We start from the raw sequence: 114,349 nt of genomic DNA, 5'->3' as shown, positions 1-114,349 counted from the left end.
CAGTTCCATTTTCGGGTCCCTTATAAAGGTCAGTGAGCCAGGAGTCTGTACTCCGGCTTGTAAGCTTGGCAGCCTGTAGGCCGCCCGCGACAAAGGCCGCAGTTTGAACCTCGCCGCCCGAGCCTGACAACCCTTGCGGGCAGCTTTGTGCACGCGTATGAGCAAGCTCCGTGACAGGTGCGGTCAATCACAGGATAATGCGCCATCTTTTTAGCCGGCCTGCAGCAATGGGTCGACTCGATATGCTTGCTTGTTTGGCCGCCTTAGCCTGACAACCCTGGAGTGTCTGGTTTGATCGTCTTCCGTTATCTATCCCGCGAAGTCCTGTTGACCCTGAGTGCCGTGAGTGCGGTATTGCTGGTCATCATCATGAGTGGTCGCTTCGTCAAATACCTCGCCCAGGCTGCCTCGGGTGCCCTGGATCCGGGTTCGCTGTTCCTGATCATGGGCTTTCGCCTGCCGGGCTTCCTGCAGTTGATCCTGCCATTGGGCCTGTTTCTCGGGATTCTGCTGGCCTACGGCCGCTTGTACCTTGAAAGCGAAATGACCGTGTTGTCGGCCACCGGCATGAGCCAGCAACGTTTGCTGGCCATGACCATGGTTCCGGCCACCGGTATCGCGCTGGTGGTGGCCTGGCTGAGCTTGAGCCTGGCGCCCCAGGGCGCCATGCAGTTCCAGCTGGTGCTGAACAAACAGGACGCCATGACCGAATTCGACACCCTGGAGCCGGGCCGCTTCCAAGCGCTCAACGACGGCACCCGGGTGACCTATACCGAGCAAATGTCGGATGACCGTGCCAACCTGGGAGGGGTGTTCATCTCCCAGAAAAACCTCGGCCAGAACCAGAAAGACCGTGGTATTTCGATTCTGGTGGCCGACAAGGGGCGCCAGGAAGTGCGCCCGGATGGCAGCCGTTACCTGATCCTGGAAGATGGCTATCGCTATGACGGCAGCCCCGGTCAGGCCGATTACCGCGCAATCAAGTACGACACCTATGGCGTGATGCTGGCCCGGCCGGATGTCAGCGATGAGGTCACCGACCGCGACGCGATCCCGACCCCAGACCTGATCGGCAGCAAGGAACTGCGTTCGATCGCCGAGCTGCAATGGCGGATTTCCCTGCCGCTGCTGGTGTTCATCGTGACCTTGATGGCCGTGCCGCTGTCCCGGGTCAACCCGCGCCAGGGCCGCTTCCTCAAGCTGCTGCCGGCGATCCTGCTTTATATGGCTTACCTGACCATCCTGATTTCCGCCCGCGGCTCCCTGGAGAAGGGCAAACTGCCGCCGGCCCTCGGGTTGTGGTGGGTCCACGGGGTCTTCCTGGCCATTGGCCTGGGGCTGCTTTATTGGGAACCGATGCGGTTGAAGATGCGGAGTCGTCGCAGCGTGAAGGAGATGGCCCGTGGTTAAGCTCGACCGCTACATTGGTAGCAGCGTCCTGGTCGCAATCCTTGCGGTATTGGGCATTATTCTAGGGCTGGCCTCGTTGTTCGCCTTCATTGATGAAGTCGGCAACGTCAGCGATACCTACACCGTTACCGACGTCCTGAGCTACGTGGCGCTGACGGCGCCCCGTCGCCTGTACGACATGATGCCGATGGCTGCGCTGATCGGCTGCCTGATCGGCCTGGGCAGCCTGGCCAGCAACAGCGAGCTGACCATCATGCGCGCGGCGGGTGTTTCCATCGGTCGCATCGTGTGGGCGGTCATGAAGCCCATGCTGTTGCTGATGGTGGTCAGCGTGCTGATCGGTGAATACGTGGCGCCTCCAGCCGAGTCCACGGCCCAGGCCAATCGTGCCCTGGCCCAGGGTTCGGGCGATGCCCAGAGCTCCAAGCATGGCCTGTGGCACCGCCAGGGTGAGGAGTTTATCCACATCAACGCCGTGCAGCCGGGTGGCTTGCTGGTGGGTGTCACCCGCTACCACTTCGACAAGGAACGTCACCTGCTGTCGTCGAGCTTCGCCAAACGTGCACAGTACGCCGACGAAAAGTGGCAACTGAGCGATGTGACCACCACCTATTTCCGTGATATCGGCAAGGGTGCGGCATCGACCACCGAAGTGATCAATGTGCCGACGGAGCAGTGGGATATTTCCCTCAAGCCCGAATTGCTGAATACCGTGGTGATGATCCCGGAAAGCCTGCCTATCTCCGGCCTGTGGGGGTATATCCATTACCTCAAGGACCAGGGCTTGAACAACGGCCGTTACTGGCTGGCGTTTTGGGTCAAGGTGTTGCAGCCGGTGGTGACGGCCGCGCTGGTGCTGATGGCGATCTCGTTCATCTTTGGCCCGTTGCGTTCCGTGACCCTCGGCCAGCGCGTGTTTACCGGCGTACTGGTGGGTTTCACCTTCCGTATCGCCCAGGACCTGCTGGGGCCGTCCAGCCTGGTATTCGGTTTCTCGCCGCTGTTTGCGGTGCTGGTGCCGACCGCCATCTGCGCCGTGGCCGGCTTCTGGCTGTTGCGTCGGGCCGGTTGAGCCCGCGCTTATGAACAAAAAATGCCCCGTTCGAACGACCGGGGCATTTTTGTTCTTGGTCGCCATGGATGACGTCTGGTCTGCGCATCAGGTACAATTCCCGGCTATTTTTCAGCGGGCAGTCTGCCTGCAGCCTTTTTGAGTGTTGATCCGTGAGTGATTTGAGTCATATCCGCAATTTCTCCATCATCGCCCACATTGACCATGGCAAGTCGACGCTGGCCGATCGATTCATCCAGATGTGCGGCGGCCTTGCCGAGCGTGAAATGGAAGCCCAGGTGCTGGACTCCATGGACCTCGAGCGCGAGCGCGGGATCACCATCAAGGCCCACAGCGTAACCCTGTACTACACCGCCAAAGACGGTATCAAGTACCAGCTCAACTTCATTGACACCCCGGGCCACGTCGACTTCACCTATGAAGTCAGCCGTTCCCTGGCGGCCTGCGAAGGTGCGTTGCTGGTAGTGGACGCGGGCCAGGGCGTTGAAGCCCAGTCCGTGGCCAACTGCTACACCGCCATCGAGCAAGGCCTGGAGGTGATGCCGGTGCTGAACAAGATCGACCTGCCACAGGCCGATCCGGACCGCGTCAAGGAAGAGATCGAGAAGATCATCGGCATTGACGCCACCGACGCCGTCGAGTGCAGCGCCAAGACCGGCCTGGGCGTCGACGAAGTGCTCGAGCGCCTGGTCAAGACCATTCCAGCCCCCACCGGCAACTACGAAGATCCGCTGCAAGCGTTGATCATCGACTCCTGGTTCGACAACTACCTGGGTGTTGTTTCCCTGGTACGCGTACGCCACGGCCGTGTGAAGAAGGGCGACAAGATCCTGGTCAAGTCCACCGGCAAGATCCACCTGGTGGACAGCGTCGGTGTATTCAACCCGAAGCACACGGCTACCACTGATCTGAAAGCCGGCGAAGTAGGCTTCATCATCGCCGGTATCAAGGACATCCACGGTGCACCGGTAGGTGACACCCTGACCTTGAGCTCCACCCCTGACGTCGACGTGCTGCCGGGCTTCAAACGCATCCAGCCGCAGGTTTACGCCGGCCTGTTCCCGGTCAGCTCCGACGACTTCGAGGATTTCCGCGAAGCCCTGCAGAAGCTGACCCTCAACGACTCGTCGTTGCAGTACACCCCGGAAAGCTCCGACGCCCTGGGCTTCGGCTTCCGCTGCGGGTTCCTGGGCATGCTGCACATGGAAATCATCCAGGAGCGCCTCGAGCGCGAATACGACCTGGACCTGATCACCACCGCGCCGACGGTTATTTTTGAGCTGGCGCTGAAAACCGGTGAAACGATTTACGTCGACAACCCGTCCAAGCTTCCGGATCTGTCTTCCATCGAAGACATGCGCGAACCGATCGTGCGGGCCAATATTCTTGTGCCGCAAGAGCATCTGGGCAACGTCATTACCCTGTGTATCGAAAAGCGTGGCGTACAGCACGACATGCTGTTCCTCGGTACCCAGGTGCAAGTGACCTACGATTTGCCGATGAACGAAGTGGTCCTGGACTTCTTCGACCGTCTCAAATCCACCAGCCGCGGCTATGCTTCGCTGGATTACCATTTTGACCGTTACCAATCAGCTAATCTGGTGAAGCTGGATGTACTGATCAACGGCGACAAGGTGGATGCCCTGGCGCTGATCGTGCACAAGGACAACGCGCACTACAAAGGTCGCCAGTTGACCGAAAAGATGAAAGAACTGATTCCGCGCCAGATGTTCGACGTCGCGATCCAGGCCGCCATCGGCGGGCAGATCATTGCACGGACTTCCGTCAAGGCACTCAGAAAGAACGTACTGGCCAAATGCTATGGCGGCGACGTCAGCCGTAAGCGCAAGCTGCTCGAGAAGCAAAAGGCCGGTAAAAAACGCATGAAGCAAGTGGGTAACGTGGAAATTCCACAAGAAGCCTTCCTTGCGGTGCTCAGGTTGGATAGTTAGGTCCTATGTCACTAAATTTCCCGCTGTTGCTGGTCATCGCCGTTGCCGTTTGCGGTCTATTGGCGTTGCTCGATCTGGTGTTCTTCGCCCCGCGTCGCCGGGCAGCCATCGCGTCCTATCAGGGCAGCGTCAGCCAGCCCGATGTGGCGGTGATCGAGAAACTGAACAAAGAGCCGATGCTGGTTGAATACGGCAAGTCGTTCTTCCCGGTGTTGTTCATCGTGCTGGTGCTGCGTTCGTTCCTGGTGGAACCGTTTCAGATCCCTTCGGGCTCGATGAAACCTACCCTGGACGTGGGCGACTTCATCCTGGTGAACAAGTTTTCCTACGGGATCCGCTTGCCGGTGATCGACAAGAAAGTGATCGAGATCGGTGACCCGCAGCGCGGCGATGTGATGGTGTTTCGCTACCCAAGCGACCCGAACGTCAACTACATCAAGCGTGTAGTGGGCCTGCCGGGCGACGTGATTCGCTACACCAGCGACAAGCGCCTGTTCGTCAACGGCGAGTCGGTGGCAGAAAAACTGATCGGCTCCGAGCCGAACACCCTGGGCAGCGCCGAGCTGTACCAGGAAAAACTCGGGGCGGTAGAGCACGAAATCCGCAAGGAGATGAGCCGCTACCGTTCGCCGCCTGACAACCAGTGGACAGTGCCTGCCGGGCACTACTTCATGATGGGCGACAACCGCGACAACTCCAACGACAGCCGCTACTGGGATGACCCGAATATTCCCAAGGACCTGCTGGGCATGGTCCCCGACCAGAATATCGTCGGCAAGGCCTTCGCGGTCTGGATGAGTTGGCCGGAACCCAAGCTCAGCCACCTGCCGAACTTCTCGCGGGTCGGGCTGATCAAGTAATCCATGCGGCGCTGTGAACACAGCGCCGAATGCTTTTCTGGGGCTTGGACAAAACCAGGCCCCATGCAGCAACCACCAGGATTTGAATTTGAACACAGCGTTAATCGTCGCAGGCCACCGGTGCCTCGAACTGAATGTGGGTAAACCGTGAGCGTTTCTCTAAGCCGTCTCGAGCGCCAGCTCGGCTACACCTTCAAGGATCAGGAATTGATGATCCTTGCCCTCACACACCGCAGTTTTGCCGGGCGTAACAACGAGCGCCTGGAATTCCTCGGTGATGCCATCCTCAATTTCGTCGCCGGCGAAGCCCTGTTCAATCGCTTCCCGCTGGCCCGCGAAGGCCAGTTGTCGCGCTTGCGTGCGCGCCTGGTGAAAGGCGAGACCCTGGCTGTACTGGCCCGTGGTTTCGACCTGGGTGATTACCTGCGCCTGGGCTCCGGCGAGCTGAAGAGCGGCGGTTTCCGTCGCGAGTCGATCCTGGCCGACGCCCTTGAGGCACTGATCGGCGCGATCTACCTCGACGCGGGCATGGAAGCGGCCAAAGAGCGCGTCGTCGCCTGGCTGTCGACCGAAATCGAAAGCCTGACGCTGGTAGACACCAACAAAGATCCAAAGACCCGCCTGCAGGAATTCCTGCAGTCCCGTGGTTGCGACCTGCCGCGTTACGAAGTGGTGGATATCCAGGGTGAGCCGCATTGCCGAGTGTTCTTCGTCGAATGCGAAATCACCTTACTGAATGAAAAAAGCCGAGGTCAGGGTGTGAGCCGTCGTATTGCCGAACAGGTAGCGGCCGCTGCAGCACTGATTGCCCTGGGCGTGGAGAATGGCCATGACTGATTCAACCGCAACTCGCTGTGGCTATGTTGCCATCGTCGGCCGTCCGAACGTGGGCAAGTCCACGTTGCTGAACCACATCCTGGGACAGAAGCTGGCGATCACCTCGCGCAAGCCCCAGACCACCCGCCACAACATGCTGGGCATCAAGACCGAAGGCGCCGTACAGGCTGTCTACGTTGATACCCCAGGCATGCACAAAGGCGGCGAAAAGGCCCTCAACCGCTACATGAACAAAACCGCTTCGGCAGCGTTGAAAGACGTCGACGTGGTGATCTTCGTGGTCGACCGCACCAAGTGGACCGACGAAGACCAGATGGTTCTGGAGCGCGTGCAGTATGTCACCGGCCCGTTGATCGTCGCGTTGAACAAGACTGACCGCATCGAAGACAAGGCCGAGCTGATGCCGCACCTGAGCTGGCTGCAGGAACAACTGCCGCACGCCCAGATCATGCCGATCTCGGCCCAGCACGGGCACAACCTTGAAGCCCTGGAACGTGTGATTGCTGGCTACCTGCCGGAGAACGAACACTTCTTCCCGGAAGACCAGATCACCGACCGCAGCAGCCGTTTCCTCGCCGCCGAACTGGTACGCGAGAAAATCATGCGCCAGATGGGTGCCGAGCTGCCGTACCAGATCACCGTCGAAATCGAAGAGTTCAAGCAGCAGGGCAAGACCCTGCATATCCATGCGCTGATCCTCGTCGAGCGTGACGGCCAGAAGAAAATCATCATTGGCGACAAGGGCGAGCGCATCAAGCGCATCGGCACCGAAGCGCGCAAGGACATGGAATTGCTGTTTGATTCCAAGATCATGCTCAACCTGTGGGTGAAGGTTAAGGGTGGTTGGTCCGATGATGAGCGCGCGTTGCGTTCGTTGGGTTACGGCGACCTGTAACAGGTCTCCGGAACACCGCAGGACAAATGTGGGAGCGGGCTTGCTCGCGAATGCAGGGTGTCAGTCACCAGATGTGTTGACTGACACCCTGCATTCGCGAGCAAGCCCGCTCCCACATTGGATAGTCGTTGTTTTCCAGACCGTGTTCCCGCAGCGAGAACCCCATGTCTCAAACCCCACCCACCGGCCAACCCGCCTACGTCTTGCACAGCCGCGCCTACCGCGAGACCAGCGCCCTGGTGGACTTCCTCACGCCCCAAGGCCGCCTGCGCGCGGTCTTGCGCAGTGCACGCGGCAAGGCCGGCACCCTGGCGCGGCCCTTCGTGGCCCTGGAAGTGGAGTTTCGTGGACGCGGCGAGCTGAAGAACGTCGGCCGCATGGAAGCTGCCGGCGCCTCCAACTGGCTCAACGGTGAGGCGCTGTTCAGCGGCCTCTACCTCAACGAATTGCTGATCCGCCTGCTCCCCGCCGAAGACCCGCACCCCGGCGTCTTCGATCATTATGCCGCCACCTTGCTCGCCCTCGCCGAAGGCCGTCCCCTGGAACCGCTGCTGCGCGCATTCGAATGGCGCCTGCTGGATGACTTGGGCTACGGCTTCGAACTGAGCAACGACCTGCACGGCGAGCCCATCGCCGCCGACGGCATGTATCGCCTGCAAGTGGACGCAGGCCTGGAGCGGGTCTACCTGCTGCAACCCGGCCTGTTCCAGGGCACCGAATTGCTCGCCATGAGCGAAGCCGACTGGACTGCCCCCGGCGCCCTGTCCGCCGCCAAGCGCCTGATGCGCCAAGCCCTGGCCGTGCATCTGGGCGGTCGGCCACTGGTCAGCCGCGAGTTGTTTCGAAAGCCCTGACATCCCCGTGTATGCTGTGCAGCGATTCCTTCCCTCTTCAGGAGCGCTTTTCGTGACCACCAGCAATCGCATTCTTCTCGGCGTGAACATCGACCACGTAGCCACCCTGCGCCAGGCCCGGGGCACCCGTTACCCGGACCCGGTCAAGGCCGCGCTGGACGCCGAAGAAGCGGGCGCCGACGGCATCACCGTGCACCTGCGCGAAGACCGGCGCCACATCCAGGAGCGCGATGTGCTGCTGCTCAAGGACGTGCTGCAAACCCGCATGAACTTCGAAATGGGCGTCACCGAGGAAATGATGGCGTTCGCCGAGCGCATCCGCCCGGCGCATATCTGCCTGGTGCCGGAAACCCGCCAGGAACTGACCACCGAAGGCGGCCTCGATGTGGCTGGCCAGGAAGCGCGGATCAAGGCCGCCGTGGAGCGCCTGTCGAAGATCGGCAGTGAAGTCTCGCTGTTCATTGATGCCGACGAGCGCCAGATCGAAGCTTCACGCCGTGTCGGTGCCCCGGCCATCGAACTGCACACGGGCCGTTATGCCGACGCGACCACGCCGACCGAAGTTGCCGACGAATTACAGCGCATCATCGACGGCGTCAACTGCGGCCTGGGCGAAGGCCTGATCGTCAACGCCGGCCACGGCCTGCACTACCATAACGTCGAAGCCGTGGCTGCGATCAAGGGCATCAACGAGCTGAACATCGGCCATGCACTGGTGGCTCATGCGCTGTTCGTCGGCTTCAAAGGTGCCGTCGCCGAGATGAAAGCCTTGATTCTGGCCGCCGCCAAACATTAAAAGAGCGCTGAAGATCCAATGTGGGAGCGGGCTTGCTCGCGAAGGCGGTGGGTCTGTTACTCATGCATCGTCTGACACGCCGCTTTCGCGAGCAAGCCCGCTCCCACACAAGCCCGCTCCCACATGTGGCAATGCGAACCCTTACTGTTTAGGTGATGCCGGTGTATGGTATCTGCCCTTTGCGGGTCTCGGACCCGCGGCAGATACGTGAGGTTGTTGTGTCCCAATCGTTTTCCCGTCGACAAATCCTGGGTGGTCTTGCCGGTCTCGCGGTGGTGGGCGTCGGTGCCGGTGGCGCCTATCGCTACTGGCTCGGGAAGGTGGCCGAGGCCGAGGCGGGGCACGATTACGAGCTGATCGCCGCGCCGCTGGACGTGGAGCTGGTGCCGGGGCACAAGACCCAGGCCTGGGCCTTCGGCCCTTCGGCGCCGGGCACCGAGTTGCGAGTGCGCCAGGGTGAATGGCTGCGGGTACGCTTTATCAACCACCTGCCGGTTGCCACTACCATCCACTGGCATGGCATACGCCTGCCGCTGGAAATGGACGGCGTGCCGTATGTCTCGCAATTGCCGGTACTGCCGGGCGAATACTTCGACTACAAATTCCGCGTGCCCGATGCCGGCAGCTATTGGTATCACCCCCACGTGAACAGCAGCGAAGAACTGGGCCGTGGCCTGGTGGGCCCGCTGATCATCGAGGAGCGCGAACCCACCGGTTTCAAGCACGAACGCACCCTGAGCCTGAAAAGCTGGCACGTGGACGAAGAGGGCGCCTTTGTCGCCTTCAGCATTCCCCGCGAAGCGGCCCGGGGCGGCACCGCCGGACGCCTGTCGACCATCAATGGCGTGTCCCAGGCGGTGATCGATTTGCCGGCCGGGCAGATCACCCGTGTGCGCCTGCTCAATCTCGATAACACCCTGACCTATCGCATCAACATCCCCGACGTTGAAGCGCAGATCTATGCCCTGGACGGCAACCCCATCGAACCGCGCCCGCTGGGCAAGGAATACTGGCTCGGCCCTGGCATGCGCATCTGCCTGGCGATCAAGGCGCCGCCCGCCGGTGAAGAATTGTCGATCCGCAACGGCCCGGTACGCCTGGGCACCTTCCGCTCGGTGGCCAGCACCGACACGGCGACCGAATGGCCGCCTGCGTTGCCGGCGAACCCGATTGCCGAGCCGGACCTGGCCAATGCCGAGAAACTCAACTTCAATTTCGAATGGGTTGGATCGGTCTCGGTGAACGTGGACAATAAGCCACCGAGCCTGTGGCAGATCAACGGCCAGGCCTGGGACATCACCGACAAGACCTGCGCCGACCGCCCGATTGCCAAGCTTGCAAAGGGCAAGAGCTACATTTTCGAATTGAAGAACATGACCCAGTACCAACACCCGATCCACCTGCACGGCATGAGTTTCAAGGTGATCGCCTCGAACCGCCACAAGGTGATTCCGTACTTCACCGACACCTACCTGCTGGGCAAGAACGAGCGTGCCCGCGTGGCGCTGGTGGCGGATAACCCGGGTGTCTGGATGTTCCACTGCCATGTGATCGACCACATGGAAACCGGCCTGATGGCCGCCATCGAGGTGGCGTGATGCGCCAGTTTCGCCCCACGGCGATTATCGACCGCAGCCGCGACCAGGACTTCATGCGTGAAGCGCTGGCCCTGGCTGCCCAGGGTGCCGCGCTGGGCGAAGTGCCGGTGGGCGCGGTGCTGGTGCAGGATGGCGAAGTAATCGGGCGCGGCTTCAACTGCCCCATCAGCGGCAACGACCCCAGTGCGCATGCCGAGATGGTCGCGATTCGGGCCGCTGCTCAGGCTGTCAGCAATTACCGGCTGCCGGGCAGCACGCTCTACGTCACGCTGGAGCCGTGCAGCATGTGCGCCGGGCTGATCGTGCATTCACGGATTGCCCGGGTGGTGTACGGCGCGCTGGAGCCCAAAGCCGGGATTGTGCAAAGCCAGGGGCAGTTTTTTACCCAGGGCTTTCTCAACCATCGGGTGCTGTATGAGGGCGGGGTGTTGGCCGAGGAGTGCGGGACGGTGTTGAGCGAGTTCTTCAAGGCGCGAAGAGCCAAAGGCTGACGCGATGCCCTGTGGCGAGGGAGCTTGCTCCCGCTGGGCTGCGTAGCGGCCCCAAAATCTGGGGAGCGCTGCGCACTCCAGCGGGAGCAAGCTCCCTCGCCACAACAGCAGTCTTATTTCTTCAACACAACAGCAGTCTTATTTCTTCGCGACAATCACCGCCCGCATCGGCGCCGGCAGCCCTTCGATGGTCTTGCTGTGATCTTCAGGGTCCAGGAAGTCGCTGAGGGACTGATACTTCATCCACGCCGTGCCGCGCTGTTCCTCGACCGTGGTCACGCTCACGTCCACACAGCGCACCTCACTGAAGCCCGCACGTCGCAGCCACAGCATCAGCGCCGGCACCGACGGCAGGAACCAGACGTTGCGCATCTGCGCGTAGCGGTCTTCCGGCACCAGCACTTGCTGCTGATCGCCTTCAACCACCAGCGTCTCCAGCACCAGCTCCCCACCCTTGACCAGGCAATCCTTCAGCGCCAGCAAATGCTCGATGGGCGAGCGGCGATGGTAGAACACACCCATGGAAAATACCGTGTCGAAGCCTTCCATGTTCGACGGCAGGTCTTCAAACGGGAACGGCAGGTGCCAGGCCTTGGGCGTCGGCAGATAACGCTGCACCGCCTGGAACTGGCAGAAGAACAACCAGTTCGGGTCGACGCCAATCACACTGTCGGCGCCGGCGCCGAGCATGCGCCACATGTAATAGCCGTTGCCGCAACCCACATCGAGGATGCGTTTGCCCTTGAGGTCCAGGTGCGGCGCGACCCGCGACCATTTCCAGTCCGAGCGCCATTCGGTGTCCACGTGCACGCCGAACAGATCGAACGGGCCCTTGCGCCACGGGCAAAGGCCCATCAGCGCAGTACGCATTTGCGCACGGGTGTCGTCGTCGCAATCGGTATCCAGCACCAGGCCGTTCAGCAGGTCGATTTCACTGGGCATGATCTTCGGCAGCGCATCCAGCGCGCTCTGCCAGCGTTCCAGGTCGCCATGGCCTTTTTCCATCTTTGCATCGAGTTGCGCTTGCAGGCCCTGGGCCCATACGGCCAGGGGAGTGCCGACCAGGTGGCGGGCGAGGGGAGAAAGATCAATCATGGCAAGGCAATCAACGAAGCAAAGTTAAGACACTGGAACCACGGCACGACTTTCGAGAACCCGGCCGCAAGCAGGCGTTCGCGGTGTTCTTCGAGGCTGTCGGGCTTCATGACGTTTTCGATGGCGCTGCGCTTCTGGGCGATTTCCAGTTCGCTGTAGCCGTTGGCACGCTTGAAGGCGATGTGCAAATCGGTGAGCAGCGCATGTTCTTCCGGGTCATTGAAGCGCAGCTTTTCCGAAAGGATCAGCGCGCCGCCCGGCAGCAGCGATTGGCGAATGCGCGAGAGCAACGCCTGGCGTTGTTCGGGGGCGATGAATTGCAGGGTGAAGTTCAGCGCCACTACCGAAGCCGGCTGGAATTGCAGGGCGAGGATATCGCCCTCGATCACCTCCACCGGCAGCAACTCCTGGAACATCGAGTCCTGGCCGTTGAGGTATTCGCGGCAACGCTCGACCATCGCCGCCGAGTTATCCACCGCGATCACCCGGCAACCGTCGGTGCGCACGTGACGGCGCAGGGCCTGGGTCACCGCGCCGAGGGACGAACCGAGGTCGTAGAGCACGCTATTGGGCTGGGCAAATTGCGCCGCGAGCACGCCGAGGTTTTCGACGATGGTCGGGTAGCCGGGCACCGAGCGCTTGATCATGTCCGGGAAAACCCGCACCACGTCTTCGTTGAAGGCGAAGTCCGGCACCTGGGGCAGGGGCTGGGCGAATAGGCGATCGGGTTCTTTGCTCACGGCTGTTCCGGCGACGAAGGGGGAAAGCCGGGCATTTTAGCGTAGGAGCTGGCTTGCCGGCGATGTTCGTTAACGATGACGCGTACTTTCTGGATGAACGCGGCAACTGTGGGTTTTTTCGCTGGCAAGCCAGCTCCTACAGGTTGACGGTTTTTTTCTGAGGAAAGGAAGAGGCCGTAATGCCCCACTGCCCCAGCCAGTAGCTGACAATCAGCAAATACGGCGCCGCTTCAAACGCCACCACAAACCGATTGATCCCGATCAGCGTGTCGGAAAACACGAACGACGCCGCACCTGCGGCCGCCAGGTATGCCGATCGCTTGGGCACTTCGCTGCCCAAGCGCGCCAACGCTCGCCACAGCATCGCGCTGATCACCAGCGCATACACCACCACCGGCACCAGCAATGGGCCCAGGCCATGGGAAATCAGAATGCTCAGCAAGATCGCGCCCACCACCAGCGCCAGTACCAGCGGCAAAATCGCCGGGCGGCGGCAGTCGCTCAAGTAGGCTTTCAGGTACGCCAGGTGTGCGAACAAAAACGCACCGAGGCCGAAGATGAACAGGTCGCCGGGCCAGGCCAGCAGTACATCGCCCACCAAGGAAAAAATCAGCCCCAGGCTGATCCAGCGTCGATAGTCAGTGGGCGGCGCATCATGCAGCCAGCCCAGCAGCGCCAGTACCGGCAATGGCTTTACCAACAGGCAGAGCAGGGTGGCGTGGGTGCTCAGGCCGTAGATAAAGGTTACCGCCCCCATCAACGCAAGGATCATCCATGGCATATCAGTTCACCGTAATGGCGCAGTCGAAGGTTTCGGCCGGTTCAGCTTCCGGCTCCCAGGGTTGTTGTGAGGTGAGGCGCAAACGGCCCTGGCCGGCGTTGAAGGCCTGGAAGCGCCAGGTGGATTGGCCGCCACTGCCGACCACGCCGGTGTCGTCGGTGTTGCTGTAGACCTCGGGGCTCAGGCTGCGCAGCACGCCGCCGGCCGAGTCCTGGATGGCCCAGCGGTAACCGGTGGTGGGATTGCTGGGCAGGGTCAGGATCAGGTTTTGCCCGGTCTTGAGTTGCAGCGGGCAGGCGCTCTGTTTTTCCACGGTGACGTTTTGCTTCGGCGCACTGGCGCAGGCGGCGAGCAGGCAAAGGCTCAGGGGGAGAAGCAGACGGGCAGCGGTCATGGGGGCTCCGTTGTTTGGCGACGAAGGGCGAGCATAACCGAAGATGAGACAAGGTGTGACAGATGGCGTTGTGTTGGCTGCACCGGCCTCTTCGCGAGCAAGCCCGCTCCCACATTCGACCGCATTCCAAAGCATGGACTCGGTCAAGTGTGGGAGCGGGCTTGCTCGCGAAGAGGCCAGCTCAGGCGCTACATAACTATCAGAACAACACCTTCGCCACATCCGCAAAGCGCTTGGCAAAGTGCACCGTCATCCCTTCCTTCAGGTACTCCGGCAGCTCTTCAAAGCTCCCCCGGTTAGGCTCCGGCAAGATCAACTCGTGAATCTTCTGGCGCCGCGCCGCAATCACCTTCTCGCGCACTCCGCCAATCGGCAGCACATGCCCGGTCAGCGTCAGTTCACCGGTCATCGCCACGCCTTTTTTCGGCGGCTGGTTACGCGCCAGCGACAGCAGCGCACTGGCCATGGTCACGCCCGCGCTCGGGCCGTCTTTTGGCGTGGCACCTTCCGGCACGTGCAGGTGCACGAAGGCTTCATCGAAGAACTTCGGGTCACCGCCAAACGACTTCAGGTTCGAGCTGATGTAGCTGTAGGCAATCTCGGCCGATTCCTTCATCACTTCACCCAGTTGCCCGGTGAGCTTGAAGCCACGGTTCAGCGTGTGGATGCGCGTCGCCTCGATCGGCAGGGTCGCGCCGCCCATGCTGGTCCAGGCCAGGCCGGTGATCACACCGGTGCCCGACAGCACTTGCTCGTTACGGAACACCGGCATGCCCAGGGAGGCTTCCAGGTCCTTGTTGCCGATCTTGATCACCGAGTCCGGCTCATCCAGCAGCTTGACCACCGCCTTGCGCACCAGTTTGCCCAGCTGTTTCTCCAACTGACGCACCCCGGCTTCGCGAGCGTAACCATCGATCAGGGCGCGCAGGGCGCCGTCGCTGATGGACAGGCTGTTTTTCGACACGCCGGCTTTTTCCAGCTGCTTGGGCCACAGGTGACGCTTGGCAATCGCGACCTTTTCTTCGGTGATGTAGCCCGACAGGCGAATCACTTCCATGCGGTCCAGCAACGGGCCGGGGATCGAATCCAGGGTGTTGGCGGTGCACACGAACAGCACTTTGGACAGGTCCAGGCGCAGGTCCAGGTAGTGGTCGAGGAATTCGACGTTCTGTTCCGGGTCGAGGGTTTCGAGCAGGGCCGAGGCCGGGTCGCCCTGGTAGCTCTGGCCCATCTTGTCGATCTCGTCGAGCATGATCACCGGGTTCATCACTTCCACATCTTTGAGGGCTTGCACCAACTTGCCCGGCATCGCACCGATGTAGGTGCGGCGATGCCCCTTGATCTCGGCCTCGTCACGCATGCCGCCGACGCTGAAGCGGTAGAACGGCCGGCCGAGGGATTCGGCAATCGATTTGCCGACACTGGTCTTGCCCACGCCCGGCGGGCCCACCAGCAACACGATGGAGCCGGCGACTTCGCCCTTATAGGCGCCCACGGCGAGGAACTCGAGGATGCGACTCTTGATGTCATCCAGGCCGGCGTGGTGTTTGTCGAGTACCTTGCGGGCGTGCTTGAGGTCAAGTTTGTCCTCGCCATACACGCCCCACGGCACGGATGTGGCCCAGTCCAGGTAGTTGCGGGTGACCGCGTACTCCGGCGAACCGGTTTCCAGGATCGACAGCTTGTTCATTTCTTCGCTGATGCGTTTCTGCGCCTGGGTCGGCAGGACCTTGTCCACCAGGCGTTGTTCGAATTGCTCGACGTCGGCGCTGCGATCGTCCTTGGTCAGCCCCAGCTCTTGCTGGATGACCTTGAGTTGTTCCTTGAGGAAGAACTCGCGCTGGTGTTCGCCGATCTTGCGGTTCACTTCGGCGGAGATTTCTTTTTGCAGGCGCGCGACTTCGACTTCCTTGCGCAGCATCGGCAGGACTTTTTCCATGCGCTTGAGCATGGGCACGCAGTCCAGCACTTGCTGCAGTTCAGTGCCGGTGGCCGAGGTGAGGGCGGCGGCGAAGTCGGTCAGCGGCGACGGGTCGTTGGGGCTGAAGCGGTTGAGGTAGTTCTTCAGTTCTTCGCTGTACAGCGGGTTGAGCGGCAGCAGTTCCTTGATCGCATTGATCAGCGCCATGCCGTAGGCCTTGACCTCGTCGGTCGGCTGGGTCGGCTGGTGCGGGTATTCGACTTCCACCAGGTACGGTGGGCGGTGGTGCTTGAGCCAGGTCTTGATCCGCACGCGGGTCAGGCCCTGGGCGACGAATTGCAGCTTGCCGTTTTCGCGGCTGGCGTGGTGCACCTTCACCAGGGTGCCGTACAGCGGCAGGCTGGAGGTGTCGAAGTGGCGCGGATCTTCGGGCGGGGTTTCCATGAAGAACAGGGCAAGAGAGTGGTGGTCGGACTTGCTCACCAGCTCCAGGGTTTCGGCCCACGGCTCTTCATTGACGATCACCGGCAACACTTGCGCCGGGAAGAAAGGCCGGTTGTGGATCGGGATGATGTAGACCTTGTCGGGCAGGTTTTGCCCTGGGAGGGCCAAGCCAGTGTTGGCGGAAGTGTGTTCAGCGTTTTCCGGGTCGGCGTAGTCGTTGAGGTCGATGTCCGGGAATTCTTGCTGGTCGCTCATGGGGCACCTGCATAAGGAAGTATGCAAGTTAGATGGGGCGGGTCGGCAGTGGTTTCAATGGGTGGGGTGAGATAGCAACATATTGCACAATATTTTCAAAAGCACCGCTGAACAGATGTGGGAGCGGGCTTGCTCGCGAAGGCGGTCTGTCAGTCGATGCATCTGTGACTGATGCGCCGCCTTCGCGAGCAAGCCCGCTCCCACATTTTCGATTGTATTTCGTCAGCTGAGTTTGTGCAGGTAGGCCGGTAAAGGTTGTTCAGGCAGCACCGACAGCACTTTCAACCGCTGCAACATCCGCTGCCGGGCCCGTTGCAGGTGCTCGCGCAGGTTCAGCGCGGCGGCGTCGAAGGCGCCATGCAACAGCAACTCCAGGATCAGCCGGTGCTCGGCCAGCATCGCCGGATCGGCACCGATGCCCAGCAGCCGGTAGAAAATCCGGCTGATGATCATCGGGCTTTGCCCCTGGCGAATCAGCGCGGCGATCTTGCGATTTTGCAGGCCGGCGAGGCAGTGCTGGTGCAGGTCTTCCTCGATCTGCTCGATCTCTTCCAGGCTGCAATGGGCGCTGTTTTGCGCATCGAGCACGCGCTGCAACATGGCGTGCAGCAGGTCGCGGTCGAGGTTCGGCGCGCTCTGGCGCAGGGCTTCGGGCTCCAGGCAGGCGCGCAGTTCGTAGTCTTCGGTGACTTCCCGGGCAGTCAGTGGCCCGGCCAGCCATTGGGAATAGGGTTCCTTTTCTACCAGGCCACGGTCCCGCAGGCGCATCAGCGCTTCACGCACCACCGCGCGGCTGACGTTGTAGTGCTCGGCGGCGGCCTGTTCATCGAGGCGATAATGCCCGAAGGCGATACAGGTCGAGAGCGCTGCGCCGATTTCCTCGACGATGCGCTCCCCCAGTGGCCGGGTGTCCACCAATTCATCTTCACCGTTGAGGCCCAGGTGCGCATGGCTCAGGGGCAGGCGCAGCGGCTCCATGTCCAGGCCGTCGGGGTTGATCAGGTAACCCCGGCCATCAAAGCGGCAGATCAACCCTTCGTCATGCAACAGGTTCAGCGCCTTGCGCACCGGCACCCGGCTGGTGCCGAACAATTCGGCCAGCGGCGCTTCCAGCAACACCAGGCCATGGCGGGCGGTGCCGTGGGTGATGGCGTCGCGCAGAACCTGGTGAATCATCGCGTAACGGGAAGCCGAGGCTGACACTGCTTTCATCGGGCTCTCTGGAGCAAACGGGTCGGTGGCCGGGGATTCTCTCATAGTTGCGCCTGTCACTCTGCGCCACGTCGGTGGCACTTTTTTGGGGCCTTCAGAGGGTTGATGTTACTTTTCTGCACCAAAATGTATTTATTAATAAAAGATACATTATTTCATTCCAGGCGAGCCTTAAACACCAGCCGATATTTCTTTTAATGCCTGAAACCCATCTAGCCCGTGGATCTGCTCCAAAGTGCCAGGTGTGGCAAACAAGCTGTCCACGAGACTGGCACGAAAGCTGCCTTTGTAAAATGTACATTTTATTAATATGTACATTTTTAAAAGGTCATTCCCATGTCAGACGCCACTTCAATGGCCGAGGATTTCGCCAGCGGTCGCAGCGACCCGGTGCAGGTCCTGGAACAGGCACTTGCCCACGCGAGCATGGCCCCCGGCGTGTTCATCTCCCTGACCGCCGAGCGCGCCCGCCGTGAGGCCGAAGCGTCGGCTGCCCGTTGGCGTGCCGGCCAGCCGTTGAGCGTGTTCGACGGGGTGCCACTGGCCTGGAAAGATCTGTTCGATGTGGCCGGCAGCATTACCACGGCGGGCGCGGCCTATCGCCGTAATGCGCCGGCCGCCTTGCTGGACGCGCCAAGTGTGGGCCTGTTGTGCCGCGCCGGAATGGTCAGCGTCGGCAAGACCAACCTCAGCGAGCTGGCCTATTCCGGCCTGGGCCTGAACCCGCATTTCGGCACGCCGCACAACCCGAGCAGCGTCGACCAACCGCGGATTCCCGGCGGTTCGTCGTCGGGTTCGGCAGTCGCGGTGGCGGCCGGCATCGTGCCGATCGCCATGGGCACCGACACCGCCGGCTCCATCCGTATTCCGGCTGCGCTGAATGGCGTGGTGGGGTATCGCAGCAGTTGCCGGCGCTACAGCCGCGACGGCGTTTTTCCGCTGGCTCACACCCTCGACAGCCTCGGCCCGCTGACCCGCAGCGTGCGCGATGCACTGGCCATCGACGACCTGCTCAATGGTCGCGACCAGCGCCCACCACGCCCGCCCCGCAGCCTCAATGGCCAGCGGTTCTGGGTCGAGCAAAGTGTGCTGGAAGACGCACGGGTTGAACCTGCGGTGCGCGACAATCTGCAACGTTGTGTGGACCGATTGAAGGCAGACGGCGCACTGATTGAGGTACGCCCCTCGAGGACCTTCCAGGCCACCCTCGACCTGATCCAGCACCAGGGCTGGCTCGGCGCCTTCGAAGCCTTCGCCCTCCACGAAGCCCTGCTCGACAGCCCTGATGCCGAGCAACTCGACCCCCGCGTTCGCCGTCGCCTTGAAGCGGCCCGCACACTGCCGGCCAGCCAACTGCTGGCGCTGTACGACGCCCGTCGCCGCCTGCAACAGCAGCTTGTCGACGAACTCGACGGCGCGATCCTCATCACCCCCACCGTGGCCCATGTGGCCCCGGCCCTGGCGCCGTTGGAAGCCGACTTTGAACTGTTCGTCAGCACCAACCTCGCCACCCTGCGCCTGACCATGCCCGGCAGCCTGCTGGACATGCCCGGCGTCAGCCTGCCCAGCGGCCGTGATGCCCTGGGCCTGCCCACCGGCCTGTTGCTCAGCGCCCCCAGCGGCGAAGACGCGCGCCTGCTTCGGGCCGCGCTGTCAGTAGAAACCGCACTCACTTTTTAAGGAGACACATCATGGCTAAAGACATCCTCTGTGCATTTGGCGTCGACGTCGACGCGGTCGCCGGCTGGCTCGGTTCCTATGGCGGCGAAGATTCCCCGGACGACATTTCCCGCGGCCTGTTCGCCGGTGAAATCGGTGCGCCACGCCTGCTCAAATTGTTCGAGCGCTACGGCCTGCGCACCACCTGGTTTATTCCCGGCCACTCGATGGAAACCTTCCCCGAGCAGATGAAGGCGGTGGCCGACGCCGGTCACGAAATTGGTGTGCACGGCTACAGCCACGAAAACCCGATTGCGATGACGGCCGAGCAGGAAGAAATCGTCCTCGACAAGTCCATCGAGCTGATCACCCAGGTCACCGGCAAACGCCCCACCGGCTACGTCGCGCCGTGGTGGGAATTCAGCAAGGTCACCAACGAACTGCTGCTGAAAAAAGGCATCAAGTACGACCACAGCCTGATGCACAACGACTTCCACCCGTACTACGTGCGCAAGGGCGACACCTGGACCAAGATCGACTACAGCCAGCACCCCGACACCTGGATGAAACCCCTGGTGCGCGGCGAAGAAACCGACCTGGTGGAGATCCCGGCCAACTGGTACCTAGACGACCTGCCGCCGATGATGTTCATCAAGAAAGCCCCGAACAGCCATGGCTTCGTCAACCCGCGTCACCTCGAAGAAATGTGGCGCGACCAGTTCGACTGGGTCTACCGCGAGCACGAACACGCGGTGTTCACCATGACCATCCACCCCGACGTGTCCGGGCGCCCGCAAGTGCTGCTGATGCTTGAGCGGCTGATCGAACACATCCAGAGCCATGCCGGCGTGCGCTTCGTCACCTTCGACGAAATCGCCGATGACTTTATCCGCCGCCAACCACGTACCTGACACCCGTACCTAAACCCTGGCCAACCTCCCGAGGCGCGATTCATGTCTATCTACAACAAGCTTGATCTGACTGGCTGGAAACCCCGGCAACTGACGCCCAAGGAAGTGCGTTTCGCCACCTGGATCGCGTTTTTTGCCTGGGTGTTTGCGGTGTATGACTTCATCCTTTTCGGCACCTTGCTGCCGGAAATCGGGCGGCACTTTAACTGGGGTGAAGTGGAGCAAGCGGAGATTGCGACATGGGTGGCGGTAGGCACCGCCGTGGTCGCGCTGGCCATCGGTCCGATCGTGGACAAACTGGGTCGGCGCAAAGGGATTATTTTCACCGTGGCCGGTTCGGCGATCTGCTCGGCGCTCACCGCCATTGGTGGTGCGTGGGGCAAGTCGTCGCTGATCCTGATCCGTTCGCTGGGCGGCCTGGGTTATGCCGAGGAAACCGTCAACGCGACTTACTTGAGCGAACTGTACGCAGCTTCCGATGATCCAAAACTGGCCAAGCGTCGCGGCTTTATCTACAGCCTGGTGCAGGGCGGCTGGCCGGTGGGCGCGTTGATCGCGGCGGGTTTGACCGCGCTGTTGCTGCCGGTGATTGGCTGGCAGGGGTGCTTCGTGTTTGCGGCGATCCCGGCGATTGTCATCGCGGTCATGGCGCGCAAGCTCAAGGAAAGCCCGCAGTTCCAGATTCACCAGCGCATCAGCGAGCTGCGTAAAAGCGGCGCGGTGAAAGAGGCGCAAAACGTCGCCGTGACCTACGGCGTGGACTATGACGAACACAGCAAGGCCGGCCTCAAGGCCGCATTCCGTGGCCCGGCCCGCCGTGCAACCCTGGTGATCGGTGCGGCGCTGCTGCTCAACTGGGCGGCGATCCAGGTGTTCAGCGTGCTGGGTACGTCGGTGATCGTCAGCGTGCACCACATCTCGTTCGAGAACTCGCTGATCATCCTCGTGCTGTCGAACCTGGTGGGCTACTGCGGCTACCTCAGCCACGGCTGGATGGGCGACAAGATCGGCCGGCGCAATGTCATCGGCCTGGGCTGGATGCTCGGCGGGCTGTCGTTTGCCGGGATGCTGTTTGGCCCGAGCAACATGGCGATGGTGGTGGGGCTGTACAGCCTGGGCCTGTTCTTCCTGATCGGGCCGTACTCGGCGGCGCTGTTTTTCATCAGTGAAAGTTTTCCCACCAGCATCCGGGCTACCGGTGGCGCGATTATCCATGCCATGGGGCCGATTGGTGCGGTGGTTGCCGGGTTCGGCGCGACCCAGGTGTTGTCGGCCGGGAGTGACTGGCAGACCGCTGCGCTGTGGTTTGGCGCAGTGCCGTGCTTCCTCTCCGGTGCGTTGATGTTTGCCGCGCGCCATGTGCGTCCGGAAACCGTCCAGTAAGGAGTTGATTCGATGAGTCGTAAAGTTGCATTGATTACCGGTGCCGCCAGCGGCATCGGCCAGGCCCTCGCGGTGGCGTATGCCCGCAGCGGCGTGGCGGTGGTGGGTGGGTATTACCCGGCCGATCCCCATGACCCGCATCACACGGTTGCGCTGGTGGAAGAGGCGGGCGGTGAATGCCTGATGTTGCCGCTGGACGTGGGCGATACAACCTCGGTGGATAACCTGGCGGCGCAGGCGGTCCAGCACTTCGGTCGCCTCGATTACGCGGTGGCCAACGCCGGTTTGTTACGCCGTGCGCCACTGCTGGAAATGACCGACGAGCTGTGGAATGAGATGCTCAACGTCGACCTGACCGGGGTGATGCGCACCTTCCGGGCGGCAACCCGGCACATGCATGAAGGCGGTGCGCTGGTGGCGATTTCGTCGATTGCCGGTGGCGTGTATGGCTGGCAGGAGCACGCGCACTACGCGGCGGCGAAGGCCGGCGTGCCGGGGTTGTGTCGGTCGCTGGCGGTGGAATTGGCGCCGTTGGGGATTCGTTGCAACGCGGTGATTCCGGGGTTGATCGAAACGCCCCAGTCGCTGGACGCGAAGAACTCCCTCGGGCCGGAAGGGCTGGCGAAAGCGGCGCGGGCGATTCCGCTGGGCCGAGTCGGGCGGGCGGATGAAGTGGCGTCCCTGGTGCGGTTTTTGACCAGTGAGGAGTCGAGCTACCTGACCGGGCAGAGCATTGTGATTGATGGTGGCTTGACCGTGCGCTGGCCGGACTAACCCCCAGTTTTAAGCCGGACTCGCTCCAAATGTGGGAGCGGGCTTGCTCGCGAATGCGGTGGATCAGTTCCGCATGTATTGGCTGGCACTCCGCTTTCGCGAGCAAGCCCGCTCCCACATTTTTGACCGCGTTCGCCGTTTGATTATTTCAGGAGTTCACCATGCCCCAACTCGCTAACCGCCGTGCCGTGATCACCGGTGCCGGCAGCGGCATCGGCGCCGCCATCGCCCGTGCCTACGCCGTCGAAGGCGCGCGCCTGTTGCTGGCCGACCGCGATGCCGCCACCCTCGCCGAAACCGCCATCACCTGCCGCAACCTCGGCGCCGAAGTCCTCGAGTGCGTGGCCGATGTCGGCACCGTCGACGGCGCCCGGGCCAGCGTCGATGCCTGCGTCACCCACTACGGCGGCATCGACATCCTGGTCAACAACGCCGGCATGCTGACCCAGGCCCGTTGCGTCGACCTGACCCTGGACATGTGGAACGACATGCTGCGCGTCGACCTCACCAGCGTGTTCGTCGCCAGCCAGCGCGCCTTGCCTCACATGATCGCCCAGCGCTGGGGCCGGATCATCAATGTCGCCTCGCAACTGGGGATCAAGGGCGGCGCCGAGTTGACGCACTATGCGGCGGCCAAGGCCGGCGTGATCGGTTTCACTAAATCCCTGGCCCTGGAAGTGGCCAAGGACAACGTACTGGTCAACGCTATCGCACCCGGGCCTATCGAAACGCCATTGGTAGGCGGCATCAGCGACACCTGGAAACGCGCCAAGGCCGCCGAGTTGCCCCTGGGTCGTTTCGGCCTGGCGGACGAAGTCGCGCCGACTGCCGTGCTGCTGGCCAGCGAGCCGGGCGGCAATCTGTTCGTCGGCCAGACCCTTGGCCCGAACTCCGGCGACGTCATGCCATGAGCGGGTATTAAGCATGTGCGGACTCTGCGGCCTGCTGGGCGAAGACCTGCACTGGAGCGACCCTTTGGGCGATGAATTGCCGCGCCGACGCGAACGTCTGCGCCGAATCGCGGCGATCAACCAGGTGCTGGCGGTGTTCCGGCTCAAGGTCGAAGACTTCCAGGGCGCGTCCTATCTGCTGCTGGGCGCCACCGGCAAACAGGAACTGGCCAGCGGCCTGGATCAACTGTGGCAGGCGGCAGAGACCATGCTCGGTCGACCGCTGGACCCGTTGGACCCGCGCCTGCTCGATCATCTGGAACTGTAGGAGCCCGGCTTGCCGGCGATGGCGTCCTTGATATCGCCATCGCCGGCAAGCCGGACTCCTGCAGGGGCATCATTGAGGTAGAACTATGAGCATCGCGCTAAACGTCATCACCGGCTTCCTCGGCAGCGGCAAGACCACCTTGCTCAAGCGCCTGCTGCAAGGTGAAAGCCTCGGCGACACGGCGTTGCTGATCAATGAGTTCGGCGACGTCGGCATCGACCACCTGCTGGTGGAGGAAGTCGCGCCGGACACGGTGCTGCTGCCCAGCGGCTGCGTGTGCTGTTCGATTCGCGGCGAGTTGAAAGACGCCTTGCTCGGCCTGTTGCAGCGTCGTGAGCGGGGCGAGATTCCGCCCTTCAAGCGGGTGATCCTGGAAACCACCGGCCTGGCCGACCCGGCGCCAATCCTCGCGACCTTGAACAACGACGTGCAACTGCGCGGGCGCTTTCATATCGGCCTGGTGGTGACGCTGGTGGACGCCAGCCACGCCGCTTTGCAAGAGCGCCTGCACCCGGAATGGCTGGCGCAAGTGGCCGCTGCCGATCGCCTGCTGTTGAGCAAGACCGACCTCGTCGAAGACTGTGGCCCGTTGCGCTTGCACTTGCAGGCACTGAACGCCGGCACGCCGATCCTCAATACCTGCGATATCGACAGCGGTGAACAACTGCTGCTTGGCGAAGGCCTGCGCAGTGCCGAGCCCGCTGCAGAAGTCAGCCGCTGGAAACTCCATCAAACCACCGCCGCCAACCATGGCGCTGCGCAAGTCTGCTGCCTGACCTTCGATCAGCCGCTGGATTGGGTCGGTTTCGGGGTCTGGTTATCGATGCTGTTAAGATGCCATGGCGAACGTATTCTTCGCGTCAAAGGACTGCTCAACGTGAACGCCAGTAACGCTCCCATCGTCATTCATGGCGTGCAGCATTGTCTGCATGCCCCGGTTCACCTGCCTGCCTGGCCGGGGACCGATCGGCAATCGCGCCTGGTGTTTATCCTGCGCGGGCTTGACCCGGCTCTGCTGCGGCGCTCCTTTGAAGTGTTCTCCAGAAGGTTCGCCGCATGATCACGCTTCGCGTCCTCGGCACCTCGGTGACCTTGCTCGAAACCTTGCGTGTGCGAGCGGAAAAAGAGCTGGGCATTCGCCTGGTGTACCAGGTGCATGATGTCGAGCAGGCCCAGCGCATTGCGGTGATGCAGCCTGACAGCTACGACCTCTACGACCAGTGGTTTCACAACGTCGACTTCGTGTGGCCGGCGCGGGCGATCCAGCCGATCGACACCCGGCGCATCGCGCTGTGGCACGAGATCAACGACCTGCCCAAGCGCGGACGCTTGTCCGCCAACGACCGTCTGGGCAGCGGCAGTGTGCCCAGCGAGCGCCTCTTCGTGCAGCACGACGGCAGCCTCGGCAGCACCGTCACCGAACGCATCAGCATGCTGCCCCTGACCCACAACGCCGACAGTTTCGCCTACCGCCCCGAGCGCTTGCCCGAAGGGTTCAACCGCGGCAACGAGAGTTGGGGCTGGTTGCTGGACCCGGCCTGGGGCGCACGCACTGCGTTGCAGAGCGACGCCGCCATCGGCGCCCTGGACGCGGCGCTGGCCGTGCAAGGCGCGGGCCTCGCGAGCTTCAAGGACATCGGCAACATGAGCATCGAAGAGATCGATGTACTGGCCGATATCCTGGTGCGTAAACAGAAGGAAGGCCACTTCGCGGCGTTCTGGTCCGATGACGAGGAAGCCGCGCAACTGATGCTCAGCCCGAGCATCGATATCCAGAGCCTGTGGTCACCGACCCTGATGCGCCTGCATCGGGCCGGGGTCAAATACCGCCTGGCGGTGCCCCGTGAAGGCTATCGCGCCTGGTTCGGCGGGTTGTCGCTGTCGCGCCATGCCAAGGGCCCGGTGCTGGATGCGGCCTATGCCTACCTCAACTGGTGGCTGTCCGGCTGGCCGGGTGCGGTGATGGCGCGCCAGGGTTATTACATCGGCAACCCGGCTCGCAGCCGAGATCACCTGAGCAGCGCCGAATGGGACTACTGGTACGCCGGCCTGCCCGCCCGGGAAGAGCTGTTGGGCAGCGATGGCTTACCGCTGATCGATGTGGGTGACGTGCGCGACGGCGGTTCCTATGAACAGCGCATGGGGCATATCGCGGTGTGGAACTCGGTGATGGATGAGCACAACTATCTCGTGCGGCGTTGGGGGGACTTCATGCGGGCGCGAACGTCGTAACGGCAGCCTGTCGCCAAATTAATGACATATAAACTCCCGTATTTATTGGGTGCACTTCTTCTCTTGCGCAGCTAATCTGGATAATTCAAATATCCCTGTAAAAAGGATATTTATTTGACGCCGGTTCAGCTATCGCGAGGGACGCGTATGACGAAGGGACGTTTCGGCTGGAGGGGGCAGGCGCTGCCAGAGGGCAACAGAATGAGGTGGCGCCATACGTTTCAAACCCGGATTGCCGGGGTGCTGGCGCTGCTGTTGCTGGTGGTCGTGGCAGCGGTGTATTTCGCGGTGAAGACCGCCACCAATCGCGCCGTGGAAAACCAGGCCCAGGTGCAGTTGGAAACCGGCAGCCAGGTGTTCGAACGCCTGCTCGACCTGCGTGGCCGGCGCCTGCAATACGGCTTGAACTGGCTGACGGCGGACCTGCCGTTTCGCCAGGCTGTCGCCGATGGTGAACCCGACGCGATTCTCGCGACCCTGCGCCGGCATGGCACCGGCCTGAGTTCCAGCGAGGTATTTGTGCTGGGGCTCGACGGCCGCGTGATGGTCAGCACGTCACCGGCGCTGACGTCCGGCCAGGCCTTTCCCTATAACGATGCCTTGCGCCAGGCCCGGCGCAGCGGCCTGCAAATGTTGATCGTGGCCCTGGATGGCCGGCCTTTCCTGCTGGTGCAACAGGAAGTCGTCGACCCCGCGCCGATCGCCCGTGTCGCCATGGGCTTTCCCATGGACGAAATCTTTGCCAGTGAATTGCGCTCCATGAGCAACCTGGAAGTGTCGTTCATCAGCGCGCAGCATGGTCAGCCCGGCGAATTGTTCAGTACTCAGCCCGAGGCGCTACAGGCGTCGATTGCCGGCGACCTGCAGGGCGCGTACATCAACCCGGTGGCGCAATTGAACCTGTTCCACGGCCAGCGCTATCTCAGCCAGGTGCTGCCGTTGGGCAACACGGCAGACGGTGGCGAGGTCCGGGTGCTGCTGCAAAGCCCGCTGGACCACGCCCTTGAATCCTTCGCGCCGCTGGACCGGCAATTTCTCGCGATCGCCCTGGTGGTGCTGCTGGTGTCGCTCGCGGGTGCGTTGTTTCTGGCGCGGCGGGTTTCACGCCCACTCAATGCGTTGGTGCAGGCGGCCGAACGCATCGGGGCCGGTGACTATCGCACACCGGTACAGGTGCGCAGCCACGATGAGTTCGGCCTGCTGGCCCAGGCCTTCAACGCCATGCAAACCGGGATCGCGGTACGCGAGCGACAACTGGCCCACAACGCCTTGCACGACCCGCTCACCGGCCTGCCTAACCGCGCGCTGGCCATGGAACGCCTGGGCAGCGCCATCAGCGCTGGCCGGCCGGTGGTGTTGCTGTACCTGGGGATTGAAAACTACCGGGTGATCAACGAAGGCTACGGCCCGGAAGGCGTGGAAGAAATGCTCCGCGAAGCCAGCCGCTGCCTGCTGTCGAGCCTGTCGGCCAGCGACACCGCCGCGCGCATCACCGGCAGCGAGTTTTTGCTGCTGCTGGAAAACACTGCGATCGACCGCGCGGTGGCCCTGGCTGACCGCTTGTATGGGCTGCTCACCGAACCCCAGCGCATTGGTGGCGATGAATTGCGCCACGAAGTGAGCATCGGCATCGCCGCCTACCCGGCCGACGGCCAGCAGGTTGAAGAGCTGATCAGCCGCGCCGCGATTGCCCGCCACGATGCGGCAGCGTTCCCGGGTTACTTACAGATCTACCAGCAGGACCGCGACCTCGCCCATCAACGCCAGATCAGCCTGATTCGTGACCTGCGCCGGGCGCCGACGGAGGGCGAGTTGTACCTGTGTTACCAGCCCAAGCTCGACCTGCACCATGGCCATGTGCGCCAGGCCGAAGCGCTGTTGCGCTGGCAGCACCCGACCCTGGGCCTGGTGTCGCCGGCCGAGTTCATTCCCCTGGCCGAGCGCACCGGCAGCATGGGCAGCCTGACCCAGTGGGTGATCGAAGAAGCCATTCGCCAACTGGCCGAGTGGGCGGTGCGCGGGTTGGAGGTGCAGTTGTCGGTGAACATCTCGGTGGATGACCTCGCCGATGACGGCCTGGCCCCGCGGGTGACCGAGTTGCTGGCGCACTACCGGGTATCGGCCCGGCAACTGATTTTCGAAATCACCGAAAGCGCGATCATGCACAACCCGGCCCAGGCCCTCAGCGTGCTGGAGCAACTGCGCGCTTGTGGCATCAGCCTGTCGGTGGATGACTTCGGCACCGGCTATTCATCCCTGGCGCAACTGCAACGCCTGCCGGTGCAGGAATTGAAGATCGACCAATCGTTTGTGCGCAACCTCGACAGCACTTCCGGCGACGGCGTGATCGTGCGCTCGACCATCGAAATGAGCCACAACCTGGGGCTCAAGGTGGTGGCCGAAGGGGTGGAGTTCGAGCCCAGCCTCAAGCTGCTCAAGCTCTGGAAGTGCGATACGGCCCAGGGCTATCTGATCAGCCGGCCGTTGAATGCCATGGCGTTTGAGATGTGGATGCGCCGCGAGCGCGTGCCGGTCTAGGGCGTCGGTGGCTGCACCGACACCGGTCTTTCAGTGTTCCACCGTTGCATCGACCAGGCTTTGCAACCGTTCCCACAAGCCTTCGACGTGGTGGCGCTCCGTCCCCAGCGCGCCAATGGACACGCGTACCATCCAGCGCTCGTCGAGAACGGCGGGGGTGACGTAGGCGCTGCCTGAATGGTTGAGCTTTTCCGCCCAGGCCCGGGTGTAGTTATCCAGCGCCTCACCATCAAGGCCTGGTGGCTCGTGGCGAATGCACAAGGTTTGCAGGGTAACGGCGGCTACCAGTTTCCAGTGTTTGCTGCCTTCAATCTGTTCTGCCAGCCAGCGGGCATTCGCCAGGTCACGCCGCAGCCGGGCCTGCAGGCCGCTGACGCCTTGCTCGCGGATCAGGAACCACAGCTTCAGCGCGCGGAACCGGCTGCCCAGGGAGATCCGCCAGTCGCGGTAGTTCCTGACCTGGCCGTCAGCCTTGGACTGTAGATAGCTGGGGTTGGTGGTCATGATGCGAATCAAGTGCTCGGGGTCGCGTACAAAGTACACCGAGCAATCAAACGCCGCCCCCAGCCATTTGTGAGGGTTGAGGACCAGCGAGTCGGCGTTCTCGATGCCGTGCCACAGCGCGCGGCATTCCGGGAGGATCATCGCGGCCCCGGCCATGGCTGAGTCGACATGCAACCACAGGCCGTGGCGTTGCGTCAGGGCGCCGATGGCTTCCAGGGGGTCGATGGCCATGGCTGCCGTTGTGCCGGTGGTCGCAATCACCACACAGGGTATGTTCCCGGCAGCCAGGTCTTGTTCGATTGCCCGCCCCAATGCATGCGGTGACATTGCATTGTGTTCGTCGGTTGCCACGGTACGGATATTGTTCTGGCCGAACCCCGCCAGGATCGCGGCCTTGTTCACTGAACTATGGGCGTGGGCCGAGGTGTAGACGATCAAGGGGGCGCCGCTGTTTTGCAGGCCATCGTGCATCAGCGCGTAGTTGGAGCTGCGTTCGCGGGCGCTGATCAGCGCCACCAGGGTGGAGGTCGAGGCCGAGTCCTGGATCACTCCGCTCCAGTTGGCGCTCAGGCCGATCATGTCGCGCAGCCAATCGGTGGTGACTTCCTCGATTTCGGTCAGGGCCGGGCTCGATTGCCACGACAATCCCACCACGCCCAGGCCGGTACTCAAGCAATCGCCGAGGACGGAGGACAGTTCCACATTCGACGGGAAGAACCCGAAGAAGCTTGGATGCTGCCAATGCAACAGACCGGGCATGATCAGTGTTTCGACGTCGCCCATGATCTGTTCGAACGGTTCGGCTGTCTCAGGCGGGCTGGCCGGCAATGCGGACCTGATTTCGCCCGGGGCCGTGATGGGTTGCACACCGCGTTGCTCGATGTTTTGTCGATAGTCTGCAATCAGGTCGATCATGGCGTGGCCATGTCGGCGGAATTCTTCAGGTGTCATATCAGGGTGTCCGTCAGGAAGAGAAATAAAGGCGTTAGCACCAGAAGTAAAACGGCTGGCCAGTGGTATAGCCGATAAACGACTGGATGCTGATGCGCTTGCCTGAATCGAAACCGCAAATGGCATGGGGACGGCGAGTATTGATAATCACCAGTTCGTTTTTCTGCGGCTGGATGCGCAGCGGTTTTTGCAAACGATCTTCGGGCAGTTCCGCCCCTTCGAAACGGATGACCTCGTCGTAGGTAAACGCCTCGGTATCCCAAATGACCAGTTCACCTCCGGAAGGTGGTACTTCGAGGTAAATATTCGCGCTGAATTGATGTTCCAGTTCGGCAATCGACAAGGGCAGGCAATCGACATGGGGGACTGTTTCGGAGAGGTGGGCTGTCTCCGGGAACATGGCGCGGATAATGCCGCAGAACATCGGCTGGCCCTGGAACGCCGCGGTTGTCGCGCCTTCTGGCCACACCTGCCGGATATGCTCCATCAGTAGATGGATGGGTGGTTTGCGCGGGGCACAGAGGTCATCGATCACGCAGCGCATGTGGGTGGCGTCTGCGTAGTATTTCTGTTGCGAATAGCTGTCTGCGGCCTTGCCATAGGTGGAGTTGAACGGTGTTCCCCAGCGATGGACACCATAGAAATGCTGGACAACTTTTCCGTGCTCATAGGTCTCGTGGTTATATTCCTGGAGCGTCGCCGTTTCATTGATATGTTTATTTAGTACTTCGCTGGTTTGTTCATTCGCGTAGTCAGGTACCCGGATGGCAAGTATTTCTCCGCGAATAAGTTTTTCCAGGCTGAGTGTGTCGAGTTGCTCAAGCGCCAGGATCCCGGGCGCCTGGCTATGCGGGACTGCAGGTATTGATTCAACGCTGTTGAGGTCCGTCATGATGAAAACTCCATGTTAGTTACAGCACGTCATATAGATAACGTTTGTTTGGCTGGGGATTTACTGGCGACAGTGAGCGTCGGATGGCGCAGGGCCAAAGTTGAGGGAAAGACTTTTGGGGAGGTATAGGACTTTTCCGAGTAAACTTTTAAATACATCGGCGCTATCGGATCGCTTTATTTCACGCATAAAAAAAGGCGGCTACCCACTTAGGTAGCCGCCTTTTTCTTACTGCCGGTTTTGCTTAATCCGGCAGTTTGAACGCCATCACATAGTCACCCTGCTTGGTGCCCAGGGAACCATGACCGCCGGCCATGACCAGCACGTACTGCTTGCCGTCCTTGCCGGTGTAGGTCATTGGTGTGGTTTGCGCGCCTGCCGGCAGGCGGCCTTCCCACAACTGCTTGCCGTTTTTCACGTCATAGGCACGCAGGTACTGGTCAAGGGTACCGCTGAGGAAGGACACGCCACCGGCGGTGGTGAAAGTCCCGCCCAGGCTTGGCACGCCCATGGTCAGTGGAATCGGAACCGGCGAGCTGTCACGCACGGTGCCGTTCTTGTGCATCCAGATGGTCTGGTGGTTGGTCAGGTCGACCGCGGCCACATAACCCCACGCCGGCGCCTGGCACGGCAGGCCCAGTGGCGACAGCATGGCTTCGAGGATCACACCGTATGGCGCGCCTTTGTTCGGCTGCACGCCTTCGGTTTCGCTGACCCGTGGGCCTTGCTTGGCAATGTCGGCGGCCGGGATCAGTTTCGATTTGAACGCCATGTAGCTTGGGTTCACGAACGCGATCTGGCGAACCGGGTCGACGGAAATGCCACCCCAGTCGAACACGCCGAAGTTACCTGGGTAAACGATCGAGCCCTGCAGCGACGGCGGGGTGAACGGACCGTCGTAGCGCATGGATTTGAAGTCAATCCGGCACAGCATCTGGTCGAACGGCGTCACGCCCCACATGTCACGCTCCTTGAGGGGCGGTGGCATGAAGTTCAGGTCGGACTTCGGTTGGGTCGGTGCGGTGTGATCGCCGGCCACTGCGCCTTGCGGTACAGGGATTTCATTGATCGGCACTACAGGCTGACCGTTCGAGCGGTCGATCACGTAGATGCTGCCTTGCTTGGTCGACGCCATTACCGCTTGCTTCACGCCGTCAGCGGTCTTGATGTCGATCAGCGAAGGCTGGCCGCCCACGTCCATGTCCCACAGGTCATGGTGAGTGAACTGGAAGGTCCACTTCACGTGGCCGCTGTCGATGTCCAGGGCAGTCAGGCCGGCGCTGTACTTCTCGGAGTCCGGAGTCCGGTCGCCGCCGTACTGGTCGGGCATCTGGTTACCCATCGGCAGGTAGAGCATGCCGAGTTTTTCGTCCACCGCGAACATCGACCACATGTTTGGCGAGTTGCGGGTGTAAGTCTTGCCCTCGGCCAACGGGGTGGTGTCGTCCGGGTTGCCGCTGTCCCAATTCCACACCAGCTTGCCGGTGTGCACGTCGAACGCACGGATCACGCCGCTAGGCTCGTCGGTGGAGACGTTGTCGGTCACGTGACCGCCGATTACCACCAGGTTCTTGGTAACGGCCGGTGGCGAGGTGGAGTAGTAACCGCCCGGGGCGAAGGTGCCGATGTTGGCACGCAAGTCGATCTGGCCTTTGTCACCGAAGTCTTCGCACATCTTGCCGGTGTCGGCGTTCAGGGCGATCAGACGGGTGTCGGCGGTAGGGACGAAGATGCGTTTCGGGCAGGCATTCGGCGCGGCGGCCGGGCTGGCGCTGCCAGTCGGGCTCTGTTCCGAGGCATAGACCGCGTCATCGTGATACGACACGCCACGGCAGGTCATGTGCGCCCAACCCTTGAAGTTGGCAGCACCTTCGCTGCTGATCTTCGGGTCGAAACGCCAGATTTCCTTGCCGGTGTCCGGGTCCAGGGCAATCACCTGGCTGTGAGGCGTGCACACGTAGAGCATGCCGTTGACTTTCAGCGGGGTGTTTTCCGCGGTGGTTTCACCGGGATCGCCTGGGCCAGGGATGTCGCCCGTACGGAAGGTCCAGGCTGGAACCAGCTTGTGGGCGTTTTCCGGAGTGATCTGTGCGAGTGGCGAGTAACGATCACCGAAGGCCGAACGGCCATAGGAGTTCCAGTCACCATCAGCCTGGGCCGGCGCAGTGCTGGCCATGCCCGGTACCGCATCGCGGTCCAGCTGGCCTTTCTTGACCATGGCGCCCGGGTCGGTGAATTGGCTGGCCAATGCAGCGGCGCCGGCCAGTACGACGGCGACGCTCAGCGCGCCAGTGCCCAGCGGCGAGGCTTGGCCACGCAGCAACGGACGGCGGAACCACGGGAGCAGCATGACGATGCCGAGGGCAAACAGCAGGGCCAGGCGCGGTACCAGTTGCCACCAGTCCAGGCCGACTTCCCACAGCGCCCATACGGTGCTGGCAAACAGCACCAGTGCGTACAAGCCCAGCGCCGCACGGCGTGTAGCCAGCAGCAACAGGCCTGTGACGGTGATGCCGAGACCGGCCAGCAGGTAATACAGCGACCCGCCGAGCATGCTCAGCTTGATCCCCCCGGCCAACAAGGCCAGGCCCATTATCAGCAGCAAGATCCCCAGCAGCCTGGGCAGCAGGCGACTTGGACTTGAAGCACCATCAGTGCTCATAGTGTGGTTCTCCGTTACGTTTTGAATTGATTGCGCACAGTTCACTGTAGATGACGTTCCGGCGCAGGCTTGGTTCAGGGCTAATTCGTTTTCTTCAGAATTTACTTACACCGTCAGAATGAGCTTTGCAGCTTGATCCCGCCGATGAGCGCGTCATCCACCTGGGCCACGGCTCCGGGGTGACGGATGTATTGCAGGTTCGGGCGCACCGTCAGCCACTGGGTGACATGGATGCCGTAATAGAGCTCAGCGCTGTATTCCGTGTGTTGAATCGGCAGGTAGGACGGGTCATCGAAGTCGTATACCGCGTGGGCCTGGTTGCTTGCCTCGGCATTCTTGCGGTAGGCCGGGTTGACGTGCACCCGAGCCACGGCGAAACCGATATCGTCCTTGGCGCGAGCGTCGAACAGGCCCTTGTAGACCACGCCGGCTTGCACGTAGTTATCCACAGCGTTGGTTTTCTTGTCGTGCATCGTGCCGTTGGCGAACACGTTCAAGCCCCGCGAATGGTCGCTGGCCAGGCTGGTGACTTGCTGCTGCACCCCCAGCCACACCCCGTGCTTGCTGGAGGCGCTGCGATAGGCCTCGCCGCTGAGGGCTGCCGGCTGGTCGTTGCGGTCTTTATACACATCGCTGGCCTTGGCGCTGCTGTAGTAGTAGCCGGCGCGGTATTCGCCGGGCAGGCCGTTCAGCGTAGGCGTCCACACCAGCTCAACCGGGAGCAGGGCGCCTTGGGTGCCGCTGCCGCTGAGCTTGAAGCCGTTGCCGCGATCGAGGTTGGACGGGTTCTGTTCGTAGGCGCCGACCTGGGCGTACAACTCGGGCGTCAGGTGATATTTGACCCGCAACGCCCACTGGCTCACCGGCCAGTTGTACCAGATGCTGCCAACCCAGTTACCGACCTGCGAGCCGCAGAATGCGAGGTTCTGGAAGTCGCAGGGGAAGCTGTTGAAGTCTTCACCTTCGCCAAAGCGCCCGGCCTTGATGTCGAGCTTTTGGTCGAAGAATTTCTGCTGGTACCACATCTGCGTCAGGCGCCAGGTCTGGCCACGGCCCCAGACTTCCTGGGACGAGGTAAAACCGCCCACACGCGGATCGTTGACCCGGTCATTGGTGATGTTGTTGCCGCTGCGCTCGGTTACCGTCAACTGGAACTCGGCGTCGTGCCAGCCGAGGATCTTCTGCAGATCCAGGTGCGTGCCCAGGCCGAATTGGTCGCTGTAGCGCGCAGTGCGGTCGTGATCCGAGCCGCCGTGCAGGTTGCTGCCCATTTCGCCGGTGTAGTCGAATTTGAAGTCGTAGCCTAGTTGAGACAGCGCTGTCCGAGTGCCGCCGAAATCACCCAGCATCCACGGTGATTCAGCGTCAAAGGCAGGTGCGGCCTGGGCACAGTTGATCAGGCCGAACGGTAACAGCGCAGCGCACAGGCGCAGGTTTGGGAAAGCAGGCATAGGCAAAATGGGGTCTTAATATTTTATGGTTTTGAAACGCAAACAGCGGCCTGGCGCGTTCGCACAAGGGCGTTGAACACGGGCGGTCGATGGTTTGGTGGAATGATGAAACGTTTCAGTTTGTTGCTGACAAGGATAAAGCCCTGGCGCGGGGAGAGAAAGGGCTAAACGGAAGATGGATTCTTTCGGATTTGGTAATAGTGCGCTGGATCGTCGGATTTGGTAGCAATCTGTGCGTTGGTTTGTGTTTGAGGGCGTGGTTATCTGCGTCACCAAAACAGATGGGGGGTCGACATGGAAGGCGACGACAACGTAGGTGAGGCAAAGGCCGTAACAGCCGGGGAACTAGTCATTATTCTCGGTCAGTATCACAGTGCAATTGCTAGGCTCGGCTCCGGCATCATTAGCTTGTCCGGTGCGCTCAAACATAGTGAAGACGTGGATGTAAAACAGGCGGCAGATGAAGCATGGGTGAAGCTGAATGAGTTTATCGACTGCATGGAAGGTGTAGCTGATGGACTGAATGCTTTGACCCAAAAGAAGGAGGCCTGAAATGGCGAATGACCTCAAGGATAATGTGAGCTATCTTCGCCAGGAGTACCGTCAAGGTTCGTCATCAGGCTACGACCGCAAAGGCGGCGCAGGCGGTGGGGGCAACGGAGGAGAAAACGATTTGGAAAAGCGTATTTCACAAGTTGAGGCAAGATTGGAGCGCGTCGAGACGAAGCTGGATGGCATGCAGGAGCACATGGCCACCAAGTCCGATCTGATGCAGACCAAAATCGACCTGCTCGAAGCAACCTCCAGGTTGGATCTCTCAATCGCCAATTTCAGAACGGATATGCAATCGTTGGAAACCCGACTGCTGAAATGGTTTGTCGGAACAGCTGGCGCCTTGTCTGCCATCGCCTTTGGCGTCGCCCGACTCGTCCACTGACGTTTTCCGTTCGAAGCCCGGCTTCCCGCCGGGCTTTTTGGTTTTTAAGCCAACTTCGCCAAACACTCTTCAAGAATATCCAGCCCTTCCTCCAGCACCGCCGCTTCAATCGTCAACGGCGCCAGCAGGCGGATGATATGCCGCGATTTGCCGCTGGGCATCAGCAACAAACCCGCCTCGCGGGCCAGTGCCAGCAGCTGGGTCAGTTGTTGTGGCGCCGGGCTGCCGTCGGCGTTGGCCAGTTCGATGCCACGCATGGCGCCCACGCCGGTCAAGCGGCCGAGGTAGGGGGAGAGCCTTTTCGAACACCATGATTCATAGCGACTGACGATCGCTTCTTCCTGCTGCGTGCCCCAACCTTGCAGGTGCTCGTCCGTCATTTCATCCAGGGTGGCCAAGGCCGCCGCGCAGGCAATCGGGTTACCGGAGTAGGTGCCGCCGAGGCCGCCTTTGGGCAGGTTGTCGAGCAACGTCTTGCGACCCACCACCGCACCCAACGGCACACCGCCGGCGATGCTTTTGCCCAGCAGGATCAGGTCCGGTTCGATGCCCAGGCGTGAGAAGGCGAAGCGCTGGCCGGTGCGGCCGAAGCCGGACTGGATTTCATCGGCAATCAACAGGATGTTTTTCTCATCGCAGAAGCGTCGCAGGGCCTGGGCAAATTCCACGTCCAGCGCCAGGAAACCACCTTCGCCCTGCACGGGTTCGATGATGAAACAGGCCACGTCGTCGACGTCGATTTCCACGCTGAACAGGCGGTCCATCGCTTTGAGTGCTTCGCCGCAGGTCACGCCGTTGTCGCGGCTGGGGTAGGGCAGGTGGAACACCGGCCCCGGCAATACGCCGACTTTTTGCTTGTAGGGCGCGACCTTGCCGTTGAGATTGAGCGTCGCCAGCGTGCGCCCATGAAACGCACCGTCAAAGGCGATGACGGCGGTGCGGCCAGTGGCGCCGCGGACAATTTTCAGGGCGTTTTCCGCCGCTTCCGCACCACTGTTGGTGAGCATGCCACTGACCGGGTAATCCACCGGGATGAATGCGGTAAGACGGTCCATCAGTTCGATGTAGGGCGCGTGAGGCGCAGCATTGAAGGCGTAGTGGGTGAGCCTGGTGGCCTGGTCGCGGATCGCCTCCACCACACGCGGGTGGCAGTGGCCCAGGTTGAGCACGCCGATGCCGCCGACGAAATCGATGAAGCGCTTGCCGGTGGTGTCCCAGACTTCGGCGTTCCGGCCATGGCTGAGACTGATGGGGTGGACGATGGAAATCGACTGGCTGATGGTTTCGCGGCTCATGGATCCGGGACTCAAGAATAGGATGCGTCCTTTTATCTAAGCCGTGAGCCGCCTTGCCCCGCAAACGAAATAAAGTCGCCGGGTCATTATTAAAAGTCGGGATGTGCTATGGCGAGGGAGCAAGCTCCCTCGCCACATCCACCATCCAGTTCAGGAACGCCTTCACTTTCGGGATCTCCCCGGCATGCTCGGCATGGGCGATAAAGTGCGCGCCGGCACTCGGCATTCTGTAATCCCAGGGGATCATCAGGCTGGCGTTCGCCAATTCCTCGGCCACCAGATTCTGCGGCACCAACGCCACGCCGTACCCCGATTGCGCGGCGCGGATGCACATGTAGAACGTGTCGAAACGCGGCCCGTGGTAGCTGTTTTGCGAGTGCAGGCCTTGTTCCAGAAACCACTCGTGCCAGGCTTCCGGGCGCGAGGTGCATTGCAGCAAGGTGTGGCGGGACGAGGCGTCGCTGCCAGCGGCAACAAACCCGGGGGCACAGACCGGCACCACGGCTTCGCGAAACAACTCGATGCAAGTTGCCCCCGGCCACGCTCCCTGGCCGAAGAAAAACGCGATATCCGCCTTGGCCTGCAACACGTCGAACGGCTCCAGTTCGTTGCGCACGTCCAGATGGATATTGGGATGGCGCGCGGCAAAATCCTTGAGCTTGGGCACCAGCCAGCGGTCACCGAAGGTCGGCTGGGTGGCGATGCGCAGCACTTCGGTCTCGCCACCGTAGGTGAGGATGTAGCGGCTGGAAATATCCACCTGGTTGAGGATCTTGCGTACTTCCTCCAGGTACAGCGAGCCCGCCGGCGACAGGTACAAACGCTGGCGCACCCGCTGGAACAGCGGGTGGCAGAGCATCTCTTCGAGCTGTGCCACCTGCTTGCTCACCGCGCTCTGGGTCAGGTGCAGTTCTTCGGCAGCGCGGGTGAAACTCAGGTGGCGGGCGGCGGCTTCGAAGCACTGCAGGGCGGTCATCGAAGGGGTCAAGCGTTTCGAGATCATGAGAAGTTCATTCCAAATCGGAAGGAGCCTTTGCCTAAACGTCGTTTGTGGCCAAGGTGTAAAGCCGTTGATACTGACCGGCAACACTATAAACGGCGCGGGTTTGTGGCGCCGAATAATAAAGACCGACAGGGAGCGCCTTGCATGAAGCACATGAAATCCACGTTGGCGACATTCACCGCCGCAGCACTATTGGGGCTGGCCGCAAGCGCACACGCGGGGGCGACCCTGGATGCGATCCAGAAGAAGGGTTTTATCCAGTGTGGGGTCAGTGATGGGTTGCCGGGTTTTGGCGTGCCGGACGCCAACGGCAAGATGACCGGCATTGATGTGGACGTGTGCCACGCCGTCGCCGCAGCACTCTTTGGTGATGCGTCGAAGGTGAAGTTCAGCCAGTTGACCGCCAAGGAGCGTTTCACTGCGTTGCAATCCGGCGAGATCGACCTGATTTCCCGCAACACCACCTGGACCAGTTCCCGTGACGCGGGCATGGGCATGGTGTTCACCGGCGTGACCTACTACGACGGCATCGGGTTCCTGGTGAACACCAAGCTCGGTGTGAAGAGCGCCAAGGACCTGGACGGCGCGACCATCTGCATCCAGGCCGGCACCACCACCGAGCTGAACGTCTCGGATTACTTCCGCGCCAACGGCCTGAAGTACACGCCGATTACCTTCGACACTGCTGACGAAAGTGCCAAGGGCCTCGAAGCGGGCCGCTGCGACGTGCTCACCACCGACCAGTCGGGGCTGTACGCCCAGCGGATCAAGATGGCTCACCCGGATGAGTTCGTGGTGTTGCCGGAAGTGATTTCCAAGGAGCCATTGGGCCCGCTGGTGCGCAAGGGCGACGACGAGTGGTTCAGCATCGTCAAGTGGACGTTGTTCGCCATGCTCAATGCCGAGGAAATGGGCATCACTTCGCAGAACGTTGAAGAGCAAGCCAAGTCCAGCAAGAACCCGGACGTCGCCCGTTTGCTCGGCGCAGACGGTGACTACGGCAAGGACCTGAAACTGCGCAAGGACTGGGTCGTGCAGATCGTCAAGCAAGTGGGCAACTACAGCGAGGTGTTCGAGCGCAACATCGGCCAGGGCAGCGTGCTGAAGATCAAGCGCGGCCTTAATGCCCTGTGGAGCAACGGCGGGATCCAGTACGCGCCGCCGGTTCGCTGAGGTTTCACGAAGAAACCGTGTCCTTGCCCGCCGCCTTGGAGCGATACAACGCCTGATCGGCCCTGGCCATCAGGCAGGCGGGTGACTCATCGTTGCGTCGCTCTACCACGCCGAGGCTCAACGTCACTTTGAAGCTGCCCACGGCGGGCAAGTCCTTGAGCGCACAGCGCATCCGCTCGGCCAATTCCCGCGCGGTCTCCAACGTGCTTTTGGGCACGATGACCATGAATTCATCGCCGCCCCAGCGGGCCAGCAAGTCGCCGTGGCGAATGCAGGCCTCCAGGCATTCCACCACGCGCACCAGGGTTTCATCGCCTACGGCATGGCCGTGCTGATCGTTGATGGGCTTGAAGTCGTCAATGTCCATGGCGATCAGCGACAGCGGCAGGCGAAACCGTTGGGCGCGAGCGCACTCTTCCAGCAGGACGCGTTCAAGGCGGTAACGATTGGCCACGCGAGTCAAGGCGTCGCGTTCGGCCAGGGAGCGATTCTCGTCCAGTTGCAACTGCAGTTGTTGATTGACCCGCGACAGCTCGCGGGTGCGCTCGGCCACCAGGGCTTCAAGGGATTGATTGCGGCGCTCCAGCTGTTCGATCGACTGTTTGCGCGCCTGGATACTGCGGTGGGCGCCGACCATGCGTGCCACCGAGCCGTCGTCGTTACGTGCGATCACGTAGCCGCGGTCTTCGATCCACAGGTAGGAGCCGTCTTTCTTGCGGCAGCGGTATTCGGCTTGATAGTGAGTGGTGCGGCGGTTGATGTAGTTATCAAACAGCACCATCACTTGAGGATAGTCATCGGGATGAATCACGTTTTCCCAGGTGAATACGCTGTTTTCCAGGGAGTGATGGGCATAGCCGAGCATTTCGTACCAGCCGGGGTTGCGGTAGACGAACCCGGTGTTGGCGTTCCAGTCCCAGATCCCGTCGCTGACCAGCTCCATGATGGCATGCAGCATGTCGGCGTTAAGGTCGCAAAAGTCCTTCCTTGACGGTTCGCTGCCGGATGTATCGTCCATTGCGCACTCCCTGCGTGGACTGGCTCCTGGGGCCAGCCAAAATTGATGCCGATACTCCGTGGCTGGCGGTACTGTACAACGGCGCCTTGGCGCTTAGAAGGGGGTCTTTGGTCTAGTGAGAGTGTGGCTAAAAGCCACTACTTGCTTGGGTTCAGCTTCTGATCAGGCGCCGCCATCCTGGTCCTGGGCGCCCCATTGGCATTGTGCTGATAAATCGCCTCAGGCTGCCCCTGCCGGTTAAAAAACACCTGCCCGATCCCGGCAGAATTCCAGAGCCGTTCGCCCGCTTCAGCGTGTTCCGGAATGTGCGGCACTACCTGCATGAGTCGGCGACGGGTGAACCAGTTCAGCGGTGAGCGCGGTGAGTAGAGCCATCGATTGAGACGGTCGAACCATTCCAGCAAGCGCGGCGGGAATTCGTTCTTGATGCCGCTGCTGGTGATCTGCCAGATTTTTGGACCGGCATTGCGGTGGCGAATCAGCACTTCATAGACGAACGAGTAGTGCACGTCTCCCGAGAGGATCACGTAGTTGCCCGGTGTGCGGGAGTGACGAAAGATGTTGAGGATCACCTGTGCTGCGCCGCGGTGGGCCATCCAGTTTTCCGCGTCCACCAGCAGCGGGTAGCCGCACCAGCTGAAGGCCTTCTGCACGGTTTCGATCAGTTTGACGCCGAAGATCGGCGCCGGTGAAACGATGATCGCGCAAGGGTGATCCAGCAGCTCCTGTTGCAGTTCGCTCAGTGCTTCCCAGTCCAGCAGGCCGGAGGGTTGCTTGAGGTTGAACTCGCTGCGCCAGCGCCGGGTACGGGTGTCGAGCACTACCAGTGCGGGGGTGGTGGGCAGCACGTAATGCCATTGCTGGAACTTCAGCAGGTCATCCACCAGCTCATCTTGAGCGTCAGGCTGCAGGTAGTTGTCGTGGGCCTGTGTGGTGAGCGCCAGGGTTTTGCCGATCACCGTATCGAACGCATCCGGGTTATTGCCCCAGCCCTGGCACAGCATGTAGGCCAGCAGTGCGTTGCCGATGATGCGCTTGGAGAACGGATGCCCGTAGGCGGTTTCTTCCCATTGGGCGCTGAGGTTCCAGTCGTCGGTGATGTCGTGATCATCGAAGATCATCAGGCAGGAGAGGTGGGCGAACACCCTGGCCACGCCACCCAGGCCGTCACGGAACGTGTCGATCTGCACTTGCTCGTGCCCATAGCGTACGTGCCCTTCGGCGCGCAGTTGCGGCGCTTGCGGTGTGATCAGCTGCCACGGTACGGGCGACCACGCCAGCAGGTACATCGCCATGACTTCGGCAAAAGTCACCAAGTGGTTGTCGGCGCTGCTGCTGGTGAAAATAGGCTTCTTCACCCCGCCAAAAAAACGCTCGCGCAGGGTCTCGTTGCTCTTCAGGGCGGGCAACAGGTCGGCTCGATGGTAGTAGCTGGCGGCATGCTCATAAAGCGCGGCGCTGTTGTCGACGACGGCACCGTCGAGGTGTTCGTCGAACAGGCCGAGGCGCGTGATCAGCGCATGAATGGCCCGCAGCATCGGCCCCGCGACATCGTCGGCGTAGACCTGGTCGCCACTCATCATCAACAAGGCCGGGCGTTCCTCCAGGGTGTTCGATTCGGCCAGCAGCCGGTCGACACACAGCAAACCGTCGGCTGCGCTGTGATGGGGCTTGCGGCAGGAACCGTGGACCAATTGGTGGATGCGGCTGTGCAGGACGAAATGCGGGCCTTGTGCGCCCGGGTAGAGCAGGTGCGGCGCCCATTCGGCGATACCGGCACGGTTTACCAGCAGGTCGTAGCCGATGCTCACGTCCTGGGGCAGGGCTTCCGCCAGCGGTACGTCGATCAGATGGATAAAGGCCTGGCGCCCGACGGGCACCACCTTGCATTGGCTGGCGTCCAACTCGATATCGAGCGCCGCGCCTTGGGCGACTTGCAGCCTCAGGGTCAATGCCAGGGGACGACTTCCCACCAGCCACATCACCAGGCGCCGCGGTTCCAGGCGTCGCAGCAACGGGCCGGCGAGTACAGCGGGAAGTGTGTCGGGGTGAGGCATCAAGGCAACGGCTCTGGGCAAGGTTGGGCCGAAAAGGTAACGCATTGAATGTCAGCGTTTTGTTAAGGCGCGATACCCGGGCGAGCCGCAAATTACCCGGCGCCCACTGGCCCGGGCTATAAACCTTTCATCTCAAATCATGACTGCGTGGCGCAGGTCTCGCCTTCGGCAATCATCCAGCGCAGCACTTCGGCCAGGGCCACACTGTGCTGGCGCTCGACCCAGCGCACACCCTGCGGGCTGTACCGTTCGACATAGCGGCTCAGCACCAGGCGGCCCTGCTCCGACGACAGGCTCAGGCGAGTCTCCCGGCAGAGCAGCGCGCTGGTCCCGCGTTTACGAACCTGACGTTGCAGGACCAGTGAGCTTGATTCAGAAATCATCGCCGGCTCCCTGTGCACAATTATCGGCCTGAGGCGACGTCGCCCCCTGCTTGCCCTCCAGCACAAAGGCCGCGCGGTGTTCGGCCACCACGTTACGCAAGGCACTGTAGTAGTCCGGCAGCTTTTGCAGGCTGTCGGTCAGCGGCAGCAACGAGGCGCGCGTGTCCACTGTGCCACCCACCAGGCTGATGGTGCCCAGGGTTTGCACGGTATCGCTGTCGCCCAGCGGCGCCACCAGGAAGTTCAGGACCTTGCCCGCCGCATCGCGGCTGTTGCCGGTGCCCAGCAACGGCAGTTCGACAATCGGCCCGTTGCCAATCCCCCACACGCCAAAGGTCTGGCCGAAATCGGCGGTGTGGCGAGGGATGCCCAGCGGGTCCGAGACATCAATCAAGCCGACGATCCCCACGGTGGTGTTCACCGCAAAACGTCCCAGGGTGTTGATCGAACGCCGTGGGTTGCCTTGCAGCAGGTCGTTGATGAAGACCTTGGGCTCGCTGAAGTTGCTGGCGAAGTTATGCACACCCTGCTGGAAAAACTCCGGCATGTATCGGTAGCCTCGGGCTACAGGCGCCAGGGCGTAGTCATCCACCGCGCGGTTGAAGGCGAACACGCCCCGGTTGACTGGTTCGGCGGGGTCATACACCGGGTAGGAAACCTGTGCGCAGCGTGTGGTACTCGTTACGTTGGCCGGGCTCGCGCAGCCTGTGAGGTAAGACACAGTCAGCAACAACACCGCCTGGCGAGCCAGGTGCTGGGGATACGTCAGCGAGCGCATGGGGTCAGTCTCCGGGAAAAGGAAGCCGATGCTGGCAGCCGCAGCTTGCGCAAAGATGTCTGCTTTATTGCGCCGTTGACGCTTTATTGCACGATTGAAATATATGACGGGCCGCGTCGAATGGTTTTAGATGGCGCATCGACAAGACCAAGTGATGCCCATCGGTGAGCCATCTTTTAATCGTGGACGATGACCTCGAGGTCCTCGCCCTGCTGAAGAAATTCTTCCTGCAACATGGCTACACGGTCGAGACCGCCGCCAATGGCGCCGAGCTGTGGGCGGCCATGGAGCGTACACCTGCCGACCTGATCATCCTCGACCTGATGCTGCCGGGGGATAACGGCCTGTTGCTGTGCCAGCGCCTGCGCCAGCAATACGCAACACCGGTGATCATGCTGACCGCCATGGGCGAACTGAGTGATCGCGTGGTGGGCCTGGAAATGGGCGCCGATGATTACCTGAGCAAACCTTTCGATGCCCGTGAATTACTTGCCCGGGTGCGCGCCGTACTGCGTCGGGCGGGTGAAAACCGGCCGACGTTGGGGGATGTGTCGCGCCCGCTGATTCGTTTCGCCGGCTGGCAACTGGACCTGACGCGCCGTGAGTTGCGCTCGCCGGACCAGGTGATGATCCCGTTGTCGTCCGGGGAGTTCGACCTGCTGCTGGTGTTCGTCGAACACCCGCAGCGCGTGCTCACCCGCGAGCAATTGCTGAACCTGGCGCGGGGCCATAGCCACGACGCCTTCGACCGCAGCATCGACGTGCAGGTCAGCCGCCTGCGACGCAAGCTGGAGTTCGACACCAAGCGCCCGGCGATGATTCGTACCGTGCGCAACGGTGGTTACCAGTTCACCGTCGCGGTGACCCGCTCATGAGCCGCTTCAAACCTCGGGACACCGTGGCCCGCTGGATTGCCCTGACCATCCTGATTGCGATGCTCACAGCGCTGGCCTTCAATGCGCTGTTTGTGCAACTGGCTGGCGTTTGGGCCAGGCCGCCGTTGGGTGAAACCGGCCTGTTGGAGAAGGTCGCGGTGATCGTGCGGATGATCGAAGCGGCAGAGCCGTCCCAGCGCGCGCAACTGACTCGGGCAGTGGCCGATGACAGCTTCAATGTGAGTTGGTCGGCCACCCGCACAGGCATTGATGTGCCGGTTCTGGAAGACCCGGGGTTTCACTCCGACCAGGTGTTCAAGCAGCTGCTCAAGGGGCCGGAGCGGCGAATGGAAGCCTACGAACCGTCCGACTGGCCTGGCCCCGGCGGGCGCTATGCGCTGGTGGTGCAACTGGTGGATGAATCCTGGCTGATGTTCAGCGCGCCGTCGCGCAGTTGGGGCCTGGCGGAAGGCCCGCGAAGCCTGATCGTGCTGATGCTGGTACTGATTTCCACCGCGCTGGTCACGCTGATCGCCACCCGGCGCCTGGCCCGGCCGCTGCAGTATTTCGCCCAGGGTGTGCGACGTTTCGGCGCCGACTTTCGTGCGCCGCCTATCGAGCCGGTCGGCCCCCAGGAAATCCGCCAGGCGATTCTCGCGTTCAACGGCATGCAGGCGCAGTTGCAGCACTTCATCCAGGACCGCACCCAGATGCTCGCCGCGATTTCCCATGACCTGCGTGCGCCGCTGACCCGCCTGCGCCTGCGGGGGGAATTCATCGAAGATGCCGACCAGCAGCACCGCCTGTTCCGGGATGTCGACGAGATGCAGGCGATGATCAACACCGCGCTGGAATTCTTTCGCGACGATGCGCGTCTGGAACAGGCTACCCAACTTGACCTCGCTGAGTTGCTGCAAACGTTGATTGACGATTACCGCGACCAGTCCATCGACATCACCTTCAATGGCCCGCCACGGCTGGTGTATTTCGGTCGCCCGCTGGGGCTCAAGCGAGTGATGACCAACCTGATGGACAATGCGATCCACTACGGGCGGGCGCCGGAAATCGAACTGCAACAGAGTCCGGGCGTGGTGACGATACGGGTACTGGACCGTGGCCCGGGCATCCCGCAGGAGCAGCATGAGCAGGTGTTCCTGCCGTTCTTTCGGCTGGAAGGCTCACGCAATAAAAGTACCGGCGGGGTCGGTTTGGGCCTTTCCACGGCACGGGCGATTGTCCTGGAACACGGTGGAACGCTGACGTTGGAGAATCGCCCGTGTGGCGGGTTGGCCGCCGTGGTGGTGTTGCCGGTTTAGGAAGGCTTAAACCCTCACGGCAAATTGCCTTTTCCCAGATCAGTCAGATTACCGCTATTCGACTGAAAACTTTGCTGGTTGGAACTGCTACGCGAGGGCTCATCGTTTGGTTTGGGGGCCGGCTGAACAGGTTGGACGGGTTGAGTGGCTTGAGGCGAATGAGTGGGCCCATTGAAGGATTGGATATGGAAAGCGCTGCCAATGATTGGAAAGGACATAGATGTTGGCTCTCATTAGAAAGGACGTGAAGTGTGCGCATTCACCTCCCTTTGAGTGCGTCCTGATCAGTGGCCCTGGCCCGGTCCGGCGTTCCGGGCCTTTGGGTTTCCATATGCTTCGCCGTCTCGATGAGGCGCCGTTTCAAGCCGGCTTGGGCACCGTAAACCGAAATTCGCTGCCTCGCCCCAACTCACTCTCAGCCTCGATCCGCCCGCCGTGGGCCTGCACGATGCCTTGGGTGATGTACAAGCCCAGGCCGCTGCCGGTGGGATTGTTTTCGGTTTGCGTCCAGTAGCGATCAAACACGTGAGGCAACTGATCAGGGGCGATCCCTTCGCCGGAGTCACGTACCGAAAACACGATCTCTTCGCCATTGCTCAACGCACTGATGCCGATATTGCCCTGGCGCGGGGTGAACTTGATGGCGTTGCCGATCAGGTTCGACAGCACCTGGAACAACCGTTCCGGGTCGGCATGGATTTGCAGCCCGGGTTCGGCATTGAAGGACAGGTCGATGCCCTTTTCCATCGCCAGGGGCGCGAGCAGTGAATAGGCCTCCTCGAACATCTGGCTCACGTCCAGGGCCACCGGCTTGACGGTGTAGCGCCCGGCTTCGATCTTCGAGGTGTCGAGCAAATCTTCCAGCAGCACATTCATGCGCCCGGCGGCTTGTTGCATGGTATCGATGGCCGAGGAAATCCGTCGCGAGGTGTGTGGGCCATCGGAACTGAAGGCCTTTTGCATCATGCCGCAGAGCATCGAGATCACCGTCATCGGGTTGCGCAGGTCGTGGGAAACCACCGCCACCAGTTCATCCCGGGCGCGCACCGCCTGTTGTTCACGCAGCACCTGGCGGGCCAGGTCATTTTCCAGGGCCGAGCGGCGCAGGTCGTTGGCGGCGAAGCGGTCACCGTGGCTCCATTTGGTGGAAATGCCGGCCATCTCCACCTTCCAGATTTCAAACGAGGTGCGTGGGCGAAGGTGCAGGCCCGCGTCGGTGCTTTCCAGGTCCAGGGGTTTGTTCGGGTCGCCGCTCCAGTTGATGTTTTCCTTCACTTCGGGACGAAACCACAACACGCCGTTGTCCACCGGCTTGGGCAAGCTCATGGCCAGCACGCCACTGGCTACGTGCTGGTATTCAGCCGCCGGCGGGTAAACCGAGGCCAGGTTATGGCTGGCAAACACCGGCTGCCCGGCCTCTTGCAGCCACTTGTGCAGGGCGCGAATCTGCGCAGGTTCCGGGCAATTGCCGTAACGGTGCAGTTGCTTGTCTTCGATGATTGCCACACCGCCTGCGAGGGTCAGGTCCATCAGCAATTGCGGACGCTGCGCCAGGCCATCGAAGACGTTTGCGGGCGAGGCCTGCATGGCCTGGCTGAGCAAGGCCAGGGCCTCGACTTTTTCTTCGCGCTGGCGGCTTAGGTCCAGGGCCTCCATGGCGCTGATCTGCAACGACAGCACCTGGCCGATAGTCTGGCACGCGGTGCGCAAATCATTGGGCACCAGCAGCGGCTGGCGGTTGCCGCAACTGATCAGGCCCCAGAGTTTGTCGCCGGCCATCAGGGAGATGCTCATGGACGACAGCACCCCCATGTTTTTCATGTACTGGCAGTGAATCGGCGACACGCTGCGCAGGGTGGCGAAGCTCAGGTCCAGGGGCTGGCCGGTGTCCGGGCGTAACCTGGGCACCAGCGGCACTGCCTCGTAATCGGCATTGGGGATGATCCGCAGCCAATTGGTGCGGTACAGCTCCCGGGCTTGTTCGGGGATGTCAGACGCCGGGAAGAACAGGCCGTTGAACAATTCCATCGACGGGGCGGACGCTTCGGCGATCACCTGGCCGTGGCCTTCCTCTTCGAAACGATAAATCAGCACCCGGTCGTAGCCGGTCATGGCCTGGATTTCGTTGACGCTGATTTCATACAAGGCTTGCAGGGTTTTCGCCGCCTGCAGGCGTTGCAGCATCTTGCCCAGGTTGCTGGTCCGGCCATTGAGTGCCCGCGGCTGGAAGTCCTTGAGCCGTGGTTCGAACTCCAGCACCAGTACATCCTGATGGCGGTGCAGCAAGCCTTCGAACTCGGCGCCGTTGAGGGTCATGTGCAGCGGTGCGGCGTCGAAAAAGCTGTTTTGCGTGACCATGGCCCGGACGGCTTCGGCATGTTCAATGCCGATCAATGTGTGCAGCGGCTGGCCCAGCAAGGATTCCGGCGAGTGTTTGAACAGTTCGGCTACGTTGGCGCTGACCTGCACGATATGCAGGTCCGGCTCGGACAGGGTCAGCAGCGCACCGTGGGGCTGGATGGCCCCCGGGAAGCGGATGGGTTCGTCTGCACAGTTGGCAAGCAACTCTTCAAAATCTTCGGGTTTCATAGCAGTACCTCCTGGCTGTCGAGCCATTGCTCAAAGCAGCTGAATGTCGAGCGGGCCGCGTTCACGGCGCGCAGTTTGGCGTGCGCATCGAGGGGCACATGGCTCAGGTAGTCGAGAAAGTCTTTCCAGCGCCGACCGGTTTCAGCGCCGTACACGTTGAGAAACGCGCCGCCGTTGTCGGCATCCAGTCCCAGGCGCTGGGCCATTTCCCGGCGCAGGATCTGCCCGCCCAGGGTGGCGCCTTCCAACACATACAGCGCGCCCAGGCAGGCGGCCGGCGTGTCGAGGAGCGGTAGCGACATGCAATGGGGAAGGGCGGCGATGGCTCGGGCGTCCAGGCCCAGGGCGTGAAGATCCGTCAGCAGGGTGGGAGTTTTGCGACGCAGCACCTGATCAAACCCCACTGGGATCAAGCCGCTGTCGTTCAGCGTCGTTTCCAGAGGGTTGTAGAACCCGTAATAGGCCTGGAGCAGGCGTTTATACCGAGTGTGATCCAGCTGCGGGGAGAAAAACGGCAAGCGCTTTTCCAGGGCGACGTGCAGTAAAGCGGTACCCGAGCGCAGGGCTTCAAGTACAGGGGGCGCACCAACGTCATGGGCCTGTGAATGCATTCAGTAAACTCGAACTGGGGGCCTGCTGGCCATGTAAGGTTGCTTAATAACTGACCGCAGGAGTCGCCGTGAAGTTCGCCTTGGCTGATATCGCGATGCTATCAGTGCATGGGCGAACCCTGCACCAGGGCCGACTGCACGCAGTCGATCAGGCGCTTGGTGGTCCATGGCTTGGGCAGGAACCGCACGGTGCTGCCCAACTGCGAGGCCATTGCGGTGTTGCCCGAGGTCAGCACCACCGGCAGCGTCGGCCAGCGATGGGCGACCACCTTGCTCAAGTCGTAGCCATTGAGCAGGCCGGGCATCTGGATATCGCTGACAATCAAGTCTACCGGATCACTGGCTCGTTCAAGAAAAATCATCCCTTCGTCTGCGGACGGGAACGAGGTCACCACCGCGCCGAAATCCTCCAGTACATCTACCATCAACGAGCGAATGATTTCGTCGTCTTCCAGCACCAATATCGATGGCTGAGCCATGATCCTTACTCCACCATCCGGGTTAAGTAAGGTGGAGTGGGGCGCCGTCGATTAGGTTCGATTGGATGTTTTTTTTGCGATGGGTGGTCATTTGGTTGTCTTTGAATTGCGTCAGGGCAGGGCGCTCCACTGGCGAAACCTGCTAGAAGCGTTCATCCAGCAGCGCCGGCAACGTCAGCTCCTTGACGAAACTGGCGCCGGACAGGCTCAAGACCATACGCACCACCTGCACCACGTCATGCACCGGAATCAATTGGCCCTCACCGCGCTGTTCGGCCTGGGTGCGTGAGGTGCTCAAGGAATCTTCGGTATTCAGATAGCCCAGGTTCAGGCAAGTGACACCCAGGCGTTGCTGGCGATAGCCTTCACGCAGCGCATCGGCGATGCCGCGCAAGGCGAATTTCGAGGCGCCGAACGCCACTTCGGGCCGGCCGCTCTGGGGCAGTCCCGAGGTCGAGCCTGTGAGGATGATGCGCGGCTGTGGGCTCTTCAATAACACCGGCAGCAGCCGCTTGATCAACAACAGCGGTGCGGTGATGTTGCAACTGACGATGGCTTCCAGTTGCGTGTCCTCGTCGGTGAGATAGCTGTACGCCGGATCAAACGCCCGCGCCTCCCAGATGCCCAGGTTATAGATCAGTGTGTCCAGCCCGCCTGCCTCCACCGCCTGCTCGATGACGTGCGCCGCTTGGCCAGGCACGCCAAGGTCTGCTTCCACCCAGCGCACCTCGGCGCCAGTGCTGCACGTCAAGGGATCAGGGCGACTGCGGGACACCCCGATCAGCGTATCCCCAACCCCGCCCAGCCCTTCCATCAAGGCCCTGCCCAATCCTTTGCTTGCACCGACCACCATGGTTTTCATCGCTTGTCTCCTGAACCGCTGTGCCGAGAGGAGCGGGCATGCAAGCAGAGTGGTGGGGTGATATCAATTGAGTGGCTGTTTCCAGATGTTAATCTCAGGTGTTTCAACGATCCCGGGTTGCCTCATGCTCACTGTTATCCGACTTGCCGCCGCACCCGACGCAGTGTGTTTACCTGCAATAGAGCGCAGTGCGGCCCAGTCCTTTCGTGCGATCGAATCCTTGAGCTGGCTGGCCGATGCCGAGGTCATGAGTGTTGAACGTCATCTGCAGTTGATCGCGTGGGGTACGTGTTGGGTGGCGGTGGATGCTGCTGGCCAGGCCCAGGGTTTTCTCAGCGCACAGATGTTTGATGACGACCTGCACATCCATGAACTGTCGGTGGCGCAGGTCATGCAGGGCCGTGGCGCAGGGCGGCAATTGCTTGAGGCCGTGATGAATGAGGCTCGCTCGCGCCGGTTGCGGGCAGTCACCTTGACCACATTTTGCGACGTGCCCTGGAACAGCCCGTTTTATCAGCGGCTGGGATTTGAGCAAGCACATTCGCTGGCGCCGGATCATCGTTTGGCAGAGGCTCTGCGTGAGGAGTATCGTCACGGTTTTGCGCCGGGCAGTCGCTGTGCCATGTCATGGCAAGTCCCCAGCTGAACCGGCACAACGGATGGAAAGTTACCCATGAAGTACGTCGTATTATTCAGCCTCGCCCTGATTGCCGGTCTCGTCAGCCTGCCGGCAGCGGCGGCGGGAGACGCCGAAGCCGGTGGAAAGTTATTCAGCAAAACCTGCGGCGGTTGCCATAGCGTCGGCGAAAATGCCCGGGGCGGTTTCGGGCCGCAGCTCAACGGCATCATTGGCCGCCCGGCCGGCACGACCACTGATTACCAGTATTCAGATGCGATGAAGAATTCAGGCGTGGTCTGGACGCGGGACAAGCTGGCCGTCTACATCGAGGCACCGAAAAAGGTCGTGAGCGGCACCCGGATGATTTTCTGGGGGATCAGCGACCAGGAGAAGATCGATAACCTGCTGGCGTACCTTGCGACGTTCCAGGCGCAGTAATTCACATTGATTGACGGCACGCGTCCCGATAATGCCTCGGGGCCTTTCCTGTCACTCGCTTGAAGGCGTTGCTGAACGCACTTTCAGAACCGTACCCCAACGACTGCGCTAACACGCCCACTGACAGATTCCCCTCGCGCAACGCTCGTTGCGCAAGGCGCATGCGCCACTCGGTCAGGTACGCCAACGGTGGTACCCCGGCAACGCTCTTGAAGTAGTGCGAAAAGGTGGTGCGCGACATCGCAGCCGCCGTAGCCAGGTCTTCCAGTGTCCAGGCACGCCCCGGCTCGCTGTGTATCAAGCGCAGCGCGGGGGCCAGGCGCTTGTCGCTGACCGTGCGCAGCCAGCCTTCGGGTAATACGCCCGAGGTCTCGACATAGGCCCGCAGGATCTGGATAAACATCAACTGCGCCAGTTGCGCCGACGCCAAGCTTGCCCCGAGCAAATTGGCTTGCCCCTCATGTGCCAACTGGCCGAGTAGCCATTGCACGATTGTCGCTTGCGGCGACGTGGCCCGCACGTGGATCAGGGGCGGCAGCGCGTTGGCCAGCAGGCCGCCACTCTCCGGGTCCAGTTGCACGTAGCCGCCGATTTGCACACAGCCCTGGCCGTCACCGATTTGCGGGAAGCGGCCGGCGTCAGCGAATAATTGCCGCGCTTCCAAAGGCGCGACCGACACATCGCCTGCAAGCACAAACGAGCGTTGCGCACACAGCAGGAACACATCGCCCGCCTCAATCAACACCGGCGCCAGTTCGCCATCCATCCACAACCAGCACTGCCCCTTCACCACCCCGAAAAACTTGATCTTGTCCGGCGCGGGAAAACGCAGGGCCCAGGCGCCGCCCGCGCTGAAGCCGCCGGTCATCACCGATTGGGCATTCACGAACGTGAGAATCTCGGAAAACGGGTCGCTGGGCATATTCGTACTTTTACGCATGTAAATGGGATAATCGAGTATTCAGAGTACGGCTTTCGAGGGGTAGCGTGTTAACCACACGTCCAATGGAGACTCTGTCATGCCCACAGTACAAAAACCGATCCACAGCGGCTATGGAGCAGCAACCACCGTCGCCGAAGTCATCCGGGGCGTCGATCTCTCGGGCAAGGTGGCGATTGTCACGGGCGGCTACTCCGGCATTGGCCTGGTCACCGCCCGTACCCTGGCTGCCGCGGGCGCCCGCGTGATCGTCCCGGCCCGTGACCTGGCCAAGGCACGCGCCGCACTCAAACCTTACCCACAGCTGCAACTTGAACCCCTGGACTTGATGGACGCCCAGTCCATCGAACAGTTTGCCGTGCGCTTTCTGGCGACAGGCTGCCCGCTGCACCTGCTGATCAATAACGCGGGCATCATGGCGCCGCCGCTGAGCCGCAATGCCCAGGGCTACGAATCTCAGTTTGCGACCAACCATCTCGGGCATTTCCTGCTTACCCAGCGCCTGTGGCCGGCCTTGCAGCGCGCCGAAGGTGCACGGGTGGTGACGCTGTCCTCACGGGGGCATGTGCACGGCGCCGTCGACTTTGACGACTGGAATTTCGAGCGCCAGGCCTACGATCCATGGAGGGCCTACGGTCAGTCCAAGACTGCCAATGCGCTGTTCGCCGTGCATCTGGATACGCTCGGTGCGGCGAGTGGGGTAAGGGCTTTTGCGGTGCATCCCGGTGGAATCATTACCGATCTGGTGCGGCACATGAAGCCTGAAGTCTTGCAGGCATCAGGCTATGTCGACGAGCACGGGAAACCGGTGATCGACCCTGAGCGGAACATGAAAACCCCGGAGCAAGGCGCGGCCACCAGTGTGTGGTGCGCGGTGAGTGGGCAGTTGGCGGGAATGGGCGGGGTCTATTGCGAGAACTGTGATGTGGCGGCGGCAGTGAGTGCGGAATCGGAAGAGCAGTTGGGTGTCAGGCCGTGGGCGGTGGATACCGGGTTGGCGCAGCGGCTGTGGATACTTAGCGAGCAGCTTGTCGCAGGGCGATAGGCCGCAGTGTGGGGTCAGCTCACTGACCCCATCGGCCCATCAAGAACCCTGCGGCGTTTCTCCGCGCGCCAAACGCGCATTGATATCGTCGATCACCGCCGGCAGTTCGACGATGGTGTCGATCAGGTAATGCGGCCGCGAGCCCTCGAATATCTGTGTAATGCGCGCACGCTCCAGCGCCAGCTCAGCAGCAGGCAGCGCCTTGTATTGCTCGTAGGTCAAACCCAGTGCGTTGCCGGAACAGGTCAACGCCACCGTCCACATGCCGGCGCTACGGCCTTCCAGGATCCCCGGCCAGGTGTCGTCGACCTTTACGCACGCGGCCACATCGCTGACCCCCAGGGCAATCACGTTGGCCAGTGCCTGCGCCGGATGCGGGCGCCCGTTGGGCACTTCGTCGGTCGCCACCACATGGTCGGCGACGTAGCCGTTCTGTCGCGCCAGCTCGACCACCTTGGCCATCACCACCGCCGGGTACCCGGAGCAGGAGCCAATCTTCAAGCCCTGCCCGCGCAAGGTGTTGATCGCCTCAAGGGCGCCGGGAATGACCGCCGAATGCAGCGCGATTTTCTCGATCTGCAACGGCATGAAGCGCTCATACAGTGCGGTGACATCCTCGTCAGTCGGCAAGCGATCAAATACCGCCCGATAACGCTCGGCAATCTGTGGCAGGTTGCACAAGGTGCGGATGTGATCCCACTTGCCCATGCCCATCGGGCCGCGGGCTTCCTCCAGGGAAACGGCGACGCCGAACTCGCCGAACGCCTCGACAAAAATCTGCGTGGGGGCGAAGGAACCGAAGTCGACGACGGTGCCGGCCCAGTCCAGGACCACGGCTTGCAGCTTGGAAGGTTGTTGGTAGTGCATGGCAAGTCTCCATTTTCAGGTGTGAGCAGGCCGTCCCTCTCTCAAAGAAGAGGTAAGCGCCTGGTGAGGGTTTAAACGGTCAAGACGATCAGGTGGCCGGGATCGGGCTGGCCTCGAATAGCTCGGCGATCATCGGTCGGTTGCGGCGGATGCCCAGGCAACACAAGTGGTAGTCGATGAAAAACGGATGGTCGACGAAGGTGATCGGCGTGGTGCCCGGGGTTTCGGCGTATTCCACGGCAGACACAAAGCCGATGCCGATGCCCTTGGTGATCGCGTGCACAATGGCTTCGCGACTGTTCAGCTGCATCACGCAGTTCACGGCGATGCCCTGGCGCTTGCAGCTTTCTTCCACCAGTTGCCGGGTGCGTGAGCTTTTCTCGCGCATCACCCACTTTTCGCGGCTGATCTGTTCCACGTGCACCTCTTTCTGCCGGGCCCACGGGTGGTCATCGCGCACCACCGCAATAATCGGATAGCGCCGGTACAGCTGGGTATCAAAGCGCTGGTCGAACTCCGAAAGGGCCAGGATCGCCACGTCGATATCGAAGTTGAAGAGCCGGTCCAGGGTTTCCTTTTCCGGGGAAAACGAGGTTTCCAGTTCGATGTCCGGGTGGCGCTGCATCAGCTCGTAGGTCAGGTTCATCGCGATCGGCGGCGACACCGCGCCCAGGCGCAGCAGTCCGGTCTTGCGCTGCTTGAAACTCTGCAACAGTTGCATGGCTTCATCCTCCTGGCCGAACAGCCCCTGGGTGATCCCGTAAAGGGTGTGCCCGGCGGCACTCATCTCGATAAACCGCCCGCGACGGTGGAACAGCTCCACCGAGAACTGCTTCTCCAGCCCGTTGACCTGCTCGCTGACCGTCGGCTGGCCGACGCTCAGGTATTCGGCGGCGAGGGTGAAACTGCCGGTCTTCGCCACCGCATGAAACGAGCGCAGCCACTTGTGGTACTGGTACATAACGAGTCCTGTTCCTGAGGTCCGCCGGGCCGGTCATCAACGTCGGATAAACAACGCCACCGCTGCGCTGCACAGGCAGGCCGAGGTCACGACGATGAAGATCAGCGAGGTATTGCCGGTACTGTCGAGCATACTGCCGATCAGCGGTTCCGCCAGGCCGGCGAACAGATAGGATGAGAAATTCATCACGCCCGTGGCCGTACCCGCACGCTTGGCGCCGACCAGGTCCGGGCACAGCGCCCAGAAACTCGACGCCGGGCCATACACGAAGAACCCGCAGAGGAACAACGCTACCAGGCCGATTGCGCTGTGGGGCGGCAAACTCCACATCCACAGGCTGGTGGCGGCGCCGAGGAACATGTAGAGCATGATCGCCAGGTAGCGTTTGGAGCCGAACAGCTTGTCCGAGACCCAGCCGTTGCTCAGGGCGCCGATGGCCATGCCCACCGGCAGGGCCACGGTGATCCACTTGGGGTCGATCATGCTGTCGCCGCTTTTCCAGTTGGCCCCGAGGAAGTGCACCGGCACCCAGACGATCAGGCCGTAGCGGGCGGCGTTCTGGAAACCCAGGGAGATCGCGGCGATGATCAGCCGCGGATTTTTCAGCACCGCCTTGTAGCGCTGCGCCGAGGATTCGACTTCGCCGTGGGCCACTTCATGATTCTTGTCTTCGGCATTCGCCACGCCAGTATCGGCCAGGGGCTCGAAGCCCATGTCTTGAGGCCGCTCGCGGGCCACCAGGTAGAAAATGATGCCGCCCGCCAACATCAACAGCACCGGCAGGCGGAAGATCCAGCGCCATTCCAGTTGGAACACTTCCAGCACCACGATGGAGGTGACGTACGACAGGACCGAGGCGCACCCGGCCGCGAACACATAAAAGCCATACACCTTGCCGCGCTCGCCGGCGCTCCACCAATTGGAAATCAGCCGGCTGCCGGGTGCCCAGCCGAGGGCCTGGAAGTAACCGTTGATGCCCCACGGCAGGATCAGCCCGGCAAAGCCGCTGGCGAAACTGGTGACCCAGTTGGCCGCGCAGGACAGCACCGCGCCCAGGGTCATGATGCGGCGGCCGCCGAACTTGTCGGCGAGGTTGCCGTTGATCGCCTGGCCAATCGCGTAGGCCCAAAGCATCGCCGCGGAGGCCCAGCCGAGGGTTTCCTTGGTCAGGCCGAACTCGGCCTGGATCCCGGGGATGGCAAAGCCGAAGGTCTGGCGGCCGGTGTAGAAAAACAGATAACAAAACATCGCCGCCAGCAGCATGCGCCACTGGGCTACGCGAAACGATGAGGTACGGACGGCAGGAACAGGCAGCACGTGTGCACGATTCATGATGTTTTCCTTATTGTTATTCGCCCCGGCGACCGCAGCCGCTGGGGGGCACTCTTGATAGGTGCAACAGGAAACGACCGAATTACGGTGAGTCTAGGCCGCTTGCGCGCCGATGAAATTCTTGCCGCGTGCGCCTTGCAGGGCGAAGCGGATCATCGCCTCGGCCTCGGTGGCATTCACGCCGTAGTCGGCAAATTCGGTCTTCACGTCCAGGCTGTGGAGGAAGTCGCGCAACTGCGCCTGGGCCTGCTGCAGGTCGGTGCCGAATACCCGTTGCAGAGTGCGGTCCCGCGCGGCGTCGTGCCCCCATGCCAGGCCCAGTACCAGCGGCAAAGTGAAGGAACAGGCGATGCCATGGGGCAGGCCGTGGTGCAGAGTCATCTCATAAGAGATGGAGTGGGCGAGGGCGGTCTTGGTGTTGGAAAAAGCCAGGCCGGCTTTCAGCGCCGCCAAGGCCATGCGCGAGCGCAATTCCTGGTTGCCGAGGTCACGCCGCAAGCGCGGCAGGCATTCCAGGATGTCTTCGATGGCGGAGATGGCGAAGGTGTCCGAGACCGGGTTGGCGTTGACGTTCCAGATCGATTCCAGCGCATGGGACAAGGCATCCAGCCCGGTGGACACCGTGACCCCGGCCGGCACCGTCAGCATCAACTGCGGGTCGATGATCGCCACTGTCGGCCAGGTGCAGTCCAGGTGCAGCGAATACTTCTTGAGGCTGGCGGAGTCCCAGATCGTCGCCCATGGCGTGACTTCGCTGCCGGTGCCGGCGGTGGTCGGTGCGGCAATCAACAGCTTGTGGCGGGCCGGCGCGAAAGGTTTACCGGTGGCCAGCAACGCCAGCAGCTCGTCGAAATCCCCGGAATCTGTGCCGACGATCAAGGCCTTTGCCGTATCAATTGCACTGCCACCGCCGACGGCGACCACCACCTGGCAGTCACCGGCCTGCAGCCAGAAACGCTCGTAGGTGTCGCGCAGTTGGGCCACGTCAGGGTTGGGCTGTACGTCTTCGATGACGTACACCAGGCGTTCGCCCAGCAGGGCCTGGATGCGGTCTACCAAACCGAGCCCGCGGGCTTCGGGAAAGGTCACGAGGGCGACGCTCTGGCCTTCGGTAAGAGCGGCGAGTTCTTGCAGGCAGCCCCAGCCGAAGCGGGTGTCTACCGGGTTGTGGAAGCGGGCAGTCATGGCGGGTTCCTGGTTTTTGTTATTGGAAGTGCCGCCATAGTCGGGGAGGGTGAGGTGGACCTCAAATCGATAGATTGTGGGGATGGATTGGCTGGGCCGATAGTACAGCCCGACCGTCAGGTGACTTCAGCGCACGTTCCGGAACAACATCAATCGCGCACTCTCATGCAGGCCACGGGTCAGCCCCTGCAACCGCTCAAACTCCTCGGGATACTGCTGAGCCACATTGTCCCTCGGCGTTTGCGACGCCAGGTCATGCAGGGTCGGCGAGCTGCCGTCGTGCTCCATTTGCAGCAGGAAGTCCTTGGTCACGCCGCCGATCAGCGGGAACGTGCCCTCGCGCAATACCAGCGGCACCACGCGCTCGCCTTCCGGCGCAGGTTGCTGGATATCCCGGCCCATCGCGCCATTGCGGAACGGTATGCCCGCCATGCCGGCCACGGTCGGCAGCAGGTCCGCCAGGCCGACGGCTTCTTCGATCACCCGGGGTTGCAGGCCGGGCGCGTGGATCATCATCGGCACGTTGTTGCTTTCCAGCCCAAGCTGCTCGAATGCCGGCGCCATGTGCGGAATCTGGCTGATTCGGGTGTTGTGGTCGCCGAAAAACACGAAGATGGTGTTGTCGTAGTAACCGCCAGCCTTGGCGATTTCCATCAGGCGGCCGATGTTGAAGTCCAGCAGGCGCACGGCGTTGTACTGCTCGACGCTGCGGCTGCCTGCGGCCTGGACTTGTTCCACGGTGAGGTCATGCACCTTGAAGCCATCGTTGGTCTTGGGGATGGTAAACGGTCGGTGGTTGCCGGAGGTTTGCAGGTAGGCGAAGAACGGTTGGTCCTTGGGGATGGCCCGCAGCAGTTCGTCGCCTTCCTTGAACAGGTCCAGATCCGAAACGCCCCACACGTCCACCCGTGGCGAGCGCCAGTGGCTTTCGTCATACAGCTTCACCCCGTCGATGCTCTGGCGGATCAAGGCGTTGATATTCGCCCAGCCGGCATTGCCGCCGATCATGTAGAGCTTCTGGTAGTCCTCGAACGCATTGATCAAGGTGTGTTGCCGGGTGATCAGCGGGTTGCGGGTTGCCGTCTCCTGGCGGGTAACGTCGGGCACGCCGGTGATGCTCGCCCACACGGTTTTGGCGGTGCCGGTGACGGGCACGTAGAAGTGTTTGAAGAACCAGCTTTCCTTCGCCAGCTTGTCGAGGTTCGGCGTGGGGTTCAACGGGTTGCCATAGGCGCCCACGGCGCTGGTGCCGAGGGACTCGAGCATCACGAAGATCACGTTCGGCGGGCGCTCGCCCTTGAGCCGATAAGGCTGCACGGCTTGTTCACGGGCGAAGTTCAACTGCTCGGGGTCGGGCTGGCTGACCCCCAGATAATTCGCGACTTGCGGGTAATGCTCTCGTACCCGCGCCTCATCGAATTGCGACTGGCCGACCTTGAGGGTGTCGTACAGAAACAGCACCGGGTTGAGGCCCACGGCGGCGATCTGGTTGTTGCCGGAAAAGAACGCGTCGCTCCAGCGCAGGGGCACCGGGTTTTCGATATTGAGGTTGGCGACGCGGCCGAGCAGGGCCAGCAATACCGCGATCACGCCGACGGTGGCCACGGATGCGATGGCCAACTTGCCAATGGGTTTGCGTTCGCCATCCAGGGTGATGCGTTCAAGGCGAACCAGGGCGTAGGTCCATAGGCCGACGGCGGCAAGCCAGCTCAAGGTTATCCACAGCACCGGGTAGGTTTCCCACACCATCTGTTGTGAAATCTGCGCGTCTTCCAGGTAACGCAGCACCGTGGCGTTGATGCGCACACCGAGGTAGGCGTAGTGGCCGAAATCGATGATGTACACCAGCCCGACGATGGCCAGCGCCAGCAGTAGATAACCCCGTGCCAGCCAGCGCAGGGCGGGGACAGTCACCAGGTTCCAGCGTGGCAGCCAGGCGAGCAGTGCCAGGGGCAACAGGATCAGCACCGCCAGGCGCAGGTCGAAACGCAGGCCGATGCCCACGGTTTCCAGCAGTGCGGGGTCCCTTAGGTCGACCCCGGAAAATCCCCATACAAACACCAGCCGCAGTGCCGCCAGCAACGCAAATACCAAACCGATCGCGCCCACGCCGTAGCGCAGGCGGCGCGAGTGCAACCATCCCATCATTGACCTCTGTGCAATTTTAAAAGAGGGCGCCAGGCAGCCATCGCCAGCATCCACAACCCGGCCACCAGGCAGTAGCCCGTCAGCAGTGGGTCGATCAGATAGTCCCAGTAGTTTTCCGAGGCCTTGAGCCGCAGCGCGAACGCCAGGGTGCCCGCCGCGAGCATCCACACCGCCAGCGTACTACGCAGCCAGAGCATCAACAGTGCTGCCACGCCTATCAGCACGATCATCGGCCGAGGGTTGAAACCCCAGCGGTAGGGGTCGAAATACGTCAGGCCCATCGTCGCCGGGTACAGCACCAGGCTCAGGGCGCCAAACAGCAACAGCACCTGGACCTTCTGCGGGCGCTGGAGCGGCTGCACCACGCCCAACCGGCACAGGCTGACCCACACCAACAACACCAGGGTGCTGATGGCCAGGTCATCGGTGAAGCTGCGCACATACGCCGCCAACGGCAGTTCGTTGACCGGGATAAAACTCACCACCACCAACACCGGCAGCAGCCAGGGGCGCCAGGGTGTTGTGACGCGCAACAGGCTGAGCAGCACAAAACCCAACAGCACAAAACTCAAATGCGCTTGCCATACAGAAACCATCACAGGCGCTCCGACAGCCAGGCTTCGTTGAAGCTGACATGTTTGATAAAGGTGTTATTCCACGAGTACACCAGGTGGTACATGCCGTCCGGGCTGCGGCTGAAGTACGGGTACTCGTATTCGAAATCGCAGCCACGGGGCTTGCACACCCGGTAGTCCAGGTTGCTGAGGAAGCGTTGTTCCAGCGGCAGGCGCAGGGCGCCGCTGGAGGCGCGGAAGCCTTCGCCGATGATTTCCTTGTAGGCCTCGGGGGAGAACGGTTGGCCCAAGGGGTCGGGGGATTGATCCAGTTCCACCACGGTGCGCCACTGATTGAGCTTGGCATCGGTGCCGTACAGGCTGAGCTTGAAGCGGCCGTCCTGCAGGTCGTTGAGGGCTACCAGCAAACCGTCGCCTTCAGTGCTGACGGCTGCCAGCGAGGAATTGGGATTGGACGGTTCCAATGGGTAAGGCTCGCTCCAGGTTTGGCCGGCGTCTTCGGTGCGGCTGGCGAGGACTCGGTGATGGGTTTCGCCGGCGTAACGCAGCATGGCGATGGCGCGTTGGCCGTCCTGCGGGACGATGGTCGGCTGCAGCGAGTTCTTCCCACGGCTGATACGGAATTTGTCGACCACCGCACCGTCGGGGCTCAAGTACAGGTACTCGGCGAATTTGCCCATGAACTCGTGGTACACCGGCAGGCCGATGGAACCGTCAGCGTGGAATACCGGTGCGGCGCGCACCAGCGTGCTGATATTGAAGAAAGGCGAGGTGATCAGTTGCCGAGGGGCCGACCAGTTCGTCCCCAGGTCATCCGAGACCATCACGTTGATCGCGCTGGTGGCCCAGCCGCCTACCGACACCGAAACGTAGAACATCCACAGGCGATTGTCCGGTGCCAGGGCGATCACCGGGTTGCCCAGCTTGCGGATGTAGCGGTGCGTGCCGTCGCGCGTGCTTTCGCGGGTGGCCAATACTTGCTCCGGCCCCCACTCGGCACTTTTCGCGTCAAAGCGCGCGGTGCGCACCTGCACATCGGCGGCGCCCTCGCGGGACCCGGCAAACCACACGGCCATCAGGTCGCCGCCGGGCAGGGCGGTGACCGAGGAGGAATGCACAAAGTCATTGAGCTGCGAGGAGACAAAGCGGCTGCTGTATTGCGGGGCGGCCGCTGTTGGCGAGCTGTCCTTGGGGCCTTGGGCAAACGGCGCCAATACGTGGGGCGGATGGCTTTGCCAGGCAGCGAAAAACACCACCAGCAGACTGCAGATCATTAAAAGCGGGCGCATAGAGAACCTGTCGGGAAAAAGGATTACTGCGCACGGTCATCCGGCAGGCGCCTCCTGCGGCCGGTGAGCATGGATAACGGCAGGTTGTCCCGCACCTGGATACTTTCAAACAACGCCGCCAGCACATGCACGCTTACCAGGCCGGCCAGTACATTGGCGGCAGTTTCGTGCAACAGCAGCGGCCAATCGGCGCCCCACAGGGCGTCGACTTCCTGCATCAAAAAGCCACTGGCACCGATAGCCAGCAGCGCCAGCAACATCAGAATCATCACCAGCGCGCCAATGGGCGAATGGCCCAGGCGGTGCTGCGGCCGGCGGTTGAGCAGTGAACGCACATGGCCCATGAGCCGTTCCGGTGTTGGCCAGAAGTCCGCCCAGCGCGCGCTGCGCGGACCGACAAATCCCCACACCAACCGCACCAGCAACCAGGCCATGGCGTAATAGCCCAGCCATACGTGCCAGTCGTCGCCTGCTTCGTTGAAGAAGTAATTGGCCACAAAGACGCCGGCGATGGAGAGGTGAAACACCCTCACCACCGGGTCCCAGAGGCGCAGGGAGGTGGCTGGCATCAGCCCTTGATCTCTGTCTTCACGGCCTTGCCGGTGACTGGATCGTGGTAGATCTCGACCTTGCGCTTGTCCTTGTCAAAGCCATAGATCTCGTAGCAGTTGCCGTCAGTAACCTTGAACTTGCTGATCTCGTAGCCCTGGGCCTTGAGTTGCTCCTGAAAGGCCTTCTGGTCCTGCCATTGCGAGCGCTCGGCAGTGGTGCATTGCGGGCCGGCGAAGGCCATGGGGCTGGCGATAATCAGCGACAGCAAGAGAATTTTGCGCATGGAAGCACTCTCAGCAGATGTGGGAGATTTCACTGTGCAAAACCAACCTTAGCGAAAGCTTAGTTGGCAACGGCCCGTAACATCTTTCCCGAAATAGCCTCGACGGTTACACGGCATCATGCCGCCGGTTACTCCAGAGAATCAGTTATGCGCCTGCTCCTTGTCGAAGATGATCGTGCCCTTGGCCAAGGGATCCGCGTGGCCCTGGGCGCCGAAGGCTACACCCTGGACTGGTTGCAGGATGGCGTCAGCGCCTTGCACGCGTTGCGCACCGAAAGCTTCGACCTGCTGCTGCTCGACCTCGGCCTGCCACGCCTCGACGGCCTGACTCTCTTGCAAACCCTGCGCGCCGAGCAATACGACCTGCCGGTGCTGATCCTTACCGCCCGCGACGGCACCGCCGAGCGCATCGCCGGCCTGGACGCCGGCGCCGACGACTACCTGGTCAAACCCTTCGACGTCGAAGAGTTCAAGGCCCGTGTGCGCGCCCTGTTGCGCCGCAGCCAGGGCCGCGCGCAACCATTGCTGGAGCATGCGGGCGTGAGCCTGGACCCGGTGACCCAACAGGTCAGCTATCAAGGCGAGGACGTTGTGGTGACGCCGATGGAATACCAACTGCTGCACCAACTGATGGTGCGCCCCGGCAAAGTCGTCACCCGCGAGCGGTTGTCCCGCGCGCTGTACGGCTGGCAGGACCGCGTCGAAAGCAACACCCTCGAAGTCCTTATCCACAACCTGCGCAAAAAACTCTCCACCGAACTGATCCGCACCGTGCGTGGCGTGGGCTACATGGTGGAACTCAAACCATGAATTCGGTCCGCGCGCGCATCCTCATTCCGGTACTGGTGCTGATCCTGCTGGGTGATGGCCTGATCAGTTGGCTGGTGCTGCGGGACAGCCACCACGAAATCGAAGAAGTCTACGACGCCCAACTCGCCCAAAGTGCCCGTTTGCTGCAAGGCGTACTGCGCCAGCGCGACCCCGGCGATGCCGACTGGGACCGCCTCTACCAGGCTTTCGATCAAGCCATGAGCCGCGTCGGCGAAGACGGCGCCGCGCACCCCTACGAAACCCGCCTGACCTTCCAGGTATGGCGCGCCGACGGCCAACTGCTGGTGCGCTCCACCGACGCGCCGATCCTCAACGCACCGCCCAGTACCCTCGGGCCTCACGACCTGATGGAAAACGGCAACGACTGGTGCGCGTTCATGCTCGCCGACATGCAACAAGGCCTGCTGATCTGGGTGGGCGAGCGCGACGACATTCGCCAGGACGTGATCCAGCGCATCATCCGCCACACCCTCTGGCCCATCCTGATTGGCGTGCCGCTGCTGGCGTTGTTGATCTGGCTGACCATCGGCTGGGGCCTCAAGCCCCTGCGCGCCATGGCCCAGGCCATTCGCGGGCGGGACAGCAATACGTTGCGACCGCTGCAACTTGAACCGTTGCCGGCGGACCTGGAACCGATGCAAACCGCGCTGAACCGCCTGCTGGTGCAGGTGGATGACCTGCTGGAGCGGGAGCGTCGGTTTATCGCGGACGCGGCGCATGAACTGCGCACGCCGTTGGCGATATTGCGCATTCACGCGCAGAACGCCCAGAGCGCGGAAACCGAGGAGCAGCGGCGAGAGGCGTTGGACTTCCTGGTGAATGGCGTGGACCGGGCGACGCGTATTGGCAGCCAACTGCTGACCATGGCGCGCATCGAGCCGCAGTTGAACAACACCGTACGAGTGCGTGTGCCGTTGACGGAGTTGGTGCGCGAAGAACTTGCGGAACTGACGCCCCTGGCGATGGAGAAAGGCGTTGAGTTGGTGCTGGAAGGGGATGAGGAATGCTGGATTGAAACGGACCCGATAGCGTTGGCGATTGCGCTGCAGAACCTGGTGACCAATGCGCTGAATTTCTCGCCGGCGGGGAGTGAGGTGAGGGTGATGGTGCGGGGGACGGATTCAGGAGGGGTGCAGCTGTGTGTGGAGGATGCGGGGCCGGGGATTGATGAGGGGGAGATTGGGCGGTTGTTCGAGCGGTTTTATAGCCGTGGGAATGCAAATGGGGCGGGGTTGGGGTTGGCGATTGTGCAGATGATCGTGGGGAAGATTGGGGGGCGGTTGGAGTTGTATAACCGGGAGGTGGGTGGGTTGTGTGCGCGGTTGAGTTTTAGCGCCTGTGGGGTGGAACCGGTGGGAATACCACACCGTTGAAGGTGTGGGTGCAGCAGTCGCAAAACGGCTTCATGAACGCGGGTGTCAGTTGTGGGTTAACCTTTTGCAGCAGGCCAGCCTCGTCGACATACAAGCCGCTGTAGTAACTGGATTCGTCCGTTCGTACGTACTCTTTTTTGTCGCTTTCATGCAGAGCAACCATCCAGAACACAGTTTCCGGGCGGTCCAGGCGGGCGTTGGCTTCGCTGAACACACCATCCCAATGATGGCCGACCTTGGACAGAAGAAACCGAAATAGTGGCGTGTAATCGAGACCGTGCCGGTGATGGCTATGCATTGATCCACGGCTGAGCATGGAATTCTTTTCACTTTTACTATGGCGTTGTTGCCTGTAGGTGCGGCAACTGCCGTGACGCACGTTGTGCGTGCGGGTGTTGACTGAGCGGTAGAGAGGGGGCTTTTTCATTGGATTCCTTTATGGTTTCTTGGAGGATTGGGGCGGCCATGTGCCTTGGGAGCTGAAAGAGATTTGGTAATCGAAGTTCACGGGTTCAATTACGTGCTGGAAATGCGGTTGGATAGTCGCTATCCAGCTTGGGCGAACGTTGAACACGTCCGCATATATCGCCGTTTCTTGACTCAACCCTAGTGTTTCAAAAAAGCTCTCCGCGTCATCAATATCTGCCGAGTATTCATCTGCCTTCACGTAATTGCTTTGCTTGTCGTACCAACGCAATCTGACTTTCATAACCATGATGTGTTTTCCACTTATCTGTATATGCGGCGTTCGGGTTTTGCTCGACCTCGGCGCTCACCGGTGTAGGGATCGAATGCGTCTAGGTGGGCAAGGTCACTGTTTCGATAGACTTCTAATTCGCCTTTCTTGGAATCCCACTCAAATATTTTCCTCCCTTTGGCATCTATCCAGCGCTCGCGTAAGCCGCTACCGCCTTTTCTAGGTGTCACGGGTCTTTGGTCTATCAGACCTGGAAAGCCTGTTATGTCTGCAGCGTTGGGGGCCGGGAAATAATCATGGTCCGGGTTTTTAAGCCCCTTTCGTGGTTCGTTAACCACCACATACAGCGGCCGAACCCCCGACTCCACCGAAAAAACCAGAATAAAATCCCGATACTCCGGCGGATAAATCGGGTTCACCAGCATCTGTTTGGCCGCCTCCGTCGGCGGATAAATCCACATCACCGGTGCTTGCGGTGCAGCCTCCAATGCCGGAATGCCAAGGGTGTCGCCAGGATCAATGGCCGGCGTCCAAGTAAGCTCCACACCCTCGCCAAGATCCGCCACGAACTGACTGTCACGACTCTGAAACTGCACCACATCGATCATCTGCCAGTCGGTATTTTTACCGGTGTAAAACCCATATCCCTTCAGCGTCCCATCGGCGCGTTGCTCGATATGCAACCGCATCCGCGAACGGGCTTTTTGCAGGTGACGAAGCTGCTCTTCGCTATAGAGCGCACTGTCGCCAAGCTCCGACGGCCAGGCCAGCGCCACCAGCCCTGCAAGCAAACCCCCAGCGGCGGCACCGACCGCCGCAGCCGCGGACTCCAACGCGGATGTGCGCAGCACAAGCTGGCCAAGCCCAACGGGTAGGGCACTACCGCTGATTTTCCTGAGGGAAACGCCGCCTTGGCTGTCCACTTCCCGTCCGCCTAACAGCGTGAAGTGGCCGTAATCCTTGATCAGCTCAAGCGGCACATAACCGGTGGGGTTGTTGTAGCTGATGATCCCGTCGGGCAACTGGCACGACTTGGCGAATACATGGCCTGGAATCCTCGCGGGTTCAGGCGTGGGCGCAGGAGGTGCTTCATACAAATCAATGAACGGTGAATACGGAATCTGCTTAGGTTGCGGAGTCAGGATTCGCCGCTTCAGCTGCTCTTCTTCGGTAATTGGATACGCGCGCTCTGTCATGACGACTCACTTCCCTGTGCAAGGAAGCGAGCCTATGAGAGCGGAGAAGAACCTGAAATTCTCGTTGTTCGATGGGAGGTGCGGGAAAAGTCACTTTAGCAATCGCTACATTGATTCAAGCACGCTTACTCTGCCTGAGAGCGCTGTATCTGCGCGCCCAACTGCGCGGCTTTATTACGTAACCCGTCCAACCGGTCGTTCAACTCCTTGTATCCAGGCTTCCAGAAAAAAACGCCGTCTTCGCTGCTTTGTCCAAGAACGAGGTCATTGAACGAGCCCATTCCGCCGTATGCAGAGCGCAAATAGGTGATTCCGGAGTAATCGGATGCTTGCAATAAGGTTTTGGCCTTACGCATCCATCGGCTCCAGTGATTGTCCCTATCGCTTTCCAGCAGGATGGCAAGTTCCTCAAGCACATCGATTAGCTCTGCGGTTTTTGGGCCCATAGTGGGAAATCCTTAAAAGCGGAGTTTTCGTAACGGTTCAAAGCACATGCCTGGAAATCACCCTCGATATCTCAACAATCGACGTCTTTCCCGTGAATTCAAACTTCACTTTCCCCACCGCCGAAAAGTAAATCTCCAACTCCGAATCCAGGTCAAAGGTCCCCGAGGTTTCCACCGAATACGCGACGATATTTTTATACGGCAGGGACGTGAAATCCTTTTTGCTGCCGGTAATTCCCTGCACGTTCACGGCGATGATGCGCTTGGTGGTGAACACCACCCCATCGCGCATGGCCTTGTAGGAATCGATGACCTGCTCATCATCCAGCAGCAATGACGAAACGCGCTCGGCGTATTCGTTGTTTTGCTTGAGCTTGAAGAAGCCTTTGTTGTTGAAGTCGATCATGTGCCTTTCCTTGGGTGAGTGGTGCAGCAGACGCCGGTACCGGTGTATGACGTTTTGCTCGCGGATCTGTATCTAACGGCGTTCCTTTTATCGACCTACCATGGCGCCAACAACCCGCCGGCCATTACAAGGTTTTACGTCGTCAAGGAGCCACACCATGCCCGAACTCTCCAGCGTGCTTGCCTACGGCCTGATCTCGCTCGGCATGGTGCTGACGCCCGGCCCGAACATGATTTACCTCATTTCGCGGTCGATCTGCCAGGGGCGAGTGGCCGGGCTGATTTCCCTGGGCGGCGTTGCGATGGGTTTTGTTGTCTATATGTTCTGCGCGGCATTGGGTATCACCGCGTTGGTGATGGCGGTTCCCTATGCCTACGACGCGCTGCGGCTCGGCGGGGCGCTGTATCTGGTTTACCTGGCCTGGCAGGCGGTGAAGCCGGGTGGCCGGTCGCCGTTCCAGGTGCGGGACTTGCCCAAGGACAGCCCGCGCAAGCTGTTCATGATGGGCTTTGTCACCAACCTGCTGAATCCCAAAGTGGCAGTGATGTATCTGTCGTTGCTGCCCCAGTTTATCGACCCCAACGGGCACGCCAGTGTGCTCTCGCAATCGCTGGTACTGGGCTTTACGCAGATCATGATCAGCGTGAGCGTCAACGGGCTGATCGCTCTGATGGCGGGCTCGATCGCGGGGTTCTTCATCCGCAAACCGGTCTGGCAAACCGTACAGCGCTGGTTAATGGGCTCGGTGCTGATGGGCCTGGCTGTGCGCATGGCGGTCGAAGGGCGGCGGTAAGTCGCGCATTACAGGATGGCTTTCAGGTAATCCTTGAGTGCGTTGAGCGGGGCATCGAGTGCTTCGAGTGTCGTCGCTTGGCGTACATCCACCGCAAGCCGTTGCAGCTCGCGGCCCATCACGGTGTGTGCACCGCCCAGGGATTCGAGGGCCAATGCCAGGCACTCGTCGATCTTATGCTGGATGGCATTGATATCGCCCTTGCGCACCAGCAAGCCAAACACCTCCCGCTCATAGCCGTCCATGACCAGGTCGTCCCGCAGAATCGGGCTCGCGCCTTCGGTCTCATGCACCAGCTTGAGCGCAAAAAGCGCTACAGCTTCCAGCGTCTGTTCCATGGCCAAGGTTCCTCTTTTCTCGCGTTCGCCCGCCCATCATCACTTTCCTGCAGGCGAAAAAAAAGACCTTGAATTTCAAGGTCTTTTTTTAAGATGGTGCCCCGAGGGAGACTCGAACTCCCACTCCTTTCGAAAACGGATTTTGAATCCGCCGCGTCTACCAATTCCGCCATCAGGGCTCAATGGCGGCGAAGTATAGAGATGAGATTACCGTTGGTCAATCACGTTTCATGGTCAATTTTCACTATTTCCGCTAGACTTCCCGGCCCTGCTAGACGAACCCCATCATGCGCGTTGCTGACTTTACTTTTGAGCTCCCTGATTCGCTGATCGCTCGCCATCCTTTGGCCGAGCGTCGCGCCAGTCGACTGCTGACCCTGGACGGGGTCAGCGGTGCCCTCGCACACCGTCAATTCACTGATTTGCTTGAGCATTTACGCCCAGGCGACTTGATGGTTTTCAACAATACCCGGGTGATTCCGGCTCGCCTTTTTGGCCAGAAAGCATCCGGCGGCAAGCTGGAAATTCTGGTGGAGCGGGTGCTGGACAGCCATCGCGTGCTGGCCCATGTGCGCTCCAGCAAGTCGCCGAAACCGGGTTCGAAGATCCTTATCGATGGCGGTGGCGAAGCAGAAATGCTGGCCCGTCATGATGCGTTGTTCGAGCTTGGGTTTGCCGAGGAAGTGTTGCCGCTGCTGGAACGCGTCGGCCATATGCCGTTGCCTCCTTATATAGACCGCCCGGATGAAGACTCGGACCGCGAGCGTTATCAGACGGTGTATTCCCAGCGACTGGGCGCGGTGGCTGCACCGACGGCGGGGCTGCATTTCGACCAGCCGCTGCTGGATGCGATTGCCGCCAAAGGCGTTGAAACGGCCTATGTGACCCTGCACGTGGGGGCCGGCACGTTTCAGCCGGTGCGTGTGGATAACATCGAAGACCACCATATGCACAGCGAGTGGCTGGAAGTCAGCCAGGACGTCGTGGATGCGGTTGAAGCGTGCAAGGCGCGCGGCGGGCGGGTGGTGGCGGTCGGTACGACCAGCGTGCGCTCGCTGGAAAGCGCGGCGCGCGATGGCGTGCTCAAGCCGTTCAGTGGCGACACAGACATCTTTATCTACCCGGGCCGGCCGTTTCATGTGGTCGATGCTCTGGTGACCAATTTCCATTTGCCGGAATCCACGCTGTTGATGCTGGTGTCGGCATTTGCCGGTTATCCCGAGACCATGGCCGCTTATCAAGCCGCCATCGATAACGGATACCGTTTTTTCAGCTACGGTGATGCGATGTTTATCACCCGTAATCCGGCGCCGCGCGGCCCAGAGGAACAATCATGAGTCGTATGTCGTTTGAATTGCTGGCCACGGATGGTAAAGCTCGCCGCGGCCGTTTGACTTTCCCTCGCGGTACCGTCGAGACCCCGGCTTTTATGCCGGTCGGTACCTACGGCACGGTAAAAGGCATGCTGCCGCGTGACATCGTCGCCACGGGCGCCGAGATCATCCTCGGCAACACCTTCCACCTGTGGCTGCGCCCGGGCACCGAAGTGATCAAGAAGCATGGCGACCTGCATGACTTCATGAAGTGGCAAGGCCCGATCCTCACTGACTCCGGTGGTTTCCAGGTGTTCAGCCTGGGCGCCATGCGCAAGATCAAGGAGGAGGGCGTGACCTTCGCCTCCCCGGTGGACGGCGCCAAAGTGTTCATGGGCCCGGAAGAGTCGATGCAGGTGCAACGTGACCTGGGCTCCGACATCGTGATGATTTTCGACGAGTGCACGCCGTACCCGGCCGATGAAGACGTCGCGCGGATTTCCATGGAACTGTCGTTGCGTTGGGCCCAGCGCTCGAAAAACGCCCATGGCGATAACACCGCTGCCCTGTTCGGTATCGTGCAGGGCGGCATGCATGAAAGCTTGCGCAAGCGCTCGCTGGAAGGCCTGGACAAGATCGGCTTCGACGGCCTGGCCATCGGCGGCCTGTCGGTGGGCGAGCCCAAGCACGAGATGATCAAGGTGCTGGATTACCTACCGGGCCTGATGCCGGCTGACAAACCTCGTTACCTTATGGGCGTTGGCAAACCGGAGGATCTCGTAGAGGGTGTGCGCCGCGGTGTGGACATGTTCGATTGCGTGATGCCAACCCGTAATGCCCGCAATGGGCATCTGTTCATCGATACAGGCGTGCTGAAGATCCGTAACGCGTTCCATCGCCATGATGAATCGCCGCTGGATCCTACCTGTGACTGCTACACCTGCCAGAACTTCTCGCGCGCTTATCTGCACCATCTGGACAAGTGTGGGGAAATGCTGGGTAGCATGTTGAATACCATCCACAATTTGCGTCACTACCAAGTCCTGATGGCTGGTTTGCGCGAGGCTATTCAACAGGGTACATTGGCCGCCTTCGTCGATGCCTTCTATGCCAAGCGCGGGCTGCCTGTGCCGCCCTTGGACTGAGTTTTCCGACCCTAAGATTCACTATTTGCAACTGGAGTGCTAAATGAGCTTTTTTATCTCTAATGCCATGGCTGATGCCGCTGCACCGGCCGCTGCCGGTCCTATGGGCGGTGGTTTTGAGTGGATTTTCCTGGTCGGCTTCCTGGTCATCTTCTACCTGATGATCTGGCGTCCACAGGCCAAGCGCGCCAAAGAGCAGAAGAACCTGCTGGGCAGCTTGCAGAAAGGCGACGAAGTCGTGACCACTGGCGGCATCGCCGGCAAGATCACTAAAGTGTCCGACGCTTTCGTGGTTCTGGAAGTCTCCGACACCGTAGAAATGAAGTTCCAGAAGGGCGCCATCGCTGCCACGCTGCCAAAAGGCACGCTCAAAGCGATCTAAGTAACAACCTTTACCAATCGACGGGGCGCGCAAGGCGCCCCGCGTTATAAGCGGGCGGCGTGATGCTGAACAAATACCCTCTGTGGAAATACGTACTGATCCTGGCGGTGCTGGCGATCGGTTTTATTTATTCCGCTCCCAATCTCTATCCTGATGACCCGGCTATCCAGATCACTGGCGCCAGCACTGCGCTGCAGGTCAATCAGGCTGATCTGGACCGTGCGAGCAAGGCGCTCACCGACGCGGGTATCCAGGTTAAAGCGGCAAGTTTGGCTGCTGATGCGAAGGGCGGCTTGTTGCGCCTGACCAAGCAAGAAGACCAATTGCCGGCAAAAGACGTTGTGCGCAAGGTCATGGGTGATGACTACGTCGTCGCACTGAACCTGGCACAGACCACGCCAAAATGGCTGCGCGCGATCGGCGCACACCCGATGAAGCTGGGTCTGGACTTGTCCGGTGGTGTGCACTTTCTGCTGGAAGTGGACATGGACAAGGCCCTCGACGCTCGCCTGAAAGTCTACGAAGGCGATGTGAAGAGCCTGCTGCGTAAAGAGCGCCTGCGTTATCGCAGCCTGCCGCAGCTCAACGGTGCCATCCAACTGGGCTTTGCTGACGAAGCAACCCGCGAACAGGCCCGTGCGCTGATCCGCAAGAACTTCAACGATTTCGACATCGTTCCGGCCGACCTCAATGGTCAGGCGGTACTGCGTCTGGCGATGACCCCGGCCAAGCTGGCGGAAATCCGTGAATACTCGATCAAGCAGAACTTGACCACGGTACGTAACCGCGTCAACGAGCTGGGTGTGGCCGAGCCGATCGTTCAGCGCCAGGGTGCCAACCGCATCGTGGTTGAACTGCCGGGCGTGCAGGACACCGCTGAAGCCAAGCGTATCCTGGGTAAAACAGCCAACCTGGAATTCCGCCTGGCGGCTGAGCCGGGTGCTACCCGTGCTACTGCAGAAGAGTTCGAGTTCCGTGAAGGCAATCGTCCTCCTGCACTGATCGAGCGTGGCTTGATCATTACGGGTGACCAGGTGACCGACGCCAAGGCTGGTTTCGGCGAGCACGGTACGCCTGAAGTGAACATCCGCCTGGATGGCCACGGCGGCGAACTGATGAGCCGCGCAACCCGCAGCAACGTCGGTCGCAGCATGGCGGTGATCTTCATCGAGCAGCGTCCTGTCACCACCTACACCAAGCAAGTGGTTGACGGCGTCGAGAAAGACGTACCGGTACAGACCTTTAAAGAAGAGAAGAAGATCATCAGCCTGGCGACCATCCAGTCGCCGCTGGGTGCTCAATTCCGCATCACCGGCCTGAACGGCCAGGGTGAGTCGTCCGAACTGGCGCTGCTGCTGCGTGCCGGTGGCCTGGCCGCCCCGATGTACTTCGCTGAAGAACGTACCATCGGCCCGAGCCTGGGTGCTGACAACATCACCAAGGGTATCGACGCTGCTCTGTGGGGCATGCTGTTCGTCTCCCTGTTCATCATCGCCATCTATCGCTTCTTCGGCGTCATCGCCACCGTCGCGCTGGCGGGCAACATGGTGATGCTGCTGGCCCTGATGTCGCTGCTGGGTGCAACGCTGACCCTGCCAGGTATCGCCGGTATCGTACTCACCATGGGTATGGCGGTTGACGCCAACGTACTGATCTTCTCGCGGATTCGTGAAGAGATTGCTGCGGGCATGACCGTGCAACGGGCAATCAACGAAGGCTTCGGCCGGGCATTTACTGCAATTCTCGACTCCAACCTGACCACTCTGTTGGTCGGCGGGATTCTCTTTGCCATGGGCACCGGCCCGGTCAAAGGTTTTGCGGTGACCATGTCCCTCGGTATCTTTACCTCGATGTTCACGGCCATCATGGTGACCCGCGCAATGGTCAACCTGATCTTTGGCGGACGTGACTTCAAGAAGTTGTGGATTTAAGGGGCTGCCATGTTACGTACAATCAACTTCATGGGCGTTCGCAACGTTGCGTTCGGCTTCACCATGCTCCTTACCGTTCTGGCGTTGTTCAGCTGGTTCCATAAGGGCCTGAACTACGGTCTGGACTTCACCGGCGGTACGCTCATCGAGCTGACCTACGAGAAGCCGGCCGACGTTAGCCTGGTGCGCAACGAGCTGGTCAAGGCCGGCTATCACGAAGCCATCGTCCAGAGCTTTGGTGCAACCACTGACCTGCTGGTGCGTATGCCGGGCGAAGACCCGCAACTGGGTCACCAGGTAGCCGAGGCCTTGCAGAAGGTCGGCGGCGACAACCCGGCGTCGGTCAAGCGCGTCGAGTTCGTGGGCCCGCAGGTAGGTGAAGAGCTGCGCGACCAGGGCGGCCTCGGCATGCTGATGGCGCTGGTCGGCATCATGATCTACCTGGCTTTCCGCTTTCAGTGGAAGTTCGGTGTCGGCGCCATTGTGTCGCTGATCCACGACGTGATCGTGACCGTGGGTATCCTGGCCTACTTCCAGATCACCTTCGACCTGACGGTATTGGCGGCGGTGCTGGCAATCATTGGCTACTCCCTCAACGACACCATCGTGGTATTCGACCGGGTTCGTGAGAACTTCCGGGTGCTGCGCAAGGCGACGTTGATCGAGAACATCAACATCTCCACCACCCAGACCCTGCTGCGCACCATGGCGACTTCGATCTCCACCTTGCTGGCGATTGCCGCACTGATGGTGTTCGGTGGCGACAACCTGTGGGGCTTCTCGCTGTCGCTGTTCATCGGCGTGCTGGCGGGTACCTACTCGTCGATCTACATCGCCAACGTGGTACTGATCTGGCTGAACCTCAACAGCGAAGACTTGATCCCTCCTGCCAGCACCGGCAAGGAGGTCGACGACCGCCCTTGATGGGTGATTGTTGATCTGCTGTTACAAATAAGGCGCGAGTATTGAACTCGCGCCTTTTTTTTTGCTCCAAGGCTGGGTATAGCGCGGATCGTTCGGTCCGTTTGTGATGGTCAGGAGGTTCACGTGAACAAGTCGTTACTGGTTGGTGCGGTATTGGGTGCTGTCGGTGTGACTGCCGGGGGTGCTGTTGCCACCTACAGCCTGGTAAAAAGCGGCCCTGAGTATGCGCAAGTGCTGGCGGTGCAGCCGGTGAAAACCCAGATTAAAACCCCGCGTGAAGTCTGCAAGGATGTTGCCGTAACCCGGCAGAAACCTGTGCAGGATCAGCATCAGATCGTCGGTACGGTGGTCGGTGCGCTGGCGGGCGGCCTGTTGGGTAATCAGGTCGGCGGCGGTAATGGCAAGAAGCTGGCCACCGTGGCCGGTGCGGTCGGTGGCGGTTACGCTGGTAACAAGGTTCAGGAAGGCATGCAGAACCGCGATACCTACACCACCACGCAAACTCGTTGTAATACCGTTAATGACATCAGCGACAAGGTTGTCGGGTACGACGTACGTTACACCCTGGACGGCAAGGAAGGCTCCGTGCGCATGGATCGTGATCCAGGCAACCAGATCCCCGTCGACAAGGAAGGGCGCCTGGTTATCGGTCAGAACCAGCCGCAGCAGTAATCCCAGGTATAAAAAAAGCACCCCGAGGGGTGCTTTTTTGTGCTCGCTCGCTTAGCGCTTCAGCGAAGCCGGCAGGTGCGGCTGGATCGCCGTCAGGACTGCCTTGAAGCATTTGGTGTTGCCGGCAACCACGTGACCCTTCTCCAGGAAGTCGTGACCACCGGTGAAGTCGCTCACCAGGCCGCCCGCTTCTTGAATCAGCAGTGCGCCTGCAGCCATGTCCCACTCGGACAGGCCCGACTCCCAGAACGCATCAAAACGACCGGCAGCGACATACGCCAGGTCCAGGCTGGCTGCGCCGGCGCGACGGATGCCGGCGGTCTGGCCAACCAGGGCGCGGAACATGCCCAGGTAGTTTTCCAGGTTGTCCATCTGGTCGTCACGGAACGGGAAGCCGGTACCCAGCAGGGCGCCGTCGAGGCTGGTGCGACCGCTGACGCGCAGGCGGCGACCGTTCAACTGGGCGCCACGGCCACGGCTGGCGGTGAATTCTTCCTGGCGAACCGGGTCCAGCACAACGGCGTGTTCCAGGCGGCCACGGTATTTGCAGGCAATGCTCACGGCAAAGTGCGGGATACCGCGCAGGAAGTTGGTGGTGCCATCCAGTGGGTCGATGATCCACAGGTAGTCTTCGCCTTCGCCGCTACCTTTGTGCAAACCGGTTTCTTCACCGAGGATGCCGTGGGTAGGGTAGGCCTTGCGCAGCGCGTCGATGATTTTCTGCTCGGCGGCGCGATCCACCTCGGATACGTAATCCTTGGCGTCTTTTTCGTCGACCTTGATGGTATCCAGGCGCTCGATGGAGCGGAAGATCAATTCACTGGCGCTGCGGGCGGCGCGCAGCGCGATATTCAGCATGGGCTGCATGGATGTGTCACCTAAGGTTGTTAAAGAAAGCCGAGCATTCTAGCAGAAACTTTCTTCAGGTGAAGGACGACGTTACCTTTCATGGCATAACCTTAGGCTGTTCTGTAAGATTTGCTCCCCTTTCCCGTGTCCGAGAGCGCCTCCCTTGCTGCAAAACATCCGTGTCGTCCTCGTCAATACCAGTCATCCCGGCAATATCGGCGGCGTGGCGCGAGCCATGAAGAACATGGGGCTGACGCGCCTGGTGCTGGTGGAGCCGCGGGTGTTCCCGCACCACGAGGCCGATGCGCGCGCGTCCGGCGCCAATGACATCCTCGAAAAAGCCCAGGTCGTTGCCACCCTGGAAGACGCCCTGGTCGGCTGCAACCTGGTGCTCGGCACCAGCGCTCGCGACCGTCGCATCCCATGGCCGCTGCTGGATCCTCGCGAATGCGGGACCAAAGTCGTGGAAGAGGCCGCCGGCGGCGCTGAAATCGCCTTGGTATTCGGCCGTGAAGACTCCGGCCTGACCAATGAAGAGCTGCAGCGATGTCATTATCACGTGCACATTCCATCAGACCCTGAGTTCAGTTCGCTGAACCTCGGGGCAGCGGTGCAGGTGTTGAGTTATGAAGTGCGCATGGCCTGGCTGGCCGCTGAAGGCCAGCCAAGCAAGGTTGAAAAGGATGAGGTTGCTTCAACCAAGAGTGGCGAACTGGCCACCATGGACGAGCTGGAGCGATTCTATGAGCACCTGGAGCAAACCCTGGTGGCCATCGAGTTCCTCGATCCGGAAAAACCGCGGCACTTGATGGCGCGTCTGCGCCGGCTATACGGACGCAGCTCGGTCAGCCGGGCAGAAATGAATATATTGCGTGGCATCCTCACGGAAACCCAGAAAGCGGCCCGTGGCGAGCTTCTTAAGCGGAAGGATTAAAAATGTTCGAGCGTTTGCGAGAAGATATCCAGAGTGTTTTCCACCGTGACCCGGCGGCGCGCAACGCCTTTGAAGTGCTGACCTGCTACCCGGGCATGCACGCGATCTGGATCCATCGCCTGTCCGGCGCCTTGTGGGGCATGGGCTGGAAATGGCTGGCGCGGCTGGTGTCGAACTTCGGCCGTTGGTTGACCGGGATTGAGATTCATCCGGGCGCCAAGGTCGGCCGCCGCTTTTTTATCGACCACGGCATGGGCATCGTTATTGGCGAGACCGCCGAGATTGGTGATGACGTGACCCTGTACCAGGGCGTGACCCTGGGTGGCACAACCTGGAACAAAGGCAAGCGCCACCCTACGCTGGAAGATGGCGTTGTAGTCGGGGCGGGCGCGAAGGTGCTCGGTCCGTTTACCGTGGGTGCGGGCGCCAAGGTCGGCTCCAATGCTGTGGTGACCAAGGCTGTACCGCCTGGCGCAACGGTTGTCGGTATTCCCGGGCGGATCATCGTCAAGCCGGAAGTGGGTGATGAGCAGGAAGCCAAGCGCAAGGCCATGGCCGAGAAGATCGGCTTCGATGCCTATGGCGTCAGCGAAGACATGCCTGACCCGGTAGCGCGTGCCATCGGCCAGTTGCTGGATCACCTGCAGGCGGTAGACGGCAAGCTGGACGGTATGTGCGGTGCCCTGAAAGACCTGGGCAGCAGCTACTGCGCCAAGGATCTGCCTGAGCTGCGCAAGGAAGACTTCGCCGAGATCAAGGACGAAAGTGCCGCCACCAAGGCTGGCTGAAGTCTCGCAATCACTGCAAAACCCATGTGGGAGCGGGCTTGCTCGCGAAAGCTGCGCGTCAGTCACCGAATATATTGACTGAATCACCGCATTCGCGAGCAAGCCCGCTCCCACATTTTGACCTTCATTAGTCCCGAATTCCCGCTTGGCCCTGTTCCCGCTGGTCCATCCCGTCCCGCCCTGCTATGATTCGCGCGCCCTTTTTACGGGTATTCCTGACTAAAGTACTAGGTCTTATAGTTGACTTAAATACTCGGGAATCGCATACTTGCTCCCATTCTGAAACACCTTGGTACTTGTCCATGAGACTGACTACAAAAGGCCGATACGCGGTGACCGCCATGCTTGACCTGGCCTTGCACGCGCAAAATGGGCCGGTGTCCCTGGCCGATATCTCCGAGCGCCAAGGCATTTCCCTGTCCTACCTCGAGCAGTTGTTCGCCAAGTTGCGCCGCAGCAATCTGGTTTCCAGCGTTCGTGGTCCAGGCGGCGGCTATCAATTGTCCCGCGAGATGCAGGGCATCCAGGTCGCCCAGGTGATCGACGCGGTGAACGAATCCGTCGATGCCACCAAATGCCAGGGCCTGGGTGATTGCCACGCAGGCGACACCTGCCTTACGCACCACTTGTGGTGTGACCTGAGCCTGCAGATCCATGAGTTTTTGAGTGGTATCAGCTTGGCTGATCTTGTGACTCGCCGTGAGGTGCAAGAAGTAGCCCAGCGTCAGGACCAGCGCCGTTGCAACACCAAGGCGCCGCGTCTGGACAAGATTGAAGCGTCCGCCGTCGAGTGACAGCCGAAGAGCTAACGGCACGCCAGCCAGCCTGATTTAGGAGAAAGTCCATGAAATTGCCGATTTACCTTGATTACTCAGCGACCACCCCGGTTGATCCGCGTGTCGCGCAAAAGATGAGCGAATGCCTGCTGGTTGACGGAAACTTCGGTAACCCGGCGTCCCGTTCCCACGTTTTCGGCTGGAAAGCTGAAGAGGCAGTGGAAAACGCTCGTCGCCAGGTCGCTGACCTGGTGAATGCCGACCCACGTGAAATCGTCTGGACCTCCGGTGCAACCGAGTCCGACAACCTGGCAATCAAGGGTGCGGCGCATTTCTACGCGACCAAAGGCAAACACCTGATCACCACCAAGATTGAGCACAAGGCTGTCCTCGACACCATGCGCCAACTGGAGCGTGAAGGTTTTGAGGTTACCTACCTTGAGCCAACCACCGACGGTATCGTGACCCCTGCGATGATCGAAGCCGCGATGCGTGAAGACACCATCCTGGTTTCCGTGATCCACGTGAACAACGAAATCGGCACCATCAACGACATCGCCGCCATCGGCGAGCTGACCCGCTCCAAGGGCGTGTTGCTGCACGTCGACGCTGCTCAGTCCACCGGCAAGGTCGGTATCGACCTGTCGAAACTGAAAGTCGACCTGATGTCGTTCTCTGCCCACAAGACCTACGGCCCTAAAGGCATTGGCGCGCTCTACGTGAGCCGCAAGCCTCGCGTACGTATCGAAGCCACCATGCACGGCGGCGGTCACGAGCGCGGCATGCGTTCGGGCACCCTGGCGACCCACCAGATCGTCGGCATCGGCGAAGCGTTCCGTGTGGCCAAGGAAGACATGGCTGCCGAAAACGTGCGCATCAAGGCCCTGAGCGATCGCTTCTACAAGCAGGTCGAGCACCTTGAAGAGCTGTACATCAACGGCAGCATGACCGCCCGTGTACCGCACAACCTGAATTTGAGCTTCAACTACGTCGAAGGCGAGTCGCTGATCATGGCGCTCAAGGACCTGGCGGTTTCGTCCGGTTCGGCCTGCACCTCGGCTTCCCTTGAGCCGTCTTACGTCCTGCGCGCCCTGGGCCGCAACGACGAACTGGCTCACAGCTCGATCCGCTTTACATTCGGCCGTTTCACCACCGAAGAAGAAGTCGACTACGCCGCGCAGAAAGTCTGCGAGGCCGTCACCAAGCTGCGTACCTTGTCCCCGCTGTGGGACATGTACAAGGACGGTGTCGACATTTCCAAGATCGAGTGGGCGGCACACTAAATATAGAAGCCGCCACCCAAAAGGCTCTGTAAAGACGTGGCGGAAAACGCAGGCGTGTTTGCAGGGTTCCAGAGCGGCCCTGATGAGTGAGGATTCAGTACCATGGCTTACAGCGAAAAGGTCATCGACCACTACGAAAACCCGCGCAACGTCGGCAAGATGAACGCGGAAGACCCTGATGTCGGCACCGGCATGGTCGGCGCTCCGGCGTGCGGCGACGTTATGCGCCTGCAGATCAAAGTCAACGAAGCTGGCGTTATCGAAGACGCCAAGTTCAAGACCTACGGTTGCGGTTCGGCCATCGCCTCCAGCTCCCTGGCGACCGAATGGATGAAAGGCAAGACCCTGGATGAGGCTGTGACTATCAGCAACACCCAGCTGGCCGAAGAGCTGGCCTTGCCGCCAGTGAAAATCCACTGCTCGGTACTCGCAGAAGACGCCATCAAGGCGGCCGTTCGCGACTACAAGCAGAAGAAAGGCTTGATCTAAGCAATTTGGCGACGAGTAAGGAGTCACGATGGCTATCAGCATGACAGAAGCGGCTGCGCAGCACATTCGCCGCTCCCTGAATGGGCGCGGTAAAGGTGAGGGGATTCGTCTGGGTGTTCGCACCACGGGCTGTTCCGGCCTTGCCTACGTGCTGGAGTTTGTCGACGAGGTGGTCGAGGAAGATCAGGTGTTCGAGAGTCACGGCGAAAAAGTGATCATCGACCCGAAAAGCCTGACCTACCTGGACGGCACCGAACTCGATTTCGTCAAGGAAGGGTTGAACGAAGGCTTCAAGTTCAACAACCCCAACGTACGCGGTGAATGTGGCTGCGGCGAAAGCTTCAACATCTGAGGCTGATCGTGGGTACTCCTTGTCATTTCGCTTTGTTCGAGCTGCAGCCGAGTTTTCGACTGGACCTTGAACAGCTTGCCACGCGCTACCGTGAATTGGCGCGTGGGGTGCATCCGGACCGCTTCGCTGACGCTTCCGAGCGTGAGCAACGCCTGGCGCTGGAGCAATCAGCCAGCCTCAACGAAGCCTATCAGACGCTCAAGAACCCTCCCAAACGCGCGCGCTACCTGCTCGCGATGGGCGGTCGCGAGCTGCCGCTTGAAGTCACGGTCCAGGACCCTGATTTCCTGATGCAGCAGATGCAATGGCGCGAGGAGCTTGAAGAACTGCAGGACGAGGCTGATCTGGCCGGAGTCGCAGTGTTCAAGCGCCGTCTGAAAGTGGCCCAGGATGAACTCAACGAAAGCTTCGCAGCCTGTTGGGATGATGCAGCGCAACGTGAACAGGCCGAACGCCTGATGCGGCGCATGCAGTTCCTCGACAAGCTCACCTACGAAGTGCGCCAGTTAGAAGAGCGCCTCGACGATTAACCCAGTGCCGCCCAGGTTGCACGCCTGATATACAGATAAGTCCTGATTACCATGGCCCTACTGCAGATCGCCGAACCCGGTCAAAGTCCTCAACCGCACCAGCGTCGTCTGGCGGTCGGGATTGACTTGGGCACTACCAATTCGCTGGTCGCTGCATTGCGCAGCGGTCTTTCCGAGCCGCTGCCCGACGCGGATGGCCAGGTCATCCTGCCGTCTGCCGTGCGTTATCACGCTGACCGCACCGAAGTGGGCGAGTCGGCCAGGCTGGCGGCGTCTACCGATCCTTTGAATACCGTGCTGTCGGTCAAGCGCTTGATGGGTCGTGGTTTGTCCGACGTCAAGCAGCTGGGCGACCAGCTTCCATACCGCTTTGTCGGCGGCGAATCACATATGCCGTTCATCGACACGATCCAGGGCCCGAAAAGCCCGGTGGAAGTGTCGGCCGATATCCTCAAGGTCTTGCGCCAGCGCGCCGAAACCACCTTGGGTGGCGAACTGGTAGGTGCGGTGATTACTGTTCCTGCATATTTCGATGACGCTCAGCGCCAGGCCACCAAGGATGCGGCGAAACTTGCCGGCCTGAACGTGCTGCGCCTGCTCAACGAGCCGACCGCAGCCGCTGTGGCTTACGGCCTGGATCAGCACGCCGAAGGCCTGGTGGCAATTTACGACCTGGGCGGCGGTACCTTTGATATTTCGATCCTGCGCCTGACCGGCGGTGTCTTCGAAGTGTTGGCTACCGGTGGCGATACCGCTCTGGGTGGCGATGACTTCGATCACGCCATTGCTGGCTGGATCATCACCAGCGCCGGCTTGTCTGCCGACCTGGACCCGGGTGCGCAACGTAATTTGCTGCAAACTGCCTGTGCCGCCAAAGAAGCGCTGACTGACGCTGCGTCGGTTGAAGTTTCCTACGGTAGCTGGTCGGCTCAACTGACCCGCGAAGCGTTCGATTCGTTGATCGAACCGATGGTCGCCCGCAGCCTGAAAGCCTGCCGCCGCGCCGTGCGTGATTCCGGTGTCGAGCTGGAAGACGTGGTCGCCGTGGTCATGGTGGGTGGTTCGACCCGCGTGCCGCGTGTTCGTGAGGCGGTAGCTGAAGCCTTCGGCCGCCAGCCGCTGACTGAAATCGACCCGGATCAAGTGGTGGCTATCGGTGCCGCGATCCAGGCCGATACCCTCGCCGGTAACAAGCGTGATGGTGGCGAACTGCTTCTGCTCGACGTGATCCCGTTGTCCCTGGGGCTGGAAACCATGGGCGGCCTGATGGAGAAGGTGATTCCCCGCAACACCACCATCCCCGTTGCCCGCGCCCAGGACTTCACCACGTACAAAGATGGCCAGACGGCCATGATGATTCACGTGCTGCAAGGCGAGCGTGAGCTGATCAGCGACTGCCGATCCCTGGCGCGCTTCGAATTGCGCGGCATTCCGGCGATGGTTGCCGGTGCGGCGAAGATTCGCGTGACCTTCCAGGTCGACGCCGACGGCTTGCTCAGCGTTGCCGCTCGCGAACTGGCCTCCGGCGTTGAAGCCAGCATCCAGGTCAAGCCGTCCTACGGCCTGACCGACGGCGAAATCGCCAAGATGCTCAAGGATTCGTTCCAGTACGCCGGTGACGACAAGGTCGCCCGCGTGCTGCGTGAGCAGCAAGTCGACGCCCAGCGCCTGCTCGAAGCGGTTCAGGGCGCCCTTGAAGCTGACGGCGAGCATCTGCTGGATGCCGAAGAGCGCATGGTTATCGACCTGCAAATGCAGGAACTGGCTGAATTGATGAAAGGCACCGATGGTTACGCCATCGAGCAACAGACCAAGCGCCTGTCGCAAGTGACCGATGCCTTTGCCGCCCGTCGTATGGACCAGACGGTAAAAGCCGCCCTGGCGGGCCGCAACTTGAACGAACTTGAGGATTAACTGATGCCGCAGATCATTTTTCTGCCACACGCCGAGCATTGCCCGGACGGTATGGTTGTGGAGGCTGAGACCGGCAAGTCCATTCTCGAAGTCGCTCACGATAACCACATCGAGATCGAAAGCGCCTGCGGCGGCGTCAACGCCTGTACCACTTGCCATTGCATCATCCGCGAAGGTTTCAATAGCCTCGAAGAGGCTGATGAGCTGGAAGAGGACTATCTTGATAGGGCGTGGGGCCTTGAGCCGACGTCGCGATTGAGCTGTCAGGCAAAAGTGGGAACAGAAGACCTTACCGTCGAAATTCCGAAGTATTCGCTCAACCATGCCGCCGAAGCGCCGCATTGATTCAAGGAAATGTCATGAGCCTGAAATGGGTTGATGTACAAGAAATCGCTATACAACTTGCTGAAGCTCACCCGGATGTCGATCCTCTGTCGGTGAACTTCGTCAAGTTGCGCAACCTGGTGATGCAGCTGCCGGAATTTGACGACATCCCGGATCGGGGTGGCGAAAAGGTTCTTGAGGCGATACAAGGCCTGTGGATCGAAGAAGCAGACTGAATCGCCTTTTTACGCAGTTAGGCAATACCCAAGAACCCGCGTATAATTCGCGGGTTTAATTTTTCGCAAATTACCGTTTCTGGAGTTACACCATGGCTGTTCAACGTACTTTCTCCATCATCAAGCCTGACGCTGTTGCAAAAAACGTCATCGGCGAGATCACCACTCGTTTCGAAAAAGCCGGCCTGAAGGTTGTAGCTTCGAAACTCAAGCAACTGTCCAAGGCTGAAGCTGAAGGCTTCTACGCTGAGCACAGCGCTCGTGGTTTCTTCGGCGACCTGGTTGCCTTCATGATCTCCGGCCCTGTTGTTGTTCAGGTTCTGGAAGGCGAAAACGCTATCGCTCTGAACCGTGAGCTGATGGGCGCTACCAACCCTAAAGAAGCTGCTGCCGGCACCATCCGTGCTGACTTCGCTGAATCGATCGACGCCAACGCCGTTCACGGTTCGGACTCCGAAGCCGCTGCTGCCCGCGAAATCTCGTACTTTTTCGCTGCTACTGAAGTAACCGCTCGCTAAGCATTGGCTTAAAAGAGCGAAGGTGAATCCATGACTACATTGACTGCAAAAACCAACCTGCTGGGTCTGACTCAACAGGAAATGGAAAAATTCTTCGACTCAATCGGGGAGAAGCGTTTTCGTGCCGCTCAGGTAATGAAGTGGATTCACCATCTTGGCGTCGATGATTTCGACGCCATGACGAACGTCAGCAAGGCCCTGCGCGACAAGCTCAAGGCCATTGCCGAAGTTCGCGGCCCCGAAGTGGTCAGCGAGGACATTTCCACCGACGGCACCCGTAAGTGGGTGGTGCGCGTGGCGTCCGGCAGCTGCGTCGAGACCGTGTACATTCCCCAGGGCAAACGCGGCACTCTGTGCGTTTCGTCCCAGGCAGGCTGTGCCCTGGACTGCAGTTTCTGCTCCACCGGCAAGCAAGGTTTCAACAGCAACCTCACCGCCGCCGAAGTCATCGGCCAGGTGTGGATTGCCAATAAATCGTTCGGCAGCATCCCGGCGACCGCCGACCGTGCCATCACCAACGTGGTGATGATGGGCATGGGCGAGCCGCTGCTGAACTTCGACAACGTTGTCGCGGCCATGCACCTGATGATGGACGACCTGGGCTACGGTATCTCCAAGCGCCGCGTGACCCTGTCGACCTCCGGCGTGGTACCGATGATCGATGAGCTGGCCAAGCACATCGACGTCTCCCTGGCGTTGTCGCTGCACGCACCGAATGACGCATTGCGTAACCAATTGGTGCCGATCAACAAGAAGTATCCGCTTAAGATGCTGCTCGAATCTTGCCAGCGCTACATGGCGACCTTGGGCGAAAAGCGTGTGTTGACCATTGAGTACACCATGCTCAAGGACATCAACGACAAGGTCGAGCACGCGGTCGAGATGATCGAGTTGCTCAAGAACGTACCGTGCAAGATCAACCTGATTCCGTTTAACCCGTTTCCCCATTCTGGCTATGAGCGGCCGAGCAACAACGCCATCCGCCGTTTCCAGGATCAACTGCACCATGCAGGCTTCAATGTCACCGTGCGCACCACCCGCGGCGAAGACATCGATGCGGCATGTGGCCAATTGGTAGGACAGGTGCTGGATCGCACCCGTCGCAGCGAACGTTATATCGCCGTGCGTGAATTGAGTGCCGCCGACGATATGCCGCAAAGCGCCGCGACTCGAACCTGAGAGAGGATCTCTATGCCCTTGCGCCTTGCGCTGCTTTTGCTTGTTGCCAGCCTCGCGGCTGGCTGTGTTTCATCGGGCCATGACAGCCCGTTGCAAACCGGCAAGGGCCGTGACGAAGCGCGAGCTGCTTATGTGCAGCTGGGCTTGGGGTACTTGCAGCAAGGGATGACCGAACAGGCCAAGGTGCCGCTGAAGAAGGCCCTTGAGCTGGATGGCAGCGACGCTGACGCCAATGCTGCGCTGGCTTTGGTGTTCCAGGCCCAGGCCGAGCCCGAATTGGCCGATCAATATTTCCAAAAGGCCCTGGCCACACGCCCTGGCGACCCAAGACTGCTGAATAACTACGGCAGTTTTTTGTTTGCGCAGAAACGTTATGCCCAGGCATCCGAATATTTCCAGCAGGCTGCGGCCGATACCCTCTATCCTGAGCGTTCGCGGGTTTTCGAGAACCTGGGGGTGACCTCAATGCTTCTCGGCCAGCGCGACACCGCACGCCAGCAACTGGAAAAAGCCCTGCACCTGAACCAGCGCCAGCCACGGGCCTTGCTCGAAATGGCTGAGTTGTCCTTCGAAGACAGGCATTATGTGCCGGCACGTGACTATTACGAGCGTTTTAGCCTGCTGAGCGGGCAAAATGCACGTAGTCTATTGCTCGGTGTGCGCCTGGCGACGGTTCATGAAGAACGCGACAAGGCCGCACGTTTTGGCCAGCAACTCGAACGACTCTATCCCGGTACGCCGGAATATCAGCAATACCTGTCGGAGCAATGATGAAAGCGGCGCACCCGGAAGTTGTAGCAGCTAATCGTGGAAACCCAGGCGAGACCTTGCGTCAGGCCCGCGAAAGCAATGGTTGGTCGCTGGCAGAAGTGGCCCTCAAGCTCAATTTGACCACGACTTCATTGGGCAACCTTGAAGCTGGCGCATTCGACAAGCTGCCAGGGCATACCTTTGCCCGCGGCTATATCCGCGCCTACGCCAAGTTGCTGGGTATCGACCAGGCTGCATTGGTCCAGGAGTTCGACCAAATCACCGGTACCGATTCCCAGGGCAGCAATGTCCATGGTCTTGGCCGCATTGAAGAGCCTGTGCGGGTTTCCCACACCATTTTGCGCATTGTCAGCCTGTTGCTGCTCATCGCCGTGATCGGCGGTGGTTTTGTATGGTGGCAGGATCAGACCGCCCAGCGTGGCAAGGACTTGTCCAGCAACGCCATGGAGCACGTCGAAGTCGAAAGCGCCGACGGCACCACCCAGATTCATCCGTTAGATGAGCCGGAAGACCAGGCCGTGGCCCAGGGTCAGGCGGCGCCTGAGGCAGAGCCAAGCGCCGAGCAGCCTGCGCCCGAAGCAGGTACTGCCGCCGCAGTGGCACCCGTCGCACCCGCTCCAGCGGTTGCAGTGACGCCTGCTGCTCCAGCTCATACGCCAGCAACGCCAGCAACGCCAGCAGTACCGGCGCAGGCTCCGGCAACAACGGCTCCCGTCGCCCCGGCGATTTCCGCGCCAACCACCCCGGTACTGATCGCCGGTGATGGCCGAGTACAAATTACCTACGTCGCTGACTGCTGGACGCAAGTCTCCGATGGCAACGGCAAGGTGCTGTTCAGTGGTCTGAAGCGTAAGGGAGATACACTTGACCAGGGCGGCAAGCCTCCTTTGACGCTGCGTCTGGGCTTTGCCCGTGGCGCGCAAGTGGCCTACAACGGCCAGCCTGTGGACGTGGCGCCGTTCACCAGTGGCGAGACTGCTCGCCTCAAGTTGGGACAATAAAGTCATGCACGGCGAATCTCCAATCAAACGTCGCGTATCGCGCAAGATCTGGGTCGGCTCGGTGCCGGTGGGCGGCGATGCCCCCATCGCAGTACAGAGCATGACCAACAGCGACACCAATGATGTGGCGGCCACTGTCGCCCAGATCAACCGCCTGGAAGCGGCGGGCGTCGACATCGTGCGTGTATCCGTACCGGACATGGACGCTGCCGAAGCCTTTGGCCGCATCAAGCAACTGGTCAAGGTGCCGCTGGTCGCCGATATTCACTTCGACTACAAGATCGCGTTGCGCGTGGCCGAGTTGGGCGTCGATTGCCTGCGGATCAACCCGGGCAACATCGGTCGTGAAGACCGGGTTCGCGCCGTGGTGGATGCCGCCCGTGATCGCGGGATTCCAATTCGCATCGGCGTCAACGCCGGCTCCCTGGAAAAAGACCTGCAAAAGAAGTACGGCGAGCCGACGCCGGCCGCACTGGTCGAGTCCGCGCTGCGCCACGTAGAACACCTTGAACGCCTGAATTTCCAGGACTTCAAGGTCAGCGTAAAGGCTTCCGACGTGTTCATGGCGGTAGAAGCGTACCGCCTGCTGGCCAAGGAAATCGTCCAGCCGCTGCACCTGGGTATCACCGAAGCCGGCGGTTTACGCTCAGGCACAGTGAAATCTGCGGTGGGTCTCGGTATGCTGCTGGCCGACGGGATTGGCGATACTATTCGCATCTCCCTCGCGGCAGACCCGGTAGAGGAAGTGAAAGTCGGTTACGACATTCTCAAATCCCTGCATTTGCGTTCCCGTGGCATCAACTTCATTGCCTGCCCGAGCTGCTCGCGGCAGAACTTCGACGTGGTGAAAACCATGAACGAACTGGAAGTACGCCTCGAAGACCTGCTGGTGCCGCTGGATGTCGCGGTGATCGGCTGTGTGGTCAACGGGCCGGGTGAGGCCAAAGAGGCCCATGTGGGCCTGACCGGTGGTACGCCAAACCTGATTTACATCGACGGCAAGCCGTCGCAGAAATTGACGAATGACAATCTGGTGGATGAGCTGGAACGGCTGATCCGCCAGAAAGCGGCCGAAAAGGTCGAAGCTGACGCAGCGGTTATCGCGCGCGGCTGATCGAACGAATTTAAGGATTTGATGTGAGCAAGTCTCTGCAAGCCATTCGTGGCATGAACGACATCCTGCCTGAGCAGACGCCCCTGTGGCGCTACTTCGAGGGCACTGTCGCGCGCCTGCTGGATAACTACGGTTACAAGCAGATCCGCATGCCGATCGTCGAGTTCACCGAGCTGTTCAAGCGCTCCATCGGTGAAGTGACCGACATCGTCGAAAAAGAGATGTACACCTTCGAAGACCGCAACGGTGACTCCCTGACCCTGCGTCCGGAAGGTACTGCCGCGTGTGTGCGTGCGGTGCTCGAACATGGCCTCACCGGCGGTGGCCAGCCGCAGAAGCTCTGGTACATCGGCCCGATGTTCCGCCACGAGCGTCCGCAGAAAGGCCGTTATCGCCAGTTTCACCAGATCGGCCTGGAAGTCTTCAACCTCGACGGTCCGGACATCGACGCCGAGCTGATCGTGCTGACCTGGCGCCTGTGGGGAATGCTGGGCATCCGCGATGCGGTCAAGCTTGAACTCAACAGCCTGGGCACCAGCGAATCCCGGGGCCGCTACCGCGAAGCCCTGGTGGAATTCCTGTCGGCCCACCTGGACAAGCTGGACGAAGACAGCCAGCGCCGCCTGAAAACCAACCCGCTGCGGGTACTGGACACCAAGAGCGCCGAGACCCAGGCCGTACTGGTGGACGCGCCGAAAATGGCCGACTACCTTGACGACGAGTCCCGTATCCACTTCGAGGGCCTCAAGGCTCGCCTGGATGCAGCCGGTATTCCTTACGTCATCAACCCGAAACTGGTGCGTGGCCTCGATTACTACAGCAAGACCGTGTTCGAGTGGGTCACCGACAAGCTCGGCGCCCAGGGCACGGTGTGTGCCGGTGGTCGTTACGACGGCCTGGTCGAGCAGATGGGCGGCAAGCCGACCACCGGCGTAGGTTTTGCCATGGGCATCGAGCGGCTGATCCTGCTGCTGGAAACCCTGGAGCAGGTTCCCGAAGAAATCTCCCGTCAGGTGGACGTGTACTTCTGTGCCTTTGGCGAGGCGGCCGAACTGGCTGCCCTGGCCCTGAGCGAGAAACTGCGCGACCAACTGCCGAACCTGCGCCTGCAAGTCAATGCCGGCGCCGGCAGCTTCAAAAGCCAGTTCAAGAAAGCCGACAAGAGCGGTGCGTTGTATGCACTGATCCTGGGTGATGATGAGTTGGCCCAGCAAGTGGTAAGTTTCAAACCCCTGCGTGGTCAGGGTGAACAACAAAGCATTGCCTTTGATGCGCTTGCAGCGCACCTGGCCACCTGCATCGTGCAGGGTTGAAGCTGTCAAACAGCCGATTTAGCGATTAAGGAGTATTGGGGTGTCGAGTACTGATGATGACCAGCTGGCCGAGTTCAAAGACTGGTGGCAGCGCAACGGCAAGCCCCTGGTCACTGGCGGCTTGCTGGCTTTAGTAGTGGTGTTCGGCTGGCAAGCCTGGCACAAGTATCAGGCTAACCAGTCGCAAGGCGCCTCGATTATCTATCAGCAACTGCTGGAAACCACGCTGACGCCAAACGGCAAGCCTGACCTGGCCCAGGTTGCAGACCTGGCCGGCAAGCTGAAGAGCGAATTCGGCGGTAGCACCTACGCGCAATACGGCAGCCTGTTCGTCGCAAAAGTTGCGGTCGACAACGGCAAGCTGGATGACGCAGCCTCCGAGCTGAAAGCCATCACCGACAAGCCGGCCAACCCGACACTGGGTGAAATCGCACGTCAGCGTCTGGCTCAGGTACTGGCGGCACAGAACAAGGCCGACGAAGCACTGAAACTGCTCGACGGCGATGCTGACAAGGCATTCCTGGCCACTCGTGAAGAGCTCAAGGGCGACCTCCTGGTCCAATTGGGTCGTACCGACGAAGCCAATGCTGCGTACCAAAAAGCCAAGGCGGCGCTGTCTGATGAAGCGGCGGTCGGTGGCTTACAAATCAAGCTCGACGACTTGGCCAAAGGGGATGCGTGACGTGATCCGTTGGAAACATGCAGCATTGCTGGCTCTGGCCGTTTTGGCCGCGGGTTGCAGCAGCAACAGCAAAAAAGAACTGCCTCCGGCCGAGCTGACCAGCTTCAAGGAAGAAGTGGTCCTGCAAAAGCAGTGGAGCCGCTCCATTGGTGACGGTCAGGGCGATCTGTACAACCTGATGGTCCCGGCGATCGACGGTGACACTATCTACGCCGCTGATTCCACCGGTGTTGTGGTCTCCATGGATCGCATGAACGGCGACGTCAAGTGGAAGAAAGACCTCGAACTGCCTGTGTCCGGCGCCGTTGGCGTGGGTTCTGGCCTGGTGATGCTCGGCACGCTGAAAGGCGACGTCGTGGCACTGGATTCGAGCACCGGTGAAGAGAAATGGCGCGCTCGCGTGACCAGTGAAGTGCTCTCGCCGCCTGCTACCAACGGTGACGTGGTTGTCGTGCAGACCCAGGATGACCGTGTGATCGGCCTCGACGCCGCCACCGGTAACCAGCGCTGGTTGTATGACAGCACGCCGGCGGTCCTGACCTTGCGCGGTACCAGCGGTCCGGTTGTGACCAGCAACCTGGCACTGGCAGGCCTGTCGACCGGTAAAGTGGTCGCCCTGGACACCCAGAACGGCGTGCCGGCCTGGGAAACCCGGGTCGCGATTCCTCAAGGTCGTTCGGAACTGGACCGCGTAGTGGACATCGACGGTGGCTTGCTGCTGTCGGGTGATACCCTTTACGTCGCTACTTATCAGGGCCGTGTTGCGGCGCTGGACGTGCAGAGCGGCCGGATCAACTGGCAGCGTGATGCTTCCAGCTACGCCGGTGTCGCCCAAGGGTTTGGCAGCGTCTACGTAAGCCTGGCGTCCGGCACCGTTGAAAGTGTCGACGAGCGTTCCACCACTGCATTGTGGAGCAACGACTCCCTGGCCCGCCGTCAGTTGTCGGCACCGGAAGTGTTCTCCAGCTACGTAGCGGTAGGCGACTTTGAAGGTTACCTGCACCTGCTGAGCCAGGTGGACGGTCGCTTCGTGGGTCGCGAACGTATCGACAGCGACGGCCTGCGTGCCCGTCCGCTGGTGGTAGGTAACATGCTTTACGTGTATGGCAACAGCGGCAAACTGGAAGCGCTGACCATCAAGTAATGGTTTGACTATGCTTGGGGTAATTCCCAGGCGGCCCTGCTTCGGCAGGGCATGCGGCGCTTTCGAGCGCTGCCCCGAGCACCAGCCGCTGCCTTGCAGCGGCTTTTGTATTTTCTGAAATAACGAAGTGGAGAGCCGCATGGTTCCCGTAATCGCCCTGGTGGGCCGACCGAACGTCGGCAAGTCCACCTTGTTCAACCGCCTGACCAGGACTCGCGACGCCATCGTCGGCGACTTGTCCGGTCTGACCCGTGATCGCCAATACGGTGAGGCAAAGTGGCAAGGGCGCTCCTACATTATTGTCGACACCGGTGGTATCTCCGGTGACGAGCATGGCATGGACGAAAAGATGGCCGAGCAGTCGCTGCTGGCCATTGAAGAAGCTGATGTCGTGTTGTTCCTGGTGGACGCCCGCGCGGGCTACACCGCTGCAGACCAGATGATTGGCGAGCACCTGCGCAAGCGCAACAAGCGTTCCTACGTGGTGGCCAACAAGATCGACAACATCGATCCTGAAATGGCCCGCGCCGAGTTCAGCCCGATGGGCCTGGGCGACGCGATCCCGATCGCCGGTGCCCACGGTCGCGGCATCACCCAGATGCTGGAAATCGCCCTGCGCGACTTCCCGCGTGATGACGTGGATGAAGTCGAAGGCGAAGAAGAAATCGTTGCCGAAGGCGAGGAAGCCAAGCGCATTCCTGGCCCAAGCGAAAAAGACGGTATCAAGATCGCGATCATCGGCCGTCCGAACGTCGGCAAGTCGACCCTGGTCAACCGCATGCTCGGTGAAGACCGGGTAATCGTCTATGACGAGCCGGGCACCACTCGCGACAGCATCTACATCCCGTTCGAGCGTAACGACGAGAAGTACACGCTGATCGACACTGCCGGTGTGCGCAAGCGCGGCAAGATCCACGAAGAAGTTGAAAAGTTCTCCGTGGTGAAAACCCTGCAGGCGATCAAAGACGCCAACGTAGTGATCTTCGTCATGGACGCCCGCGAAGGCGTGGTAGACCACGACCTGAACTTGCTGGGCTTTGCCCTGGAAGCCGGTCGCGCCCTGGTGATTGCGATCAACAAGTGGGACGGCATGACGCCGAGCGAGCGCGACTACGTCAAGGTCGAGCTGCAGCGTCGTCTGTTCTTCGTCGAGTTTGCCGATATCCACTTTATCTCGGCACTGCACGGTACCGGCGTGGGTAACCTCTACGCCTCGGTGCAGAACTCGTTCAAGTCCGCGGTTACCCGCTGGCCGACCAACCGCCTGACCCAGATTCTTGAAGATGCGGTCAGCGAGCACGCGCCGCCGATGGTCAACAACCGTCGCATCAAGCTGCGCTACGCTCACTTGGGTGGTGCCAACCCGCCGATTATCGTGATTCACGGTAACCAGCTGGAGAAGGTGCCGAAGTCCTACGTGCGTTACCTGGAAAATACCTACCGCCGTGTCTTGAAACTGGTCGGTACGCCGATCCGTATCGAGTTCAAGGGCGGCGAGAACCCGTACGAAGGTAACAAGAACAGCCTCACCGACCGCCAGGTAAACAAAAAGCGCCGGATGATGACGCACCACAAGAAGGCCGACAAAAAGCGCCGCGACAAGCGCTGATCCTGATCGGTTGAAAAAGGGCTCTTTCAGAGCCCTTTTTTTGTGCCTGGCGGTTGACCCTTCGCGGCATGCAGCTTAAAACTTGGGGCTCACCGCAAGGGGCGCACCGATGATCACCAGTAAGCTGCCGAATGTCGGCACCACCATCTTCACCACCATGTCGCAACTCGCTGCCGAAACCGGTGCGCTCAACCTGTCCCAGGGCTTTCCCGACTTTAACGGGCCCCAGGAGTTGCTCAATGGAGTGGGCAGACACATTGCCCTGGGCCATAACCAATACGCCCCCATGACCGGCCTGCCGGTACTGCGCCAGCAAGTGGCGGCCAAGATCGCCCGCAGCTATGGCGCAACGGTGAATGCCGACAGCGAAGTGACCATCACCCCAGGCGCCACTGAAGCGATCTTCTGTGCGATCCAGGCGGTGATCCGCAGCGGTGATGAAGTCATCGTGTTCGATCCGGCCTACGACAGCTACGAGCCTTCTGTGGAACTGGCAGGCGGTCGCTGCGTACACGTGCAACTGGGCCTGGATGATTTCGCCCTGGACTTCGAGCAACTGCGCGCTGCGCTGTCGCCGCGCACCCGCATGATCATCCTCAACAGCCCGCATAACCCCACCGGTGCCCTGATCAGCCGTGCCGAGCTGGACCAGTTGGCCGAGTTGATCCGCGACCGCGACATCTACCTGGTCAGCGACGAGGTCTACGAGCACCTGGTGTTCGACGGTGTGCCCCACGTCAGCGTGCTGGCCCACGAAGAGCTGTATCAGCGTGCGTTTGTGGTCAGTTCGTTCGGCAAGACCTACCACGTCACCGGCTGGAAAACCGGCTACGTGGTCGCGCCGCCAGCCCTCAGCGCCGAGCTGCGCAAGGTGCATCAATATGTCAACTTTTGCGGCGTGACCCCGTTGCAGTACGCTTTGGCAGACTTCATGGCCGAACACCCGGAACACGTCGAGGAGCTGCCGGCTTTTTATCAAGCCAAGCGCGACCTGTTCTGCGACCTGCTGGAACCGTCGCGTTTCAGCTTTACCCGGGTGGCCGGTACCTACTTTCAATTGGTGGATTACTCACAGATTCGCCCGGACCTGGATGACGTCGCCATGTCGCTGTGGATGACCCGCGAACACGGCGTTGCGACCATCCCGGTCTCGGTGTTCTACCGGAACCCACCACAAGGCCAGCGCCTGGTGCGACTGTGCTTTGCCAAACGCGAGGAGACGCTGCGTCAAGCAGCCGAGAAACTATGCGTGATCTGAGTGCACTGCCCAACCTGAACATCGCCCTGGTGCAAACCACCCTGGCCTGGCACGACCGCCAGGCCAACCTGGAGCATTTTGAACTGTTGCTGGAACAGGCCAAGGGTGCCGACCTGATCGTGCTACCGGAGATGTTCACCACCGGTTTCTCGATGGAATCGGAAACCCTCGCCGAGCCTGAAAACGGCCCCACCCATCAATGGCTGCAGGCCCAGGCGAAGAAGTACAACGCGGTGATCACCGGCAGCGTGATCATCCAGGCCGCCGACCGCAGTCACCGCAACCGCCTGCTGTGGGCGCGACCGGATGGTGAGGTGTTGCACTACGACAAGCGTCACCTGTTCCGTATGGCCGGTGAACACGACCACTACACCCCCGGCGAGCGCCAGGTGCAGTTCGAACTCAAGGGGTGGCGGATTCGTCCGTTGATCTGCTACGACCTGCGATTCCCGGTGTGGAGTCGTGACGCCCAGGACACTGACTTGCTGCTGTACACCGCCAACTGGCCGGGCGCACGTCGCCAGCACTGGAACCGTCTGCTGCCGGCACGGGCCATTGAAAACCTGTGCTACGTGGCGGCGGTGAATCGGGTGGGCACGGACGGCAAGGGCTTTGCCTACACCGGCGACAGCCAGGTCGTGGACTTCCAGGGCGAAAGCCTGCTGAGCGCAGGGGAGGCGGACGGGGTGTTCCAGGTGTGCCTGGACGCAGCGGAATTGGCGCAGTACCGCACACGCTTCCCGGCGAACCTGGATGCGGACAGCTTTGAGTTCACCTGAAGGATTTTCGCCGCCTTATAGATTGCCTTCGCGAGCAAGCCCGCTCCCACATTCGTCCTGCGCTACCTGAAAGAACGCGGTCAAAATGTGGGAGCGGGCTTGCTCGCGAAGAGGCCCTTAAAATCACCACAAATTCCAATAAAAAGGCCCCTGGATTCTCATCCCGGGGCCTTTTGCATTTCAGCGGTCAGTGTTTATGCCGCTTTCGCTTCCAGCTGGCTCAACGAGCGGTTCAGCGCGCTGAACACCGCCTTGAAGCTCGCCGTGGTGATGTTTTCATCAATGCCCACGCCATGCACCGGACGCTCACCGTTCACTCGCAGCTCGATGTAGGCCGCCGCCTTGGCATTGGTGCCGGCGCCAATCGCGTGTTCGTTGTAATCCATGATCTCCACACCAATCGGCAGCCCGGCCACCAGCGCTTCCAGGGCGCCGTTGCCTTTGCCGTGCCAGCGCAGGTTGGTTTCGCCCTGGCCCTTGCCGGAGACTTCAACTTCCACCGAGCTGTTGCCGTTCTCTTCCTGCAAGCGATGGCTGACCAGCGCGTAAGGAATGTTGGCTTGCAGGTATTCACGCTGCAACAAGCTGTAGATCTGCGCGGCCGTCATCTCCAGGCCCACGCGGTCGGTTTCGGCCTGTACCACCTGGCTGAACTCGATCTGCATGCGGCGCGGCAAGCTGATGCCGTATTCCTGCTCCAGCAGGTAGGCGATGCCGCCTTTGCCCGACTGGCTGTTGACGCGAATCACCGCCTCGTAGCTGCGGCCGATGTCGGCCGGGTCGATCGGCAAGTACGGCACTTCCCACAAGGCGTCGTCTTTCTGCTGGGTGAAGCCCTTGCGGATCGCGTCCTGGTGGGAGCCGGAGAAGGCGGTGTGAACCAGGTCGCCGACGTACGGGTGACGTGGGTGAACCGGGATCTGGTTGCACTCTTCGACGACTTTGCGAATACCGTCGATGTCGGAGAAGTCCAGCTGAGGGTCGAGGCCCTGGGTGTACATGTTCAAGGCCACGGTGACCAGGTCGACGTTACCGGTACGCTCGCCGTTGCCGAACAGGCAGCCTTCGACACGGTCGGCGCCGGCCATCAGGCCCAACTCGGTGGCGGCTACGCCGGTGCCACGGTCGTTGTGGGTGTGCAGGCTGATGATCACGCTGTCGCGACGGTTGATATGACGACCGAACCACTCGATCTGGTCGGCATAGATGTTCGGGGTGGCGCACTCGACGGTGGCTGGCAGGTTGAGGATCACCTTGTGCTCAGGCGTCGGGTTCCAGACCTCGATCACCGCGTCACAGACTTCCTTGGCGAACTCAAGCTCAGTGGCGCTGAACGTCTCTGGCGAGTATTCGAAGGTCCACTGGGTTTCCGGCTGCTGGGCGGCGTATTTGACGAACAGCTTGGCCGCGTTGACCGCGATCGCCTTGATGCCATCCTTGTCCTGGTTGAACACGATGCGGCGGAACGACGGCGAGGTGGCGTTGTACAAGTGAACGATGGCTTTCTTCGCCCCGCGCAGGGATTCGAAGGTGCGTGCGATCAAGTCTTCACGGCCCTGGGTCAGCACCTGGATGGTGGTGTCCTCGGGGATGTGATTGTCTTCGATCAGGGTGCGCACGAAGTCGAAATCGGTTTGCGACGCAGCCGGGAAGGAGGCTTCGATTTCCTTCACACCGACGGCCACCAGGGTCTTCCAGAAACGCAGCTTTTTCACCGCGTCCATCGGTTCGATCAGCGACTGGTTGCCGTCGCGCAGGTCGGAACTGCACCAGATCGGCGCGGTGGTGATGGTTTTCGAAGGCCAGGTGCGGTCCGGGATATCAATGGTCGGGAACGCGCGGTACTTCGAAGACGGGTCTTTGAGCATGCTCATCGGGAAATCCTTTGTCTAGGGGCCGAGAAAAGGCGGCCTGCCGTAAAACTGTTATTGGGGATAAAGCGGAAGACGAGGCAGATCGATTCAGCCTGGCAGTCGTGCGCTGACTAGGCACAGGCTGCGGTGCTGGCGGAGCTGAATGAGGGTGTGAGAGGTTTTCATAGGTCCAACCCTAACCGCCGGGGTGAAAGATGGCAAGCAGTCGGAAAAAATTGAGAGAAGTTCTGCTATTGCTGAGGAAAACGAGATTTTATGGTTGAGAATTGTGCGTGGGGGTGTTTTGTTTGCGCACCCGTTGCCGGGTGCGCAATTGAGCATCAGGGCTGAAACGCGCCGATAAAGATCGCCGGATCCACCCGTGCGTCGTTCAGGCTGATGTTCCAATGCATATGCGGCCCGGTCGCCCGGCCGGTGGAACCGACCTTGCCCACCACCGCACCACGAGCCAGTTGCTGGCCCACGCTCACATCAATCTTCGACATATGGCAGAACATGCTGATAAAGCCCTGGCCATGGTCGACAAACACGGTGTTGCCGTTGAAGAAGTAGTTGCCGGTCAGGATCACCTTGCCCGCTGCCGGGGTCTTGATCGGCGTGCCGGCGCCCACGGCAAAGTCCAGGCCGGAATGCGGATTCCGCTCCTCGCCATTGAAGAAACGTCGTACGCCGAACTTGCTCGACAGCGGCCCGTTCACCGGCTTGTCCAGCAGCAGGTTGCTCGGCGTGTTCGGGCTGAAACTGCGATAGGCCTTGAGCTGGACTGCCAGCTCGCCTTCGATGCGCTTGAGTTGCGCCGGGTCCGGGTTCACCTGGCTCTTGTTCTTCAGGGTGATGTGCTGCTCGGGGTATTTCTTGAAGCCCACGACAAACGGCAGGTTCTGGCTGCCGCTGGTGATGCGTTGGGTGCCGGGCTTGACCGTCAGCGGGATGCCCACAATCGCCAGCCAGTTGTTTTGCTCCTTCACCACCAGCACTGGGCGGTTCATGTAGGTGGCTTTGGGCGCCGTGGCCGAAGTGCCGAGGTCGACCACCGCCACGCCACCGGGCACCGGCTTGTTCAGCAGGCGGGTGATGTAGCTGTCGGCATGGGCGTTAAAGGTCAGGCACAGCAGCATCAACAAACTTAAAAAGCGTGGCATCAATCAATCCAGTAACGAGAGGGTGACGGGCGTCAGGTGGTTGTCTTCCACCCGTACCTGCAATTGGCCTTCACCGAGGCGCGCGGTCAGGCGCTGGCCGGTGTGGGTTTGCGCGGCGTTGCGAATCGCCTGGCCGCGTTCGTCGAGCAAGATGCTGTAGCCGCGTCCAAGCGTCGCCAGCGGGCTGACCACGTGCAGCGTCTGCACCTGGCTTTGCAGTTGCAGGCGACGGGCCTTGAGGCCTTCGCGCATGGCACGGGGCAGGCGTTCGGCAAGGCTGTCCAGGCGTTGGCGCAACAGCGCCAGTTGGCGGCCGGGGTGTTGGCCGGCGAGGCGGGTTTCCAGGCGGATCAAACGCTCGCGACGGGTGTTGAGGCTGCGCTCGAAGGCACGCCGCAGGCGCATGTCCAGGTCATCCAGGCGCTGGGCCTGTTGGCGCAGGCGCTCGCCCGGGTGACGCAGGCGACGAGCCATGCCTTCCAGGCGCAGGCGGTCGTGGGTCAGGCGGTTGCGCATCAGCATCACCAGGCGGCGGTGCAGGTTCTCTACCTGGCGAGTCAGGTGGCTGGAGTCCGGCGCCAACAGCTCGGCAGCGGCGGAAGGCGTTGGGGCGCGTACGTCGGCGACAAAGTCGCTGATCGACACATCGGTCTCATGACCAACGGCGCTGACGATGGGCGTCACGCAGGCGTCCACGGCACGCGCCACGGCTTCTTCGTTGAAGCACCAGAGGTCTTCCAGCGAGCCGCCGCCACGGGCCAGGATCAACGCGTCGAAGCCGCGTGCATCGGCCAGCTTCAGTGCGCGGACGATCTGCGCCACGGCTTCACGACCTTGTACGGCTGTCGGGATCAACGTCAGTTCCACGTTGGGCGCCCGGCGACGGAACACGCTGATGATGTCGCGAATCACCGCACCGGTGGGCGAGCTGATAATCCCGATGCGCCGTGGGTGTGCGGGCAGCGGCACCTTGCGCTCGGCACTGAACAGGCCTTCGGCGCTGAGTTTTTCCTTCAGCGCGTCGAAGGCCAGACGCAATGCGCCGTCACCGGCCGGCTCCACCGTGTCGAGAATCAGCTGATAGTCGCCACGGCCCTCAAACAGCGAGACCTTGCCCCGCACCTTCACCGCCAGGCCGTCTTTCAACGCCTGGCGCACCCGGGCGGCGTTCTGCCGGAACAGCGCACAACGCACCTGGGCGCCACTGTCCTTGAGGGTGAAATACACGTGGCCGGAGGCCGGGCGGGCGAGGTTGGAGATCTCGCCTTCGACCCAGATATTGGTGAACACGTCTTCCAGCAACACCCGCGCGCGGCCGTTGAGCTGGCTGACAGTCAGGACTTCGCGGTCCAGGCCCAGACGGGCAAAGGGATCTTTAATCATGGGCGGCAGTTTATAGGCATTCGTGCAGGGTTTGACAGAACTGCTCCACCAGCGCGCTCGGCGTTTGCTGGCAGGCGAGGGCGACGGTGCTTTGGCAATCGGGATCGGCCAGGGGTAAAAAATGAATGTTGGCCGGCGCAATGTCCTGCATCGACTCCGGCAGCAAGGCGATCCCGAATCCGGCCTGGATCAGCTGTAACTGCGTGGTCTTGCGCGACATCACCCGCGCCGCCTTGGGGAAAAATCCTGCACGCATGCACAACTCGGCTGACAGGTAACTCAGCCCTCCGCGCTGGGGGTGAGGGATCGAGATAAACGCTTCGTTCTTCAGTTGCGTCAAATCGATACCGGATGTGTGCCCGGCCAACCGGTGGTTCGGCGGCACGGCCAGCAACAGTCGCTCGCTATATAAAGGGACGATGCGCACGCCTTCGCGCTGGCGCAACACCGGTAAGCGCAACAGCCCGACCTCCAGTCGGCCGTCGGCGATTTCTTCCAACTGGGCTTCGGAGGACAGTTTGGCGATGTCCATCGATACGCCCGGGCATCGTTCCAGCCAGGCACCGATGCCGCGCAGCAGGCGGCCACTCATCGGCACCGTGCTCGAATGGCTCATTCGCAGCGTGCCGAGCTGTCCATTGCCCACTTGCGTCGCCATCTCACTGGCCTTGAGCAGTTCGCCCAGCAGGTTGCGTGCCCGCGGATAAAAAGCCTCGCCCGCAGCCGTCAGCCGTGGCTGGCGCGCAGTGCGTTCAAACAGCGGCGTTTGCAGCAGGTTTTCCAGCTCCTTGATCTGCCGGCTCAGTGCCGATTGCGCCACAAACAGCCGCTCGGCCGCTGCGCTGAAGCTGCCGCTCTCGGCGATTTCGACGAAGTAACGCAATTGCCGGGTGGAAATCACAAGTCATGCCTTTTCGAGATGAGTGATGGGCTTTGAAGATATTAGTCGCAACGCTTGCCAATGGCTAAAGTGATGGCCATCTCTAATAAGGAATACGTCATGAGTCCGGTCGAGCTGTTGAGTCATTGGTCGTTTGGCGGTGTGGACTGGCTGGTGATCGGCGTGGCGATTGCCCTGGCGTATATCGTGTTCGGCATTGCAGGCTTTGGTACCGCATTGGTGGCGGGGCCGATCCTGATTCTGTTCATGCCGCTGTCGAAGATCATCCCCTTGCTGGTGCTGCTGGATTTTGTCGCGGCCTTCGGCAACCTTCTGCAATCGCGCCGGGATGTGGTGAAACCGGAGTTGTTCAGGCTACTGCCGTGCATGGCGATTGGCTGCACCCTTGGGGTGATCTTCCTGCTCAACCTGCACTCTGATTTATTGCTGCTGTTGATGGGGCTGTTTATCAGCGCCTATGCGATCTACAGCCTGGCGGTGAAGGCCAAGCCCACGCAGATGGCAGCCGGCTGGGCGATTCCCATGGGGGTTGTCGGCGGGCTGTTTGGCGCGTTGTTTGGCAGTGGCGGCTTTCTGTATGCGATCTACCTCAACAGCCGATTGCCCAAGGATGGCGCGCGGGCGACCCAGAGTGCGTTGATCAGTTGCAGCACGGTGGTGCGCCTGAGCCTGTTTCTGATCGCGGGCGTGTATGCCGAGCTACCCTTGTTGATGTTGGCGGTGTGCCTGTTGCCGGCCATGGCGCTCGGGCTGTGGGCGGGGCGGCGGTTGACCCTGCGCATGTCCCGTGAGGCGTTTGTGCGGTTGGTGACCTGGCTGGTGCTGGCCAGTGGCATTGCCTTGATTGCCCGTTACTTGAGTACTTGACCTGATTGTTTCAGGGATTAAGCTGCCAGCCTTCAGGGCCTCTTCGCGAGCAAGCCCGCTCCCACATTTGGAACGCATTCCCCCTGTGGGAGCGGGCTTGCTCGCGAAGGCGCCAGTAGCCACGCCGCAGGACTCCCATGAATTCCCAAAGCATCCTTGTCCCGAAAATCTCCACGCTACCCGTCCACGAACCCCGCGCCCGGGCGATCGTGCGCTGGCTGGTGCGCAAGAACATCGTCAAGGAAGAACTCACCACCTGCGGGCGCACCGGCAACCGCATGGGCTATGCCCTGGCCGACGGTGCCCGCGCCGTGGTGCTGCACCCCGACGCGCTGCCGTTCAACGAGCCGATCAACGGCCTGGAGATCATCTACAAGCGCTGCATCTACACCCCGGCCAAAGGCTTCCTGGAAGAAGCTGGCTGTCCCGAGTGCCTGAAGGAAGTCGGCGAAGCCCTGTTCGAAAGCCTGGAAGACTGGATGCCCGGCCACACCGACAACTTCACCTGCCCGCTGTGTGGGCATGAGGACGACATCAACGGTTTCCTGTTCCTGCAGGAATGCGGCTTTTCCAACCTGGGGTTCATCTTCAATAACTGGGCGGAGGCGGGGTTCAAGCAGAGTTTTATCGACGAATTTGCCGACTGGCTGGACCAGAAGATGAGTTGGGTCAAAGTCGAACTTTAATCCGATGTGATCGTTCCCACGCAGAGCGTGGGAACGATCAGTGCTGCAAAAATCATCCATCTATCAGTATTACCAAGTTTGTCAGAGTTTTACATTGAACCCGAGGGGGTGTCTGACTATAATGGCGCGCTTCCATTTTCCCGCTCGGGAGCCCCCGCGATGCTGCGTATCAGCCAAGAAGCTCTGACATTCGACGACATTCTCCTAGTGCCCGGTTATTCCGAGGTGCTTCCTAACGAAGTCAGTCTCAAGACCCGCCTAACCCGTGGCATCGAGCTGAATATTCCTCTGGTTTCCGCTGCCATGGACACCGTCACTGAAGCCCGTTTGGCAATCGCCATGGCTCAGGAAGGCGGCATCGGCATCATCCACAAGAACATGACCATCGAGCAGCAAGCTGCCGAAGTTCGCAAGGTCAAGCGTTACGAAGCCGGTGTGGTCAAGGACCCGATCACCATCGAGGCCGATGCCACCGTTCGTGACCTGTTCGACCTGACCCGCCTGCACAACATCTCCGGCGTTCCGGTGCTGCACGATGGCGACCTGGTCGGCATCGTCACTTCCCGTGACGTGCGTTTCGAGAACCGCCTTGAAGTCACCGTCCGTGAAGTGATGACGCCTAAAGAGCGCCTCGTTACTGTCAAGGAAGGCGCCGACAAGAACGATGTGCGCGAGCTGCTGCACAAGCACCGCATCGAACGCGTACTGATCGTCGACGACAAATTCGCCCTCAAGGGCATGATGACCGTCAACGACATCGAAAAAGCCAAGGCTTACCCGCTGGCCAGCAAGGACGATCAAGGTCGTCTGCGCGTAGGCGCTGCGGTCGGTACCGGCAAAGACACCGGTGACCGTGTAGCGGCCCTGGTGGCTGCCGGTGTTGACGTGGTGGTGGTCGACACTGCCCACGGTCACTCCAAAGGCGTGATCGACCGCGTTCGCTGGGTCAAACAGAATTTCCCTGACGTGCAAGTGATCGGCGGCAACATTGCCACCGGCGCTGCCGCCAAGGCCCTGGCCGAAGCCGGTGCTGATGCGGTCAAGGTCGGTATCGGCCCTGGCTCGATCTGCACTACCCGTATTGTTGCAGGTGTAGGTGTGCCGCAAATCAGCGCCATCGCCAACGTCGCCGCGGCCCTTGAAGGCACTGGCGTACCGTTGATCGCCGACGGCGGCATCCGTTTCTCCGGTGACCTGTCCAAGGCCATCGTCGCCGGTGCTTCCTGCGTGATGATGGGCTCGATGTTCGCCGGTACTGAAGAAGCGCCGGGCGAGATCGAACTGTTCCAGGGTCGTTCGTACAAGGCTTACCGCGGCATGGGCTCCCTGGGCGCCATGTCCCAGGCTCAAGGCTCTTCCGACCGCTACTTCCAGGACTCCTCCGCGGGCGCCGAGAAGCTGGTACCGGAAGGCATTGAAGGGCGTGTTCCGTACAAGGGCACCCTGAGCGCCATCATCCATCAACTGATGGGCGGCCTGCGTTCCTCGATGGGCTACACCGGCAGCGCCGACATCGAAGAAATGCGCACCAAGCCTGAGTTCGTGCGGATCACCGGTGCCGGCATGGCCGAGTCCCACGTACACGACGTACAGATCACCAAGGAAGCGCCAAACTACCGCGTAGGTTGATGCTTCCAGCAAATAGTTAAGTAACCGGGGCTGTCTTATTCAGCCCCGAGTTGTTTCTGATTCATTAGACGAGACTGATCTCATGGCCCTCGACATTCACGCCCACCGCATCCTGATCCTCGACTTCGGTTCCCAGTACACTCAGCTGATCGCCCGCCGCGTGCGTGAAATCGGCGTGTACTGCGAACTGCATCCGTTCGACATGGACGACGAAGCGATTCGCGAATTCGCTCCAAAAGGCGTCATTCTCGCCGGCGGCCCCGAGTCCGTGCACGAAGCCAACAGCCCGCGTTGCCCGCAGGCGGTGTTTGACCTGGGCGTGCCGGTCTTCGGTATCTGCTACGGCATGCAGACCATGGCCGAGCAACTGGGCGGCAAGGTTGAAGGTTCCGAGCTGCGTGAGTTCGGTTACGCCCGTGTCGACGTGGTCGGCAAGAGCCGCCTGCTGGACGGCATCGAAGACCACATCGACGCCGACGGCCTGTTTGGCCTCGACGTATGGATGAGCCACGGTGACAAGGTCACCCGGATGCCGGAAGACTTCCACATCCTGGCCAGCACCCCGAGCTGCCCGATTGCCGGCATGTTCAACGACGAGCGCGGCTACTACGGCGTGCAGTTCCACCCGGAAGTGACCCACACCAAGCAAGGCGGTCGCATCCTGTCGCGCTTTATCCTCGACATCTGCCAGTGCGAAGCCCTGTGGACCCCGTCGAAGATCGCTGAAGACGCCATCGCCAACGTACGTGCCCAGGTCGGCACCGACAACGTCCTGCTGGGCCTGTCCGGCGGCGTTGACTCCTCCGTGGTTGCGGCGCTGCTGCACAAGGCCATCGGCGACCAACTGACCTGCGTCTTCGTCGACAACGGCCTGCTGCGCCTGCACGAAGGCGAGCAAGTGATGGCCATGTTCGCCGAGAACATGGGCGTCAAGGTGATCCGCGCCAACGCTGAAGATCAGTTCCTGAACAACCTGGCCGGCGAGTCCGACCCGGAGAAGAAGCGCAAGATCATCGGTCGCACCTTCATCGACGTATTCGATGCCCAGTCCAACAAACTGGACAACATCAAGTACCTCGCCCAGGGCACCATCTACCCGGACGTGATCGAATCGGCCGGCGCCAAGAGCGGCAAGGCCCACGTGATCAAGTCCCACCACAACGTGGGCGGCCTGCCTGAGGAAATGAACCTCAAGCTGGTAGAGCCACTGCGCGAACTGTTCAAGGACGAAGTCCGTCGTCTGGGCCTGGAATTGGGCCTGCCGTACGACATGGTCTACCGCCACCCATTCCCGGGCCCGGGCCTGGGCGTGCGGATCCTCGGTGAAGTGAAGAAGGAATACGCCGACCTGCTGCGTCGCGCCGACCACATCTTCATTGAAGAACTGCGCAAGGCCGACTGGTACCACAAGGTCAGCCAGGCGTTCGTAGTGTTCCAGCCGGTGAAGTCGGTTGGCGTGGTCGGCGATGGCCGTCGTTACGCCTGGGTTGTTGCCCTGCGTGCGGTGGAAACCATCGACTTCATGACCGCCCGTTGGGCGCACCTGCCGTACGAACTGCTGGAGACTGTCAGCGGTCGTATTATCAATGAGATCGAAGGTATTTCGCGCGTGACTTATGACGTGTCGAGCAAGCCGCCGGCGACCATTGAGTGGGAATGATCCTGCCGTAGCAGGTGAGCGCTGAATAACAAAACCCCGGCCTGGTGCCGGGGTTTTGTGTTTCTGGCGTTTGTCTACCGCCGCGCAATATCCGAAAAGTAAAACTTATCCAGCGTATGCCGCGACTCGGTGTACTCGAATTGCCGTCCATCCTGCAAAAACGTCTGGTTGCTCACCACGATCACATGGCTCTGACCTTCGAGGTCCAGGTGTGTCTGATCGTCCTTTCCCCGTGGCAGCGCTTCGATGGTGCGCTGGGCATAGCTGATCTGCAGCTGCAAGGTCTGTTCGATAAACGCATAGATCGACTGCTCGGCAATCTCCCGATCCAGCCCCGGTATCAGGTCGGCGACGAAGTGGTTGATGTCGAGGATCACCCGTTTGCCATCGATCCGCCGCACCCGTTTGACCCGGGTGATCAAGCTGCCAGCTTCGGCCTCAATGTGTTGCATCAACGGGCCTTCCAGCGGGAATTGGCTGAACTCCACCACTTCGGTACTGACGTCGTCGCCGAGGGCGGCATGGGTCTCGCGAAAGCTGACGATACCGCCGAGCTGGAACTCGATGGGGTTGGGTGACAGCACGAAGGTGCCCTTGCCGTGGATCTTTTGCGCGAACCCACGCTCCTGCAATTGCTCGATCGCCCGGCGTACCGTGCCACGGCTGGCCTGGTAGGCGTCCATCAGTTCGGTTTCGGAGGGCAGGCGCGTGCCGCGTTGCAGGCGTTCGGTGGTGATGCTGGCAAGCAGATCGGTATAGATCTGGTTGTATTTACTCATGGGGAAGGGCTCTGTGCCGCGTTGGCGTTCAAGGCAGGAACCTTAGTGGCAGCGATGGGGTTTGTCCATGCAACCCATTGTAGAACTCGGAAATTTCTGACTCAAAAAACAGAAAATTAATCATTTTCAAACTCGTACATACGAGTTATTGCTTTAACTCGTACAGACGAGTACTTTTGGCTTCGGCGTGCTGCCTATGACCGCCCAATAAAAAAAACCAGAGTGGATACCAAGCATGAGCCACGACTATCCGAATATTGCCCGCGAGATTCTCAAGAACCTCGGCGGCAGCGACAACCTTGAGCAAGCTGCCCACTGCGTGACCCGCCTGCGCCTGGCCCTCAAGGACCCGAGCCTGGCCAACAGCGGCGAGTTGAACCAGGTCGACCTGGTCAAGGGTTCGTTCTTCACCGGCGGCCTGTTCCAGATCGTGATCGGCCCCGGCGAAGTGGAAAAGGTCTACGCCGCCCTGCGCGAGCAAACGGGCCTCGCCGCGTCGACCATCGCGGACGTGAAACAGAAAAGCGCCGACAAAATAAACCCGATGCAGCGCCTGGTGCGGGTGTTCTCCGATGTGTTCATGCCGATTTTGCCGGCGCTGATCATTGCCGGTTTGCTCATGGGGGTGAACAACCTGATGGGCGCCAAGGGCATGTTCATCGCGGACAAGACCTTGCTCGACGCCTATCCGAACCTGGATGGCCTGTGGAGCCTGATCAACCTGATGGCCAACACCTCGTTCGTGTTCCTGCCGGCACTGGTGGGCTGGTCGGCGGCCAAGCGCTTTGGTGGCAGTGAAATCCTCGGCATTGTCCTCGGCCTGATGCTGGTGCACCCCGATCTGCTCAACGCCTGGAACTACGGCAAGGCGGTCGCCGGCCTCGACGGCCAGAGCCTGCCGTATTTCGATATTTTCGGCTGGTTCAAGATCGAGAAGGTCGGCTACCAGGGCCAGATCCTGCCGATCCTGCTGGCCGCCTACGTGATGAGCGTGATTGAGAAATGGCTGCGGGCACGGGTGCCGAATGCCATTCAGTTGCTGGTGGTGCCGATCACTACCATCGTCGTCACCGGCGTACTGGCGCTGGCGATCATCGGCCCGGTGACCCGCCACCTGGGCATCCTGATCACCGAAGGCGTGGTCACCCTGTTTGACCTGGCGCCGATGGTCGGCGGCGCAATCTTCGGCCTGCTGTATGCACCGCTGGTGATCACCGGCATGCACCACATGTTCCTCGCCGTGGACCTGCAACTGATCTCCACCCAGGGCGGCACCTTTATCTGGCCGATGATCGTCATGTCCAACCTGGCCCAGGGCAGCGCGGCGCTCGGCGTGTTCTACATGAGCCGCAATGCGCGGGACAAGAGCATGGCGTCCACCTCGGCGATTTCCGCCTACTTCGGCATCACCGAGCCGGCGATGTTCGGCGTCAACCTGCGCTTCAAGTTTCCGTTCTACGCGGCGCTGACCGGCTCGGCGCTGGGCAGTATTTTCCTCTCGCTGAACAAGGTGCAGGCCTCGGCGATTGGCGTGGGTGGCTTGCCCGGGTTCATCTCGATCATCCCGCAGTACATCCCAAGTTTTGTCATCGGCATGGTCGTCGCGATTGTCGTGCCGTTTGTTTTGACCTGTGTGTTGAGCATGAAGATCGTGCGCTCTGGCTACCGCGTCGCCTGATCTACCGCTTTCGCGAGCAAGCCCGCTCCCACATTTTGAATGCGTTCCCCTGTGGGAGCCGGGCTTGCCCGCGATGAGGCTCTCAAGGCCAGCACATAACTTATTGAAGGAACCCACCATGCAAAACTGGCAACATTCGGTGATCTACCAGATCTACCCCAAAAGCTTCCACAGCCACGCGGGTAACGCCACCGGTGACCTGCTGGGCATCGTGGACAAGCTCGATTACCTGAAGTGGCTGGGCGTCGATTGCCTGTGGATCACCCCGTTCTTGCGCTCGCCGCAACGCGACAACGGCTACGACATCAGTGACTACTACGCCATCGACCCGAGCTACGGGACCATGGCCGATTGCGACTTGCTGATCAGCGAAGCCGCCAAGCGCGGCATCACGCTGATGCTCGACATCGTGGTCAACCACACTTCCATCGAACACGAGTGGTTCCAGCAGGCCCGCAGCAGCCTCGACAACCCGTACCGCGACTTCTACATCTGGCGCGACCAGCCGAACAACTGGGAATCCAAGTTCGGCGGCTCGGCCTGGGAATACGAGGCGCAGACCGGCCAGTACTTCCTGCACCTGTTCGACCACACCCAGGCCGACCTGAACTGGGACAACCCCAAGGTGCGCGCCGAAGTGTTCAAGCTGATGCGCTTCTGGCGCGACAAGGGCGTGGGCGGTTTCCGCCTGGACGTGATCAACCTGATCTCCAAGCCGGCGGATTTTCCGGAAGACAACAGCGACGGTCGGCGCTTCTACACCGACGGCCCGAACGTGCATGAATACCTGAAGGAAATGCACCGCGAAGTGTTCGAGGGGCATGACCTGATCAACGTCGGCGAGATGTCGTCCACCAGCCTTGAGCACTGCATTCGTTATTCGAATCCACAGTCGAAAGAGCTGTCGATGACCTTCAACTTTCACCACCTGAAAGTCGACTATCCGAACCTGCAGAAGTGGGTCGCGGCCGACTTCGACTTCCTGCAACTCAAGCAGATTCTGTCCGACTGGCAACTCGGCATGCAGGCCGGTGGCGGCTGGAATGCGCTGTTCTGGTGTAACCACGACCAGCCGCGGGTGGTCTCGCGTTTTGGTGACGACGGCGAGCACCGCGTGGTCTCGGCGAAGATGCTCGCCACTGCGCTGCACTTCCTCCAGGGCACGCCTTTCGTGTACCAGGGTGAAGAGTTGGGCATGACCAATCCGGGCTTCGACACCATCGACCAATACCGGGATGTCGAGACGCTGAACATCTATCGGCTCAAGCGTGAGGCCGGTGAGTCCGAGGCATCGAGCATGGCGGCGATCATGCAGAAGTCCCGCGATAACAGCCGCACACCGATGCAATGGAATGCCGAGCAAAACGCTGGCTTCAGTCGCGGCGAACCGTGGATCGGCATCCCGGCCAACGCCGCGCAGATCAACGTGCAAAGCGAGCTGGATGACCCGCAATCGGTACTGCATCACTACCGTGCGCTGATCAAGCTGCGTCGGCATGAGCCGCTGATTCAGGAAGGCGTTTACCGCCAACTGCTGCCACAGCACACCCAGGTCTGGGCGTACCTGCGCGAAGGCCACGGCGAACGCCTGCTGGTGCTGAACAACTTCTACGGCACGCCATGCCAGATCGAACTGCCCGATGGCCTGCTGACGGCGGCGAGTGAGCAATGCCTGCTGATCAGCAACTACGACGACTGCCCACAGCGCTCGAGCCAGGTCTCGCTGCGCCCGTATGAATCGTTTGTGCTGCATCTCAAGGACTGAGACCCGCTTTACCCCCGGCGTGGGAGAGCCGGGGCGCTTAAAAAAACATAATAAAAATATCGGAGTGCTTCATGAAAACAACAATAAAGCTGGGCCTCGTTGCATCCTGCCTGACCTTGCCGATGGCAGCCCAGGCGTTGGAATTTGCCGGCTACTTGCGTAGCGGTGCGGGGACTTCAACCGGCAGTGGCAAGCAGCAGTGCTTCCAGTTGCCGGGTGCACAATCCAAATACCGCCTGGGCAACGAGTGCGAGCAGTACGCCGAACTCGAATTGCGGCAGGACCTGCTGACCCTCGACGACGGCTCGGTGTTCAGCGTCGACGCCATGGCTTCGCTGTACAACAAGTACGACCGGGCGCTGAAGTTCCAGGGCGAAGACAACGGCTCGGCACGCATGCCGCAGATGTATGCGCAGTGGTCGAACATCCCCAGCCTCAACGGCGGTTCGCTGTGGGCCGGCCGGCGCTACTACAAACGAAACGACATCCATATCTCCGACTTCTACTACTGGAACCAGAGCGCCACGGGCGGCGGTATCGAGGACGTGAAAATCGGCGACCTGAAATACAGCTACGCGCTTTCCCGCAAGGACAACCTGTACCAGAAGGAATACGCCACCCGTCACGACTTTAACGTGGCCGGCTTCAAGACCAATCCCGGCGGCGAGCTGGAACTGGGCTTGAGCTATATCGAAAAAGCCGGTGGCCGTGACACCAACAGCGGCTGGGCCATTACCGCCCAGCATGTGCAGAAACCCTTCCTCGGCGGGCGCAACAAATTTGCCCTGCAGTACGGCGAAGGCCCCGGCACCGGCCTCGGCTACACCGGCGATACCTTCCTCGATAAAAGCAGTAAGAGCTACCGCGCGGTGGAGTTCTTCGACTGGCAAGTGACGCCACGGTTTGGCGGGCAGATCGAGGCCGTGTACCAGAAGGATATTCGCCCGGGCAGCCAGGATCAGACCTGGATGTCGCTGGGCGTGCGCCCGGCCTATGCGATTTCCGAACAGTTCAAGCTGGTCACCGAACTCGGTCATGATCAGGTCGAGGCCACCGGTGGCACGCGCAAGCTGAGCAAATTTACGTTCGCCCCGACCTGGTCGCCCAAAGGCCCGGATTTCTGGGCACGACCGGAAGTGCGCCTGTATTACACCTACGCGACCTGGAACGAAGCGGCCAAGCGTGCGGCCAATGAACTGGCGGCAGGTTCGGCGTTGTCCGACACCGGCAGTTATGGCTCGGCGTTGCATGGCTCCAACTTTGGTGTGCAGGTTGAGTACTGGTGGAAATAAAGCCGTCGATGCCCAATGATTTTTACAGAACCAAACAGCAGGTGAAGTCATGACCACAACCCAATCCCTGGAATTGCTGGCGCCATTGTCCGGGGTGCTGCTCGCCCTGGACCAGGTGCCTGATCCGGTGTTCTCCAGTCGCCTGATCGGCGATGGCCTGTGCATCGATCCGACCTCGCAGACCCTCTGCGCGCCACTGGCCGGGGTGATCAGCAATATCCAGGACAGTGGTCATGCGGTGAGCATCACCGATGACAACGGCGTCCAGGTGCTGATGCACATCGGCCTGGACACCGTGAACCTGGCGGGCAAGGGTTTCACCCGATTGGTCGAGGAAGGCCAGCGGGTGGAAGCCGGACAACCGCTGATTGAATTCGATGCCGACTACGTGGCGCTCAATGCCCGTAGTTTGCTGACCCTGATGCTGGTGGTCAGTGGCGAGCCCTTCAAGCTGCTGACGCCCGAGCAGGGCCTGGTAGACGTGGGGCAGCCACTGCTGCGAGTCACGCCGCAAGCCGTTGCCGACGAGGTGAAAGACGAGGAGGGTGACGCCCTGTTCTCCAGGCCATTGACCTTGCCCAACGCCAACGGCCTGCATGCGCGCCCGGCGGCGGTGCTGGCGCAGGCGGCCAAAGGCTTCAAGGCGAGTATTTACCTGCACAAGCAAACCGAGAGCGCCAACGCCAAGTCGCTGGTACGGATCATGGCATTGCAGACGGTGCAGGGTGACACCTTGCAAGTCAGCGCGGCCGGCGAGGATGCCGAAGCGGCGATCCAGGCGCTGGTGACCTTGCTGGCCGAAGGCTGCGGCGAAACCGTCGCGGCTCCTCAACCTGGCGCTGCACCCGTGGCGCCTGATTCATCGGCGACCTTGCTGCGCGGCGTGTGCGCCTCGCCCGGTTCGGCGTTTGGCCAAGTGGTGCAGGTCAAGGAGCCGGCACTGACGTTCGTAGAGACCGGCAAAGGTGAAGCGCTGGAACGTGCGGCCCTGACCCATGCCCTGAACAACGCCAATCAGGCGCTGCAAGCCCTGCAGGAAAAGGCCGTCGGCACTGCCCAGTCCGAGATCTTCCGCGCCCATCAGGAGTTGCTGGACGATCCGGCCCTGCTGGAACAAACCCGCGACCTGCTGGACCAGGGCAAGAGCGCGGCCTTCGCCTGGAACAGCGCCACCGAGGCCACCGCCACGCTCTTCCAGGGCCTGGGCAACGCCTTGCTTGCCGAGCGCGCTGCCGACCTGGCAGACGTTGGCCAGCGGGTGCTGAAATTGATCCTCGGGGTTCAGGACAGCGCCTGGGATTTGCCGGAGCAGGCAATCCTGATTGCCGAACAACTGACTCCCTCGCAAACCGCCAGCCTCGACACGCGCAAGGTGCTGGGTTTTGTGACGGTGGGCGGCGGCGCTACCAGCCACGTCGCCATTCTCGCCCGCGCCCTTGGCTTGCCGGCCATCTGCGGGGTGCCGGCGCAGGTGCTGGAACTGGCCAACGGCAAGCAAGTGCTGCTGGATGCCGACAAGGGCGAGTTGCACCTGGACCCGGACCTGGCCGAGATCGAACACTTGCAAGCCAGCCGCCAACAACAAGTGCTGCGCCGCCAGCGGGAAGTGGAGCAGGCGTCGTTGCCCGCTACGACCCGCGACGGTCATCACGTCGAAGTGACGGCCAACGTCGCATCGTTGCAGGAGGTGGAGCAGGCATTGTCCCTGGGGGGCGAAGGCGTTGGTTTGCTGCGTTCCGAGTTCCTCTACCTGGACCGCAACCGCGCGCCGAGCCCCGAGGAGCAGGCGGGCACCTACAGCGCCATCGCCCGTGCATTGGGCCCGCAGCGCAATCTGGTGGTGCGCACCCTCGACGTTGGTGGCGACAAGCCGTTGGTCTATGTGCCGATGGACAGCGAGACCAACCCGTTCCTTGGCCTGCGCGGGATTCGCCTGTGCCTGGAGCGCCCGGAACTGTTGCGTGAACAATTCCGTGCAATTCTCGCCAGTGCCGGTTTCGCCCGTTTGCACATCATGTTGCCGATGGTCAGCCTGCTCTCGGAGCTGCGCCTGGCGCGGCAGATTCTTGAAGAGGAAGCGCTGGCCCTGGGGCTGACGGAACTGCCGAAGCTGGGAATCATGATCGAAGTGCCATCGGCGGCATTGATGGCCGATCAGTTTGCGCCGGAGGTGGATTTCTTCTCCATCGGCACCAACGACCTGACCCAATACACCCTGGCCATGGACCGCGATCACCCGCGCCTCGCCAGCCAGGCCGACAGCTTTCACCCGGCGGTGCTGCGCCTGATCGCCGCCACCGTCAAGGCGGCCCATGCCCATGGCAAGTGGGTCGGCGTGTGTGGGGCGTTGGCGTCTGAAGCGCTGGCGGTGCCGGTGCTGATCGGGCTGGGGGTGGATGAGTTGTCGGTCAGCGTGCCGCTGATCCCGACCATCAAGGCTACCGTGCGCGAGCTGGACCTGGCGGATTGCCAATCCATCGCCCGCCAGGTGCTGGGCCTGGAAGAAGCGTCGCAGGTTCGCGAGGCGTTGCGCCTGTACCACGCGGCTACCGTTGAAACCTCATTGGTTGTGGAGAACTGACATGTTCGAGAAATTTCAGCGGGCGTTCTGGAAGGCCCTGACGCCGGATCTGGTGCTTGAAACGCCGCAGGCAGCTCCAGTGAGCGAAACACTGTTGGCCCCGGCAGTGCTGAATGCGCTGGGCGGGGCGGAGAATCTCAAGTCGCAGCAGCGGGTAGCACTGACCCGGGTGCGGGTGCAGTTGCAGGATGCAGGGCGGTTGGATGCACAGGCGCTCAAGGCGGCAGGCGTGCCGGGCGTGATGGTGTTGGCGGGTGGGGTGGTGCACCTGCTTACCGGCCTGAACACCGCTCTATAAATCAAAGAAGATCAAATGTGGGAGCGGGCTTGCTCGCGAAGGCGGTGTGTCAGTCAATCCATGTGCTGGCTGAACCACCGCCTTCGCGAGCAAGCCCGCTCCCACATTGGTTTTGTGGTGTTTGGATAATCGGGGGATTACAGCGGCGGGGTTTCTTCCGTCGGCTTGGTCTTGTCCACACCCGGCACATGCAGGTTGCCTTCGACCACCTGGTTGCCTTCCAGCTGCGGCTGCGTCACCCACGTCAGAATGTCGTAGTAACGCCGGATGTTCGCCACAAAATGCACGGGCTCACCGCCACGGGCATAGCCATACCGCGTCTTGCTGTACCACTGCTTCTGCGACAGGCGCGGCAGCATTTTCTTCACGTCCAGCCACTTGTTCGGGTTCAGGCCTTCTTTTTCGGCCAGCTTGCGCGCGTCGTCCAAATGGCCGGTGCCGACGTTGTACGCCGCCAGGGCAAACCAGGTGCGGTCCGGCTCGGCAATCTTGTCGTCCAGCTCATCCTTGATCTTGGCCAGGTACTTGGCGCCGCCCATGATGCTCTGCTTGGCGTCCAGGCGGTTGGACACGCCCATGGCCTGCGCCGTGTTCTGGGTCAGCATCATCAGGCCGCGCACGCCGGTCTTGGAGGTCACCGCCGGCTGCCAGAGTGATTCCTGATAGCCGATGGCCGCCAGCAGGCGCCAGTCGACCTTTTCTTCCTTGGCATAGGCCCGGAAGTGTTTCTCGTATTTGGGCAGGCGCTGCTGCAGATGCTGGGCGAAGGTGTAGGCGCCCATGTAGCCGAGTACATCGACGTGCCCGTAATAGCGATCTTTCAGGCGTTGCAGCGTGCCGTTCTTTTCCACCTTGTCGAGGTAGTTGTTGACCTCGTTGAGCAGGCTGTTGTCTTCACCGGCGGCAACCGCCCAGGCTTGATGGCTGGCGTCACCGAGGTCAAAGGCCACCCGCACGTTGGGGAAGTACACCTGGTTCATCGCCACTTCGTTGGAGTCCACCAGCGTCAGGTCGATCTGGCCCTCATCCACCATGCGCAGCAGGTCGACCACCTCAACGGCGTCGGACTCTTCGTATTCAATCCCGGGAAACTGTTTTTTCAGCTGCGCCAGTTGCTCGGCGTGGGTGCTGC

At 61.0% G+C, this 114,349-nt stretch carries 110 protein-coding genes and 1 tRNA gene (2 of these 111 cut by a window edge); 66 read left to right on the top strand and 45 right to left on the bottom strand.

The window, feature by feature from the left end; genetic code table 11:
• Positions 1-9, bottom strand: the 5' portion of a protein-coding gene (locus HX815_RS05800; RefSeq protein WP_177027931.1) for a leucyl aminopeptidase. 1,482 nt of this gene lie to the left of the window's left edge; only the first 9 of its 1,491 coding nucleotides appear in the window; it begins with the start codon at positions 7-9; the stop codon falls past the left edge of the window.
• A 282-nt stretch (positions 10-291) separates the two neighbouring features.
• Here HX815_RS05800 and lptF point away from each other — a divergent pair, with 282 nt between their 5' ends.
• From lptF to tadA, 10 genes are all read left to right on the top strand, one after another.
• On the top strand, positions 292-1,410 hold the full coding sequence (gene lptF / locus HX815_RS05795) for an LPS export ABC transporter permease LptF (RefSeq protein ID WP_003210442.1): 1,119 nt from the start codon (positions 292-294) through the stop codon (positions 1,408-1,410).
• Positions 1,403-2,482 carry an LPS export ABC transporter permease LptG gene (gene lptG, locus HX815_RS05790; protein WP_003210440.1) on the top strand — a complete coding sequence of 360 codons (1,080 nt, stop codon included), beginning with the start codon at positions 1,403-1,405 and terminating at the stop codon, positions 2,480-2,482. Before lptF ends, lptG begins: the two co-directional genes overlap by 8 nt.
• Before the next feature lie 152 nt (positions 2,483-2,634).
• Complete coding sequence (lepA, locus tag HX815_RS05785; RefSeq protein ID WP_003210439.1) at positions 2,635-4,434, top strand: translation elongation factor 4; 1,800 nt, start codon at positions 2,635-2,637, stop codon at positions 4,432-4,434.
• Between the two features lie 5 nt (positions 4,435-4,439).
• Complete coding sequence (lepB, locus tag HX815_RS05780; RefSeq protein ID WP_003210437.1) at positions 4,440-5,294, top strand: signal peptidase I; 855 nt, start codon at positions 4,440-4,442, stop codon at positions 5,292-5,294.
• Between the two features lie 147 nt (positions 5,295-5,441).
• Entirely contained in the window at positions 5,442-6,131 is a 690-nt protein-coding gene (gene rnc, locus HX815_RS05775) for a ribonuclease III (RefSeq protein ID WP_003210434.1), read from the top strand.
• On the top strand, positions 6,124-7,026 hold the full coding sequence (gene era, locus HX815_RS05770) for a GTPase Era (RefSeq protein ID WP_177027930.1): 903 nt from the start codon (positions 6,124-6,126) through the stop codon (positions 7,024-7,026). Before rnc ends, era begins: the two co-directional genes overlap by 8 nt.
• A 164-nt stretch (positions 7,027-7,190) precedes the next feature.
• Positions 7,191-7,880: a DNA repair protein RecO gene (gene recO, locus HX815_RS05765; RefSeq protein ID WP_003210428.1), complete on the top strand. Its 690-nt coding sequence runs from the start codon at positions 7,191-7,193 to the stop codon at positions 7,878-7,880.
• Between the two features lie 52 nt (positions 7,881-7,932).
• Positions 7,933-8,676 (top strand): pyridoxine 5'-phosphate synthase, encoded by a 744-nt coding sequence (gene pdxJ / locus HX815_RS05760; RefSeq protein WP_003210427.1) that lies wholly within the window; start codon positions 7,933-7,935, stop codon positions 8,674-8,676.
• Between the two features lie 218 nt (positions 8,677-8,894).
• Positions 8,895-10,274 (top strand): multicopper oxidase family protein, encoded by a 1,380-nt coding sequence (locus HX815_RS05755; protein WP_087695164.1) that lies wholly within the window; start codon positions 8,895-8,897, stop codon positions 10,272-10,274.
• Positions 10,274-10,765, top strand: a complete 492-nt coding sequence (gene tadA, locus HX815_RS05750) for a tRNA adenosine(34) deaminase TadA (RefSeq protein ID WP_003210422.1) — start codon at positions 10,274-10,276, stop codon at positions 10,763-10,765. Before HX815_RS05755 ends, tadA begins: the two co-directional genes overlap by 1 nt.
• Positions 10,766-10,903: 138 nt before the next feature.
• Here tadA and cmoB read toward each other — a convergent pair whose 3' ends face one another.
• The 6 genes from cmoB to HX815_RS05720 form a co-directional block, all read right to left on the bottom strand.
• Complete coding sequence (gene cmoB, locus HX815_RS05745; RefSeq protein WP_177008181.1) at positions 10,904-11,860, bottom strand: tRNA 5-methoxyuridine(34)/uridine 5-oxyacetic acid(34) synthase CmoB; 957 nt, start codon at positions 11,858-11,860, stop codon at positions 10,904-10,906.
• Positions 11,857-12,600, bottom strand: a complete 744-nt coding sequence (gene cmoA / locus HX815_RS05740; RefSeq protein WP_003210418.1) for a carboxy-S-adenosyl-L-methionine synthase CmoA — start codon at positions 12,598-12,600, stop codon at positions 11,857-11,859. Before cmoA ends, cmoB begins: the two co-directional genes overlap by 4 nt.
• Before the next feature lie 136 nt (positions 12,601-12,736).
• Positions 12,737-13,381, bottom strand: a complete 645-nt coding sequence (locus HX815_RS05735; RefSeq protein ID WP_102605186.1) for a lysoplasmalogenase — start codon at positions 13,379-13,381, stop codon at positions 12,737-12,739.
• A 1-nt stretch (position 13,382) separates the two neighbouring features.
• Positions 13,383-13,775, bottom strand: coding sequence for a protease inhibitor I42 family protein (locus tag HX815_RS05730; protein WP_003210413.1), 393 nt, complete (start codon positions 13,773-13,775; stop codon positions 13,383-13,385).
• 199 nt (positions 13,776-13,974) lie between these two features.
• On the bottom strand, positions 13,975-16,395 hold the full coding sequence (gene lon, locus HX815_RS05725) for an endopeptidase La (protein ID WP_003210412.1): 2,421 nt from the start codon (positions 16,393-16,395) through the stop codon (positions 13,975-13,977).
• A 222-nt stretch (positions 16,396-16,617) separates the two neighbouring features.
• The gene (locus tag HX815_RS05720) at positions 16,618-17,607 is read right to left on the bottom strand and encodes a GntR family transcriptional regulator (RefSeq protein WP_003210410.1); all 990 of its coding nucleotides are present in this window, start codon (positions 17,605-17,607) and stop codon (positions 16,618-16,620) included.
• Between the two features lie 336 nt (positions 17,608-17,943).
• Here HX815_RS05720 and HX815_RS05715 point away from each other — a divergent pair, with 336 nt between their 5' ends.
• The 9 genes from HX815_RS05715 to HX815_RS05675 all read left to right on the top strand — a co-directional run bounded on the left by HX815_RS05715 (position 17,944) and on the right by HX815_RS05675 (position 28,322).
• Positions 17,944-19,287 (top strand): amidase, encoded by a 1,344-nt coding sequence (locus HX815_RS05715; protein ID WP_177027929.1) that lies wholly within the window; start codon positions 17,944-17,946, stop codon positions 19,285-19,287.
• Positions 19,288-19,298: 11 nt separating this feature from the next.
• Positions 19,299-20,177, top strand: coding sequence for a polysaccharide deacetylase (locus HX815_RS05710; protein WP_003210406.1), 879 nt, complete (start codon positions 19,299-19,301; stop codon positions 20,175-20,177).
• 42 nt (positions 20,178-20,219) lie between these two features.
• The gene (locus HX815_RS05705) at positions 20,220-21,560 is read left to right on the top strand and encodes an MFS transporter (RefSeq protein ID WP_003210404.1); all 1,341 of its coding nucleotides are present in this window, start codon (positions 20,220-20,222) and stop codon (positions 21,558-21,560) included.
• Between the two features lie 12 nt (positions 21,561-21,572).
• Positions 21,573-22,334, top strand: a complete 762-nt coding sequence (locus HX815_RS05700) for an SDR family NAD(P)-dependent oxidoreductase (protein ID WP_003210402.1) — start codon at positions 21,573-21,575, stop codon at positions 22,332-22,334.
• Between the two features lie 161 nt (positions 22,335-22,495).
• Positions 22,496-23,245, top strand: a complete 750-nt coding sequence (locus tag HX815_RS05695) for an SDR family NAD(P)-dependent oxidoreductase (protein WP_177020385.1) — start codon at positions 22,496-22,498, stop codon at positions 23,243-23,245.
• 13 nt (positions 23,246-23,258) lie between these two features.
• The gene (locus tag HX815_RS05690) at positions 23,259-23,552 is read left to right on the top strand and encodes a hypothetical protein (protein ID WP_003210398.1); all 294 of its coding nucleotides are present in this window, start codon (positions 23,259-23,261) and stop codon (positions 23,550-23,552) included.
• Positions 23,553-23,637: 85 nt separating this feature from the next.
• Positions 23,638-24,612 carry a GTP-binding protein gene (locus HX815_RS05685; RefSeq protein ID WP_177027928.1) on the top strand — a complete coding sequence of 325 codons (975 nt, stop codon included), beginning with the start codon at positions 23,638-23,640 and terminating at the stop codon, positions 24,610-24,612.
• Positions 24,609-25,784 carry a PotD/PotF family extracellular solute-binding protein gene (locus HX815_RS05680; RefSeq protein ID WP_102368164.1) on the top strand — a complete coding sequence of 392 codons (1,176 nt, stop codon included), beginning with the start codon at positions 24,609-24,611 and terminating at the stop codon, positions 25,782-25,784. Before HX815_RS05685 ends, HX815_RS05680 begins: the two co-directional genes overlap by 4 nt.
• Before the next feature lie 201 nt (positions 25,785-25,985).
• Positions 25,986-28,322, top strand: coding sequence for a bifunctional diguanylate cyclase/phosphodiesterase (locus HX815_RS05675; protein WP_177027927.1), 2,337 nt, complete (start codon positions 25,986-25,988; stop codon positions 28,320-28,322).
• Positions 28,323-28,352: 30 nt separating this feature from the next.
• Here HX815_RS05675 and HX815_RS05670 read toward each other — a convergent pair whose 3' ends face one another.
• The 4 genes from HX815_RS05670 to HX815_RS05655 all read right to left on the bottom strand — a co-directional run bounded on the left by HX815_RS05670 (position 28,353) and on the right by HX815_RS05655 (position 34,782).
• On the bottom strand, positions 28,353-29,777 hold the full coding sequence (locus HX815_RS05670; RefSeq protein ID WP_177027926.1) for a pyridoxal-dependent decarboxylase: 1,425 nt from the start codon (positions 29,775-29,777) through the stop codon (positions 28,353-28,355).
• Positions 29,778-29,811: 34 nt separating this feature from the next.
• Complete coding sequence (locus HX815_RS05665) at positions 29,812-30,669, bottom strand: 2OG-Fe(II) oxygenase (protein WP_102368166.1); 858 nt, start codon at positions 30,667-30,669, stop codon at positions 29,812-29,814.
• 244 nt (positions 30,670-30,913) lie between these two features.
• The gene (locus tag HX815_RS05660) at positions 30,914-33,331 is read right to left on the bottom strand and encodes a glucose/quinate/shikimate family membrane-bound PQQ-dependent dehydrogenase (protein WP_008438499.1); all 2,418 of its coding nucleotides are present in this window, start codon (positions 33,329-33,331) and stop codon (positions 30,914-30,916) included.
• A 113-nt stretch (positions 33,332-33,444) separates the two neighbouring features.
• Positions 33,445-34,782, bottom strand: coding sequence for a carbohydrate porin (locus HX815_RS05655; RefSeq protein ID WP_087695158.1), 1,338 nt, complete (start codon positions 34,780-34,782; stop codon positions 33,445-33,447).
• A 294-nt stretch (positions 34,783-35,076) separates the two neighbouring features.
• On the opposite strand from HX815_RS05655, the gene HX815_RS05650 reads away from it, so the two are divergent.
• Positions 35,077-35,334, top strand: coding sequence for a hypothetical protein (locus HX815_RS05650; RefSeq protein ID WP_003210383.1), 258 nt, complete (start codon positions 35,077-35,079; stop codon positions 35,332-35,334).
• A gap of 1 nt (position 35,335) precedes the next feature.
• A complete protein-coding gene (locus HX815_RS05645; protein ID WP_003210382.1) occupies positions 35,336-35,719 on the top strand; it encodes a DUF1640 domain-containing protein in 384 nt (127 codons plus the stop codon).
• A gap of 44 nt (positions 35,720-35,763) precedes the next feature.
• Here the strand turns inward: HX815_RS05645 and HX815_RS05640 are convergent, their stop codons facing one another.
• Positions 35,764-37,014, bottom strand: coding sequence for an aspartate aminotransferase family protein (locus tag HX815_RS05640; RefSeq protein WP_134325788.1), 1,251 nt, complete (start codon positions 37,012-37,014; stop codon positions 35,764-35,766).
• Between the two features lie 106 nt (positions 37,015-37,120).
• Entirely contained in the window at positions 37,121-38,017 is an 897-nt protein-coding gene (locus HX815_RS05635) for a LysR substrate-binding domain-containing protein (RefSeq protein ID WP_177027925.1), read from the bottom strand.
• A 144-nt stretch (positions 38,018-38,161) separates the two neighbouring features.
• Here HX815_RS05635 and HX815_RS05630 point away from each other — a divergent pair, with 144 nt between their 5' ends.
• Positions 38,162-39,190, top strand: a complete 1,029-nt coding sequence (locus tag HX815_RS05630; RefSeq protein WP_177027924.1) for an amino acid ABC transporter substrate-binding protein — start codon at positions 38,162-38,164, stop codon at positions 39,188-39,190.
• Positions 39,191-39,194: 4 nt separating this feature from the next.
• Here the strand turns inward: HX815_RS05630 and HX815_RS05625 are convergent, their stop codons facing one another.
• From HX815_RS05625 to HX815_RS05610, 4 genes are all read right to left on the bottom strand, one after another.
• Entirely contained in the window at positions 39,195-40,208 is a 1,014-nt protein-coding gene (locus HX815_RS05625; protein ID WP_023659140.1) for a diguanylate cyclase, read from the bottom strand.
• Between the two features lie 137 nt (positions 40,209-40,345).
• Complete coding sequence (locus HX815_RS05620; protein WP_177008172.1) at positions 40,346-42,265, bottom strand: alkaline phosphatase D family protein; 1,920 nt, start codon at positions 42,263-42,265, stop codon at positions 40,346-40,348.
• Between the two features lie 137 nt (positions 42,266-42,402).
• Positions 42,403-42,648, bottom strand: a complete 246-nt coding sequence (locus HX815_RS05615; RefSeq protein ID WP_003210371.1) for a hypothetical protein — start codon at positions 42,646-42,648, stop codon at positions 42,403-42,405.
• On the bottom strand, positions 42,638-43,426 hold the full coding sequence (locus tag HX815_RS05610; protein ID WP_003210369.1) for a VacJ family lipoprotein: 789 nt from the start codon (positions 43,424-43,426) through the stop codon (positions 42,638-42,640). The genes HX815_RS05615 and HX815_RS05610 overlap by 11 nt, the downstream gene beginning before the upstream one ends.
• A 164-nt stretch (positions 43,427-43,590) precedes the next feature.
• Between HX815_RS05610 and HX815_RS05605 the strand changes: the two genes are divergently transcribed.
• A complete protein-coding gene (locus HX815_RS05605; protein ID WP_023659139.1) occupies positions 43,591-44,301 on the top strand; it encodes a response regulator in 711 nt (236 codons plus the stop codon).
• A complete protein-coding gene (locus HX815_RS05600; RefSeq protein WP_102368174.1) occupies positions 44,298-45,617 on the top strand; it encodes an ATP-binding protein in 1,320 nt (439 codons plus the stop codon). Before HX815_RS05605 ends, HX815_RS05600 begins: the two co-directional genes overlap by 4 nt.
• Positions 45,618-45,977: 360 nt before the next feature.
• Here the strand turns inward: HX815_RS05600 and HX815_RS05595 are convergent, their stop codons facing one another.
• From HX815_RS05595 to HX815_RS05580, 4 genes are all read right to left on the bottom strand, one after another.
• On the bottom strand, positions 45,978-48,206 hold the full coding sequence (locus HX815_RS05595) for an ATP-binding protein (protein ID WP_177027923.1): 2,229 nt from the start codon (positions 48,204-48,206) through the stop codon (positions 45,978-45,980).
• Positions 48,203-48,817, bottom strand: coding sequence for a biliverdin-producing heme oxygenase (locus HX815_RS05590; protein ID WP_177008168.1), 615 nt, complete (start codon positions 48,815-48,817; stop codon positions 48,203-48,205). Before HX815_RS05590 ends, HX815_RS05595 begins: the two co-directional genes overlap by 4 nt.
• A 101-nt stretch (positions 48,818-48,918) precedes the next feature.
• Entirely contained in the window at positions 48,919-49,296 is a 378-nt protein-coding gene (locus HX815_RS05585) for a response regulator (protein WP_003210361.1), read from the bottom strand.
• A 142-nt stretch (positions 49,297-49,438) separates the two neighbouring features.
• Positions 49,439-50,158, bottom strand: coding sequence for an SDR family oxidoreductase (locus HX815_RS05580; protein ID WP_102368176.1), 720 nt, complete (start codon positions 50,156-50,158; stop codon positions 49,439-49,441).
• An 85-nt stretch (positions 50,159-50,243) separates the two neighbouring features.
• Here HX815_RS05580 and HX815_RS05575 point away from each other — a divergent pair, with 85 nt between their 5' ends.
• Both HX815_RS05575 and HX815_RS05570 read left to right on the top strand, forming a co-directional pair.
• The gene (locus tag HX815_RS05575; RefSeq protein ID WP_371135983.1) at positions 50,244-50,804 is read left to right on the top strand and encodes a GNAT family N-acetyltransferase; all 561 of its coding nucleotides are present in this window, start codon (positions 50,244-50,246) and stop codon (positions 50,802-50,804) included.
• A 27-nt stretch (positions 50,805-50,831) separates the two neighbouring features.
• Positions 50,832-51,215 carry a cytochrome c family protein gene (locus HX815_RS05570; protein ID WP_177027922.1) on the top strand — a complete coding sequence of 128 codons (384 nt, stop codon included), beginning with the start codon at positions 50,832-50,834 and terminating at the stop codon, positions 51,213-51,215.
• Position 51,216: 1 nt separating this feature from the next.
• Here HX815_RS05570 and HX815_RS05565 read toward each other — a convergent pair whose 3' ends face one another.
• Positions 51,217-52,137 carry an AraC family transcriptional regulator gene (locus HX815_RS05565; protein WP_003210353.1) on the bottom strand — a complete coding sequence of 307 codons (921 nt, stop codon included), beginning with the start codon at positions 52,135-52,137 and terminating at the stop codon, positions 51,217-51,219.
• A gap of 97 nt (positions 52,138-52,234) precedes the next feature.
• Between HX815_RS05565 and HX815_RS05560 the strand changes: the two genes are divergently transcribed.
• Entirely contained in the window at positions 52,235-53,200 is a 966-nt protein-coding gene (locus tag HX815_RS05560) for an oxidoreductase (RefSeq protein WP_177021389.1), read from the top strand.
• A 39-nt stretch (positions 53,201-53,239) separates the two neighbouring features.
• Here HX815_RS05560 and phnX read toward each other — a convergent pair whose 3' ends face one another.
• The 9 genes from phnX to HX815_RS05515 form a co-directional block, all read right to left on the bottom strand.
• Positions 53,240-54,067, bottom strand: coding sequence for a phosphonoacetaldehyde hydrolase (phnX, locus tag HX815_RS05555; RefSeq protein WP_177021390.1), 828 nt, complete (start codon positions 54,065-54,067; stop codon positions 53,240-53,242).
• A gap of 88 nt (positions 54,068-54,155) precedes the next feature.
• Positions 54,156-55,028 (bottom strand): LysR substrate-binding domain-containing protein, encoded by an 873-nt coding sequence (locus HX815_RS05550; RefSeq protein WP_102368178.1) that lies wholly within the window; start codon positions 55,026-55,028, stop codon positions 54,156-54,158.
• A gap of 36 nt (positions 55,029-55,064) precedes the next feature.
• On the bottom strand, positions 55,065-56,360 hold the full coding sequence (locus tag HX815_RS05545; RefSeq protein WP_003210345.1) for an MFS transporter: 1,296 nt from the start codon (positions 56,358-56,360) through the stop codon (positions 55,065-55,067).
• Positions 56,361-56,453: 93 nt separating this feature from the next.
• On the bottom strand, positions 56,454-57,545 hold the full coding sequence (psrA, locus tag HX815_RS05540; RefSeq protein WP_003210343.1) for an iron-containing alcohol dehydrogenase PsrA: 1,092 nt from the start codon (positions 57,543-57,545) through the stop codon (positions 56,454-56,456).
• A gap of 126 nt (positions 57,546-57,671) precedes the next feature.
• Positions 57,672-59,690: an LTA synthase family protein gene (locus HX815_RS05535; RefSeq protein ID WP_177027921.1), complete on the bottom strand. Its 2,019-nt coding sequence runs from the start codon at positions 59,688-59,690 to the stop codon at positions 57,672-57,674.
• Positions 59,690-60,289: a hypothetical protein gene (locus tag HX815_RS05530; protein WP_177027920.1), complete on the bottom strand. Its 600-nt coding sequence runs from the start codon at positions 60,287-60,289 to the stop codon at positions 59,690-59,692. Before HX815_RS05530 ends, HX815_RS05535 begins: the two co-directional genes overlap by 1 nt.
• A complete protein-coding gene (locus HX815_RS05525) occupies positions 60,289-61,557 on the bottom strand; it encodes an exo-alpha-sialidase (protein ID WP_102368182.1) in 1,269 nt (422 codons plus the stop codon). The genes HX815_RS05530 and HX815_RS05525 overlap by 1 nt, the downstream gene beginning before the upstream one ends.
• Positions 61,558-61,580: 23 nt before the next feature.
• Positions 61,581-62,126 (bottom strand): cytochrome b/b6 domain-containing protein, encoded by a 546-nt coding sequence (locus HX815_RS05520; protein ID WP_177027919.1) that lies wholly within the window; start codon positions 62,124-62,126, stop codon positions 61,581-61,583.
• A complete protein-coding gene (locus HX815_RS05515) occupies positions 62,126-62,392 on the bottom strand; it encodes a PepSY domain-containing protein (RefSeq protein ID WP_003210334.1) in 267 nt (88 codons plus the stop codon). Before HX815_RS05515 ends, HX815_RS05520 begins: the two co-directional genes overlap by 1 nt.
• A gap of 147 nt (positions 62,393-62,539) precedes the next feature.
• Between HX815_RS05515 and HX815_RS05510 the strand changes: the two genes are divergently transcribed.
• Both HX815_RS05510 and HX815_RS05505 read left to right on the top strand, forming a co-directional pair.
• Positions 62,540-63,202, top strand: coding sequence for a response regulator (locus tag HX815_RS05510; protein ID WP_177021394.1), 663 nt, complete (start codon positions 62,540-62,542; stop codon positions 63,200-63,202).
• Positions 63,199-64,596: a sensor histidine kinase gene (locus HX815_RS05505; RefSeq protein WP_177027918.1), complete on the top strand. Its 1,398-nt coding sequence runs from the start codon at positions 63,199-63,201 to the stop codon at positions 64,594-64,596. The genes HX815_RS05510 and HX815_RS05505 overlap by 4 nt, the downstream gene beginning before the upstream one ends.
• Here HX815_RS05505 and HX815_RS05500 read toward each other — a convergent pair.
• The 5 genes from HX815_RS05500 to HX815_RS05480 all read right to left on the bottom strand — a co-directional run bounded on the left by HX815_RS05500 (position 64,553) and on the right by HX815_RS05480 (position 67,341).
• Complete coding sequence (locus tag HX815_RS05500; protein WP_177027917.1) at positions 64,553-65,023, bottom strand: hypothetical protein; 471 nt, start codon at positions 65,021-65,023, stop codon at positions 64,553-64,555. The genes HX815_RS05505 and HX815_RS05500 overlap by 44 nt on opposite strands.
• Positions 65,024-65,032: 9 nt before the next feature.
• Entirely contained in the window at positions 65,033-65,311 is a 279-nt protein-coding gene (locus HX815_RS05495; protein WP_177027916.1) for a colicin E3-like toxin immunity protein, read from the bottom strand.
• A gap of 14 nt (positions 65,312-65,325) precedes the next feature.
• Positions 65,326-66,489, bottom strand: a complete 1,164-nt coding sequence (locus HX815_RS05490) for an S-type pyocin domain-containing protein (RefSeq protein WP_177027915.1) — start codon at positions 66,487-66,489, stop codon at positions 65,326-65,328.
• 125 nt (positions 66,490-66,614) lie between these two features.
• Entirely contained in the window at positions 66,615-66,935 is a 321-nt protein-coding gene (locus HX815_RS05485) for a hypothetical protein (RefSeq protein ID WP_134325799.1), read from the bottom strand.
• 37 nt (positions 66,936-66,972) lie between these two features.
• Entirely contained in the window at positions 66,973-67,341 is a 369-nt protein-coding gene (locus HX815_RS05480; RefSeq protein WP_003210321.1) for a PH domain-containing protein, read from the bottom strand.
• Between the two features lie 157 nt (positions 67,342-67,498).
• On the opposite strand from HX815_RS05480, the gene HX815_RS05475 reads away from it, so the two are divergent.
• Entirely contained in the window at positions 67,499-68,134 is a 636-nt protein-coding gene (locus tag HX815_RS05475) for a LysE family translocator (protein WP_134325800.1), read from the top strand.
• An 8-nt stretch (positions 68,135-68,142) separates the two neighbouring features.
• Here the strand turns inward: HX815_RS05475 and HX815_RS05470 are convergent, their stop codons facing one another.
• Entirely contained in the window at positions 68,143-68,472 is a 330-nt protein-coding gene (locus HX815_RS05470) for a hypothetical protein (protein WP_177027914.1), read from the bottom strand.
• 94 nt (positions 68,473-68,566) lie between these two features.
• A tRNA-Leu gene (locus tag HX815_RS05465) sits at positions 68,567-68,651 on the bottom strand.
• 108 nt (positions 68,652-68,759) lie between these two features.
• Here HX815_RS05465 and queA point away from each other — a divergent pair.
• From queA to HX815_RS05435, 6 genes are all read left to right on the top strand, one after another.
• The gene (queA, locus tag HX815_RS05460) at positions 68,760-69,809 is read left to right on the top strand and encodes a tRNA preQ1(34) S-adenosylmethionine ribosyltransferase-isomerase QueA (protein WP_008438293.1); all 1,050 of its coding nucleotides are present in this window, start codon (positions 68,760-68,762) and stop codon (positions 69,807-69,809) included.
• A gap of 5 nt (positions 69,810-69,814) precedes the next feature.
• A complete protein-coding gene (gene tgt, locus HX815_RS05455) occupies positions 69,815-70,930 on the top strand; it encodes a tRNA guanosine(34) transglycosylase Tgt (protein ID WP_003210314.1) in 1,116 nt (371 codons plus the stop codon).
• Positions 70,931-70,973: 43 nt separating this feature from the next.
• The gene (gene yajC / locus HX815_RS05450) at positions 70,974-71,312 is read left to right on the top strand and encodes a preprotein translocase subunit YajC (protein WP_003175975.1); all 339 of its coding nucleotides are present in this window, start codon (positions 70,974-70,976) and stop codon (positions 71,310-71,312) included.
• 62 nt (positions 71,313-71,374) lie between these two features.
• Positions 71,375-73,243, top strand: coding sequence for a protein translocase subunit SecD (gene secD, locus HX815_RS05445; RefSeq protein ID WP_003210312.1), 1,869 nt, complete (start codon positions 71,375-71,377; stop codon positions 73,241-73,243).
• Positions 73,244-73,252: 9 nt separating this feature from the next.
• Positions 73,253-74,167, top strand: coding sequence for a protein translocase subunit SecF (gene secF / locus HX815_RS05440; RefSeq protein WP_003210311.1), 915 nt, complete (start codon positions 73,253-73,255; stop codon positions 74,165-74,167).
• Between the two features lie 123 nt (positions 74,168-74,290).
• Positions 74,291-74,839, top strand: coding sequence for a glycine zipper 2TM domain-containing protein (locus tag HX815_RS05435; RefSeq protein WP_003210309.1), 549 nt, complete (start codon positions 74,291-74,293; stop codon positions 74,837-74,839).
• Positions 74,840-74,890: 51 nt separating this feature from the next.
• Here HX815_RS05435 and suhB read toward each other — a convergent pair whose 3' ends face one another.
• The gene (suhB, locus tag HX815_RS05430; RefSeq protein ID WP_003175971.1) at positions 74,891-75,706 is read right to left on the bottom strand and encodes an inositol-phosphate phosphatase; all 816 of its coding nucleotides are present in this window, start codon (positions 75,704-75,706) and stop codon (positions 74,891-74,893) included.
• Positions 75,707-75,851: 145 nt separating this feature from the next.
• Between suhB and trmJ the strand changes: the two genes are divergently transcribed.
• From trmJ to HX815_RS05325, 21 genes are all read left to right on the top strand, one after another.
• Entirely contained in the window at positions 75,852-76,622 is a 771-nt protein-coding gene (trmJ, locus tag HX815_RS05425) for a tRNA (cytosine(32)/uridine(32)-2'-O)-methyltransferase TrmJ (protein WP_003210307.1), read from the top strand.
• 2 nt (positions 76,623-76,624) lie between these two features.
• Entirely contained in the window at positions 76,625-77,410 is a 786-nt protein-coding gene (gene cysE, locus HX815_RS05420) for a serine O-acetyltransferase (RefSeq protein ID WP_008438291.1), read from the top strand.
• A gap of 302 nt (positions 77,411-77,712) precedes the next feature.
• Positions 77,713-78,204, top strand: a complete 492-nt coding sequence (gene iscR / locus HX815_RS05415) for a Fe-S cluster assembly transcriptional regulator IscR (protein WP_177027913.1) — start codon at positions 77,713-77,715, stop codon at positions 78,202-78,204.
• A gap of 50 nt (positions 78,205-78,254) precedes the next feature.
• Entirely contained in the window at positions 78,255-79,469 is a 1,215-nt protein-coding gene (locus HX815_RS05410) for an IscS subfamily cysteine desulfurase (protein WP_177027912.1), read from the top strand.
• A 102-nt stretch (positions 79,470-79,571) separates the two neighbouring features.
• A complete protein-coding gene (gene iscU / locus HX815_RS05405; protein ID WP_003209682.1) occupies positions 79,572-79,958 on the top strand; it encodes a Fe-S cluster assembly scaffold IscU in 387 nt (128 codons plus the stop codon).
• Between the two features lie 28 nt (positions 79,959-79,986).
• On the top strand, positions 79,987-80,310 hold the full coding sequence (iscA, locus tag HX815_RS05400; RefSeq protein WP_003209680.1) for an iron-sulfur cluster assembly protein IscA: 324 nt from the start codon (positions 79,987-79,989) through the stop codon (positions 80,308-80,310).
• A gap of 8 nt (positions 80,311-80,318) precedes the next feature.
• On the top strand, positions 80,319-80,840 hold the full coding sequence (gene hscB, locus HX815_RS05395) for a co-chaperone HscB (protein WP_008438289.1): 522 nt from the start codon (positions 80,319-80,321) through the stop codon (positions 80,838-80,840).
• 51 nt (positions 80,841-80,891) lie between these two features.
• Positions 80,892-82,754: a Fe-S protein assembly chaperone HscA gene (gene hscA / locus HX815_RS05390; protein WP_177027911.1), complete on the top strand. Its 1,863-nt coding sequence runs from the start codon at positions 80,892-80,894 to the stop codon at positions 82,752-82,754.
• 3 nt (positions 82,755-82,757) lie between these two features.
• On the top strand, positions 82,758-83,099 hold the full coding sequence (gene fdx, locus HX815_RS05385; protein ID WP_003209674.1) for an ISC system 2Fe-2S type ferredoxin: 342 nt from the start codon (positions 82,758-82,760) through the stop codon (positions 83,097-83,099).
• 14 nt (positions 83,100-83,113) lie between these two features.
• The gene (iscX, locus tag HX815_RS05380) at positions 83,114-83,314 is read left to right on the top strand and encodes a Fe-S cluster assembly protein IscX (RefSeq protein WP_003209673.1); all 201 of its coding nucleotides are present in this window, start codon (positions 83,114-83,116) and stop codon (positions 83,312-83,314) included.
• A 92-nt stretch (positions 83,315-83,406) separates the two neighbouring features.
• Positions 83,407-83,832 (top strand): nucleoside-diphosphate kinase, encoded by a 426-nt coding sequence (ndk, locus tag HX815_RS05375; protein ID WP_003175956.1) that lies wholly within the window; start codon positions 83,407-83,409, stop codon positions 83,830-83,832.
• A 30-nt stretch (positions 83,833-83,862) separates the two neighbouring features.
• A complete protein-coding gene (gene rlmN / locus HX815_RS05370; protein ID WP_003209670.1) occupies positions 83,863-85,011 on the top strand; it encodes a 23S rRNA (adenine(2503)-C(2))-methyltransferase RlmN in 1,149 nt (382 codons plus the stop codon).
• Between the two features lie 12 nt (positions 85,012-85,023).
• Positions 85,024-85,782 carry a type IV pilus biogenesis/stability protein PilW gene (gene pilW / locus HX815_RS05365; RefSeq protein ID WP_003209669.1) on the top strand — a complete coding sequence of 253 codons (759 nt, stop codon included), beginning with the start codon at positions 85,024-85,026 and terminating at the stop codon, positions 85,780-85,782.
• Positions 85,782-86,783 (top strand): RodZ family helix-turn-helix domain-containing protein, encoded by a 1,002-nt coding sequence (locus HX815_RS05360; protein WP_102605676.1) that lies wholly within the window; start codon positions 85,782-85,784, stop codon positions 86,781-86,783. The genes pilW and HX815_RS05360 overlap by 1 nt, the downstream gene beginning before the upstream one ends.
• A 4-nt stretch (positions 86,784-86,787) precedes the next feature.
• Entirely contained in the window at positions 86,788-87,897 is a 1,110-nt protein-coding gene (ispG, locus tag HX815_RS05355; RefSeq protein ID WP_003209666.1) for a flavodoxin-dependent (E)-4-hydroxy-3-methylbut-2-enyl-diphosphate synthase, read from the top strand.
• Between the two features lie 23 nt (positions 87,898-87,920).
• Positions 87,921-89,210, top strand: coding sequence for a histidine--tRNA ligase (gene hisS / locus HX815_RS05350; protein WP_087695130.1), 1,290 nt, complete (start codon positions 87,921-87,923; stop codon positions 89,208-89,210).
• 40 nt (positions 89,211-89,250) lie between these two features.
• Positions 89,251-89,892 (top strand): tetratricopeptide repeat protein, encoded by a 642-nt coding sequence (locus HX815_RS05345; RefSeq protein ID WP_003209663.1) that lies wholly within the window; start codon positions 89,251-89,253, stop codon positions 89,890-89,892.
• Positions 89,885-91,036: an outer membrane protein assembly factor BamB gene (bamB, locus tag HX815_RS05340; RefSeq protein WP_003209662.1), complete on the top strand. Its 1,152-nt coding sequence runs from the start codon at positions 89,885-89,887 to the stop codon at positions 91,034-91,036. The genes HX815_RS05345 and bamB overlap by 8 nt, the downstream gene beginning before the upstream one ends.
• Before the next feature lie 139 nt (positions 91,037-91,175).
• Positions 91,176-92,645: a ribosome biogenesis GTPase Der gene (gene der / locus HX815_RS05335; protein ID WP_003209661.1), complete on the top strand. Its 1,470-nt coding sequence runs from the start codon at positions 91,176-91,178 to the stop codon at positions 92,643-92,645.
• A 109-nt stretch (positions 92,646-92,754) separates the two neighbouring features.
• Complete coding sequence (locus tag HX815_RS05330; protein ID WP_177027910.1) at positions 92,755-93,903, top strand: pyridoxal phosphate-dependent aminotransferase; 1,149 nt, start codon at positions 92,755-92,757, stop codon at positions 93,901-93,903.
• Entirely contained in the window at positions 93,891-94,682 is a 792-nt protein-coding gene (locus HX815_RS05325; RefSeq protein ID WP_177027909.1) for an amidohydrolase, read from the top strand. Before HX815_RS05330 ends, HX815_RS05325 begins: the two co-directional genes overlap by 13 nt.
• Before the next feature lie 194 nt (positions 94,683-94,876).
• Here HX815_RS05325 and leuA read toward each other — a convergent pair whose 3' ends face one another.
• From leuA to HX815_RS05305, 4 genes are all read right to left on the bottom strand, one after another.
• Complete coding sequence (gene leuA / locus HX815_RS05320; RefSeq protein WP_003209657.1) at positions 94,877-96,556, bottom strand: 2-isopropylmalate synthase; 1,680 nt, start codon at positions 96,554-96,556, stop codon at positions 94,877-94,879.
• A 320-nt stretch (positions 96,557-96,876) separates the two neighbouring features.
• Entirely contained in the window at positions 96,877-97,698 is an 822-nt protein-coding gene (locus HX815_RS05315) for a peptidoglycan DD-metalloendopeptidase family protein (protein WP_008438272.1), read from the bottom strand.
• Between the two features lie 3 nt (positions 97,699-97,701).
• Positions 97,702-99,081 (bottom strand): exodeoxyribonuclease VII large subunit, encoded by a 1,380-nt coding sequence (gene xseA / locus HX815_RS05310; protein WP_003209653.1) that lies wholly within the window; start codon positions 99,079-99,081, stop codon positions 97,702-97,704.
• Positions 99,082-99,091: 10 nt separating this feature from the next.
• Positions 99,092-99,982, bottom strand: coding sequence for a LysR family transcriptional regulator (locus HX815_RS05305; protein WP_177027908.1), 891 nt, complete (start codon positions 99,980-99,982; stop codon positions 99,092-99,094).
• Positions 99,983-100,081: 99 nt separating this feature from the next.
• Here HX815_RS05305 and HX815_RS05300 point away from each other — a divergent pair, with 99 nt between their 5' ends.
• The 4 genes from HX815_RS05300 to guaA all read left to right on the top strand — a co-directional run bounded on the left by HX815_RS05300 (position 100,082) and on the right by guaA (position 104,824).
• Positions 100,082-100,849 carry a sulfite exporter TauE/SafE family protein gene (locus tag HX815_RS05300; RefSeq protein WP_003209649.1) on the top strand — a complete coding sequence of 256 codons (768 nt, stop codon included), beginning with the start codon at positions 100,082-100,084 and terminating at the stop codon, positions 100,847-100,849.
• Between the two features lie 137 nt (positions 100,850-100,986).
• Positions 100,987-101,535, top strand: coding sequence for a hypothetical protein (locus tag HX815_RS05295; protein WP_003209647.1), 549 nt, complete (start codon positions 100,987-100,989; stop codon positions 101,533-101,535).
• Between the two features lie 159 nt (positions 101,536-101,694).
• Positions 101,695-103,164, top strand: a complete 1,470-nt coding sequence (gene guaB / locus HX815_RS05290) for an IMP dehydrogenase (protein ID WP_003209646.1) — start codon at positions 101,695-101,697, stop codon at positions 103,162-103,164.
• Between the two features lie 82 nt (positions 103,165-103,246).
• On the top strand, positions 103,247-104,824 hold the full coding sequence (gene guaA, locus HX815_RS05285; RefSeq protein ID WP_003209644.1) for a glutamine-hydrolyzing GMP synthase: 1,578 nt from the start codon (positions 103,247-103,249) through the stop codon (positions 104,822-104,824).
• 74 nt (positions 104,825-104,898) lie between these two features.
• On the opposite strand, the gene treR is transcribed toward guaA, so the two are convergent.
• Entirely contained in the window at positions 104,899-105,603 is a 705-nt protein-coding gene (gene treR, locus HX815_RS05280) for a trehalose operon repressor (protein ID WP_003209636.1), read from the bottom strand.
• 235 nt (positions 105,604-105,838) lie between these two features.
• On the opposite strand from treR, the gene treP reads away from it, so the two are divergent.
• From treP to HX815_RS05255, 5 genes are all read left to right on the top strand, one after another.
• A complete protein-coding gene (treP, locus tag HX815_RS05275; protein ID WP_177027907.1) occupies positions 105,839-107,281 on the top strand; it encodes a PTS system trehalose-specific EIIBC component in 1,443 nt (480 codons plus the stop codon).
• A gap of 118 nt (positions 107,282-107,399) precedes the next feature.
• Positions 107,400-109,046: an alpha,alpha-phosphotrehalase gene (treC, locus tag HX815_RS05270; RefSeq protein ID WP_177027906.1), complete on the top strand. Its 1,647-nt coding sequence runs from the start codon at positions 107,400-107,402 to the stop codon at positions 109,044-109,046.
• Between the two features lie 71 nt (positions 109,047-109,117).
• Positions 109,118-110,338 carry a carbohydrate porin gene (locus tag HX815_RS05265; RefSeq protein WP_087695126.1) on the top strand — a complete coding sequence of 407 codons (1,221 nt, stop codon included), beginning with the start codon at positions 109,118-109,120 and terminating at the stop codon, positions 110,336-110,338.
• A gap of 49 nt (positions 110,339-110,387) precedes the next feature.
• Positions 110,388-112,919, top strand: a complete 2,532-nt coding sequence (ptsP, locus tag HX815_RS05260) for a phosphoenolpyruvate--protein phosphotransferase (RefSeq protein ID WP_177027905.1) — start codon at positions 110,388-110,390, stop codon at positions 112,917-112,919.
• A 1-nt stretch (position 112,920) separates the two neighbouring features.
• Positions 112,921-113,217 carry a PTS transporter subunit EIIB gene (locus HX815_RS05255; protein WP_003209625.1) on the top strand — a complete coding sequence of 99 codons (297 nt, stop codon included), beginning with the start codon at positions 112,921-112,923 and terminating at the stop codon, positions 113,215-113,217.
• A 137-nt stretch (positions 113,218-113,354) separates the two neighbouring features.
• Here the strand turns inward: HX815_RS05255 and mltF are convergent, their stop codons facing one another.
• On the bottom strand, positions 113,355-114,349 hold the 3' portion of the coding sequence (gene mltF / locus HX815_RS05250; protein ID WP_087695124.1) for a membrane-bound lytic murein transglycosylase MltF. Its footprint extends 466 nt past the window's final position; the window shows 995 of its 1,461 coding nt (coding positions 467-1,461); the start codon falls outside the window, past its right edge; the stop codon is at positions 113,355-113,357.

This window comes from Pseudomonas sp. E6002 (assembly GCF_013385565.1).
In the GTDB taxonomy this organism is placed as follows: domain Bacteria; phylum Pseudomonadota; class Gammaproteobacteria; order Pseudomonadales; family Pseudomonadaceae; genus Aquipseudomonas.
This window is presented reverse-complemented; position numbering and strand designations above follow the sequence as displayed.

Bases quoted from the DNA above. Each gene is read 5' to 3' on its own strand.
- HX815_RS05680 (WP_102368164.1), top strand. From the start codon at position 24,609: ATGATCACGCTTCGCGTCCTCGGCACCTCGGTGACCTTGCTCGAAACC.
- HX815_RS05655 (WP_087695158.1), bottom strand. From the start codon at position 34,782: ATGCCTGCTTTCCCAAACCTGCGCCTGTGCGCTGCGCTGTTACCGTTC.
- HX815_RS05665 (WP_102368166.1), bottom strand. From the start codon at position 30,669: ATGACGGACCTCAACAGCGTTGAATCAATACCTGCAGTCCCGCATAGC.
- HX815_RS05625 (WP_023659140.1), bottom strand. From the start codon at position 40,208: ATGGACGATACATCCGGCAGCGAACCGTCAAGGAAGGACTTTTGCGAC.
- secD (WP_003210312.1), top strand. From the start codon at position 71,375: ATGCTGAACAAATACCCTCTGTGGAAATACGTACTGATCCTGGCGGTG.
- lepB (WP_003210437.1), top strand. From the start codon at position 4,440: ATGTCACTAAATTTCCCGCTGTTGCTGGTCATCGCCGTTGCCGTTTGC.
- ispG (WP_003209666.1), top strand. From the start codon at position 86,788: ATGCACGGCGAATCTCCAATCAAACGTCGCGTATCGCGCAAGATCTGG.
- HX815_RS05700 (WP_003210402.1), top strand. From the start codon at position 21,573: ATGAGTCGTAAAGTTGCATTGATTACCGGTGCCGCCAGCGGCATCGGC.
- HX815_RS05255 (WP_003209625.1), top strand. From the start codon at position 112,921: ATGTTCGAGAAATTTCAGCGGGCGTTCTGGAAGGCCCTGACGCCGGAT.
- HX815_RS05645 (WP_003210382.1), top strand. From the start codon at position 35,336: ATGGCGAATGACCTCAAGGATAATGTGAGCTATCTTCGCCAGGAGTAC.
- HX815_RS05660 (WP_008438499.1), bottom strand. From the start codon at position 33,331: ATGAGCACTGATGGTGCTTCAAGTCCAAGTCGCCTGCTGCCCAGGCTG.
- cmoB (WP_177008181.1), bottom strand. From the start codon at position 11,860: ATGATTGATCTTTCTCCCCTCGCCCGCCACCTGGTCGGCACTCCCCTG.
- HX815_RS05620 (WP_177008172.1), bottom strand. From the start codon at position 42,265: ATGCCTCACCCCGACACACTTCCCGCTGTACTCGCCGGCCCGTTGCTG.
- guaA (WP_003209644.1), top strand. From the start codon at position 103,247: ATGGCCCTCGACATTCACGCCCACCGCATCCTGATCCTCGACTTCGGT.
- HX815_RS05635 (WP_177027925.1), bottom strand. From the start codon at position 38,017: ATGATCTCGAAACGCTTGACCCCTTCGATGACCGCCCTGCAGTGCTTC.
- HX815_RS05630 (WP_177027924.1), top strand. From the start codon at position 38,162: ATGAAGCACATGAAATCCACGTTGGCGACATTCACCGCCGCAGCACTA.
- treR (WP_003209636.1), bottom strand. From the start codon at position 105,603: ATGAGTAAATACAACCAGATCTATACCGATCTGCTTGCCAGCATCACC.
- HX815_RS05515 (WP_003210334.1), bottom strand. From the start codon at position 62,392: ATGCGCAAAATTCTCTTGCTGTCGCTGATTATCGCCAGCCCCATGGCC.
- HX815_RS05550 (WP_102368178.1), bottom strand. From the start codon at position 55,028: ATGTACCAGTACCACAAGTGGCTGCGCTCGTTTCATGCGGTGGCGAAG.
- der (WP_003209661.1), top strand. From the start codon at position 91,176: ATGGTTCCCGTAATCGCCCTGGTGGGCCGACCGAACGTCGGCAAGTCC.
- era (WP_177027930.1), top strand. From the start codon at position 6,124: ATGACTGATTCAACCGCAACTCGCTGTGGCTATGTTGCCATCGTCGGC.
- leuA (WP_003209657.1), bottom strand. From the start codon at position 96,556: ATGAGCATGCTCAAAGACCCGTCTTCGAAGTACCGCGCGTTCCCGACC.
- HX815_RS05545 (WP_003210345.1), bottom strand. From the start codon at position 56,360: ATGAATCGTGCACACGTGCTGCCTGTTCCTGCCGTCCGTACCTCATCG.
- HX815_RS05670 (WP_177027926.1), bottom strand. From the start codon at position 29,777: ATGACACCTGAAGAATTCCGCCGACATGGCCACGCCATGATCGACCTG.
- HX815_RS05730 (WP_003210413.1), bottom strand. From the start codon at position 13,775: ATGACCGCTGCCCGTCTGCTTCTCCCCCTGAGCCTTTGCCTGCTCGCC.
- HX815_RS05510 (WP_177021394.1), top strand. From the start codon at position 62,540: ATGCGCCTGCTCCTTGTCGAAGATGATCGTGCCCTTGGCCAAGGGATC.
- psrA (WP_003210343.1), bottom strand. From the start codon at position 57,545: ATGACTGCCCGCTTCCACAACCCGGTAGACACCCGCTTCGGCTGGGGC.
- HX815_RS05735 (WP_102605186.1), bottom strand. From the start codon at position 13,381: ATGCCATGGATGATCCTTGCGTTGATGGGGGCGGTAACCTTTATCTAC.
- queA (WP_008438293.1), top strand. From the start codon at position 68,760: ATGCGCGTTGCTGACTTTACTTTTGAGCTCCCTGATTCGCTGATCGCT.
- xseA (WP_003209653.1), bottom strand. From the start codon at position 99,081: ATGATTAAAGATCCCTTTGCCCGTCTGGGCCTGGACCGCGAAGTCCTG.
- HX815_RS05705 (WP_003210404.1), top strand. From the start codon at position 20,220: ATGTCTATCTACAACAAGCTTGATCTGACTGGCTGGAAACCCCGGCAA.
- HX815_RS05685 (WP_177027928.1), top strand. From the start codon at position 23,638: ATGAGCATCGCGCTAAACGTCATCACCGGCTTCCTCGGCAGCGGCAAG.
- HX815_RS05490 (WP_177027915.1), bottom strand. From the start codon at position 66,489: ATGACAGAGCGCGCGTATCCAATTACCGAAGAAGAGCAGCTGAAGCGG.
- HX815_RS05315 (WP_008438272.1), bottom strand. From the start codon at position 97,698: ATGCCACGCTTTTTAAGTTTGTTGATGCTGCTGTGCCTGACCTTTAAC.
- recO (WP_003210428.1), top strand. From the start codon at position 7,191: ATGTCTCAAACCCCACCCACCGGCCAACCCGCCTACGTCTTGCACAGC.
- HX815_RS05485 (WP_134325799.1), bottom strand. From the start codon at position 66,935: ATGGGCCCAAAAACCGCAGAGCTAATCGATGTGCTTGAGGAACTTGCC.
- tadA (WP_003210422.1), top strand. From the start codon at position 10,274: ATGCGCCAGTTTCGCCCCACGGCGATTATCGACCGCAGCCGCGACCAG.
- treP (WP_177027907.1), top strand. From the start codon at position 105,839: ATGAGCCACGACTATCCGAATATTGCCCGCGAGATTCTCAAGAACCTC.
- HX815_RS05675 (WP_177027927.1), top strand. From the start codon at position 25,986: ATGAGGTGGCGCCATACGTTTCAAACCCGGATTGCCGGGGTGCTGGCG.
- HX815_RS05265 (WP_087695126.1), top strand. From the start codon at position 109,118: ATGAAAACAACAATAAAGCTGGGCCTCGTTGCATCCTGCCTGACCTTG.
- HX815_RS05695 (WP_177020385.1), top strand. From the start codon at position 22,496: ATGCCCCAACTCGCTAACCGCCGTGCCGTGATCACCGGTGCCGGCAGC.
- HX815_RS05575 (WP_371135983.1), top strand. From the start codon at position 50,244: ATGTTAATCTCAGGTGTTTCAACGATCCCGGGTTGCCTCATGCTCACT.
- HX815_RS05560 (WP_177021389.1), top strand. From the start codon at position 52,235: ATGCCCACAGTACAAAAACCGATCCACAGCGGCTATGGAGCAGCAACC.
- treC (WP_177027906.1), top strand. From the start codon at position 107,400: ATGCAAAACTGGCAACATTCGGTGATCTACCAGATCTACCCCAAAAGC.
- HX815_RS05295 (WP_003209647.1), top strand. From the start codon at position 100,987: ATGAATTCCCAAAGCATCCTTGTCCCGAAAATCTCCACGCTACCCGTC.
- HX815_RS05500 (WP_177027917.1), bottom strand. From the start codon at position 65,023: ATGAAAAAGCCCCCTCTCTACCGCTCAGTCAACACCCGCACGCACAAC.
- HX815_RS05505 (WP_177027918.1), top strand. From the start codon at position 63,199: ATGAATTCGGTCCGCGCGCGCATCCTCATTCCGGTACTGGTGCTGATC.
- HX815_RS05715 (WP_177027929.1), top strand. From the start codon at position 17,944: ATGTCAGACGCCACTTCAATGGCCGAGGATTTCGCCAGCGGTCGCAGC.
- cysE (WP_008438291.1), top strand. From the start codon at position 76,625: ATGTTCGAGCGTTTGCGAGAAGATATCCAGAGTGTTTTCCACCGTGAC.
- fdx (WP_003209674.1), top strand. From the start codon at position 82,758: ATGCCGCAGATCATTTTTCTGCCACACGCCGAGCATTGCCCGGACGGT.
- iscX (WP_003209673.1), top strand. From the start codon at position 83,114: ATGAGCCTGAAATGGGTTGATGTACAAGAAATCGCTATACAACTTGCT.
- bamB (WP_003209662.1), top strand. From the start codon at position 89,885: ATGCGTGACGTGATCCGTTGGAAACATGCAGCATTGCTGGCTCTGGCC.
- yajC (WP_003175975.1), top strand. From the start codon at position 70,974: ATGAGCTTTTTTATCTCTAATGCCATGGCTGATGCCGCTGCACCGGCC.
- ptsP (WP_177027905.1), top strand. From the start codon at position 110,388: ATGACCACAACCCAATCCCTGGAATTGCTGGCGCCATTGTCCGGGGTG.
- ndk (WP_003175956.1), top strand. From the start codon at position 83,407: ATGGCTGTTCAACGTACTTTCTCCATCATCAAGCCTGACGCTGTTGCA.
- lon (WP_003210412.1), bottom strand. From the start codon at position 16,395: ATGAGCGACCAGCAAGAATTCCCGGACATCGACCTCAACGACTACGCC.
- HX815_RS05565 (WP_003210353.1), bottom strand. From the start codon at position 52,137: ATGCCCAGCGACCCGTTTTCCGAGATTCTCACGTTCGTGAATGCCCAA.
- HX815_RS05615 (WP_003210371.1), bottom strand. From the start codon at position 42,648: ATGATTTCTGAATCAAGCTCACTGGTCCTGCAACGTCAGGTTCGTAAA.
- HX815_RS05610 (WP_003210369.1), bottom strand. From the start codon at position 43,426: ATGCGCTCGCTGACGTATCCCCAGCACCTGGCTCGCCAGGCGGTGTTG.
- HX815_RS05360 (WP_102605676.1), top strand. From the start codon at position 85,782: ATGAAAGCGGCGCACCCGGAAGTTGTAGCAGCTAATCGTGGAAACCCA.
- HX815_RS05720 (WP_003210410.1), bottom strand. From the start codon at position 17,607: ATGAAAGCAGTGTCAGCCTCGGCTTCCCGTTACGCGATGATTCACCAG.
- tgt (WP_003210314.1), top strand. From the start codon at position 69,815: ATGTCGTTTGAATTGCTGGCCACGGATGGTAAAGCTCGCCGCGGCCGT.
- HX815_RS05470 (WP_177027914.1), bottom strand. From the start codon at position 68,472: ATGGAACAGACGCTGGAAGCTGTAGCGCTTTTTGCGCTCAAGCTGGTG.
- HX815_RS05590 (WP_177008168.1), bottom strand. From the start codon at position 48,817: ATGCATTCACAGGCCCATGACGTTGGTGCGCCCCCTGTACTTGAAGCC.
- HX815_RS05330 (WP_177027910.1), top strand. From the start codon at position 92,755: ATGATCACCAGTAAGCTGCCGAATGTCGGCACCACCATCTTCACCACC.
- HX815_RS05640 (WP_134325788.1), bottom strand. From the start codon at position 37,014: ATGAGCCGCGAAACCATCAGCCAGTCGATTTCCATCGTCCACCCCATC.
- iscA (WP_003209680.1), top strand. From the start codon at position 79,987: ATGGCTATCAGCATGACAGAAGCGGCTGCGCAGCACATTCGCCGCTCC.
- HX815_RS05520 (WP_177027919.1), bottom strand. From the start codon at position 62,126: ATGCCAGCCACCTCCCTGCGCCTCTGGGACCCGGTGGTGAGGGTGTTT.
- HX815_RS05600 (WP_102368174.1), top strand. From the start codon at position 44,298: ATGAGCCGCTTCAAACCTCGGGACACCGTGGCCCGCTGGATTGCCCTG.
- HX815_RS05480 (WP_003210321.1), bottom strand. From the start codon at position 67,341: ATGATCGACTTCAACAACAAAGGCTTCTTCAAGCTCAAGCAAAACAAC.
- HX815_RS05410 (WP_177027912.1), top strand. From the start codon at position 78,255: ATGAAATTGCCGATTTACCTTGATTACTCAGCGACCACCCCGGTTGAT.
- guaB (WP_003209646.1), top strand. From the start codon at position 101,695: ATGCTGCGTATCAGCCAAGAAGCTCTGACATTCGACGACATTCTCCTA.
- HX815_RS05530 (WP_177027920.1), bottom strand. From the start codon at position 60,289: ATGGTTTCTGTATGGCAAGCGCATTTGAGTTTTGTGCTGTTGGGTTTT.
- HX815_RS05525 (WP_102368182.1), bottom strand. From the start codon at position 61,557: ATGCGCCCGCTTTTAATGATCTGCAGTCTGCTGGTGGTGTTTTTCGCT.
- pilW (WP_003209669.1), top strand. From the start codon at position 85,024: ATGCCCTTGCGCCTTGCGCTGCTTTTGCTTGTTGCCAGCCTCGCGGCT.
- HX815_RS05690 (WP_003210398.1), top strand. From the start codon at position 23,259: ATGTGCGGACTCTGCGGCCTGCTGGGCGAAGACCTGCACTGGAGCGAC.
- iscU (WP_003209682.1), top strand. From the start codon at position 79,572: ATGGCTTACAGCGAAAAGGTCATCGACCACTACGAAAACCCGCGCAAC.
- rlmN (WP_003209670.1), top strand. From the start codon at position 83,863: ATGACTACATTGACTGCAAAAACCAACCTGCTGGGTCTGACTCAACAG.
- iscR (WP_177027913.1), top strand. From the start codon at position 77,713: ATGAGACTGACTACAAAAGGCCGATACGCGGTGACCGCCATGCTTGAC.
- HX815_RS05495 (WP_177027916.1), bottom strand. From the start codon at position 65,311: ATGGTTATGAAAGTCAGATTGCGTTGGTACGACAAGCAAAGCAATTAC.
- phnX (WP_177021390.1), bottom strand. From the start codon at position 54,067: ATGCACTACCAACAACCTTCCAAGCTGCAAGCCGTGGTCCTGGACTGG.
- HX815_RS05650 (WP_003210383.1), top strand. From the start codon at position 35,077: ATGGAAGGCGACGACAACGTAGGTGAGGCAAAGGCCGTAACAGCCGGG.
- HX815_RS05710 (WP_003210406.1), top strand. From the start codon at position 19,299: ATGGCTAAAGACATCCTCTGTGCATTTGGCGTCGACGTCGACGCGGTC.
- HX815_RS05585 (WP_003210361.1), bottom strand. From the start codon at position 49,296: ATGGCTCAGCCATCGATATTGGTGCTGGAAGACGACGAAATCATTCGC.
- HX815_RS05535 (WP_177027921.1), bottom strand. From the start codon at position 59,690: ATGGGATGGTTGCACTCGCGCCGCCTGCGCTACGGCGTGGGCGCGATC.
- HX815_RS05325 (WP_177027909.1), top strand. From the start codon at position 93,891: ATGCGTGATCTGAGTGCACTGCCCAACCTGAACATCGCCCTGGTGCAA.
- HX815_RS05580 (WP_102368176.1), bottom strand. From the start codon at position 50,158: ATGAAAACCATGGTGGTCGGTGCAAGCAAAGGATTGGGCAGGGCCTTG.
- HX815_RS05595 (WP_177027923.1), bottom strand. From the start codon at position 48,206: ATGAAACCCGAAGATTTTGAAGAGTTGCTTGCCAACTGTGCAGACGAA.
- secF (WP_003210311.1), top strand. From the start codon at position 73,253: ATGTTACGTACAATCAACTTCATGGGCGTTCGCAACGTTGCGTTCGGC.
- HX815_RS05570 (WP_177027922.1), top strand. From the start codon at position 50,832: ATGAAGTACGTCGTATTATTCAGCCTCGCCCTGATTGCCGGTCTCGTC.
- HX815_RS05300 (WP_003209649.1), top strand. From the start codon at position 100,082: ATGAGTCCGGTCGAGCTGTTGAGTCATTGGTCGTTTGGCGGTGTGGAC.
- HX815_RS05475 (WP_134325800.1), top strand. From the start codon at position 67,499: ATGCCCGAACTCTCCAGCGTGCTTGCCTACGGCCTGATCTCGCTCGGC.
- hscA (WP_177027911.1), top strand. From the start codon at position 80,892: ATGGCCCTACTGCAGATCGCCGAACCCGGTCAAAGTCCTCAACCGCAC.
- suhB (WP_003175971.1), bottom strand. From the start codon at position 75,706: ATGCAGCCCATGCTGAATATCGCGCTGCGCGCCGCCCGCAGCGCCAGT.